This window comes from Burkholderia sp. R-40 (assembly GCF_049942845.1).
Classification (GTDB): Bacteria; Pseudomonadota; Gammaproteobacteria; order Burkholderiales; family Burkholderiaceae; genus Burkholderia; species Burkholderia ambifaria.
The window spans coordinates 740478-855820 of sequence record NZ_CP187968.1; the positions used below are offsets into that span (position 1 = coordinate 740478).

General features: G+C 66.5%; 100 protein-coding genes and 2 pseudogenes (1 of these 102 only partly in view). 38 read left to right on the forward strand and 64 right to left on the reverse strand.

The window, feature by feature from the left end:
• From ACP26O_RS19735 to ACP26O_RS19755, 5 genes are all read right to left on the reverse strand, one after another.
• Positions 1-227: the 5' portion of an ABC transporter ATP-binding protein gene (locus tag ACP26O_RS19735; protein WP_011659407.1), read on the reverse strand. Its footprint begins 475 nt before the window's first position; only the first 227 of its 702 coding nucleotides appear in the window; it begins with the start codon at positions 225-227; its stop codon lies beyond the left edge, outside the window.
• Positions 227-1000: a high-affinity branched-chain amino acid ABC transporter ATP-binding protein LivG gene (gene livG / locus ACP26O_RS19740; RefSeq protein WP_166721798.1), complete on the reverse strand. Its 774-nt coding sequence runs from the start codon at positions 998-1000 to the stop codon at positions 227-229. Before livG ends, ACP26O_RS19735 begins: the two co-directional genes overlap by 1 nt.
• Positions 997-2268 (reverse strand): high-affinity branched-chain amino acid ABC transporter permease LivM, encoded by a 1272-nt coding sequence (locus tag ACP26O_RS19745; RefSeq protein ID WP_011659409.1) that lies wholly within the window; start codon positions 2266-2268, stop codon positions 997-999. The genes livG and ACP26O_RS19745 overlap by 4 nt, the downstream gene beginning before the upstream one ends.
• 11 nt (positions 2269-2279) lie before the next feature.
• Positions 2280-3206 (reverse strand): high-affinity branched-chain amino acid ABC transporter permease LivH, encoded by a 927-nt coding sequence (gene livH / locus ACP26O_RS19750; RefSeq protein ID WP_006749488.1) that lies wholly within the window; start codon positions 3204-3206, stop codon positions 2280-2282.
• A 172-nt stretch (positions 3207-3378) separates the two neighbouring features.
• The gene (locus ACP26O_RS19755) at positions 3379-4497 is read right to left on the reverse strand and encodes a branched-chain amino acid ABC transporter substrate-binding protein (protein ID WP_105831872.1); all 1119 of its coding nucleotides are present in this window, start codon (positions 4495-4497) and stop codon (positions 3379-3381) included.
• 812 nt (positions 4498-5309) lie between these two features.
• On the opposite strand from ACP26O_RS19755, the gene ACP26O_RS19760 reads away from it, so the two are divergent.
• The 5 genes from ACP26O_RS19760 to ACP26O_RS19780 all read left to right on the forward strand — a co-directional run bounded on the left by ACP26O_RS19760 (position 5310) and on the right by ACP26O_RS19780 (position 8247).
• Entirely contained in the window at positions 5310-5930 is a 621-nt protein-coding gene (locus tag ACP26O_RS19760; RefSeq protein WP_175663374.1) for a hypothetical protein, read from the forward strand.
• Positions 5912-6364, forward strand: a complete 453-nt coding sequence (locus tag ACP26O_RS19765) for a DUF2515 family protein (protein WP_175663373.1) — start codon at positions 5912-5914, stop codon at positions 6362-6364. The genes ACP26O_RS19760 and ACP26O_RS19765 overlap by 19 nt, the downstream gene beginning before the upstream one ends.
• 104 nt (positions 6365-6468) lie before the next feature.
• The gene (locus ACP26O_RS19770) at positions 6469-6885 is read left to right on the forward strand and encodes a DUF2515 family protein (protein WP_175658851.1); all 417 of its coding nucleotides are present in this window, start codon (positions 6469-6471) and stop codon (positions 6883-6885) included.
• 162 nt (positions 6886-7047) lie between these two features.
• On the forward strand, positions 7048-7947 hold the full coding sequence (locus ACP26O_RS19775; protein ID WP_175663372.1) for a hypothetical protein: 900 nt from the start codon (positions 7048-7050) through the stop codon (positions 7945-7947).
• Positions 7948-8100: 153 nt separating this feature from the next.
• On the forward strand, positions 8101-8247 hold the full coding sequence (locus tag ACP26O_RS19780; protein ID WP_244096772.1) for a hypothetical protein: 147 nt from the start codon (positions 8101-8103) through the stop codon (positions 8245-8247).
• 81 nt (positions 8248-8328) lie between these two features.
• Here the strand turns inward: ACP26O_RS19780 and ACP26O_RS19785 are convergent, their stop codons facing one another.
• The 3 genes from ACP26O_RS19785 to ACP26O_RS19795 form a co-directional block, all read right to left on the reverse strand.
• Positions 8329-8841, reverse strand: coding sequence for an OmpA family protein (locus tag ACP26O_RS19785; RefSeq protein ID WP_105831873.1), 513 nt, complete (start codon positions 8839-8841; stop codon positions 8329-8331).
• A gap of 84 nt (positions 8842-8925) precedes the next feature.
• Positions 8926-10194 carry a diguanylate cyclase domain-containing protein gene (locus tag ACP26O_RS19790; RefSeq protein WP_175658848.1) on the reverse strand — a complete coding sequence of 423 codons (1269 nt, stop codon included), beginning with the start codon at positions 10192-10194 and terminating at the stop codon, positions 8926-8928.
• Complete coding sequence (locus ACP26O_RS19795; protein ID WP_175658847.1) at positions 10191-10898, reverse strand: YfiR family protein; 708 nt, start codon at positions 10896-10898, stop codon at positions 10191-10193. Before ACP26O_RS19795 ends, ACP26O_RS19790 begins: the two co-directional genes overlap by 4 nt.
• Before the next feature lie 445 nt (positions 10899-11343).
• On the opposite strand from ACP26O_RS19795, the gene ACP26O_RS19800 reads away from it, so the two are divergent.
• From ACP26O_RS19800 to ACP26O_RS19820, 5 genes are all read left to right on the forward strand, one after another.
• Positions 11344-12231 carry a LysR family transcriptional regulator gene (locus ACP26O_RS19800; RefSeq protein WP_175663371.1) on the forward strand — a complete coding sequence of 296 codons (888 nt, stop codon included), beginning with the start codon at positions 11344-11346 and terminating at the stop codon, positions 12229-12231.
• A gap of 143 nt (positions 12232-12374) precedes the next feature.
• Positions 12375-13811 (forward strand): N-acyl-D-amino-acid deacylase family protein, encoded by a 1437-nt coding sequence (locus tag ACP26O_RS19805; protein ID WP_175663370.1) that lies wholly within the window; start codon positions 12375-12377, stop codon positions 13809-13811.
• Between the two features lie 90 nt (positions 13812-13901).
• Positions 13902-15242 carry an MFS transporter gene (locus ACP26O_RS19810; RefSeq protein WP_175663369.1) on the forward strand — a complete coding sequence of 447 codons (1341 nt, stop codon included), beginning with the start codon at positions 13902-13904 and terminating at the stop codon, positions 15240-15242.
• A gap of 14 nt (positions 15243-15256) precedes the next feature.
• On the forward strand, positions 15257-16597 hold the full coding sequence (locus ACP26O_RS19815; protein ID WP_175663800.1) for an amidase family protein: 1341 nt from the start codon (positions 15257-15259) through the stop codon (positions 16595-16597).
• Between the two features lie 117 nt (positions 16598-16714).
• Positions 16715-17956 carry an NAD(P)/FAD-dependent oxidoreductase gene (locus ACP26O_RS19820; RefSeq protein WP_126225914.1) on the forward strand — a complete coding sequence of 414 codons (1242 nt, stop codon included), beginning with the start codon at positions 16715-16717 and terminating at the stop codon, positions 17954-17956.
• Positions 17957-17966: 10 nt separating this feature from the next.
• Here ACP26O_RS19820 and ACP26O_RS19825 read toward each other — a convergent pair whose 3' ends face one another.
• The 9 genes from ACP26O_RS19825 to ACP26O_RS19865 form a co-directional block, all read right to left on the reverse strand.
• On the reverse strand, positions 17967-18728 hold the full coding sequence (locus tag ACP26O_RS19825; RefSeq protein WP_175663368.1) for a FadR/GntR family transcriptional regulator: 762 nt from the start codon (positions 18726-18728) through the stop codon (positions 17967-17969).
• A gap of 71 nt (positions 18729-18799) precedes the next feature.
• Positions 18800-19690, reverse strand: coding sequence for an amidohydrolase family protein (locus ACP26O_RS19830; protein WP_175663367.1), 891 nt, complete (start codon positions 19688-19690; stop codon positions 18800-18802).
• Between the two features lie 43 nt (positions 19691-19733).
• Entirely contained in the window at positions 19734-20675 is a 942-nt protein-coding gene (locus ACP26O_RS19835) for an ABC transporter substrate-binding protein (protein WP_165753602.1), read from the reverse strand.
• Positions 20676-20753: 78 nt separating this feature from the next.
• Entirely contained in the window at positions 20754-21791 is a 1038-nt protein-coding gene (locus ACP26O_RS19840) for an ABC transporter permease (protein WP_175663366.1), read from the reverse strand.
• Positions 21792-21807: 16 nt separating this feature from the next.
• The gene (locus tag ACP26O_RS19845; protein WP_175663365.1) at positions 21808-23349 is read right to left on the reverse strand and encodes a sugar ABC transporter ATP-binding protein; all 1542 of its coding nucleotides are present in this window, start codon (positions 23347-23349) and stop codon (positions 21808-21810) included.
• 12 nt (positions 23350-23361) lie between these two features.
• Entirely contained in the window at positions 23362-24138 is a 777-nt protein-coding gene (locus ACP26O_RS19850; RefSeq protein ID WP_175663364.1) for an SDR family oxidoreductase, read from the reverse strand.
• A 53-nt stretch (positions 24139-24191) separates the two neighbouring features.
• Positions 24192-25469 carry an L-fuconate dehydratase gene (locus tag ACP26O_RS19855; protein WP_175663363.1) on the reverse strand — a complete coding sequence of 426 codons (1278 nt, stop codon included), beginning with the start codon at positions 25467-25469 and terminating at the stop codon, positions 24192-24194.
• 23 nt (positions 25470-25492) lie between these two features.
• The gene (locus tag ACP26O_RS19860; RefSeq protein WP_006749504.1) at positions 25493-26335 is read right to left on the reverse strand and encodes an ureidoglycolate lyase; all 843 of its coding nucleotides are present in this window, start codon (positions 26333-26335) and stop codon (positions 25493-25495) included.
• A 65-nt stretch (positions 26336-26400) separates the two neighbouring features.
• The gene (locus ACP26O_RS19865; RefSeq protein ID WP_175663362.1) at positions 26401-27165 is read right to left on the reverse strand and encodes an SDR family oxidoreductase; all 765 of its coding nucleotides are present in this window, start codon (positions 27163-27165) and stop codon (positions 26401-26403) included.
• A 673-nt stretch (positions 27166-27838) separates the two neighbouring features.
• Here ACP26O_RS19865 and ACP26O_RS19870 point away from each other — a divergent pair.
• The 3 genes from ACP26O_RS19870 to ACP26O_RS19880 all read left to right on the forward strand — a co-directional run bounded on the left by ACP26O_RS19870 (position 27839) and on the right by ACP26O_RS19880 (position 29797).
• Complete coding sequence (locus ACP26O_RS19870) at positions 27839-28129, forward strand: DUF3331 domain-containing protein (RefSeq protein ID WP_175663361.1); 291 nt, start codon at positions 27839-27841, stop codon at positions 28127-28129.
• 166 nt (positions 28130-28295) lie between these two features.
• Positions 28296-29282, forward strand: a complete 987-nt coding sequence (locus tag ACP26O_RS19875) for an oxidoreductase (protein WP_175663360.1) — start codon at positions 28296-28298, stop codon at positions 29280-29282.
• A 212-nt stretch (positions 29283-29494) separates the two neighbouring features.
• Positions 29495-29797: a DUF4148 domain-containing protein gene (locus tag ACP26O_RS19880; protein ID WP_105831797.1), complete on the forward strand. Its 303-nt coding sequence runs from the start codon at positions 29495-29497 to the stop codon at positions 29795-29797.
• A 193-nt stretch (positions 29798-29990) separates the two neighbouring features.
• On the opposite strand, the gene ACP26O_RS19885 is transcribed toward ACP26O_RS19880, so the two are convergent.
• The 7 genes from ACP26O_RS19885 to ACP26O_RS19915 all read right to left on the reverse strand — a co-directional run bounded on the left by ACP26O_RS19885 (position 29991) and on the right by ACP26O_RS19915 (position 37000).
• Positions 29991-31187, reverse strand: a complete 1197-nt coding sequence (locus tag ACP26O_RS19885; RefSeq protein WP_175663359.1) for a TauD/TfdA family dioxygenase — start codon at positions 31185-31187, stop codon at positions 29991-29993.
• Positions 31188-31209: 22 nt separating this feature from the next.
• On the reverse strand, positions 31210-32166 hold the full coding sequence (locus ACP26O_RS19890) for an alpha/beta hydrolase (RefSeq protein WP_175663358.1): 957 nt from the start codon (positions 32164-32166) through the stop codon (positions 31210-31212).
• A gap of 25 nt (positions 32167-32191) precedes the next feature.
• Positions 32192-32680 carry a thioesterase family protein gene (locus ACP26O_RS19895; protein WP_175663357.1) on the reverse strand — a complete coding sequence of 163 codons (489 nt, stop codon included), beginning with the start codon at positions 32678-32680 and terminating at the stop codon, positions 32192-32194.
• A gap of 6 nt (positions 32681-32686) precedes the next feature.
• On the reverse strand, positions 32687-33652 hold the full coding sequence (locus tag ACP26O_RS19900; RefSeq protein ID WP_138849433.1) for an L-carnitine dehydrogenase: 966 nt from the start codon (positions 33650-33652) through the stop codon (positions 32687-32689).
• 88 nt (positions 33653-33740) lie between these two features.
• A complete protein-coding gene (locus tag ACP26O_RS19905) occupies positions 33741-34670 on the reverse strand; it encodes a 3-keto-5-aminohexanoate cleavage protein (RefSeq protein ID WP_006749513.1) in 930 nt (309 codons plus the stop codon).
• Between the two features lie 98 nt (positions 34671-34768).
• Positions 34769-35722: a choline ABC transporter substrate-binding protein gene (locus tag ACP26O_RS19910; RefSeq protein ID WP_011659436.1), complete on the reverse strand. Its 954-nt coding sequence runs from the start codon at positions 35720-35722 to the stop codon at positions 34769-34771.
• A 306-nt stretch (positions 35723-36028) separates the two neighbouring features.
• The gene (locus ACP26O_RS19915; RefSeq protein WP_166721821.1) at positions 36029-37000 is read right to left on the reverse strand and encodes a LysR substrate-binding domain-containing protein; all 972 of its coding nucleotides are present in this window, start codon (positions 36998-37000) and stop codon (positions 36029-36031) included.
• 134 nt (positions 37001-37134) lie between these two features.
• On the opposite strand from ACP26O_RS19915, the pseudogene ACP26O_RS19920 reads away from it, so the two are divergent.
• Positions 37135-39437: pseudogene (locus tag ACP26O_RS19920) on the forward strand (NADP-dependent malic enzyme).
• A 112-nt stretch (positions 39438-39549) separates the two neighbouring features.
• Here ACP26O_RS19920 and ACP26O_RS19925 read toward each other — a convergent pair.
• Positions 39550-40677, reverse strand: a complete 1128-nt coding sequence (locus ACP26O_RS19925) for an aminotransferase class V-fold PLP-dependent enzyme (protein WP_175663355.1) — start codon at positions 40675-40677, stop codon at positions 39550-39552.
• A gap of 336 nt (positions 40678-41013) precedes the next feature.
• Here ACP26O_RS19925 and ACP26O_RS19930 point away from each other — a divergent pair, with 336 nt between their 5' ends.
• Both ACP26O_RS19930 and ACP26O_RS19935 read left to right on the forward strand, forming a co-directional pair.
• On the forward strand, positions 41014-42792 hold the full coding sequence (locus ACP26O_RS19930; protein WP_175663799.1) for a SulP family inorganic anion transporter: 1779 nt from the start codon (positions 41014-41016) through the stop codon (positions 42790-42792).
• 166 nt (positions 42793-42958) lie between these two features.
• Positions 42959-44485: a CYTH and CHAD domain-containing protein gene (locus ACP26O_RS19935; RefSeq protein ID WP_175701120.1), complete on the forward strand. Its 1527-nt coding sequence runs from the start codon at positions 42959-42961 to the stop codon at positions 44483-44485.
• Between the two features lie 28 nt (positions 44486-44513).
• Here the strand turns inward: ACP26O_RS19935 and ACP26O_RS19940 are convergent, their stop codons facing one another.
• From ACP26O_RS19940 to ACP26O_RS19965, 6 genes are all read right to left on the reverse strand, one after another.
• Entirely contained in the window at positions 44514-44987 is a 474-nt protein-coding gene (locus ACP26O_RS19940) for a c-type cytochrome (RefSeq protein WP_425100278.1), read from the reverse strand.
• 71 nt (positions 44988-45058) lie between these two features.
• The gene (locus tag ACP26O_RS19945) at positions 45059-45559 is read right to left on the reverse strand and encodes a c-type cytochrome (protein WP_175663352.1); all 501 of its coding nucleotides are present in this window, start codon (positions 45557-45559) and stop codon (positions 45059-45061) included.
• Complete coding sequence (locus ACP26O_RS19950; protein ID WP_175654334.1) at positions 45556-46101, reverse strand: methylamine dehydrogenase light chain; 546 nt, start codon at positions 46099-46101, stop codon at positions 45556-45558. The genes ACP26O_RS19945 and ACP26O_RS19950 overlap by 4 nt, the downstream gene beginning before the upstream one ends.
• Before the next feature lie 39 nt (positions 46102-46140).
• Positions 46141-46773, reverse strand: coding sequence for a methylamine dehydrogenase accessory protein MauD (gene mauD / locus ACP26O_RS19955; protein ID WP_175654333.1), 633 nt, complete (start codon positions 46771-46773; stop codon positions 46141-46143).
• Positions 46770-47324: a MauE/DoxX family redox-associated membrane protein gene (locus ACP26O_RS19960; RefSeq protein ID WP_175663351.1), complete on the reverse strand. Its 555-nt coding sequence runs from the start codon at positions 47322-47324 to the stop codon at positions 46770-46772. The genes mauD and ACP26O_RS19960 overlap by 4 nt, the downstream gene beginning before the upstream one ends.
• Positions 47325-47331: 7 nt before the next feature.
• Complete coding sequence (locus tag ACP26O_RS19965; protein ID WP_175663350.1) at positions 47332-48489, reverse strand: amine dehydrogenase large subunit; 1158 nt, start codon at positions 48487-48489, stop codon at positions 47332-47334.
• Positions 48490-48731: 242 nt separating this feature from the next.
• Here ACP26O_RS19965 and ACP26O_RS19970 point away from each other — a divergent pair, with 242 nt between their 5' ends.
• The 5 genes from ACP26O_RS19970 (at position 48732) to ACP26O_RS19990 (ending at position 54786) form a co-directional block, all read left to right on the forward strand.
• The gene (locus ACP26O_RS19970; protein WP_011659449.1) at positions 48732-49694 is read left to right on the forward strand and encodes a helix-turn-helix domain-containing protein; all 963 of its coding nucleotides are present in this window, start codon (positions 48732-48734) and stop codon (positions 49692-49694) included.
• Between the two features lie 133 nt (positions 49695-49827).
• Complete coding sequence (locus ACP26O_RS19975; RefSeq protein ID WP_011659450.1) at positions 49828-50772, forward strand: GlxA family transcriptional regulator; 945 nt, start codon at positions 49828-49830, stop codon at positions 50770-50772.
• A gap of 478 nt (positions 50773-51250) precedes the next feature.
• A complete protein-coding gene (locus tag ACP26O_RS19980; protein ID WP_175663349.1) occupies positions 51251-52969 on the forward strand; it encodes a M36 family metallopeptidase in 1719 nt (572 codons plus the stop codon).
• A gap of 76 nt (positions 52970-53045) precedes the next feature.
• Positions 53046-54299 (forward strand): M20/M25/M40 family metallo-hydrolase, encoded by a 1254-nt coding sequence (locus ACP26O_RS19985; protein WP_175663348.1) that lies wholly within the window; start codon positions 53046-53048, stop codon positions 54297-54299.
• A 118-nt stretch (positions 54300-54417) separates the two neighbouring features.
• The gene (locus ACP26O_RS19990) at positions 54418-54786 is read left to right on the forward strand and encodes a YbjQ family protein (RefSeq protein ID WP_175663347.1); all 369 of its coding nucleotides are present in this window, start codon (positions 54418-54420) and stop codon (positions 54784-54786) included.
• Between the two features lie 39 nt (positions 54787-54825).
• Here the strand turns inward: ACP26O_RS19990 and ACP26O_RS19995 are convergent, their stop codons facing one another.
• The 7 genes from ACP26O_RS19995 to betC all read right to left on the reverse strand — a co-directional run bounded on the left by ACP26O_RS19995 (position 54826) and on the right by betC (position 64394).
• Positions 54826-55545 (reverse strand): PepSY-associated TM helix domain-containing protein, encoded by a 720-nt coding sequence (locus ACP26O_RS19995; protein WP_175663346.1) that lies wholly within the window; start codon positions 55543-55545, stop codon positions 54826-54828.
• Complete coding sequence (locus ACP26O_RS20000; RefSeq protein ID WP_011659455.1) at positions 55542-56225, reverse strand: Fe2+-dependent dioxygenase; 684 nt, start codon at positions 56223-56225, stop codon at positions 55542-55544. Before ACP26O_RS20000 ends, ACP26O_RS19995 begins: the two co-directional genes overlap by 4 nt.
• Before the next feature lie 44 nt (positions 56226-56269).
• Positions 56270-58474 (reverse strand): TonB-dependent receptor, encoded by a 2205-nt coding sequence (locus tag ACP26O_RS20005; RefSeq protein ID WP_175663345.1) that lies wholly within the window; start codon positions 58472-58474, stop codon positions 56270-56272.
• Between the two features lie 517 nt (positions 58475-58991).
• Positions 58992-60242, reverse strand: coding sequence for an MFS transporter (locus ACP26O_RS20010; protein ID WP_175663344.1), 1251 nt, complete (start codon positions 60240-60242; stop codon positions 58992-58994).
• A 207-nt stretch (positions 60243-60449) separates the two neighbouring features.
• Complete coding sequence (locus ACP26O_RS20015) at positions 60450-61589, reverse strand: porin (protein ID WP_006749535.1); 1140 nt, start codon at positions 61587-61589, stop codon at positions 60450-60452.
• 256 nt (positions 61590-61845) lie between these two features.
• A complete protein-coding gene (gene choX / locus ACP26O_RS20020; RefSeq protein ID WP_126225946.1) occupies positions 61846-62814 on the reverse strand; it encodes a choline ABC transporter substrate-binding protein in 969 nt (322 codons plus the stop codon).
• A 44-nt stretch (positions 62815-62858) separates the two neighbouring features.
• Positions 62859-64394, reverse strand: a complete 1536-nt coding sequence (betC, locus tag ACP26O_RS20025) for a choline-sulfatase (protein ID WP_175663342.1) — start codon at positions 64392-64394, stop codon at positions 62859-62861.
• A 201-nt stretch (positions 64395-64595) separates the two neighbouring features.
• Here betC and ACP26O_RS20030 point away from each other — a divergent pair, with 201 nt between their 5' ends.
• The 3 genes from ACP26O_RS20030 (at position 64596) to ACP26O_RS20040 (ending at position 66631) form a co-directional block, all read left to right on the forward strand.
• Positions 64596-65522: a choline sulfate utilization transcriptional regulator gene (locus ACP26O_RS20030; RefSeq protein ID WP_175663341.1), complete on the forward strand. Its 927-nt coding sequence runs from the start codon at positions 64596-64598 to the stop codon at positions 65520-65522.
• Positions 65523-65735: 213 nt separating this feature from the next.
• Positions 65736-66089 carry a hypothetical protein gene (locus tag ACP26O_RS20035; protein ID WP_426356395.1) on the forward strand — a complete coding sequence of 118 codons (354 nt, stop codon included), beginning with the start codon at positions 65736-65738 and terminating at the stop codon, positions 66087-66089.
• A gap of 80 nt (positions 66090-66169) precedes the next feature.
• Positions 66170-66631 carry a formyltetrahydrofolate deformylase gene (locus tag ACP26O_RS20040; protein ID WP_426356396.1) on the forward strand — a complete coding sequence of 154 codons (462 nt, stop codon included), beginning with the start codon at positions 66170-66172 and terminating at the stop codon, positions 66629-66631.
• A 125-nt stretch (positions 66632-66756) separates the two neighbouring features.
• Here ACP26O_RS20040 and ACP26O_RS20045 read toward each other — a convergent pair whose 3' ends face one another.
• The 11 genes from ACP26O_RS20045 to ACP26O_RS20095 all read right to left on the reverse strand — a co-directional run bounded on the left by ACP26O_RS20045 (position 66757) and on the right by ACP26O_RS20095 (position 81121).
• A complete protein-coding gene (locus ACP26O_RS20045; RefSeq protein ID WP_175663339.1) occupies positions 66757-68412 on the reverse strand; it encodes an APC family permease in 1656 nt (551 codons plus the stop codon).
• A 178-nt stretch (positions 68413-68590) separates the two neighbouring features.
• Entirely contained in the window at positions 68591-69454 is an 864-nt protein-coding gene (locus ACP26O_RS20050) for a glycine betaine ABC transporter substrate-binding protein (RefSeq protein WP_006749541.1), read from the reverse strand.
• 133 nt (positions 69455-69587) lie between these two features.
• Entirely contained in the window at positions 69588-70736 is a 1149-nt protein-coding gene (locus tag ACP26O_RS20055; RefSeq protein WP_175663338.1) for a hybrid-cluster NAD(P)-dependent oxidoreductase, read from the reverse strand.
• A gap of 112 nt (positions 70737-70848) precedes the next feature.
• Positions 70849-72090 carry an aromatic ring-hydroxylating oxygenase subunit alpha gene (locus tag ACP26O_RS20060; RefSeq protein WP_011659463.1) on the reverse strand — a complete coding sequence of 414 codons (1242 nt, stop codon included), beginning with the start codon at positions 72088-72090 and terminating at the stop codon, positions 70849-70851.
• Between the two features lie 53 nt (positions 72091-72143).
• Positions 72144-72929, reverse strand: coding sequence for an electron transfer flavoprotein subunit beta/FixA family protein (locus ACP26O_RS20065; protein ID WP_011659464.1), 786 nt, complete (start codon positions 72927-72929; stop codon positions 72144-72146).
• A complete protein-coding gene (locus ACP26O_RS20070; protein ID WP_175663337.1) occupies positions 72926-74095 on the reverse strand; it encodes an electron transfer flavoprotein subunit alpha/FixB family protein in 1170 nt (389 codons plus the stop codon). Before ACP26O_RS20070 ends, ACP26O_RS20065 begins: the two co-directional genes overlap by 4 nt.
• 4 nt (positions 74096-74099) lie before the next feature.
• Entirely contained in the window at positions 74100-76025 is a 1926-nt protein-coding gene (locus ACP26O_RS20075; protein WP_011659466.1) for a (Fe-S)-binding protein, read from the reverse strand.
• 2 nt (positions 76026-76027) lie between these two features.
• On the reverse strand, positions 76028-78091 hold the full coding sequence (locus tag ACP26O_RS20080) for an NADH:flavin oxidoreductase (RefSeq protein ID WP_012366734.1): 2064 nt from the start codon (positions 78089-78091) through the stop codon (positions 76028-76030).
• A 74-nt stretch (positions 78092-78165) separates the two neighbouring features.
• Positions 78166-78699 carry a DUF5943 domain-containing protein gene (locus tag ACP26O_RS20085; RefSeq protein WP_011659468.1) on the reverse strand — a complete coding sequence of 178 codons (534 nt, stop codon included), beginning with the start codon at positions 78697-78699 and terminating at the stop codon, positions 78166-78168.
• 133 nt (positions 78700-78832) lie between these two features.
• Positions 78833-79804 (reverse strand): dipeptidase, encoded by a 972-nt coding sequence (locus ACP26O_RS20090; protein WP_006749549.1) that lies wholly within the window; start codon positions 79802-79804, stop codon positions 78833-78835.
• 42 nt (positions 79805-79846) lie between these two features.
• Positions 79847-81121 carry a serine hydroxymethyltransferase gene (locus ACP26O_RS20095; protein ID WP_175663336.1) on the reverse strand — a complete coding sequence of 425 codons (1275 nt, stop codon included), beginning with the start codon at positions 81119-81121 and terminating at the stop codon, positions 79847-79849.
• Positions 81122-81568: 447 nt separating this feature from the next.
• On the opposite strand from ACP26O_RS20095, the gene ACP26O_RS20100 reads away from it, so the two are divergent.
• From ACP26O_RS20100 to ACP26O_RS20115, 4 genes are all read left to right on the forward strand, one after another.
• Positions 81569-82594 carry a GlxA family transcriptional regulator gene (locus ACP26O_RS20100; RefSeq protein ID WP_175663335.1) on the forward strand — a complete coding sequence of 342 codons (1026 nt, stop codon included), beginning with the start codon at positions 81569-81571 and terminating at the stop codon, positions 82592-82594.
• A gap of 686 nt (positions 82595-83280) precedes the next feature.
• Positions 83281-83817: a PAAR domain-containing protein gene (locus tag ACP26O_RS20105; RefSeq protein ID WP_006756077.1), complete on the forward strand. Its 537-nt coding sequence runs from the start codon at positions 83281-83283 to the stop codon at positions 83815-83817.
• 4 nt (positions 83818-83821) lie between these two features.
• Entirely contained in the window at positions 83822-84469 is a 648-nt protein-coding gene (locus ACP26O_RS20110) for a M35 family metallo-endopeptidase (protein ID WP_175663334.1), read from the forward strand.
• Between the two features lie 70 nt (positions 84470-84539).
• Positions 84540-84920 carry a hypothetical protein gene (locus ACP26O_RS20115; RefSeq protein WP_175663333.1) on the forward strand — a complete coding sequence of 127 codons (381 nt, stop codon included), beginning with the start codon at positions 84540-84542 and terminating at the stop codon, positions 84918-84920.
• Between the two features lie 223 nt (positions 84921-85143).
• Here the strand turns inward: ACP26O_RS20115 and ACP26O_RS20120 are convergent, their stop codons facing one another.
• On the reverse strand, positions 85144-86556 hold the full coding sequence (locus ACP26O_RS20120; RefSeq protein WP_175663332.1) for a discoidin domain-containing protein: 1413 nt from the start codon (positions 86554-86556) through the stop codon (positions 85144-85146).
• A 284-nt stretch (positions 86557-86840) separates the two neighbouring features.
• Here ACP26O_RS20120 and ACP26O_RS20125 point away from each other — a divergent pair, with 284 nt between their 5' ends.
• Positions 86841-88259, forward strand: coding sequence for a PLP-dependent aminotransferase family protein (locus ACP26O_RS20125; RefSeq protein ID WP_011659472.1), 1419 nt, complete (start codon positions 86841-86843; stop codon positions 88257-88259).
• A gap of 7 nt (positions 88260-88266) precedes the next feature.
• Entirely contained in the window at positions 88267-89106 is an 840-nt protein-coding gene (locus tag ACP26O_RS20130; RefSeq protein ID WP_175663331.1) for an ATP-dependent serine protease, read from the forward strand.
• A 78-nt stretch (positions 89107-89184) separates the two neighbouring features.
• Here ACP26O_RS20130 and fdhA read toward each other — a convergent pair whose 3' ends face one another.
• The 8 genes and pseudogenes from fdhA to ACP26O_RS20170 form a co-directional block, all read right to left on the reverse strand.
• The gene (gene fdhA / locus ACP26O_RS20135) at positions 89185-90381 is read right to left on the reverse strand and encodes a formaldehyde dehydrogenase, glutathione-independent (protein WP_006755768.1); all 1197 of its coding nucleotides are present in this window, start codon (positions 90379-90381) and stop codon (positions 89185-89187) included.
• A gap of 274 nt (positions 90382-90655) precedes the next feature.
• A complete protein-coding gene (locus tag ACP26O_RS20140; RefSeq protein ID WP_175663330.1) occupies positions 90656-91846 on the reverse strand; it encodes an efflux RND transporter periplasmic adaptor subunit in 1191 nt (396 codons plus the stop codon).
• A complete protein-coding gene (locus ACP26O_RS20145; RefSeq protein ID WP_175663798.1) occupies positions 91846-93600 on the reverse strand; it encodes an efflux transporter outer membrane subunit in 1755 nt (584 codons plus the stop codon). The genes ACP26O_RS20140 and ACP26O_RS20145 overlap by 1 nt, the downstream gene beginning before the upstream one ends.
• 98 nt (positions 93601-93698) lie before the next feature.
• A complete protein-coding gene (locus tag ACP26O_RS20150; protein WP_175663329.1) occupies positions 93699-94637 on the reverse strand; it encodes a glycosyltransferase family 2 protein in 939 nt (312 codons plus the stop codon).
• Positions 94638-94647: 10 nt separating this feature from the next.
• Positions 94648-96225: pseudogene (locus ACP26O_RS20155) on the reverse strand (DHA2 family efflux MFS transporter permease subunit).
• The gene (locus ACP26O_RS20160) at positions 96222-97505 is read right to left on the reverse strand and encodes a glycosyltransferase (protein ID WP_175701118.1); all 1284 of its coding nucleotides are present in this window, start codon (positions 97503-97505) and stop codon (positions 96222-96224) included. The pseudogene ACP26O_RS20155 and the gene ACP26O_RS20160 overlap by 4 nt, the downstream one beginning before the upstream one ends.
• A 19-nt stretch (positions 97506-97524) precedes the next feature.
• Positions 97525-98094, reverse strand: coding sequence for a methyltransferase family protein (locus tag ACP26O_RS20165; RefSeq protein WP_175663326.1), 570 nt, complete (start codon positions 98092-98094; stop codon positions 97525-97527).
• 67 nt (positions 98095-98161) lie between these two features.
• Entirely contained in the window at positions 98162-99064 is a 903-nt protein-coding gene (locus ACP26O_RS20170; RefSeq protein ID WP_175663325.1) for an alpha/beta fold hydrolase, read from the reverse strand.
• Positions 99065-99786: 722 nt separating this feature from the next.
• Between ACP26O_RS20170 and betI the strand changes: the two genes are divergently transcribed.
• The 3 genes from betI to betA are packed head-to-tail and all read left to right on the forward strand — an operon-like array spanning position 99787 to position 103595.
• Entirely contained in the window at positions 99787-100371 is a 585-nt protein-coding gene (gene betI / locus ACP26O_RS20175; protein ID WP_011659481.1) for a transcriptional regulator BetI, read from the forward strand.
• Positions 100372-100402: 31 nt separating this feature from the next.
• Complete coding sequence (gene betB, locus ACP26O_RS20180) at positions 100403-101872, forward strand: betaine-aldehyde dehydrogenase (RefSeq protein ID WP_175658803.1); 1470 nt, start codon at positions 100403-100405, stop codon at positions 101870-101872.
• Between the two features lie 22 nt (positions 101873-101894).
• Positions 101895-103595 carry a choline dehydrogenase gene (gene betA / locus ACP26O_RS20185; protein ID WP_175663324.1) on the forward strand — a complete coding sequence of 567 codons (1701 nt, stop codon included), beginning with the start codon at positions 101895-101897 and terminating at the stop codon, positions 103593-103595.
• Positions 103596-103679: 84 nt separating this feature from the next.
• Here the strand turns inward: betA and ACP26O_RS20190 are convergent, their stop codons facing one another.
• The 5 genes from ACP26O_RS20190 to ACP26O_RS20210 form a co-directional block, all read right to left on the reverse strand.
• A complete protein-coding gene (locus tag ACP26O_RS20190) occupies positions 103680-104804 on the reverse strand; it encodes a hypothetical protein (RefSeq protein ID WP_175663323.1) in 1125 nt (374 codons plus the stop codon).
• A gap of 230 nt (positions 104805-105034) precedes the next feature.
• Positions 105035-105538 (reverse strand): activator protein, encoded by a 504-nt coding sequence (locus tag ACP26O_RS20195; RefSeq protein ID WP_165753725.1) that lies wholly within the window; start codon positions 105536-105538, stop codon positions 105035-105037.
• A gap of 116 nt (positions 105539-105654) precedes the next feature.
• The gene (locus tag ACP26O_RS20200) at positions 105655-106479 is read right to left on the reverse strand and encodes an OmpW/AlkL family protein (RefSeq protein WP_175663322.1); all 825 of its coding nucleotides are present in this window, start codon (positions 106477-106479) and stop codon (positions 105655-105657) included.
• 74 nt (positions 106480-106553) lie between these two features.
• The gene (locus ACP26O_RS20205; RefSeq protein ID WP_175663321.1) at positions 106554-107807 is read right to left on the reverse strand and encodes a DUF2957 domain-containing protein; all 1254 of its coding nucleotides are present in this window, start codon (positions 107805-107807) and stop codon (positions 106554-106556) included.
• A gap of 71 nt (positions 107808-107878) precedes the next feature.
• Positions 107879-109477, reverse strand: coding sequence for a DUF2957 domain-containing protein (locus ACP26O_RS20210; RefSeq protein WP_175663320.1), 1599 nt, complete (start codon positions 109475-109477; stop codon positions 107879-107881).
• Positions 109478-109921: 444 nt separating this feature from the next.
• On the opposite strand from ACP26O_RS20210, the gene ACP26O_RS20215 reads away from it, so the two are divergent.
• The 4 genes from ACP26O_RS20215 to ACP26O_RS20230 all read left to right on the forward strand — a co-directional run bounded on the left by ACP26O_RS20215 (position 109922) and on the right by ACP26O_RS20230 (position 112938).
• Complete coding sequence (locus tag ACP26O_RS20215; RefSeq protein ID WP_175663319.1) at positions 109922-110116, forward strand: hypothetical protein; 195 nt, start codon at positions 109922-109924, stop codon at positions 110114-110116.
• Positions 110117-110344: 228 nt separating this feature from the next.
• Positions 110345-111289 (forward strand): ABC transporter ATP-binding protein, encoded by a 945-nt coding sequence (locus ACP26O_RS20220; protein WP_011659491.1) that lies wholly within the window; start codon positions 110345-110347, stop codon positions 111287-111289.
• A 5-nt stretch (positions 111290-111294) separates the two neighbouring features.
• Complete coding sequence (locus ACP26O_RS20225; protein WP_105831839.1) at positions 111295-112065, forward strand: ABC transporter permease; 771 nt, start codon at positions 111295-111297, stop codon at positions 112063-112065.
• 168 nt (positions 112066-112233) lie between these two features.
• Positions 112234-112938 (forward strand): MBL fold metallo-hydrolase, encoded by a 705-nt coding sequence (locus tag ACP26O_RS20230; protein WP_011659492.1) that lies wholly within the window; start codon positions 112234-112236, stop codon positions 112936-112938.
• On the opposite strand, the gene ACP26O_RS20235 is transcribed toward ACP26O_RS20230, so the two are convergent.
• Complete coding sequence (locus ACP26O_RS20235) at positions 112904-113206, reverse strand: hypothetical protein (RefSeq protein ID WP_244098940.1); 303 nt, start codon at positions 113204-113206, stop codon at positions 112904-112906. The two genes, ACP26O_RS20230 and ACP26O_RS20235, sit on opposite strands and share 35 nt — an antisense overlap.
• A 153-nt stretch (positions 113207-113359) precedes the next feature.
• On the opposite strand from ACP26O_RS20235, the gene ACP26O_RS20240 reads away from it, so the two are divergent.
• The gene (locus ACP26O_RS20240; protein WP_175663318.1) at positions 113360-115129 is read left to right on the forward strand and encodes an ATP-binding protein; all 1770 of its coding nucleotides are present in this window, start codon (positions 113360-113362) and stop codon (positions 115127-115129) included.
• The last annotated feature ends 214 nt before the right edge of the window (positions 115130-115343 follow it).

Below are 115343 nucleotides of genomic sequence, written 5' to 3' on the forward strand. Positions count from 1 at the left end.
TGCCGCATGATCTGGTGCGTCGACATCGCGGTGATGTCGTTGCCCTCGAACAGCACGCGGCCCGACGATGCGCGCGGCGTGCCGCACACGGTCATCATCAGCGTCGTCTTGCCGGCGCCGTTGCTGCCGATCAGCGTGACGATCTCGCCCTTCTTCACCTCGATCGACACGCCCGCGAGCGCCTCGACCGCGCCGTAGTGCGTATGGACCTGTTCCAGCTTCAGCATCACTCTTCCCCCAGATACGCCTTGATCACGCGCGGGTCGTTGCGCACCGCTTCCGGCGTGCCGATCACGATCGGCCGGCCGTGCTCCATCACGAGGATGCGGTCCGATACGCCCATCACGAGGCTCATGTCGTGTTCGATCAGCAGCACCGACACGCCGAACTCATGGCGCAGCTTGTCGATCAGGTGCTGCAGCTCGATCTTTTCCTGCGGGTTGAGACCGGCCGCCGGCTCGTCGAGCATCAGCAGACGCGGCTCGGTGATCATGCAGCGCGCGATCTCGAGACGCCGCTGGTGCCCGTACGACAGCGTGCCGGCCGGCCGGTTGGCGACCGACCTCAGCCCCATCCGGTCGAGCCACACGGCCGCGCGTTCGAGCGCTTCCTTCTCGGCGCGACGATACGCGGGCGTCGAGAACAGGCCCGGCAGCAACCCGGCCTTGACCTTGCGATGCTGCGCGACGAGCAGGTTCTCGACGACCGTCAGCGACTTGAACAGGCGGATGTTCTGGAACGTGCGCACCAGGCCCTTCAACGCGATCTTGTGGCTCGGCAGCCCGCCGATCGCGTGGCCGTCGAGCACGACGTCGCCGCCGGTCGGCTTGTAGAAGCCGCCGACGCAGTTGAACACCGTGGTCTTGCCTGCACCGTTCGGCCCGATGATCGCGAACACCTCGTTGCGGCGCACGTCGAAATCGATGCCGTCCACCGCGAGCAACCCGCCGAAGCGCATCTGCAGCCCGGCGACCTTCAACAGTTCTGCATTCGCGCTCATTGCGGCAGCTCCACGTGGGGACGGCTCGCGGGCAGCAGGCCCTGCGGACGCCACATCATCATCAACACCATCACCAGACCGAAGATCAGCATCCGGTACTCGGCGAAGCCGCGCGCGACTTCCGGCAGCACGGTCAGCAGGATCGCCGCGAGAATCACGCCGAGCTGCGAGCCCATCCCGCCGAGCACGACGATCGCGAGGATCAGCGCCGATTCGATGAAGGTGAACGACTCAGGATTCACGAGGCCCTGACGCGCCGCGAAGAACGCGCCGCCGATGCCCGCGAACGCCGCGCCGAGCGTGAACGCCGACAGCTTGATGCGCGTCGGGTTCAGGCCCAGCGAACGGCAGGCGATCTCGTCGTCGCGCAGCGCTTCCCATGCGCGGCCCATCGGCATGCGGATCAGGCGGCTCGTCACGAACAGCGTGAAGCCGACCAGCACCAGCGCGATCAGGTACAGGAAGATCACCATGTGCTCGCCGCTGTATTCCAGCCCGATCAGCTCATGGAAGGTCTTCGCGCCTTCGACGCTCGCCGAGCGCGCCATCTCGAAGCCGAACACCGTCGGCTTCGGAATGCTCGAGATGCCGTCCGGGCCGCCCGTGAGGCTCGTCAGGTTGTTCGCGAGCAGGCGGATGATTTCGCCGAAGCCGAGCGTGACGATCGCGAGATAGTCGCCGCGCAGACGCAGCACCGGGAAGCCGAGCAGGAAGCCGAACGTCGCCGCGGCGACTGCCGCGATCGGCAGACACTCCCAGAACGACAGCCCGAAATACTGGTTCAGCATCGCGTACGTATAGCCGCCGACCGCATAGAACCCGACATAGCCGAGGTCCAGCAGCCCCGCGAAACCGACCACGATGTTCAGCCCGAGACCGAGGATCACGTAGATCAGCGCGAGCGTCGCGACGTCCACCGCGCCGCGCGAGCCGAAGAACGGCCACACGAGCCCGACCGCGAGCAGCACCCAGATGACCACGCGCTGCTGCTGCGCGCCCATCGCGGGCAGCGCCGGCAGCTTCACCGCCGATTTCGCGCGCACGAGCCACGGCTTGAACAGCTGGAACAGGAACACGGCCGCGACCGCGATCCACACCGGGCGCCAGTGCGGCGTCAGCACCACCTGATAGCCGTCGAGCTTCAGCTGCAGCCCGAGCACCGGAATCGTGAGGATCGCCGTCAGGAAAGCGGCGGCCACGGCATTCTTCAGCGCCTGGCTGACCGACGCGTCGGCGGCCGGACGGCGAACGGAAATGACTTGACTCATCTGCGTCTCCCTTAGACCTTTTCGATGTCCGACTTGCCGAGCAGGCCAGTCGGGCGGAAGAGCAGGATCAGCACGAGCAGGCCGAACGCCACCACGTCCTTGTACTCGGCCGGCATGTACCCTGCTGCGAAGGTTTCAGCGAGGCCGAGCAGCACGCCGCCGAGCATCGCGCCCGGGATGCTGCCGATCCCGCCGAGCACCGCGGCGGTGAACGCCTTGATGCCCGCGACGAAGCCGATATACGGATTCAGCTTGCCGATCGTCAGCCCGATCAGCACGCCGCCGACGGCCGCCAGCATCGCGCCGAGCACGAACGTGAACGAGATCACGCGGTTCGTGTCGATGCCGAGCAGGTTCGCCATCTTCATGTCCTCGGCGCACGCGCGGCACGCACGGCCCATCCGCGAATGCGAGATGAACAGCGTGAGCGCGATCATCAGCACGAGCGTCACGCAGACGATCAACAGACGCGCATACGGAATCGTCACGTCGAAGTCGCCGCCGAGATGGATCTCGAACGCGCCGGAGATCAGCACCGGCACAGATACGTCGCGCGCGCCCTGGCCGATCTGCACGTAGTTCTGCAGGAAGATCGACATGCCGATCGCGGAGATCAGCGGCACGAGGCGCGGGCCGCCGCGCAGCGGGCGATACGCGACACGCTCGACCGCGAAGCCGTACAGGCCCGTGACGATCACCGACACGATCAGTGCGGCGCCGAGCACCAACGGCAACGGATAGCCGGCGGAGATGCCGATCGCGGTGAGGGTCACGAGGCCCACGTACGCGCCGATCATGTAGATCTCGCCGTGGGCGAAGTTGATCATGCCGATGATGCCGTAGACCATCGAATAGCCGATGGCGATCAGCGCATAGATCGCACCCAGCGTCAGGCCGTTGACCAGTTGCTGGGCGAATTGAGGAAAGAAGTCAGTCATGTGCGGGAAGCTCCCGTTGGCGCTGGGTCGCATGCCGTCGCCGGATCACGGCGTTCGGCCGCGCGCAACGCACGGTGTCGTCTCGGGCCGCCCCTTGGCCGCGCAACGGCCAAATGCGCACGCGCCCTGCCCGGGTGACGGGCAGAGCGGTGCGCGGGGCGGGTACTCCGTATTACCGGGCGGCGGTCTTCGTCGCGTCCTTGTGCCACGTATAGACGACGAACTTGAACGACTTCAGGTCGCCCTGTGCGTCATACGCGACCTTGCCGATCGGCGTGTCGAACGTCGTCTTGTGCATGTACGCGGCGACCTTCGTCGGGTCCGTCGTCTTCGCTCCCGCGATCGAGTCGGCGATGATCTTCACCGCTGCGTACGACGGCATCTGGAACGGGCCGTTCGCGTCGCGCTTCTTGTCCGCGAACGCCTTCACGAGGCCTGCGTTGGACGGGTCGGCCGAGAAGTCGGCCGGCAGCGTGACCAGCATGCCTTCCGAAGCCGGGCCGGCGATCGCCGTCACGTCCTTGTTGCCCACGCCTTCGGGGCCCATGAACGTTGCCTTCACGCCCTGCTCGCGCGCCTGGCGCATCAGCAGGCCCATTTCCGGGTGGTAGCCGCCGAAGTAGACGAAGTCGACGCCTTGCGATTTCAGCTTCGTGATGATCGCCGAGTAGTCCGAATCGCCGGCGTTGACGCCTTCGAACAGGACGACCGGGATCTTCGCGCCTTCGAGGTCCTTCTTCACCGACGATGCGATGCCCTGGCCGTACGACTGCTTGTCGTGCAGGATCGCGACCTTCTTCGGCTTCACGTTGTTGATGATGTAGTGCGCGGCGGCCGGGCCTTGCTGGTCGTCACGGCCGATCGTGCGGAAGATGAAGTGGCGCTTCTTGCCTTCCGTCAGCTGCGGCGCGGTGGCCGACGGCGTGACCATCACGATGCCTTCGTTTTCGTAGATGTCGGATGCGGGGATCGTCGAACCCGAGCACACGTGGCCGATCACGTACTTGATCTTCTGGCTGACGATCTTGTTGGCGACGGCGACGGCCTGCTTCGGTTCGCAGGCGTCGTCCATCATCACCACTTCAAACTTGTTGCCGCCCGCACCGCCTGCCGCGTTGATCTGTTCGATCGCGGTCAGCGCGCCGGCCTTCACCATGTCGCCGTATTGGGCGACCGAACCGCTCATCGGACCAGCGATGGCGATCTTCACGGTTTCCGCGTGCGCGGCGGCGGCGCCGGCGGCGAACAGCACGGCGGCGGCGGAAATGGACGTAAGACGGGACAGCGTCATCAGGAGCTCCTCGATGTTGTTAGTCATACGGGCAAAGGCGGCATGACTTGCGCAATCGAACAGCACCCGGGGCGAGGACATGGGACACGCCCGAGACACATGAAGACGGACCTGCGGATGAATGATGCGTAGCGGGGCCCGGCTCTTGCAGTCCCCGAAGGGGACGTCTGGTTCGGAAAGACATCGTGATGCGTCTTGCATTGCGCAAGCGTTTCGCCTGCCCCGCTTGCCAAATTGCTCGTTCGGAGAGATGGTCCGACAGCCATTGGCAAGGCAGCCGAAATTATATGGGCGTTTTTAAATCGTCTGTCAAAAATGCCGGTGTTATGAGGGAAAACACGGAGAAACTTGCCGGGTGGCGGGTGGCGATGGGGGCGCAACTTGGCGGGGGCGGTAACGTTTGCGGTGGGTGCAATTGGGTTGCTATTTGGGTAGGGTGGCGGGCGGGAGGCTTGCTGGGTGGGCTTCGTTGTGAGGTTCGGGGGCGCCGCGTACGATTTTTTGGCTTTACAGGGTCATAGCGTTTTAGATCAATCGACTGATGATTGGGTTGGCGTGCACCGATGCGGGGCGTTGGGCCGGAGCGGTCAATCCTTCTGTTTGCCGACGGATTCGGCTCACGCGAAAGCTGATTGTTATTTTTGTGAAATAATGCGAACTCGCCTCTGCAATCCAGCCAGCCTTCCTGCGTGTCGCGTCCGCCGCGTCCCGTAGTCGCTTCAGGGCCGCTTCGACACCCTTCCGTCGCCCAGCCGCCAGCCAGTGATCTGCCGTTTTTTTTCTCATCGCATATCACCTGGTTCGGATCGCCAATGAATCATCGCCTCCGCTTTTCTTCCGCTGCCGCGCTTGCTTGTGCGCTTTCTGTTTCTATTGCCGACGCTTCAGGTCGCGATTCGCTGGTCGATCGGTCGGGCGGCGCCAACGTGTTTCGTTCGGAACGTCGGGTTGTGGCTCGGGATGATGGGCGTGTGGCGCGGACGACGCGGCAAGTCGAGTATGCGGCGCCAGTGAAACGTGGTCCGTTCGATACGCCTGATACGCGGCCGTTGCGGGTTTCGGGCGATACGCTTGCGCCGCAGTCTTCGGACGAACGCGGATCTGGCGATTCGGCATGGCCTTCGAATCGCGTCGCGCTCGGTGCGGGTGGGAGCGACAGCTTCGGGCGCGCGTTGCCCAGGCACGAACAGCGTGAACTGAACTGGAATGAATATCTGCGGGCCAGTGGGTCACATGCTCCTGGCGGCGGCAAACCGTATGCGCCGACGCGACCTTTCGATGCCGCTCGCGGTCCGCACGGTGCGCCGAATCCGTACGATCCGTCTGTACCGCAACCGGAGACGCGGACGTTCTATGACAACGGCACGGGTTCGCATTGCACAGCTACGGGCGGTGCGGGGACGGCGCGGTCTTCTTGCAATATCGCTTGGTGATGGTTGCGGGTGGCCGGTGGTGGCCGCCCTACTGGCTTGAAGTGCAGCTATGCGGAACGCCCGACTATCGATTCAGCTCGCACACTATTTCCGAAACCAAGATCGAGCCCGGCGATGTGTCGTTTGTCGGGAAGAATTATGGAGCGCGAGCCCGCCGAGTAGCCTCGAGCTACGCGCGTATGTTCCTCGAAGATTTTCACCTGGGGGAAACGGGCAAGGTTGGCCGGTTCTATTGGACCGGGCTGGGGGCGTTCGCCGCCAAACAGGTTTCGGCTAACCTGGAAAGCTGGCAGATGGACAAGGTGCCCGGCATGGGTATCGTCCACGAGGGACTCGGCAAAGAATCTGTGGATTTACAACGACCTACTGACCTGGTGCTACGGATATGCGGCGGACCCGGCTGCGTTCCAGGCGTGTGCCAAGCAGCGCGATAGCCGGCAGTACCATCCCACGGCGCAGAAGAACTTGATGCGCCAGCAGTGGGCAAGCGACGTCGTTCCCAAGTGCCCGGTGATCAATGAAGCCAGCGCATCAATGGATGACGCAGGATCCGGAAAATTCCTTGGTCCCGACGCCGAGAATCCGTGCTACTTCAAATGGAACTCCGCGCGTGTCCATGGGGTTCGATCTTGTCAAGCAATGGGAAGAGACCGCAAATGAAAAGAAGAAAGCTGCCTTTGCGTTCAACCATCTGTGGGTCATGGCACAGCATGAACAGGGCGAAGTGTTGCAAGGGTTGATCCATAACGACAAGGCCTTTATCAGCAAGCTCAAATTCCAAAGAACCATGGACGACGCAACCAGTTCGGATAAGTGGTGGGCCGCGCCAGCACGTGCATTTCACGCTCTGATTCCACCTCTGCAGCTAAGCTTCACGGCGCAGGATGAAACGTCCGACATGCAATATCGCTCGAACGCGCCGAAGGAGTTGATTCTCGAGGATTATGCTCAGTGAATGGCATGGATCAAAGACACCGGAAATTTGTTCCACTTTCTAATGCAGAAGCAGCGTACCTACATGCAGATTGAACTCAAGACCATTGCCGCCATGGGCGGCCTGACATGATTGACTTTTCACATAAAGGCGACTATGCCGATATTGGTTAAACGCAAATCAATGAGAATCTGGTGGTGGACTTTGGCAGCAATTTCTTTGTGCGCTGCAATTTACGCATCAACAACCGCCCAAGAAAAAAAGGACAAAGCAATGTCGTCTCAAGTTGTCACCATTAAATTCGGAGTAGACGGAAAATCGGATGCCGTAGCCCAAGGATTTTATACAATGAATCACCCTTCTGGCGTTTATGCGTATCAGATGCACTGGGACGACCCAAAGAAGCTTGGACTAGTGAAATATAGCCAAGGACAGCACTCGTTCGACCTCGACAATGTCACGATCGTGACAGGTCTGGGGGACAAAGACAGCCCAGAAAGCGGAGTTGAAAATTGGGATGTCCATTTCAAGATATCGCCTTCGGGCACAACCTCGTATGAAGAGGCTCGCGACAAGATCGCAGCCCTGCTAGCAAAATTGAGAGCCGCGGGATGGAAGAGGTATATTGAAACCTCCGATCCGCGGCTCGTCGGTAAAGAGGCAACGGCCTATGCCTTGTCAAAACCAGGCGCTCTTTATTCGATCGACTCGACCTACATGCCGACCGGAGAGGAATGGAGAAACTTAATTGTGTCCGAGCCAAGATGGCTTTTTTATACTGACGGCGTATTTTTGACACTATCTCTGTCGTATCAATCCTCGTCGACTCCCGACATGGGGTATTACTTGACCGACATTCAGGTGAGCACTGCATCTGACAATTACACACCGTATTTTACTGATAGTATCGAACGCCGGAGGCAGTGGAAGCAATACCTGTCTGACGAATTGACGCCGGCCAGGGCAGAACGAGCGAAACATGAAACGGAATTGAAGGCTCAGGGCTACACAATCGATACGACATATCTGCCGCCGCCGTATGAGGCCCCCGACTTTTCGGCCAAAGCTGGCGACACTCATTGATCTTGGAGAGCTAGGCGATGCAACGAGCGAACTTGCACGGACGAGCGCAGATCGTGGTCGGCGATACGACAAGCCACGGCGGCAAGGTGATTTCGGGCAGCCCATCCTCCACTTGGAGCCAGGCCAAGGTTCCCATCGCACGAAGGCGATCAGGTGACGTGCCCGCTTTGCGCGCCACATCTCTTTGAAATCGCTGAGGGGCTCGAGGGATGCGAAGATTTCGGGCAGCCGATGGCTTTGGAGGGGCATAAAACGACGTATGGAGCTATTCTCATTGCGCAGCCTGCTCCCGACGATTGATTGTCCATGTTCGTTTTTCGGACTGCGCTCTCCTGAGGCGGTCCGAGTATCCACTGCCATCATCGCGCCCTGACCGCCCCCTCACCGCGGCGAAACCACAATCGCCGCCCGCCGATTCTGCGCCCGCCCGGTTGGCGTCCGGTTATCCCCCACCGGATCGCTCTTCCCCTTTCCTATGACCGCAACCCGCTTCCCGTCCAGCCCCACATCCACCAGCTCGATCGCCACCACTTCCGCCCGCCGCCGCGACAGCTCCCGATCGTAAGCCACCGTCCCCTCGTCATCGGAGTATCCATAAACCCGCACCCCATTGATTCCGGCCGACCTCAACGTCCTCCCGATCCGCTCGACGATCCGCCTCACATCCGGCTTCAGGTTATACCGGTCGAAATCGAACAAAATCGGCCCGCTCGAGCCGAACTCGAACCCTTGCCCCGTCTCCTGAAACCCGGCCGACTTCAGCGCCGTGACCTGCGTCTGCGTGAGCCCCCGATGCAGCGTCGGCGGCGTCTTGCACCCGCCCAGCAACAGACACAGCAGCACCGCGCTTCCGACACACCGCCTCCCAATGCTCACCGGCAACGAGCTTTTCATCATCGTCCCCTTCGTATGCGCCCGCGCCGCGTGCGCTTCTTATCCCGCCGCCGCGGCCTCGTCCGCGGCGCGAAACGATAGACATCACACCCGCCCGGCAACGCCTTCCGCCCACTGCCACGTCCCCGGCCGCGTGCGCTTGGCGCGGTACATCGCGGCATCCGCCGCCCGCAGCAAGCCGTTCGCGTCCGACGCGTGATCGGGGTACAGCGCCACGCCGGCACTCATCATGGTGGCCACCATGCGTCCGTCGGGCAGCTCGATCGACGGCACCATGCCGGACAAAATCTCGTCGGCGATCCGGCACACGCTTTCCACGTCGCGCACAGTGCCCAGCATCACCGCAAATTCGTCGCCGCCCAGGCGCGCGACCAGATCGGTCTCCCGCACCTGCGTGCGCAGCCGCGCCGCGACACCGACCAGCACCGCATCGCCGGCATCGTGGCCCAGGCAGTCGTTGATCTCCTTGAAGCGGTCGCAGTCGAGATACAGGATGGCGACCCGCTGACCGGTCACCACGGCATCGCAAAGCGCCACCGACAGACGCGACTCGAACTGCGCGCGGTTGGGCAGCCCGGTGAGCGCATCGTGCGTCGCCTTGTGTTCGAGCGATGCGTTTTCGTCGCGCAGCGTGTTCTGCCAGTCTTCCAATTCGTCGAGCAGCGCGTTGAAGTCGTCGCCGAGCTGGTTGAGTTCGGCGATCGTCGCGGGCTCGACGCGCCGCCCGAACGCACGCTCGCGCCGCACGGCATGCGCGACGCCGGCGAGCGCGCGCAGCGGCGCAACGATGCTGCGCAGCAGTCGCTTCGAGCTGACATACGCGCCGAGCACACTGACAGCAAGGCAGCCGAGAATGCCACCGATGCCACCCAGCAGGAATCCGAAGAATTGGTGTCCGCGCCCACGCACGATGACCTGACCGACGACGATGCCGTCGTGCATCACCGGAATGGTCACGGGCCCGGGCAGCGCGAGATTGGCGACACCGCGCTCGAGTCGGGCGATCCGGCCTTCGGCGGGCAGCTTCCAGGTGGCGAACAACTGTCCCCTGGCATTGGTGACGACCACCTGCGCGACGTCCTCGTCGTTGGCAATGGTTGCAATTGCCTCGTTTGCCGCGACGCGATCGCCGAACACGAGCGCCGCCTCGACCGTATAGCCGAGCGAGCGGGCCAGCAGGTTCAGGTTGTTGCCGGCATACGCGCGCAACGCGATCACGGCGACGACGATCAGCGACACGGCGGCCATCGCAACCGCGACGAAGGCGAGGCGCAAATGCGCGCGACGCAGCACGCTTTGCAGCGTCGGGCGCGGCACGCGTGAAGACGAAATGGGGGGCGCGGAGCGTGTCATGGCGTCAGCGGCCGTCGCGCGAGATTGAGCACGTTCGGATGCACGCGCACGCCACTGCGCGCGACGGCGTCGAGATTGATGTCGAACGTCACGCGTTCGCCATCGACGGCGAGGCAGAACATGGCACCCGCGGTGCAGGACTCGTCGTGTTCGGCGATCGTCAGCACCGGGCGGCCCGCCAGCGCGGCTCTCACCCGTGCTCGCTGATCGTCGCCCAGGGTGCCGAGATAGACGACGTCGCATGCGAGGCCGAGCGCGGGATCGTCGAAGCGCACGCGCTGCACGTCGAGCACGGTCGAGCCGGCCTGCAACGTGTCGGTGAGGCCGGCCGCGTAGTCGGGGCGACCGGTCACGCACAAATGCAGACGAACGGGCGTCGACGGCCAGCGCGTGAAACTGACGATGCCGAGCACGACCTGACGCACGGTGGAGTCGTGTGAGGAAATCGCGGGATTGGCAGGAGTGACGGCCGGCCCGGGGGCGGCGATGCGCACGGTTTCGCCCGGCTCGTCCGGATCGGCAGACGCCCCGGCGAGGACGGCCGGCGCACCGCTCAGAACGCAAACGATTGCGACGAACGCGCGGCGTAACGTGGCGACTCGGCCCGGTCGGCCGGACGCCGTATGCGCAGCGATTGCCGCCGCGCGCACTGGCGTCGATACGGCTGCATGACTCGCAGCCGCCGCGCACACACTCGCATCCATGATGGAAACATCTGCTGCAGTCGTTCCCGGCGCTACCGCTTACCTGCATGCGCATGCAAGCACCGTCTCACGCGCACGAATGCTTCCATCTTAGGTAAAAATTCGTATCCCAAACCAGTGGGATACACCCGCGAATAACGTCGGAAAGTATGTTGAATCGCGGCTCTACGCATCGATACGAGCGAACGCGCTAGCCGACGTCGATCCAGTCACGACGCCAACACATTGATCAGTGGATTGGACGCCCGGGCGCGTCAGGTTATCGATCGCGGCAAGCTTTTGAGGACCTCGTCTGCGTCAGCCGTCGTAATCGGCAATGCGTGTACGCTCGACGGCCATACGGGGCAATATGGCAGGCCATGAATCAGCCTCGCCGAAAATGGCTACGCGTGCGTCCTGCCGCCATCCGCCGGAATGCCGGAGCCGACCCGAACATTGGAGCGTCATGAAAATAGAAAACTCGGAACTCGAAGCGTTCGTCGCCGTCGCGGAACTCGGCACGTTTCATCGCGCGGCGGAGAAGCTGCACCTGACGCAGCCGGGGCTGTCGCGCCGGATCCAGAAGCTCGAACAAACGCTTGGCGTCGAGTTGTTCCAGCGCACCACTCGCAGCGTGACGCTAACGGGCGTCGGTCGTCAGTTCCTGCCGATGGCACGCGAGCAGATCGCACAGCTCGGGATGATGCTGTCGTCGATCCAGGAAATCGCGCAAAAGCGCTACGGCAAGGTGCGGCTGTCATCGATCCCGACCGTCGTCGCGCAAACGCTGCCCGATGTACTGCGTCACTACTCGGACAAGTATCCGCAGGTCGCCGTGCAGATCCTCGACGGCAATCATGACTTCGTACTGTCGCAGGTGCGCGCGGGCATCGCCGAGTTCGGCGTGAGCCTGCACCCGGGCGACGACGACGATCTGTTGTTCGAACCGCTATTCATCGACCGCTACGTGCTGGCAGTCCACGAGGACGATCCGCTGGCACGCGCGGACGCCGTCACGCTCGGCGAATTGCGGCACGCGAAGCTGATCATCGGCGGCCGCGACAGCGGCAACCGTCTGCTGCTCGAAATGCTGATGGGCCAGGAGGCGGTGCGAACCCGGTGGTTCTATGAGGTCGAGCACATCTCGTGCGTCGCCGCGCTCGTGGCAGCCGGTGTCGGATGCGCGATCCTGCCCGAGAGTGCATTGCGTGCGTACGGCTCGCCCGCGGTACGCACGGTGCCGATCGCGAGCCCGACGATCGACCGCACGGTCGGCATCGTGCGGCATCGCACCATCTCGATGTCCAGCTTCGCGAGCGACCTCCATGCGCTGGTGAAGGCAGCGTTCGCATAACGCCGCGGGCCGCGTGGCGTCGCCGCATTGATGCCGGTTTCGCATGAATCGCGAGCCGAACGGCATTGGACGCCCGAAAAATGGCTGGTGACGATGGTGGCGAACATGAACGACGGAACCGGGCTGATTCTGGAGGAGCCACCATGCATTTCGACGTGATCCTGCGCCGCGGCGAACTGATCGACGGTACGGGAGCCGCGCGCTTCGAGGCCGATCTCGGCGTGACCGGCGAGCGCATCGCCGCGATCGGCGACCTGAGCGGCGCAACCGCCGTGCACACGCTCGATGCGAACGGCCTGGTCGTCGCGCCGGGCTTCATCGACAGCCACACGCACGACGATGCGTTCGTGCTGACCGATCCCGACGTCGAGCCGAAAGTTGCGCAAGGCGTGACCACGGTGATCGCCGGCAATTGCGGGATCAGTCTCGCGCCGCTGCTCGCGGAACACGACGTGCCGCAACCGCTCGACCTGCTGGGCGCATGGCAGTCGTTTCGCTTTCCGTCCTTTCGCGCCTATCTCGACGCGCTCGACGCAACGCCCGCCGCCGTCAACACGGCGGCCCTGGTCGGCCACTCGACGCTGCGCGTGCGGCACATGGCCGATCTCGGACGCGCAGCCGACGCGGCGGAAATCGCGGCGATGGCGGCCGACGTGCGCGAGGCGATGACGGCCGGCGCATTCGGCGTCTCGACGGGCACCTTTTACCCGCCCGCGGCGGCCGCGACGACCGACGAGCTGATCGACGTATGCGCGCCGCTGCGCGAGACGGGTGGCGTGTTCGCGACGCACCTGCGCGACGAAACCGATGCGATCATTGCGTCGCTTGACGAAGCGTTCTCGATCGGTCGCGCGCTCGACGTGCGCGTCGTGCTGTCGCATCACAAGGTGGCCGGCAAGGCGAACCACGGCCGCTCGGTCGAAACGCTCGCGCATATCGATGCGCAGCGCACACGGCAACCGCTGTGCCTCGACTGCCATCCGTACCCCGCCACGTCGACGATGCTGCGCGCGGATCGCATCCGCCAGTCGTCCCGCGTGCTCCTCGCATGGTCGAAGCCGCATCCCGAACTCGCGGGCCGCGAATTCGCCGAACTGCTGCCATTGTTCGGCGATTCCATCGACGCCGCGATCGATGCGCTGCGCCCTGCCGGCGCGATCTACTTCGTGATGGACGAAGCGGACGTCGAGCGCATCATGCGCCACGAACTGACGATGGTCGGCTCCGACGGCCTGCCCAACGACATGCGCCCGCACCCGCGGCTGTGGGGGACGTTCCCGCGCGTGCTCGGCGAATTCTCCCGCGAGCGCGGCCTGTTCCCGCTCGAAACCGCGGTGCGCAAGATGACTGGCCTCCCTGCCGAACAATTCGGAATCGCGCGGCGCGGGCGCCTCTCGGTCGGTCACTACGCCGATTTGGTCGTGTTCGATCCGGCGCGCGTGATCGACCGTGCGACGTTCGCTCACCCGACGCTACGCCCTGAAGGCATCGAGCACGTATTCGTCAACGGCCGCACCGTGCTCGAACACGGCCGGCACACCGGCACGCGCCCTGGCCGGGCGCTACGCCGCGCAAGCTAGGATCGGCCGGCCCATGGCGCGCCTTTGCGCTGTCGCGGAAGCCGCCGCTCGCGCGGCCGCCGCCCTGGAGTCAACCTGCACGGAGTCACCATGACGAATTCCAACGGCATCCCCACGCCGCGCGGCATGCAAACCGGCTCGGACCCGCATGCGGATGCCACCGCGCCCGGCATCGACGCGCTGTACACACGCGTGAGCCGACGCATCATTCCGCTGATCCTTGTGTGCTACTTCTTCGGCTATCTCGACCGCGTCAACGTCGGTTTCGCGAAGCTGCAGATGGTGACGGACTTGCATCTCACGGATGCTGCTTATGGCGTCGGCGCCGGTCTGTTCTTCATCGGCTACCTACTGCTGCAGGTGCCGGCCGGCTGGCTCGTGCGACGGATCGGCGTGAAGCGTTGTCTCGCCGGCTCGATGCTGACGTGGGGCATCGTATCGGTCGCCACGCTCGCAACCCGGGACACCACGAGCTTCTATGCACTGCGCTTCCTGCTCGGCGTAACGGAAGCGAGCTTCTTTCCGGCCGTGATCGCCTACTTCAGCGTGTGGTTTCCGTCGCACCGGCTCGCCAAGGTGATGGCCTTCCTGTTTCTCGCCATGCCGCTGGGCGTGATCGTCGGCGGGCCGCTGTCGGGCTGGATCATGGACGCGACGCACGGCGGCTTCGGGCTGCGCGGCTGGCAGTGGATGTTCCTGATCGAAGGCCTGCCGGCCATCGTGCTCGGCGTGTATCTGCTCGTGCGTGTAACGGAACGGATCGACGATGCAGCGTGGCTGACCGACGCGGAAAAACGGACGATTCGCGCGGAGATGGCCCAGGAAGCGACAGGCAAGCGCACCCGCCTCGGCGCCGCGCTGCGCGAACCGACGCTATGGCTGCTGTTCGCGACATCGTTCCTCTACAACGTCGGCAACTATGGGCTGGTGTTCTGGATGCCGACGATGATCAAGGCACTCGGGTCGCTGAGCAACCTCGGAATCGGCCTCGTCAGCGCCATTCCGTATCTGGTCGCGTCGGTCGCGATGGTCGCGAACGCGCAGCATTCGGTACGAACCGGCGAGCGCCGCTGGCATACGGCGCTGCCCGTCGCGATCGGCGGCGTCGCGCTGCTCGCGAGCCTCGGCGTGCGCGCGCATCCGGTGCTCGCTGTCATGTGCCTGACCGCGGGCGTGGCGGGCATCATGAGCACGCTCGCGATGTTCTGGAGCTTGCCGTCGCGGATTCTTGCCGGCGAGGCCGCCGCGGGCGGCGCCGGGCTCGTCAACATCGGCGCGGCCGTCGCCGGGTTCGTCGGACCGACGCTGATGGGCTACGCGACGGGACTGACCGGCAGCACTGAACTCGGTGTCGCGCTGCTCGCCTTCACGCTGTTCGCCGCCGCCGCGCTGATCCTGTCGATTCCGCGCCGGCTCATGGTGCGCGCGTGAGCGTGGTGCCTTCGATGCGCGGCGCGCTCGCGCTGGCGGCCGAGGTTCGCGCGGGGCGCGTGAGTGCAGTGTCGCTCGTGCAAACCGTGCTCGCCGATATCGCCGCGCGCGACGGCACCATCCATGCCTGCGCACAAACCTTCGACGCGCGCGCACTGCGCGACGCGCTGCGGATCGACGGCCTCGTGCGCAACGGGCGTGACCCCGGCCCCTTGGCGGGCGTGCCGTTTCTCGTGAAGTGGAATTTCGACGTGACGGGTTACACGGCGGGAGCTGGATCGCCGGCGCGCGCCGCATTGCCGGCCGCCGCCACCGATGCGTCAGCGGTCGCGCGACTGTGCTCGGCCGGCGCGGTGCCGGTCGGCGCAACGCATATGGACGAACTCGCGTGCGGCGCCACCGGCGTGAATCCGCACTATGGCGCGGTGCGCCTGCCGGCTGACCCGGCACGCATGACGGGCGGTTCGTCGAGCGGCTCGGCCGCCGCCGTCGCCGCCGGATACGTACCGCTCGCGCTCGGCAGCGACACGAACGGCTCGATCCGCGCACCGGCGGCGCTGTGCGGCGTGTGGGGGTTTCGCCCAAGCGATGGGCGGCTGTCGCGAGCCGGTTGCCTGCCCTATGCCGAATCGCTCGACACGGTCGGCGGATTCGCGAACGATATCGACGATCTGGCGGTGCTGTATGACACGCTATGCGACGCGAATTCATTGCGCTCGCAACCGATTCGCGATCCGGCCGCCCCGCTTCGCGTCGCCGTGCTGACGGGCGATTTCGACAGACTTGCCGATGCGGATGCGCAACGCGCCGTCCGGCGCGCGGCGCTCTGTCTGCATGCGGGCGAATCCGTGCCGGTCGACAGCGACGAAGTCGCACGCGTGCGTGACGCGGCGACCGCGGTCTCGAATGTGGAACTGGCGCGCACCCATCGCGGGCTGCTCGACGCGCCGGTGGCGCTCGTCTCCGAACGCCTGCGCTCACGCATCGCAATCGGCCTCGCAACCCCCGACGCCGCCTATCGGGACGCGCTTGCCTGCCGTGACGCCTGGCGCGCACGCATCGAAGCGCTGTTCGCGCGCTACGACGTGCTGCTCGCGGCCGCGACGCCGTGTGCCGCACCGCGCCTCACCGACGCGACCGTCGATGTCAACGGCGTCGCGCTCGAACCCGTGAAGACGCTCGGCCTGCTCACACAGTCGATTTCGTTCGCGGGGCTGCCGGTCGTCAGCGCGCCGTGCTTCATGTCAGGTGAATTGCCGGTCGGGGTGCAGTTGATCGGTGCACCGCAAGCCGACGCCGTTTGCTTCGACGCCGCGCGGCAATTCGCTGTCGCCTGGAGCGGCCTGCGCCGCTAACGACGCGCCCCCCCCTTGGTGCCCCGCCCCACCGCGAGTATCCTTGCGGTTCGAGCCACTCCAACCAGGGCGCACACCGCACCGCGGCCAGGCGCCCCCGCTAACGGCCAATACACGATGGACTTCGACGTAATCGTTCTGGGCGCAGGCATCGTCGGCGTCTCCGCCGCGCTGCACCTGCAGGATCGCGGCCGCAAGGTCGCCCTCGTCGATCGCGGCGCGCCCGGCGAAGGCACGAGCTTCGGCAACGCAGGGCTGATCGAGCGCTCGTCGATCGAACCGTATCCGTTTCCGCGCAGCCCGTTCACGCTGATGCGCTACGCGCTGAACCGCTCCACCGATCTCTACTGGCACAGCACGTCGCTGCCCGCGTTCGCGCCGTGGCTCGCGCGTTTCTGGTGGGAATCGGCGCCGATGCGCCACGCAGCCGCGTCGCGCGACATGCTGCCGCTGATCGAGCGCTGCATCGTCGAGCACGACGCGCTGATCGCGCGTGCCGGCGCAGGGGAACTGGTGCGTGCAAGCGGCTGGATGGAAGCGTTCCGCACGCCGGCCGCATTCGAACGCGCGGTCGCCGATGCAGGGCTCACCGCGCGCCGCCACGGGCTCGGCATCACGCCGCTCGATGCCGCGGCACTTCGTGATCAGGAACCGAGCCTCGCGCCCGGCTTCTGCGGTGCGCTGCACTGGCTCGATCCGAAAAGCGTCGTCGATCCGTCCGCGCTCGTCAAAACCTACGCGCAACTCTTCGTGCAAGGCGGCGGCACGCTGCTCACCGGCGATGCCGCGAGCCTCGACGCGTTGTCGCCGGGCTGGCAGGTCACGACGGAACACGGCAAGATCGCCGCGCCAGCCGTGGTCGTCGCGCTCGGCCCGTGGTCCGACACGGTGTTCGGCAAGTTCGGCTACAAGATTCCGCTGCGCGAGAAGCGCGGCTATCACATGCACTACGCGCCTTCCGAACGCGGCGCGCCGTCGGCGCCGATCGTCGATCGCGAATACGGCTACGTGATCGCGCCGATGCGGCGCGGATTGCGGCTGACCACCGGCGTCGAGATCGCGCGGCGCGGCCTGCCGCCGACCGGCGTGCAGCTCGACCGCGCGGAACGCGTCGCGCGCCCGGTGTTCGGCTTCGGCGAACGGCTCGACCCGCAACCGTGGCTCGGCTTCCGGCCGTGCACGCCGGACATGCGGCCGGTGATCGGCCCCGCGCCCGCGCATCGCGGGCTGTGGTTCTCGTTCGGGCACAACCATCACGGGCTCACGCTCGGCCCCGTCTCCGGCCGCCTGCTGGCCGAGATGATGACGGGCGAAGCACCATTCACCGATCCGACGCCCTACCGCGCCGACCGCTTCTGAGCCCGCGCGCTCAGTCGAGCGCGCGGCCGAAGATCCGGATCACCTCGTCGAGATGCTCGGCCATCGCGCGGCGCGCTGCCTCGGGGTCGCGTGCGCGGATCGCGTCGAGGATCGCGCGGTGTTCCAGCTCCGACCGGTGCGGCATATCGTTGGGCATGTACAGCGACTGCAGGCGCTGGAACATCAGGTCGTACTTGTGCGCGAGCAACTGCTTGATCATCAGCGCATAAGCCGGGTTGTCGCTCGCTTCCGCGATACGGATATGGAACAGCCGGTCGCCCGGATGTGTGAGCGAGCCGCTGCGGTTGTCTTCCTGGTTGCGCAGGAACGCTTCGTGAATCCCTTCGATCTGCTCGTCCGAGCCGTGTTTCGCCGCGAGCGATGCGGCTTCCGGCTCGATCAGCCGGCGCGCCTGCAACAGCGCGAATGGCGGGATTTCGGTATCGAGGTCGAGCGCGATGCCGAGCTCGGGATCGATCTCGACGATCGAAAACGGCGCAACCTTCGTCTCGTGCCGCGGTGCCGGTGCGGCAGCCGCCTCGGGTTGGCGCACCTTCACGCCGTCGCCGACACGCACGCTGACGAGCCCGCTCACTTCGAGCGCGATCAGCGCCTCGCGCACCGACGTGCGCGACACGCCGAACTGCTCGGCCAGTTCGCGCTCGGGCGGCAGATAGCTGCCCGGCGGAAAATCGCCGGAGCCGATCATCGCGCTGAGCTTGTCGGCGATCTGCTGGTAGAGGCGGCGGTTCTGAATCGGCTGGATGGACATACGTTGATACAGGTAAGCGGTTGCGTTGCGGACGGCCCGACGAATGACGCATCGGGCCGCTCGCGCCTATTTTATATGCCGGGCTTCGGGTCGCCCGGCACCGCATAGCAACGTGCGGCCGTGCCGCCCCACAACGCGTTGCGCTCGGCCGCCGACAATCGCGCTTCGGCCCAGCGCTCGATCAGCGACGCCACTTCGTCATACGACGCCGCGAGCAGGCACACGGGCCAGTCCGAGCCGAACATCAGCCGCTGCGGGCCGAACGCGTCGAGCGCCGCATCGAGGCATTGCTCGATGTGCCGGACGTCCTGCCCGCGCAGGCCGCGACGCCAGTCCGTCTCGGTCACGAGCCCCGACAGCTTGCACACGACATGCGGCAACGCGCCCAGCTCGCGCAACGCGGCACGCCAGCGTGCGAGCGCGGTGTCGTCGCGGTCGAACTCGGCGAGCGCGGGCTTGCCCGCATGATCGAGCACGAGCCAGTGCGCATCGTGCCGTGCGCAGTACGCGCGCACGTCGGGCAACTGGCGTTCGAACACGAGCACGTCGTACACGTAACCGTTCGCCTGCAGCCACGCGACGCCACGATTGAATGCGGGATCCGCGACGAACGCGCCGACGTCGGCTTCGTCCTGCATCTGATGACGAAAGCCGCGCAGCTTCGGGCTGCGCCACTCGGCGATACGGTCGGCGAGCGCCGGCGCACCGAGATCCTCCCAGCCGACCACCGCCGCGATGCGCGCGTCGTCGCGGGCAAGATCGAGCAGGAACGACGTCTCGTCTCGTCCGGCGCGTGCCTGCACCGCGATCGACGCGCCGAGCGCCTGCGCATGCATCTGCGGCCACAGCGCGTCGGGCAGGTAATCGCGGGCGAGCACGCCCATGCCGGGGCCGATCCACGGATAGTCGGCCGCACGGTAACGCCAGAAGTGCTGATGGGAATCGATACGCACTGCGCCCATGGTGTCCTCGTGGTTCGCGCTCGAACGCGGCATCACGTCACGCTCAGTCGTACAACACCGCCGAGATCTTCGGGTCGTCGATATTGGTCTTGTCATACCAGTAGAAACCGGTATCGATGACCTTCGGCAGCTTCTCGCCCTTGATCGCCTTCACGGCCGCCTCGACGGTCTTGTAGCCGATCCCGATCGGATTCTGCGTGATCGCGCCGGCCATCAGCCCGCTGCGGATCGCGTCCTTCTGCTGCTTGCCCGAATCGTAGCCGACGATCACGACCTTGCGCTTCATCTCGCGCACGCCATTCACCACGCCGATCGCCGAGCCTTCGTTGGTGCCGAACAGGCCCTTGAGCTTCGGATACGCCTGCAGGATCGACTTCGTCACCTCGGTCGACTTCAACTGGTCGCCTTCGCCGTACTGCACGGTCACGACCCGCACCTTCGGGTGCGCCGACTTCATCCGTTCGAGAAAGCCGTCGCGACGGTCGATGCCGGTGCGGCTCGTCTGGTCATGCGCGACCACGGCGACGTCGCCTTCGTCGCCGATCAGCGCGGCGAGCTTGTCGGCGGCGAGCGATGCGGCGGCCTTGTTGTTGGTCGCGGCCGTCGTCACCGGGATGTCGCTGTCGACGCCCGAGTCGAACGCTATCACGGGGATCTTCTCGGCCTGCGCCTTCTTCAAGAGCGGCAGCGCGGCCTTGCTGTCGAGCGCCGCGAAACCGAGCGCGGCCGGCTTCTTCGCGATCGCGGCGGACAGCATGTCGATCTGCTTGTCGACCATCGCCTCGGTTTCGGGGCCTTCGAACGTCACCTTCACCTTGTAGTCCTTCGCGGCCTGCATCGCGCCCGCCTTCACGGCCTGCCAGAACTGATGCTGGAAGCCTTTCGAGATCAGCGGGATATAGGCTTCCTGCGCCTGCGCGCCGGCCGTTACGCCGACGGCGAACGTCAGCCCGACGATAGCGTTCAACACCTTGCTCCTGATCACTTCGCGTCTCCTTGGTTGGTATCGACTGAAACGCCGGCCCGGCCGGCGGTGAAGCAGATGCGCATACAACTACATAGGTCAGCGGCGGCGCCGGCGCAGGATGTCGACGTAGACGGCCAGGATGATGATCACGCCCGTCACGACCGTCTGCCATTCTTGCGCGACCGACATGATGCGCAGGCCGTTGGTCAGCACGCTCATGATGAACGCGCCGATGATGGTGCCGACGATGCTGCCCGCGCCACCCGACAGCGACGTGCCGCCGATCACGACGGCCGCGATCGCATCGAGCTCGTAGCCCTGCCCGAGCGCCGGCTGCGCGGAATTCAGCCGCGACGCGATCAGCAGGCCGGCGATCCCGCACACCGCGCCGCTGAACGTGTAGACGGCGATCTTCCACGCATCGACGTTCACGCCGGACAGCCGCAGCGCTTCCTCGTTGCTGCCGAGCGCGAACGTGTAGCGGCCGAAGATCGTGCGGTTCAGCACGATCGATGCGCCGATTGCGACGAGAAACAGGATCAGCACCGCATTCGGAATCGGCAGCGCGGGAATCAGGCTGCCGATCAGCGAATCCTGCGCGATCGACGTGAAGCCCGGCGTGTCGTTGAAGTAGATCGGCCGGGTGCCCGAGATCACGAGCGACAGCCCCTTCAACAGCATCATCATGCCGAGCGTCGCGATGAACGGCGGAACCTTCATCTTCGCGATCACGAAGCCCGACACGCTGCCTGACAGCGCGCCAAAGCACAGCGCGGCCAGGATCCCGAGCGGCAGCGGCATCCCCCACTTCGTCAGCACGACGCCGGCCATCACCGCGCAGAACGTCATCAGCGTGCCGACCGACAGGTCGATGCCCGACGTGATGATCACGTAGGTGCACGCAACCGCCAGCACGCCGTTTACCGCGGTGGCCTGCAGGATCGACACGAGGTTGTCGACGTCGAGGAAGTTCGGCGATGCGAAGCTGAAGAATGCGATCAGCAGCACGAGGCTCGCGAACGCGAGCAGCTTCTGCCGCGCGGCCGGGTTGAAGAAGCGGGCCCTCAGGCCGGCTGCGCCGGCCGGCGTGTCGCCGGTGGCCAGAGGCGGAACGGGATGCGTATCGTTAGGCATGGTCGTAGGGGCTGAATCAGGACAATACGGTCGACTCGCGCTGCGTCGCGAGCTGCATGATCTTTTCCTGCGTGGCGTCGGCCGCGCGCAACTCGCCGGTCACGCGCCCTTCGCACATCACGAGAATCCGGTGGCTCATGCGCAGCACCTCGGGCAACTCCGACGAGATCATCACGATCGCCTTGCCGTCGGCGGCGAGCGCGTCGAGCAGCTTGTAGATCTCGCTTTTCGCGCCGACGTCGATGCCGCGCGTCGGCTCGTCGAAGAACAGGATGTCGCAATCGCGCAGCAGCCACTTCGCGATCACGATCTTCTGCTGGTTGCCGCCCGACAGCAGCCGCGCGGGCTGCGCGACCGACGGCGTGCGGATCGCGAGCTGCCGCACGTACGACTGCGCGGTGTCGCGCATCGCGCGCGCATCGAGGAACAGGCCGCGCCGCACGAAGCGGCGCATGCTCGACAGCGCGATGTTGTTCTGCACGTCCATCCCGACCGCGAGCCCGAAGTGCTTGCGGTCTTCCGACAGATAACCGATCCCGTGCGCGACCGCGTCGGCCGGCGTGCGGATCGTCACGGTCTTGCCGTGCACGCGGATCTCGCCGGCGTCGACCGGGTCCGCGCCGAACACCGCGCGCGCGACCTCGGTGCGGCCCGCGCCCATCAGCCCCGCGAAGCCGAGGATCTCGCCGCGCCGCAGCGTGAAGCCGACGTCGCGGATCGCGCGCCCGCGCGACAGCCCGCGCACTTCGAGCGCGACGTCGTTGGCGGACGTATCGGGCGGCGTGCGGAATTCGGTATCGAGCTGGCGGCCGACCATCATCGCGATGATCGCGTCCATCGACGTGCCGGCCATCGGCACGGTCGCGACATACTTGCCGTCGCGCATCACCGTCACGCGATCGGCGATCTGGCGCAGTTCGTCCATCTTGTGCGAGATATAGACGATGCCGACACCGTGCGCGCGCAGCTCGCCGATGATGCGGAACAGCTCGGCGATCTCCGCGTTGTTCAGCGCGGCCGTCGGCTCGTCCATGATGAGCACGCGCGAGTCGAACGACAGCGCCTTCGCGATCTCGACCATCTGCTGCTTCGCGACCGTCAGCCGGCCGACCGGCGTGCGCGGGTCGAGATCGAGCCGCATCCGCGCGAATATCGCGGCCGCGTCGCGGTTGAGTTTGTCTTCGTCGACGAACACGCCGAAGCGCCCGCGCGGCTCGCGGCCGATGAAGATGTTCTGCGCGACGCTCAAGTGGTTCATCAGGTTCAGTTCCTGATGGATGATGCCGATCCCCAGCGCCTGCGCGGCGCGCGGATCGTCGATCTCCACCGCGCGGCCGTCCATCCGGATTTCACCGCCGTCCTTCTGATACACGCCGGCGAGAATCTTCATCAGCGTCGACTTGCCGGCGCCGTTCTCGCCCATCAGGGCATGCACTTCGCCGGCGCGCAGGTCGAACCGGCAATCGTCGAGCGCCTGCACGCCCGGAAAACGCTTGCTGACGCCGGTCAGCTCGATCAGCGCGGCAGGTGCGGCGGCGGGGTTCGAATCAGGTTGCATGGCTCGCCGTCCTCAGCCGATCGCGCGATCGAGATGCGTATAGCCGCCGTCGACGAACAGCCACTGCCCCGTCGTGTGCGACGCGCGTTCCGACAGCAGGAACACGGCCGTGTCGGCAATCTCGTCGGCCGTCGTGAAGCGCTTGCCGAACGGCACCTTGCCGGCGATCTCCGCCAGCTTCGCATCCGGGTCGTCGAAGCCGGCAATCCAGTTCTGGTAGAGCGGCGTCATCACCTCCGCCGGAATCACCGCGTTCACGCGCACGCCGTCGTCGCGCAATGCGACCGCCCATTCGCGCGTGAGCGCGAGCTGCGCGCCCTTCGATGCGCAATAGCCGCTCGTGTTGCCCTGCCCGGTGACGGCCGTCTTCGATGAAATATTGACGATCGCGCCGCGCGTGGCCTTCAGGTGCGGCACGCAGTGATGCGCCATCGCGTAGTAGTGGATCAGGTTGCGTTCGAGCGACGCGACGAACGCGTCGCGCCCCGCATCGAGGCCGATGCTGTCGTTGATGCCCGCGTTGTTGACGAGGCCGTCGATGCGGCCAAAACGCGCGACGGTCTGTGCGACGCCGTCGCGGCACTGCGCGTCGTCCTGCAGTTCGACCGACACGCGCGCGGCGCGCGGCTGCGTCTGCGTGAGTTCGCGCCAGAAGCCGTCGTCCGGCGCGTGGCGTGCGAACACGACCGGAATCGCGCCTTCGCCGGCGAGCCGCATCGAGATCGCGGCGCCGATGCCCGACGCGCCGCCGGTCACGATCACGACCTTGTCTTGCAGATTCAAATCCACTTCGCGTCTCCGTCGTTCATGTTGTAGCCGCGCGCGACGTGCGGCGCCTTGCTTCAGCCGCGGAACCGATACTGCTCCAGCGATTCGGGCTTCATCTCGATCGAGAAGCCGGGCGCCGTCGGCGGCATGTACGCCGCGCCGCGCACGACGCACGGCTCGACGAAATGCTCGTGCAGGTGATCGACGTATTCGGTCACGCGCCCTTCCTTCGTGCCGGAAATGCACACGTAGTCGATCATCGACAAATGCTGCACGTATTCGCACAGCCCGACGCCGCCCGCATGCGGACACACCGGCAGCCCGTACTTCGCGGCCAGCAGCATCACCGCGAGAATCTCGTTCACGCCGCCGAGCCGGCACGCGTCGATCTGCACGACGTCGATCGCGCCGCGCGCGATGAACTGCTTGAACAGCACGCGGTTCTGGCACATCTCGCCGGTCGCGACCTGCACGGGCGCGATCGCCTCGCGGATCTTGCGATGCCCTTCGACGTCGTCGGGGCTCGTCGGCTCCTCGATGAACCACGGTTTCGCGAACGCCAGCGCGCGCACCCAGTCGATCGCCTCGTCGACTTCCCACACCTGGTTCGCATCGATCATCAGCTTGCGCTCGGGGCCGATCACCTCGCGCGCGATCGTCACGCGGCGGATGTCGTCCTCCCGGTTCGCGCCGACCTTCAGCTTCACGTAGTCGAAACCGGCGTCGACCGCCTCGCGGCACAGCCGGCGCAGCTTGTCGTCGCTGTAGCCGAGCCAGCCCGCCGACGTCGTGTAGCACGGGTAGCCGTCGCGCTCGAGCGCCGCGATCCGTGCGGCCTTGCCCGGCGCCTGGCGGCGCAGCAGCGCAAGCGCCTCGTCCTGCGTCAGGCAGTCGGTCAGGTAGCGGAAGTCGATCGCGCGCACGATTTCCTCGGGGCTCATGTCGGCGACGAGCCGCCACAGCGGCTTGCCCGCGGCCTTCGCCCACAGATCCCACACCGCATTGACGACGGCGCCCGTCGCCAGGTGGATCGCGCCCTTGTCGGGGCCGATCCAGCGCAATTGGCTGTCCGACGTCACGTGCCGCCAGAAGCGGCCCATGTCCTCGCGGATCCAGTCGAGGTCGAGGCCGACGACGAGGTGACGCATCGCGTCGATCGCCGCGCAGCAGATTTCGTTGCCGCGCCCGATGGTGAACGTGAGCCCGTGGCCTTCGAGCCCGTCGTGGTCGGTTTCGAGCACGACGTACGCAGCCGAATAATCGGGGTCCGGATTCATCGCATCGGAGCCGTCGAGCTGGCGCGAGGTCGGGAAGCGCACGTCGAGGACGCGCATCGATCGAATGATAGGCATGACGAACGGTCCGTTAAAGGAAATCAGGCCTGCACGGTGCGCTGGCGCTGCTCGCCGAGCCCGTCGATGCCGAGCGTGATCACCTGGCCGGCGCGCAGATAGACGGGCGGCTTCTGGCCGAGCCCGACGCCCGGCGGCGTGCCGGTCGAGATCACGTCGCCCGGCTGCAGGCTCATGAAGCGGCTCAGGTAGCTGATCAGGTGCGGCACGCGGAACACCATCGTCGCGGTCGTGCCGTTCTGGTAGCGATGGCCGTCCACCTCCAGCCACAGCCGCAGCGCGTGCGGATCGGGCACTTCGTCAGCCGTCACGAGCCACGGGCCGAGCGGGCCGAACGTGTCGTTGCCCTTGCCCTTGTCCCACGTGCCGCCGCGCTCGAGCTGGTATTCGCGCTCCGACACGTCGTTCACGACGCAGTAGCCGGCGACGTGCGACAGCGCGTCGGCTTCGTCGATATAGCGGCCGCCCTGGCCGATCACGACACCGAGCTCGACTTCCCAGTCGGTCTTCTCCGAGCCGCGCGGAATCTCGACGTCGTCGTTCGGCCCCGAAATCGCGCTCGTCCATTTGCCGAACACGACCGGCTCCTTCGGGACGTCCATGCCCGATTCGGCCGCGTGGTCGGAATAATTGAGCCCGATGCAGATGAACTTGCCGACGCGGCCGACGCACGCGCCGAGCCGCGGCGTGCCTTCGACGCGCGGCAACGACGACGGGTCGATGTCGCGCAGCCGTGCGAGCGACGCGGGCGTCAGCGCGTCGCCGGCGATATCGTCGATCACGCCCGACAGGTCGCGGATCGTTCCCTGCGCGTCGAGCAGGCCCGGTTTCTCATGGTGTTTGTCGCCAAATCTCAGCAGTTTCATGTCGTCTGAATGGAATCGGAAAGGGAATGGGGAGCGCGGTCAGTTCGAGAGTCAGTTCGACACGGTCAGTTTGACCAGCCGCCGTCGATCAGGTGAATCGCGCCGGTGGTGAACGACGCTTCGTCGGACGCCAGATACAGCGCGAGCGCGGCGACTTCATCCGCGGTGCCGATACGGCCCATCGGCTGCCGCGCGACGAACGCCTGGCGCACCGTGTCGGTCGATACCTGGCGCGTGCGCGCCTGTTCGGCGATCCGCTGCTCCAGCGACGGCGACTCGATCGTGCCCGGGCAGATCGCGTTGCAGCGAATGCGCTGCTCGACGAAATCGGCGGCAACCGACTTGGTCAGGCCGATCACGGCCGCCTTGGTCGTGCCGTAGACGAAGCGGTTCGGCACGCCCTTCACGCTCGACGCGGCCGACGCCATGTTGATGATCGACGCGCCGCCCGCTTCCAGCATCGCCGGCAACAGCGCGCGGATCAGCCGGTACATCGACGTGACGTTCAGGTTCAGCGAGAACGCCCAGGCGGCGTCGTCGCAGTCGAGGATCGAGCCGTGGTGCACGTAGCCGGCGCAGTTGAACAGCACGTCGAACGCGCGCTCCTGCGCGGCGAGTGCCGCGACGTCGCCCGCGTCGGTCACGTCGAGCCGCCGCGTCGCCAGGCAGCCTCCCGCGCGTTCGGCGTCGGCCGCGAGTTGCGCGAGCGCGGCTTCGTTGATGTCGGTCGCCAGCACGTCGGCGCCCTCGCTTGCGAACCGCAGCGCGGTCGCTCGGCCGATACCCTGCCCGGCCGCCGTCACCAGCGCGCGCTTGCCCTGCAATCTCATGAGCACTTCTCCTGTGGAAGTCGGCCGAGCCGATCGATTGGCACAAAGGACTAAAGGTCCAACCAATCATAGGAACAGTTTCGGGATTTGTCACGAACGCGCGATTCAGTATTTTCCCGAGCGGGAGAATCGGGGCGAACGGAGTAAAGCCGGCGGTGCGGCGGCTTTTTTGGGATGCCGGCGATCGGCCGCTCGTCGCGCAAAGCCAATACCGGCGGGGGTTTGCGGCGAGTGCCGCGGCCCGCACCACGCGCTGGCCGGCCGAAACTGACAAGAAAGTCATGTTCGCGTCAGGGTTCTAACCGGGTGCGCGCGCGATCATGGTGTTGCCGGACCGCGCTTCCCGGTACACCGCCCCCGCCCGTCGCAGATCCCTGACGGGCACCTCCGTCCTCCGCGGTGTCCACGTGACTGAGCGAGCAGCCATGGTGGCGCGGCCCGATTTTTCGCCCCGGACGTTCGCGTCCGGGGCGCTTTTGTCGCTGCTTTTTCAAGAAAATGCGCGTCGATTGTTTCTGATTCGGCAAAAGGTAATTTGAGCCAGACAGGATGTTTTTTCCGGTCACAGACGCTTACATTTACCGCACCACTCATGGAAACCGCTACGGATGCGCCCGCGGGTAGTGACATCCACTGCCACGGCCGAACCGCACGAGTTTTAGGAAACGGCAAAATGAAGGCCTCGAAATCCCTGCCTGCGCTCGATCCCGCCGACGTCCACGTCGAAATTCTCGAACGTTCCGATACGCTGCTCGTCGTGCGCTGGGTCGAACCCGGCCGCTGTCATTACGGCGAACAGCGCTGGCGGCGCCGCTTCGCGCAGCGCACCGGCACCTGCGCACTGTCACGCCAAATCATCCAGCGTGGCGACGAAGTATTCCGCCCGGCCGAGCGCCCGGCGCCCGCGAACGCGGCCGCGATGATCTCCGCCGCGGAAGTACTGGCGCTGTCGGGCACCCTCTGAGGTCCGCCCGCCGCGTGCGAGGGCTGGCTGCGTGATGCGCGGGCCCGCCCTAGAAGCGCCGGTCTAATTCCCCCGCTTGTCTGCTCCGCCCGCGCGGACTATCGTTACACCACACAATGTAACGATTACGCGTCGTGGCGCATCGGCCGCGCCGATGGAGGCAGACATGCATGCATGGAGCGCGCGCCACGTCCCGGCGCAAGGCGGCAAGGTCGCAGTCGTGACCGGCGCCAATAGCGGCCTCGGCTGGCAGATCGCGGAAACGCTGGCCGCCAAGGGCGCGACCGTCGTGATGGGCTGCCGCGATGCCGCGCGCGCCGCCCAAGCCGCGGATGAGATCCGCCGGCTCCATCCTGCCGCCCGGGTCGAAGTCGATCCGCTCGACCTCGCCGATCTCGCATCGATCCGGCGCTTCGCCGCCGACATCTCCGCGCGCCACGGCCGCGTCGACATCCTCTGCAACAACGCCGGCGTGATGTTCCTGCCGCTGCGGCACACGCACGACGGCTTCGAGATGCAATTCGGCACCAATCACCTCGGCCATTTCGCGCTGACCGGCCATCTGCTGCCCGCGCTGTCCGCCGCACCGCGGCCGCGGGTCGTGACGATGTCGAGCGGGTTCAACCGCGGCGGCCGGATCCGCGTCGACGACCTGCGGGCCGAGCGCCGCTACAACCGTTATCTCGCGTACTGCGACAGCAAGCTCGCGAACCTCGTATTCGCGATCGAGCTGCAGCGCCGCTTCCAGCGCGCGGCGTTCGCGGGAATCAGCGTCGCCGCGCATCCCGGCTACGCGGCGACCAACCTGCAGTTCGCGGGCCCCGCGATGGACGGTTCGCCCCTCCGCGCCGCGCTGATGCGCGCGGCAAACCGTTATCTCGCGCAACCGGCCGATCAGGGCGCGTTGCCTGCGATCCATGCGGCGACGTCACCCGAGCTCACCGGCGGCGCGTACATCGGACCGTCCGGCTGGTTCGAGTCGCGCGGCCTGCCGGCGCGCGCGAGCGCGCCGCGCGCGGCACGCGACGTGGCCGTGGCGGCACTGCTGTGGGAAGCGTCGGAGGCCGCGACGGGCGTGCGTTTCCTGAGCGCGGGCGCGCCTGCCGGCCGGCCGCCGGGCACGCCGTTCGACACGACGGCCGAAGTGCGCTGACTCGCGCATTTCCTGTCGCTATTCTTCATACTTATTACACTTACAGAAACGAAAGGCCGATGAAAGCCTGATTCGACGCGCCACTGTTACCAGCCAGGAAACAATTTATCGTCAAAATCAGCGTTTACCCTGAACGACCCGGTGACTAAGATTTAGTCAATCGCTGCAGACATGGTGTCGACGGCGAACCCAATAAAACACCGGAGGTCATCATGAAATCGCTCGTTTCCGCAGTTGTTGCCGCTGTCGCCCTGTCCGCTTCGTTCAGCGCTTTCGCACAAAGCACCGTGACGCGCGCACAAGTGCGCAACGAACTCGTCCAGCTCGAACAAGCCGGCTACAAGCCGGGCGTGTCGAGCCCGTACTACCCGAACGACATTCAGTCGGCGGAAGCGCGTGTTCATGGTGCCGATCCCAGCGGCTACGGCGCACAACCGGCTCCGGTCGTCCACTCGGGCGTCCCGGCTGCCGCAGCGTCGTCGAACGCTCGCGACTCGGTCTTCTTCGGCCAGTAAGCCGACGCGCCCCCGGCGGGCGCACCGCGCATCGCGCGATGAAGCTGGATCCGGACGAGCCCATGCTGCGGGCTCGTCTTTTTTTCTGAAACGCATACCTCCGCCGCCCGGCAACGGGTGGCTTCGCCCGGGCGCGTTGCGTCCGGGCGCTTTTTCCCCGGCGAGGTAAGCGTAACGACGCGGTATGCGCCGATCAGCGCGCCGCGGCTGCCGCAGGCACCGTGCGCGACAGCACGCGCCACCGCGACAGCAGTTCGTCGCGATCGACGTAACATCCCTGCAGATGGCGGCGGCCCGTCGATGGATCGAACTCGGTGCGCGCGTGCAGCACGCGCCGGTTGTCGAACGCCCACATGTCGCCGGCCCGCAGCCGGCGCTGCACGCGAAAGCGCGGCTCGCGCGCGAGCGCGAGAAAACGCCGGTAGGCACGATAGACAGCCGCCACCGCATCGGCCGGCGCATCGAGCGGCCCGCGCAGGAAATTCGCGACGCGCACCTCGGTCACGTTGCCGCGCGCATCGAGCCCGATCACCGGCGCCGAACAGCGGTAGTCACTGTCCGCACTCTTGTTCCAGAACTCGAACGGTGTCGACGCAAGGTGCCCGAAATCGGTCGGATATTCGCGCCGCAGCGCATCCGCGAGCGCGAAGCCATCGAGGAAGACGCTGTCTCCGCCCGTTGCGTCGTTCGCGAGGCAATGCAGGAACTGCACGCCCGGCTGCAATTCACGCGTCGGCAGGTCGGTGTGCGGCGGCAGGTTGAGCGACGTATAGGCGTTGCTGTCCGGTCGCGGCTTCGATTCGACGTCGAACAGCACGCCGAAATTGCTTTCGCGAATCAGGCCGATACGACGCGCGACCTGGTCGACCCGGCCGCGTTCGGCCGGCACACCCTCGACGAGCGTCAGCCCCGTGCGCTGCAACGCAGCGAGCCACGCGAGCAACGCGCCGTCGTCCTCCATCACGTCACGCCACGCGAACACGCCGATCGCCGTCGCGTCGTCGCCGGTCCACACGTGCCGCCCGTGCGCGGCCTGACGCTCGGCGCGCGACGCATCGTCGTATGCATGCGCGCGCAACCATCCCGGCGACCAGGTACTGCGATGCCCGTCGTTCCACTCGACGTGCAGCGCGCCGTCGGTGTCGACATGCACGACGAGGGCCGACAGATCGTTGCGCGCGTCGGCGATCTCGAATACCTGTTCGCGCGTGAGCGCATGCACGCACGCGGAACACGCGCAGTTGTCGCGCAACCAGTCGAAGTGAAACGGCGATCGTCGCGTGTCGCTCCACTCGACATCCACCGCGCCATCGCCGATCGTCGCCGCCGCGATGGCCGCGTCGACGGAGAAAGTCCGCCAGTCCTCGATACGGTGTTGCGCTGCCTGCATCGTTGCCTCCCGGAAACGCCCGCTACGCATGTGGTGCGAGCAGAAACTCGCCGACCATCCGGTGCATCCGCGCCGCCTGCGGGCTCGTTCCGAGCGCGCGCCAGCAGCCGTGCACCAGCCCCTTCCCCATCCAGTAACGCGCGGCGCCCCCGGCCGCGTGAATCCGTTCGACGTACACACGCGCATCGTCGCGCAGCGGATCGTGTTCGGCGCCGATCGCGAGCACGGGTGGCAGCCCGTCGAAACGCGATGCCGCGAGCGGCACCGATGCACGCAGCAGCGGATCGTCATCGCCCGGCGCGATGTGTTGTGCCTCGCCCCAATACAACGCGCGATAACGATGGACGTCGTCGAGCGTCAGCATCGGCGCGTGCGCTTGCGTTTCGCGCGCCGGCGATTGCGGTTCGATGCCGAGCATCGGATACACGAGTGCAATCCCGTCGATGCCGCCTTCACCTGCATCGCGCAGCGAGGTTGCGACGGCGGCCGCGAGATTGCCGCCCGCGCTGTCGCCCGCGAGCGTCAGCGGTCGCGCGCACGAGCCGAACGACCAGCACGCATCGCGCGCGGCTCGCGTGACGGCCAGGCAATCCGCGAGTGCAGCCGGCGCGCGATGCTCGGGCGCGAGCCGGTAATCGACCGCGATCACGGCCAGCCCCGTGTCGGCCGCCAGTTGCGCGGTGATTAGCGCGTGACTGTCGAGCGAGCCGACGACGAACCCGCCGCCATGAAAGAACAGCACGGTGCCGCGCGGTTCGCCGTGAGCCGGCGCGTAGCGCCGCAGCGCGATCGCGTGTTCGTGCGGTGCGTGCCACACCGCATCGTGTTGCACGATGCCGGGCGGCAGTTCGCCGGGCGTCCATGCGGCCGCGAAACGATCGTAGAGGCGGCGTTGCTCGTCGGGCGAGCGCGCCGCCGCGTCGGCCGGATACGCCGCGTCGACAGCCGACACGAACGCCGCGATTTCCGGTTCGAGCATCGTGCACGCCCCGTCGTTGCCGACGCTAGCGGCGCGGCGGCAGGCCGATCACGCGGCCCGCATACCCGGGCGCCGCGCAATCGCGCTGCAACGCATGCAGTTCGGCCACGCGCGCGGCGACGTCGTCGTCGAACGGCGCCGATTTCGCGCCGCCGCGCGTGTCGACGTGCAGCAGCATCTGCTCGCTCGCCGACACCGCGCCGTCGTGCCCGTCCGCGAACAGTTCGAGATACAGATGCAGCCGCTTCGCATCATGCGCGAGCACCCGCGCATCGACGCGCACGCGCGTGCCTTCCTTGATCTCCTGCAGATAGTTCACATGCGCTTCGAGCGTATAGACCGAGCGGCCCCGCTCGCGACGCGCGGCGTCGTCGAGACCGATGCGCTCCAGCAGCGCATCGGTCGCGAAACTGAAGATCAGCAAATAGAACGCGTCGCGCAGATGGCCGTTGTAGTCGACCCACTCGGGCCGCACGACGTCGCGGTATATCGTCAGCGGGGTATCGCCGGTCATGTTCATTCAGTCCTCGAATCGCATTCCGTGCCGCGCCTTCACAGTGGCGATCGCCTTCAGCACCTCGGTAATGCACTCGTCGCGATAGCGTTCGAGCTCCTTGATGCTGCGCGTGCCCTGCTGCTCGCTCGTGCCTGCGACGACGCTGTCGATCAGTTCGTCGGTCAGCGTCGGCGCGACCAGCTTCGTCCACGGCAGTTCGAGCGCGGGGCCGAACTGCTGCATGAAGTGTCGCATGCCCGCGTCGCCGCCGGCCAGCGTATAGGTCAGGAACGTGCCCATGAACGACCAGCGGATGCCCGCGCCGAAGCGGATCGCATCGTCGATCTCGCCGGTCGTCGCGACGCCTTCGTTGACGAGATGCAGCGCCTCGCGCCACAGCGCCTCGAGCAGCCGGTCCGCGATGAAGCCCGGCACTTCCTTGCGCACGTGCAGCGGCCGCATGCCGAGCTTGCGATAGATCGCCATCGCCGCGTCGACCGCTTCGGGCGACGTGCGCGCGCCGCCGAGCACCTCGACGAGCGGCAGCAGGTAGACCGGATTGAACGGATGGCCGACCACGCAGCGCTCCGGATGCGTCGCACGTGCGTAGAAGTCGGTCGGCAGCAACCCCGACGTCGACGATGCAATGATCGCGTCGGGCTTCGCCGCGCGGCTGATCTGTTCGTGCAGTTCGAGTTTCAGCGCCTCGCGCTCGGGCGCGCTTTCCTGGATGAAGTCCGCGTCGGCGACGCAGGCCTCGATCGTCTCCGCAAAGCGCAGCCGTGCGGGATCCGCGCCCGGCGCGAGGCCGACGCGTTCGAGCGCGGGCCACGCATTCGCGACGGTCGCGCGCAGCCGCTCTTGCGCGCCCGGCGCCGGGTCCCACACGACCACGTCGAGACCGTGCGCGAGCGCACGGCAAATCCATCCGCCGCCGATCACGCCGGTGCCGATCGCGGCGAACGTCTTGATGTCGGTCTTCACAGCCATGTCCACGCATCCTTCAAATCGAGGGGAATCGGGCGGCGGCCGCCCTCGTGCGTGCCGCCGCAATGCATCACTGAATCAGCCGTCAAGCTCACGCGAATTCGGTCGCCGCGCGGCGTTCGAGCAGGCGCTCGCCGCGCGCGGGCAGGCCGAGCTTGCGACGTCCTTCGGCCGGCGTCAGCACGCGGGCGCCGAGCCGCTCGATGATTTCCCGCGCGCGCTCGACGAGCGTGCCGTTGGTCGCATGCACGCCGCGATCGAGCCAGATGTTGTCTTCGAGGCCGACGCGCACGTGGCCGCCGAGCAGCATCGCCTGCGCGACCATCGGCATCTGCATGCGGCCGATCCCGAAGCCGGCCCAGTGCGCGCCCGGCGGCAGGTTGTCGACCATTGCCTTCATCGTGCCGGTATCGGCCGGTGCGCCCCACGGAATGCCGAGGCACAGCTGGAACAGGGGCGGATCGTCGAGCAGCCCTTCCTTCAGCAATTGCTTCGCGAACCACAGATGACCCGTATCGAAGATTTCCAGCTCCGGCTTCACGCCGAGTTCCTGGATGCGCTTGGCACCCGCGCGCAGTTGCGCGGGCGTCGACACGTAGATGTAATCGCCGTCGCCGAAATTCAGCGTGCCGCAATCCAGCGTGCAGATCTCCGGCAGCAGTTCCTCGACGTGCGCGAGGCGCGTGAGGCCGCCGACGAGGTCGGTGCCCTTGCCGAAGCGCATCGGGTCCTCGCCCGGGCCGATTTCCAGATCGCCGCCCATGCCGGCCGTCAGGTTGATGATCACGTCGACGTCGGCCGAGCGGATCCGGTCGACCACTTCGCGATACAGGTTCGGATCGCGGCTGCCGCGGCCCGTCTGCGGATCGCGGACATGACAGTGCGCCACCGTCGCGCCGGCCTTCGCGGCTTCGATCGCGGCGGACGCGATTTCCTTCGGCGTGACCGGAATCGCCGGATGCTTGCCGACCGTATCGCCTGCGCCGGTGACCGCGCAGGTGATGATGACTTCGTGGTTCATGCTGACTACCCTCGCTTGATTCGGATTGTGTCGCTCGATTTGTGTCGCACTACAGATGATTTATCGCCGCGCGCCGCATGCATCGGGCGCGCGGGCCGTTACAGGCCGAGATAGGCCTTCACGGCAGGCAGGCCGTCCTTGCCGTCGAACGTCTTGACGCCGGCGAGCCACGCATCGAGCACCTGCGGATTCTTCTTCAGGTACGCCTTCGCGGCGTCGGCCGGCTTCGTCTTGTTCATCACCGACTGCATCAGCTGGTTCTCGAGCTGCGTCGAGAAGCGCAGGTTCTCGACGAGCTTGCCCGCGTTCGGGCAGCGCGAGATGAAGTCGGGCGCCGTCAGCGTGTACACGCGCGCTTCGCCATAGTTCGGGCCGAACGACGCATCGCCGCCGGACAGGTAGTTCATGCTGATCTGGATGTTCATCGGATGCGGCTCCCAGCCGAGGAAGACCACCCACTTCTTGTCGCGGATCGCGCGCTCGACCGTGACGAGCATCCCCGCCTCGCTCGATTCGACCAGCTTGAAGCCGCCGAGGCCGTACTGGTTCGTGTCGATCATCTTCTGGATCGTCGCGTTCGCGCTGCTGCCCGGCTCGATCCCGTAGATCTTGCCGTCGAGCTCGGCGCGGTGTTTCGCGATGTCATCGAAGGTCTTCAGGCCGGCCTGGTATTCATAGCTCGGCACCGCGAGCGTCGCCTTCGCGCCCGACAGGTTCGGCGGCTCGACCACATTGATCGACTTGCTGTCGAGGAACGGCTGGAGCTGCTTTTGCTGCACCGGCCACCAGTAGCCGAGCGACACGTCGAGCTGCTTGCTCTTCAGGCCGGCGAACGAGATCGGCACCGATGCAATCGTCGTCGTCGGCTTGTAGCCGAGCCCCTCGAACACCGTCGACGCGAGCGCCGTCGTGGACGTGATGTCGGTCCAGCCGATATCCGCGAAGCGTACGGTCCGGCAGGTCGCGGCATCCGTTTCGGCCTGCGCCGCGGTCGCGAACGCGCCGGTCGCCAGCATGGCCGCGACGAACGCGGCGATCTTTGTCGACTTCATGGTTTCTCTCTCCCGATTGGACCGATGTCCGACGGGTTCGCGGTGTGCGTCCCGGCCTGCATCGTGGGAGTAAAAGTAACGAGCCATATTGGTCGCGGGAAGACCGGCGGCGACCTGTTCTTGACTGTTTGCGACTATGAGTGGAAACCACTATGCGCGGGGAGGCGCTTGTACTGCGGGGGTTTCGGGCGAATCCCGGCGAACGGGGGTTTGTCCGGATGCGGCGTGGAGACGTGCGTTGGCGGCGGTGCTCGGGCGGCGTGATGGGATTTCCGGTCGTGCGAGCAGGCCCGCCTCCACCAAGCGTTATCGCGGCACTTCGACGTAGGTTTCCCGGCAGATCTCGCGCAATGCCTGAACCAGCAGATCCCGCGTCGGCGCATGCGATTCGCCGGCGCGGGTGAACAGCGCGATGGGCGGCAGCGTCCAGACCAGCGAGTAAGGCACGATCGCGACGCCGGCGATGCGCACCATTTCTTCCGCGATATCGGCCGGTACGATCGACACCGCGTCGTCGCTCGACGCGATCATCTCGCCGATCAGCTTCGACGAGTAGCTCTCGACGATCGGCACGGGCGGCGCGATGCCCGCCGACAGGAACAGGTCGGTCACCTGCTCCCGCATCGGCGTATGCGGCGCGCCGAGAATCCAGTCCAGCGCGTGCAGCTTCTGCCAGTCGAGCTTCGTGCGGGCCAGTTTCGCGGCCAGGCGCCGGCTCGCGATCATCCGCGGCTGCTGCTGGTACAGCACTTCAAAGGACACCTGCCCCAGATCGATCGCCGACGACGCCCGCCCGATCACGAGGTCGACGCTGTGGTCCTTGAGCTGCAGCAGCAGCTGGTCGCTGGTGCCTTCGTGGATCGTCACGGTCAGGCGCCGTTCCATCCGGGATTGCAGGCGCTTGAGCGCGGCCGACAGCATCTGTCCCGAAATAAACGGAATCACGCCGATATGCAGGTGGGCCGCATGGCCGGCCGCGACCGCCTCCATCTCGCGGGCGAGATGGTCGAGATCCTTCAGCATCGCCGTGGCCCGCTCGAGCACGACCGAACCGAGCGCGGTCGGACGCATCCCGCGTGACGTGCGCTCGAACAGCGGCGTGCCGAACATGCTTTCCAGCTCGGACAGCGCGTTGGTCACGGCGGGCTGGCTGCTGGCCATGTGCTCGGCGACGCGCGTCAGCGACCCGTGCTGCTGGATCTGCAGCAACAGCATCAGATGCCGCATCTTCAGGCGCGCGCCCAGCCGCCTGACCACGTCGTTCGCGTCGAATGTCATCGCCGGCCACGTACCCATCATGAAAAAGTGATGGACCGATATTAAAACAGAATTATCTCCTTATGGCCGATCCCTAGAATCGTCCCTGGATCGCGTCGGGACTGGCCTGGCGCGCACGCCCGGACCCAAAAAACATGAAACAGACAGAGACCCAGCAGCAGGCCGCGTACGACTATCACGAGTTTCCGACCCCCGGGAAGGTCTCGGTCGTCGCCAGCAAGCCGCTCGTGACGCAGCGCGATCTCGCGCTCGCCTACACGCCCGGCGTCGCCAGCGTGTGCGAGGCGATCGCCGCCGATCCGCTGCAGGCGCGCCGCTTCACGAGCCGCGGGAATCTGGTGGGCGTGATCACCAACGGCACCGCCGTGCTGGGTCTGGGCAACATCGGCGCGCTCGCGTCGAAGCCGGTCATGGAAGGCAAGGCCGTGCTGTTCAAGAAGTTCGCGGGCATCGACGTGTTCGACATCGAGATCAACGAGACCGATCCGGACAAGCTCGTCGACATCATCGCCGGCCTGGAACCCACGTTCGGCGGGATCAACCTCGAGGACATCAAGGCGCCGGAGTGCTTCACGGTCGAGCGCAAGCTGCGCGAGCGCATGAAGATTCCCGTCTTCCACGACGACCAGCACGGCACCGCCATCACCGTCGCCGCCGCGTTCATCAACGGGCTGAAGGTGGTCGGGAAGTCGATTTCAGAGGTGAAGGTCGTGACGTCGGGCGCCGGCGCCGCGGCGCTGGCCTGTCTGGACCTGCTGGTCGACCTCGGGCTGCCGGTCGAGAACATCTGGGCGACGGATATCGAAGGCGTCGTCTATCGCGGCCGTACCACGCTGATGGATCCGGCCAAGGAACGCTTCGCGCAGGCAACCGACGCGCGCACGCTGGCTGAAGTGATCGGCGGCGCCGACGTGTTCCTCGGGCTGTCGGCCGCGGGCGTGCTGAAGCAGGAGATGGTGAAGGGCATGGCCGCGCGTCCGCTGATTCTCGCGCTGGCCAATCCGACGCCGGAAATCTTCCCGGAACTGGCGCACGCCACGCGCGACGATGTCGTGATCGCGACGGGCCGTTCGGATTTCCCGAACCAGGTCAACAACGTCCTGTGCTTCCCGTACATTTTCCGCGGCGCACTGGATGTGGGCGCAACGACGATCACCCGCGAAATGGAGATCGCGGCCGTCAACGCGATCGCCGACCTCGCGCAGCAAGAGCAGAACGACGTCGTCGCGGCGGCCTATGGTGGCGACGAAGTGTCGTTCGGGCCGCAATACCTGATTCCGAAGCCGTTCGATCCGCGCCTGATCGTCAAGATCGCGCCGGCCGTCGCGCAGGCCGCGATGGATGGCGGCGTGGCGACGCGCCCGCTCGAGGATCTCGACGCGTATGTCGAGCAGCTGCAGCAGTTCGTCTACCACTCGGGCGCGTTCATGAAGCCGCTGTTCGCGGCCGCACGTCAGCTCGTGCGTGACGGCGGCAAGGCGCGCATCGTGTTCACCGAAGGCGAGGACGAGCGCGTGCTGCGCGCGGTGCAGGTCATCGTCGACGAGAAGCTCGCGCGTCCGATCCTGGTCGGCCGTCCGGAGGTGCTGCTGGCGCGTATCGAGCGGTTCGGCCTGCGCCTGCGACTCGGTCACGATTTCGCGGTCGTCAATACCGAACACGACGAGCGCTACCCGCAATACTGGCAGACGTACTACAAGCTGCGCTGCCGCGACGGCATTTCGAAGGAAATGGCGCGCGTCGAAATGCGGCGTCGCCTGACGCTGATCGGCGCGATGATGGTGCGGCTCGGCGATGCGGACGGGATGATCTGCGGGACGGTCGGCGAATATCACAATCACCTGCGGTTCGTGGACGAAGTGATCGGCAGGAAGCCCGAAGCGTCGACCTACGCGGCGATGAATATCCTGCTGCTCAATCAGCGGACGGTCGCGCTGGTGGATACGCACGTCAACGACAACCCCGATGCGGAGCAGATCGCGGAATTCACGATCGCCGCGGCGCGGCAGATGGAGTGGCTGAATCTGACGCCGAAGGTGGCGCTGCTGTCGCGGTCGAACTTCGGCTCGGGCAGCGCGGCTTCGGGCGTGAAGATGCGGCAGGCGCTGGAGATCATTCGCGCGCAGGCGCCGGATATCGAGGCCGATGGCGAGATGCATGGCGACTGCGCGCTCGACGAAGGGCTGCGGGCGCGGCTGCTGCCGATGTCGCCGCTGAAGGGCGCGGCGAACCTGCTGATCGTGGTCCGAACATCGACGCCGCGAACATCGCCTATAACCTGCTCAAGACCGAAGCCGGCAGCAACGTTGCCGTGGGGCCGTTCCTGCTCGGGGTCAATGCACCCGTGAACATTCTCACGTCGAGTGCGACGGTGCGGCGGATCGTGAACATGACGGCGTTGACGGTGATCGAGGCGAATCGGAACGTGGCTGCTTGATTGCGGCTGATGTAATTGCTTGACGGGGGTCGGCTGGGGCCGACCCAGTCGAGCGGCGGGCGGGAATCATCACCGGATACGACCCGCAAGCCAACGCGATTGAAGCGGCACGCTACACAACCCGCTCCAACGCACTGGCGAACCTAGCAACCGCCGCATCGACATCATGCAGCTTGTCGAGCCCGAACAAGCCGATACGGAAGGTCTTGAAATCCGCCGGCTCGTCGCATTGAAGCGGCACGCCGGCCGCGATCTGCACACCGACATCGGCGAATTTCTTGCCCGAGCGGATGTCGTCATCGTCCGTGTAACTGACCACCACACCGGGCGCCTCGAAGCCTGCAGCAGCCACGCTCCTGAACCCCTTCTCGGCCAGCAACGCACGAATCCGCGTGCCGAGTTCGAGCTGCTCCGCCCTCACCTTGTCGAAACCATATGCTTCGGTTTCCTTGATGACGTCGCGCAGCGTCGCGAGGCTGTCCGTGGGCATCGTCGCGTGGTACGCGAAGCCGCCGTTCTCGTAGGCTTCCATGATCTGCAGCCACTTGCGCAGATCGCACGCGAAACTGGTGCTGGTCGTCGCATCGATGCGCTCGCGAGCGAGCGGCCCGAGCATGACCAGCGCGCAACCCGGTGACGCGCTCCAGCCCTTTTGCGGCGCGCTGATCAGCACGTCGACGCCGCTCTTCTCCATGTCGACCCAGATCGTGCCGGACGCGATGCAATCCAGTACGAACATGCCGCCGACCGCATGCACGGCGTCGGCCACCGCGCGCAAATAGGCGTCGGGCAACATCATCCCCGATGCGGTCTCGACGTGCGCGGCGAACACCAGATCCGGCTTGTGCTCGCGAATCGCGGCGACGACTTCGTCGATCGGAGCCGGTGCAAAGGCGGCTTGCCTGCCCGCTTCGACCGGGCGCGCTTTCAACACGATCTCTTCGGACGGAATGCCGCCCATGTCGAAAATCTGCGACCAGCGGTAACTGAACCAGCCGTTGCGGATGACCACGCACTTCTTGTTCGTCGCGAACTGCCGTGCCACGGCTTCCATGCCGAACGTCCCGCTGCCCGGGACGATGACGGCCGCCTTCGCGTTGTAGACTTTCTTCAGCGCGGCGGAAATATCGCGCATGACGCCCTGGAAGCGCTGCGACATGTGATTGATCGACCGGTCGGTGTACACCACCGAATATTCGAGAAGCCCGTCGCGGTCGACATCGGGAAGTAATCCTGGCACGTTCGCCTCCGGTAAAGGATGAGCCATGTAGTGAGAGCGAGCGGTATTGGTGACGCGATGCCTCCACGCCTGTGCAAATCCGCGTTTTTGATTCGACGACGACCGATTCTAACGAAAGCCGTCTGAGGCTTGGGATTTTGGTGTGTTGTGGTGCGTCATGAGCACGGCACGCGATTGACCGCCGGCTCGTCCGCCGATTGGCGCCCACGTAAGGCCCGCGCATCGAAACGCAACATCGTGAAACCGCGCTTGCTCTCCGACGATACCCGAACCTAATCTTCAATGGCACAGGCGGAGGTGGCGAACGATTCCGCCCGGGTTTCCTGACACGCCGCGATAAACATGAAAAGCCGTGCTCGCCCACATTCGGTTCAATCGACTCGCCAGCCCGCTGCCGGCCCGCTGCGGTGGATCACCGGCCTCGCCGCGGTGCGCGGCTATCAATGGTCGTGGCTGCCGCACGATCTGCTTGCGGGCGTCACGCTCAGCGCCGTGCTCGTGCCTGCCGGCATGGCGTACGCAAACGCAGCGGGCCTGCCCGCCGTCAGCGGCCTCTATGCATCGTTCGCCGCGATGCTCGCGTATGCGCTCTTCGGCCCGAGCCGCATCCTCGTTCTCGGCCCCGACTCCGCGCTGGTCGCATTGATCGCCGCAAGCATCGTGCCGCTTGCTCACGGCGATGCCACGCGCGGGCTGGCCCTCGCCGGGGCGCTTGCGATACTCGCGGGCGCGATCTGCATCGCGGTCGGCGCGCTCAGGCTCGGATTCGTCACCGAGCTGCTGTCGCTGCCCATCCGGCACGGTTTCCTGAACGGCATCATGCTGACGATCAGCATCGGACAGCTACCCAAGCTGCTGGGATACCAAGGCCACGGCGAATCGTTCGTCGAGAAGGTGCGCGACGTGATCGAAGGCATCGCGGCATCGAGGGTGAACGCGACATCGTTCGCGCTCGGCGTCGCCGCGCTCGTGCTGATCCTCGTCTGTAAACGGCTCTGGCCCAAAGTGCCGGGCGTGCTGCTCGCCGTGGCGGGCGCGACGGCGGTGGTGATGTGGTTCGATCTGTCCCGGCACGCGGGCGTGGCGACCGTCGGCGCGGTCCCGCCAGGCCTGCCCGTGCCGCGCATCCCGAACGTGACGCTCGACGACTGGCTGCATCTCGCGGGCAGCGCGGCGGCGATCGCGCTCGTTTCGTTCACGGATATCAGCGTGCTGTCACGCACCTACGAATTGCGCAACGACACCAGCGTGGACCGGAATCACGAATGCGTCGCGCTCGGGCTGTCGAACATCGCCGCCGGTCTGGTGCAGGGGTTCGCGGTGAGCGCGAGCGGCTCGCGCACCCCAGTCGCGGAGGCGGCGGGCGCGAAGACGCAGGCGACGGGCGTGGTGGCGGCCGCCGTCGTCGCCGCGCTGCTCCTGTTCGCGCCACGCGCGCTGTCGCACACGCCGCAATCCGCGCTGGCTGCCGTCGTGATTGCCGCATGCGTGAACATGATCGAAGTGCGGGGCGTCATGCGGCTTTATCGTCTGCGCAAGAGCGAGTTCGTGCTGGCATTGGTGTGCTTCGTCGGCGTTACGGTCCTGGGTGTCGTGAACGGCATCGCCCTGGCGCTGCTGCTCACCGTGCTGTCGTTTCTATGGCGTGCGTGGCGGCCTTACGACGCCGTGCTCGGGCGCGTCGACGGCATGAAGGGCTATCACGACGTGTCGCGCCATCCGGAAGCGCGGCGCGTGCCGGGGCTCGTGCTGCTGCGCTGGGATGCGCCGCTCTTTTTCGCGAACGGAGAGATCTTTCGTGAGCGCGTGCTGCGCGCCGTCGACGAATCACCGCAGCCGGCGCGCTGGATCGTCATCGCGGCGGAGCCCGTGACCGATATCGACCTGACCGCCGCCGATGTGCTCGAACGGCTGCATGGCGAACTGGCGGCGCGCCAGGTCAAGCTAGTCTTCGCGGAGCTGAAAGGCCCCGTGAAAGACAGCCTCAAGCATTACGGGATGTTTGGCATGTTCGGCGAAAGCAACTTCTTTCCGACGGTTGGGGAGGCGGTCAGCGGCTATCTGAAAACGCATCGGGTGGAGTGGCACGACTGGGAAGACGAAGCATCGGGTTGAAAACGGATCGGCCGGATCAATGCATGCGTGGTGATGGCCGGAGCGCCGTATCTGGGGCCTCCGCCAGTGACAGCAAACGCTTAAAACGCAAAAGGGACGATTCGGCGTGGGAACTCGCGTGCGCTGCGGTGTAGTCTGATAGTCAGGTGCCACATCGGAGGGCGATATGGAACGGGAGTTGAAGCTACGGGTTTCCGTGAAGGATCTCGACAAGTTGCGCAGCGCGCCGTTGCTCGCGCAATCCGGCGGCGCCCACGCGCCTCAGTTGCTGAAGAGCACGTACTTCGATACGTCAGCGTTGTCATTTCACGGGTGCGGGGCGTCTCTGCGGATACGCGCGGTCGGCAACAAGCGAATTCAGACGTTGAAGCTGGAAGGATCGGTGCAGGCCGGCTTGTTCGACCGCGATGAGTTCGAGATGCCGGTCGTTGGCGACCTCCCCGATCTGGCGCGGCTGCGGGATCGACTGCCCGCTGACAGCGACTGCGGCAGGCTGATTCGCGACGTGGCCACGGCGGCCCGGCTCGAGCCCGTGTTCGTCACGCGAATCAGGCGTTCGGCTTTGCCGCTGCGCTTGCCGTCCGGCGATGAGGTCGAGGTGGCGCTCGACAAGGGGACCGTCGAGGCGGAGTCGAATTCGGTCCCGATCGCCGCTGTCGAACTGGAGCTGAAACGGGGCCGCCCTGAAAGCCTGTACGGCGTCGCACTGGAATTGCTGGAGATCGTACCGTTGCGCATCGATCGCGAGAGCAAGGCCGATCTCGGCTACGGCCTGCTGGTGGCCGAGCACCGTCCACCCGTCAAGGCGCAACCGTTACAACTGAAGAAACGCGATTCGATCGAAGACGCCTTCTGCCAAATCGCGCGCAACTGTCTGGATCAGGTCCACGCCAACGAGCGTGGCGTCGAGTCCGGCCACGATCCGTCGTGCGTCCATCAGATGCGTGTGGGGCTGCGTCGTTTGCGCTCGGCGCTCGACCTGTTCGCGAACGTGATCCCCGCGTATCCCGGTCTCGACGACGAGCTGCGCTGGATCGCCGCCGAGCTCGGCGCCGCGCGCGACTGGGAGGTGCTGGCGGGAACGACGCTCGACCATGCCGGTACGAACGGCATTCCGGACGAGATGCATTCGGTGCGCGAAGCGTGCGAGCACATTGCCGTCGAGAACCGGCAACGCGCGGCCGCGGCGGTCGGGTCGGTTCGCTACACGCGGCTCGCGTTGCAGCTCGCGTCATGGTTGAGCCGAAAGGGCTGGCGACAGGAGATGTCCGACGAACAGCGCGCCGCGATCATGCAGCCCGCGAAGCCGTTTGCCGCCGATGTTCTGCGTCGTCGGCACCGGAAACTGATCAAGCGTGGCAAGCGGCTGGCCGATCTGGACGATCATCGTCGCCACCGTGCGCGCATCGCGGCGAAGAAGGTTCGATACGCGACCGAATTCTTCGCATCGCTGTGCCGCAAGCGGGCCGTCCGCTCGTATGTCGATGCGCTGACCGCGCTTCAGGACGATCTGGGCTGGCGTAACGATGCCGTTGTCGCGGACAAGCTTCTCAAGGCGCTGCCCGATACGTCGCCTGACGCCGCGCCGGGCGCGGGCTTCGCGCGAGGCTTTCTGGCCGCGCGCGCCGCAGCCGATCACCAGACCTTGAAGAAGCTGTGGAGCCGCTTCAAACGGCTGCCGCCACCGCACTGAATCGGCACGACGCCATCGCCACGCACGATCAGTACCGTTCGGACACACCGTCGATCCCGCGCGCCTGCAGCGCGCGAACCAGCCCGGCACGCACCGTCGCGACGTCGGAAAACGCCGGCCGTCGATGCGCGGCGACTTCGGCTGCCGTATAAGGCTTGAAATCGCGCGGCAGCGCGTCGCGGTTCATCGTCGTGAGCACCCAGTTGAGCACGTCGGCGAGATCCTGGTCCGACAGCGCCGAATTCGACGCACCCGGCACGCGCATCACGTACTCGCGCCCCGCCGGCAGATGCGTGAAATAACCGAGCGAGTTCGCAAGCGGCGGCACCTTGCCCGGAATGCCGCCGCCCGTCGCTGTGTGGCAGCCCATGCAGTTGAGCACCCAGTGCTGTCGCGCGAGCGTCGCGTCGGCCGCGCCATCGGCATGGGCGGGGATCGCGATCACACACGCGGTGGCCGCGACCACCGCCGGCAACGAAAACAGACGGCGTGCGATGAACACCCCGCTCCGCCATGCCGCCGCACGCGGGCCGCAACGCACCACCCCGCCACGCCACTGAATGCACCGGGCATTCACAGCCCGAGCCCCTTCGTCACGACCGCACGTTGCGCGTGAACGGCCGTGCCGTCCATCTCCTTCGCACGCGCCGCGCGAACGTCGGCCGCCGTGAACGGCTTCGCGTCGCCGTGCTTATCGTTGAGATCGAACACGACGTAGTTCAGCACGTTCGCGATGTCGTCGTCGCTCGCGCTCGCGAACGACGGCATCTTGAAGTTGTAACGCTTGTCGTGCACGTTGATCTCGCCGAACATCCCGTGCAACAGCGTCGCGACGAGTTGCGCGCGGCCCGCGTCGGCCGTCGCGTACTTGCCCGGATACTCGGTCAGCGGCGGCGCGAGGCCGTCCTGTCCCTTGCCGCCGGCCTGGTGGCACACCGCGCACTGCGCGTCGAACAGGCTCTTGCCCGCCGGGTAATGGACGGCCTGCTGCGCACCGGCAAAACCGGGCAGCGCAACACCCGCAACAGCCGCCACGCACGCGACAACGATCTTTCCAGCTTGCATTACGTTCATTGTTTTGCCGCCCCCAGCAGGACCGAAACCGAACAGTGGTAATTCGAATTGCCGTTCGCCATGCACCAGTTGATGTCGTTGTTCAACGACAGCTTGTACAGCGGCTTCTCGCGCTCGTTGCGGTTGCAGAAGCACTTGCCGCACGACGTCTTGCCGCAGCAGTCGTTGTACGACACGATGTAGTCCGAACCGTCGTGCGGATTTCGGCACGTGCCGATCCACGTGATCGGCGACGGCGTCGTGCCCGGCGGGCAGCTGCTCGACGTGCCGCCGCAGCAGCTGCACAGCCAGCCGTCGATCGCGCAGTACTTCCAGTAATCGCAGCTCGTCGGATCGTCGCTCGCGCCCGACGCAGCGGCGCCGGAAGCTGCCGACGCGCCCGATGCGGCGTCGGCCGCATACGCGGTGCGATCGACCGGCAGCAGCGGCAGCATCGCCGAGCCCACCAGCACCTTGCCGAGCCTCGCCATCGCGCTGCGCCGCGAACTATGCTGCGCGACGCCGCGCGCCGATCGTTCGAACCATGAATCAAACAGGCCCATGGGATTGTTCTCCGTTGACGTTGAAAGAGGGTCGGCCGATCACGCGTGCTGCGCGTGCTCTTCGTGGCCGTGGTCGTGATCGCCATGGACGAACTGCTGCAGCGATGCGACGCCCCGCTCCTTCGCTTCGAACAGGCTCTCGAGATGCTCGCGCGTGTTGACGAGCCCCTTCGCACGCACGGTGCCGGTGTCGTCGAGCAGCACTGCGTACGGCAGCTTGCCGATCTGATACGCGAGGCCGAGCTCCTGCGACAGTACGTACGGGAAGCGCGCGAGGTCGTGCTTCTGCGCGAAGCGCGTGTGTTCGTCGAGTTCGCCGTCGCTCGCGAGCACGATGTTCACCGGCGTCGATTCGCTCGCCTGCAGCGACGGCAACAGCGGCAGCAGCTTCTTGCAGACCGGGCACGTCGGCGACAGGAAGAACAGCAGCGTCGCCTTGCCCGCCGCGTCGATGCCGCCGACCTTGATCCGCGAACCGCGAATGTCGGTCAACTCGAACGTCGGCGCGATCGCGCCGACCGCCGGCCCCTTGTCGATCATCAATGCGCCGGCCGGCATGATGCGTTCGTACAAGATGCCGATCTGGCGCACGAGCGCGAGGCAGATCGCGCCGAGCGCGAGGACGGCGATCCACAGCAACGCGGTGGAAACGGTGAGAGCGGTTTGCATCATGAATTCCTCAGATGTGAAAGGCGCGGGATGTTGGCGAGCAGCACGTCGACGGTGAGCAGCGCGCAGACGATCAGCAGCACGGAAGAGAACAGCGTCAGGTAGTCGAACCACACGACCGCGCGGCCGCCCGGCTCGACGAGCGCGGTCGCGGCCAGCGCGACGAGCAGCAGCACACGCGCGACATGCAGCCAGCCGATGCCGCGCGGCGCATCCGCGCGCGCGGCGGCAAAGCCGGAACACCCGCAGTCGATGTCGGTGTGGCCGCGCACGATGTTGATCGTCATGCCGGCCGCGAACACGAGCAGTAACGCGATCAGGCCGAGCGCGCCGGTCATGCGCGTATCGGGAAACAGCAGCGCCGCGGCGCAGGCGGCTTCCGCGAGCGGAATCGCGAACGCCGCGGGCGCGGTGAGCGCATCGGGCAGCAGGCGATAGCCGGCGAGCGCTTGCCGGAACGCCGCGGGCCGGCGCATCTTCGCGAAGGCGCCGAGCAGCACGACGACGGCCGCGCCGGCTTGCGCGCTGGTGGCGAGTACGGGATCGAGCGTCATCGCGGCCTCACGGGTTCACGAGCAGCGTCGACGTACTGCCGATCTGCTTCTCGACGTGCTGCCGCTTGCCGGTGCGCGCGTCCATCACGACGAGGTCGGACGTGCCCGTCAGCCCGTAGAACAGCGGCTTGTCGTCCTCGCTGACCTGGATCGACACGAGCGGATCGACCTTCTGCTGCGCGAGATCCCAGCGCGCGACCCGCTGTTTCGTCTTCAGGTCGTAGACCCACACCTGCGTGCCGGGATCCTTGTGCGTGCCGTCGCCGCCCTTGTGCATCAGCACGTAGTAGCGGTGCTGCTTCACCTGCACGGCCGTCTGCTGCATGCCGCCCGGGCGCCAGCCTGCGGCGCGCTCGGCGTCGGTCAGCAGCGACCACGGCTTGCCGAACGCCGGCTTGTCGCCGCTGAAATCGGCGCTGCGCACGTTGCCGTGATACGTCGTGAACAGATAGCCGCCGTTGTAGCGCGACGCGTTGATGAAGGCCGGATCGTTGTCGACGTCGATGAACGCGTCGGACATCGTGCGCTTCACCTCCTTGCCGTTCGCGTCGAGCGTGACGGTCAGCGCCTTGCCGCTTTCGCACAGCGCGGTGAAGCGATCGTTCCCCGACGGATACGCGAGCACGCATGCCGCGGTGTCGATCTCCGACAGCACCTTCTTCGACACGGCGTCGATCACCGTCACCGACGCGGCCGGCGTGATGTTCGCGACGTACAGCCGCTTGCCGTCCGCGCTGAACGCGGTGTTGTACGGCGACGGCACGTGCTGCCCGTGCTTCGCTGGAATCACGATCTCGCCGCTGTGATCGAGCGTCGCGTTGTCGGTCATCTCGACCACGTCGGTGCGCGTGCCGTGCGAGCCGCGCGAGAAATAGGTCGTCGCGATGAAGCTCGTCTTGTGGTCGGGCGAGATCGCGAGGCCGGGCGCGAAGCCGCCGTCGATCTGGCCGAGCAGCTTCTTCGCGTCGGCGTCGTACACGTAGATGCGGCCGTCGGTCATTGTCGGCATCGCGATGTCGACGACGTACACCTCGTGCGGATGCCACGGCGGCATCTTCTGCACGACGAGTTCCTCGGGCTTTTCCGTCGCGTTCGCGCTGCTGGCCCACGCCGCCGCGAACGCCAGCGTCGCCGCGCAAACCGCGGTGCGTCGCCTTGCTCTCATGTCGCCTCCAGTTGGGGATTCACGTTATGTGGGGCGACTGTAGTTCGACAATAAACCGGTTCAGCACCCGGACCGGCAACGCGTGCGTGCCGATTCGGGACATTGGAAAACCGCCTGAAAGGCACCGGGTATCGACACCTTCCGGCCCCTCAAAAACCCCCGGCCAAATAGCGCTCGCCCGTATTGCGCCGACCATTTGGCCGGTTTAATCTTGCGCGGTCCGAACGACCACCGGAGGCGCCGTGCGCGTGTTTCATCAGATGTTCGACGACGCAGACCGGCATGCCGAGGCGCTGCGTGGCTGGGATCAGCGTTACGACCAGATCGGCTCCGGTTCGTATCGCAGTGCGGTCAAGCACGCGGTGCTCGACGGCGTGCAGCTGTTCCAGGAAACGGCGAACGTGCGCATCATCCAGCGCGGGCGCCTGCCGCCCGGTCACACGGTGTTCGGGATGCCGCTCACCGGCTCGGGCAACTTTGCATTCGGCGATGCGCGCATGGAGCGCGGCACGATCGTGATGGCGCGCGGCGGCGCGCCTTTCGAACTCCATTCACCGGACGACATGTCGCTGATCGGCGTGGTCGTCGATGCCACGCTGATGCAGCAGATCGAGGATGCCGCCGATGTCCGGCTCGACGAGCGCGCGCTGCGGCGTGGCGTCGTCGACGTGCCGGTCACCGCGCGCGAACGCGCGAGCGTCCAGCTCGCGACGCTGCTCGAGCGCGTGCTGTCGGCACCCGATACGTTCGACGCGGCGCGTGCGCAGTCCGAATTGCGCGGCGAAGTCGGCAACGTGCTCGTCGATCTCCTCACGTATCGAATGCCCGGGCCGCCGAACCGTCTCACGCATGCGTGCCACGCCGACATCGTGCGCCGCGTGCACGACTACGTGATCGAGCATCCGGAGGCGCCCGTCGACATCCTGAGCCTGTGCACGCAACTGCGCGTGAGCCGGCGCACGATGCAGAACAGCTTCCAGTCTGTCGTGCAAACCGGCCCGCTGAACTACACGCGCGCGCTGCGCCTCGCGCAGGTACGGCGCCTGCTGCTCGACACGCGGCAGTCCGACCTGCCGATCAGCGAAGCGGCCGCGCGCTGGGGCTTCATCCATCTCGGGCACTTTGCGAACGCCTACAAGGCCCAGTTCGGCGAACTGCCGTCGACGACGGCGCGCCGGACGGTGCGCGGCGCAAAAACGCGCTGACCGCCCGCAAAACCCGCGATAATCCCGTGTTGAACGTTCGGCTCCCGCGGGCCGGGCGCGGCGCGCTGCCCCGCCGCTCGCCGCACCGTGCCGCGCGGTGCGCGACGCCCACCCGATTCCACCCCACGCCCCGATGCCAGAGGATTTCCATTTCCTGTTGCTGCCCGGCTTCTCCGCGCTCGGCTTCATGTCCGCGGTCGAACCGTTGCGCGTCGCGAACCGGTTCCGCACCGAGCTGTACCGCTGGCACGTGATCAGCGCGGACGGCGCGCCCGTCGCCGCGAGCAACGGCATCCCGGTCGCGGCCGAAGCCGCGTGCGCGGACGTCGCGCAGGTCGACACGGTGTTCGTGGTCGCCGGCTTCGATCCGCTCGTGTGCTACGACCGCGCGCTCGCCGACTGGCTGCGCCGCCAGAATCGCCACGGCGCGACGCTCGGCGGCATCGATACCGGCAGCTTCGTGCTCGCGGAAGCCGGGCTGTTCGACGCATCGCAAACGCTCACGCTGCACTGGGAAGCGCTTGCCGCATTCCGTGAACGCTACCCGGGCCTGAACGTGACGCAGGAGCTGTTCGAGATCGGCGAGCGGCGCATCACCTGCGCGGGCGGCACCGCATCGATCGACATGATGCTCGACCTGATCGGCCGACGGCATGGCGCGGAACTCGCAGCGGCGATCTCCGAGCAGTTCGTCGTGAGCCGCATCCGGCAGCGTTCGGACAGCCAGCGGCTCGAGATCGCCGCGCGCTACGGCGTGCACAACCGCAAGCTGATCCAGGTGATCGGCACGATGCAGCGGCACATGGAGAACCCGCTCGGCTCCGACGCACTCGCGCAGGAGATATCGGTCACGCGGCGCCAGCTCGAACGGCTGTTCAGCGCGACGCTGAACGACACGCCGACGCACTTCTACCTGAACCTGCGCCTCGACCGTGCGCGCGAGCTGCTGCAGCAGACCGACATGAGCATCACGTCGGTGTGCGTCGCGTGCGGCTTCGAATCGCCGTCGCATTTCTCGCGCACGTACCGCTCGCGTTTCGGCGTGAGCCCGCGCAGCGACCGCCGCGCGACGCGCTGAACGGCGCCGCTTTTGCGTACAATCCGGCGCGCTATTGCGCGCGCCGGCTGCGTTTGCCGCCATTCGCTGAACAATGCCGGCGAATGATCGACGGACCGAAGCAGGCTTCGAAAATAATTTGCAATGTCGCCGAAAATGTTCTGTAACATACCTCGCAATTAGATAGGCAGCCCTAAGGAGATGAGAGCCCGGGGCCGCGCACGTCGCGCCACGCAGGCTGCCAAATCGATCTCAATGCCGATCCGAGGGGTATGACATGACGATGCTCGCTTCGCCGTCGCCGCACCTGCCTTCCGTTCGCTTCCCCGCCGCCGCTCCTTCCCGATTCGTTTCGACCTGACGCTTAGTCCTCCTTAGTCAGTCGACGCTCCCAGCACCGCTTCGCCGCACCGGTTCCATCGAGCCGGCGCGCGGGCCGTGTCGTGCCTGCTCGCCACGAGCGCGCGGGCGTGTCCAACCGTTGAGATGAGGATCACGTATGCAGACATCACGCAAAGCATTGCCGATCGCCCTGGGTCTCGCGCTCGGTTTCGGCATCGTCGGCGGCAGCGCGGCCGATTCCAAGGTCGGGAACCCGCAGGCGTCGAGCCTGCGCGAAAGCCTGACACGGGGCGTCGCGTCGGCGCCGGCCGCGGCCAGGACCGATACGGCCGCCGGGCAGTTCCGCGCCGACGGCGTCGCCGTCACGCTGTACAACCCCGCGTATCACGCGAAGAAGGCGGCCGCCACGCCCGCCGCCACTGCGCGCGATTTCGTCGCGTCGCAGGCGACGCAGCTCGGGCTCGACGCGGCCGCGCTGGCGAGCCTCGTGGTGACGTCGGAGCGCAACGACGCCGATTTCACCGTCGTGCGCTTCCAGCAGCAGGCGGCTGGGCTGCCCGTGTACGGCAGCGAGATCGCGGTGACCGTCGCGAAGGACGGCCGCATCCTGTACGTCGCGAGCAACACGATCAGCGGCGTGATCGCCACCGCGCGCAAGGCGCAGGCGGTCGACCAGCAGCAGGCGCTCGACCGTGCGCGCGCGTATCTCGGCGTAAGCGGCTTCACGCACCTCGACGCGCAACTCGTCGCGTTCGTCGACAAGGCCGGCACGCATACCGCGTGGAAGGTGCGCGGCCGCCCGCAGGACGGCCCGAAGGGCGACTGGGAACTGCTGATCGACGCGAGCAGCGGCGAAGTGCTGCGCGCCGAGGACAAGGCGTTCTATGCGACCGACGGCACCGGTTTCGTGTTCCGGCCGGATCCGCTGTCTTCGACGAAAAGCAGCTACGGCAGCACGGGCTACAAGGACAACAACGACGTCGATTCCACGCAGCTCACGGCCGCGCGCGTGCGCGTGACGCTGAAGGAGCTCGCGCTGTCGGGCTCGCGCTACACGCTGTCGGGACCGTATGCGTCGTGCGTCGATTACGATGCGCCGCGCGACGGCGCGTGCCCGTCGCAGGCGACGCCGGCGTTCGAATTCACGCGTGGCAATCTGTATTTCGAAGCGGTGAACGTGTACTACCACATCGACACGTTCCTGCGCTACGTGAACCAGACGCTCGGCATCAAGGCGCTGCCGTACCAGTACACGGGCGGCGTGCAGTACGACCCGCACGGCGAATCGGGCGACGACAACTCGTCGTACTCGTCGAGCAGCGGCCGGCTGACCTTCGGTCAGGGCGGCGTCGACGACGCGGAAGACGCGGACGTCGTGATCCACGAGCTCGGCCACGGCATCCACGACTGGGTGACCAACGGCGGCCTGTCGCAACAGGAAGGCCTGTCGGAAGGCACCGGCGATTATCTCGCCGCCGCATATAGCCGCGACTTCAATCAGTGGAGCCCGTCGGACACGCAGTATCACTGGGTCTACAACTGGGACGGCCACAACGAATACTGGGGCGGCCGCGTGACGAACTGGAACGTCGGGCGCACCTACGCGCAGGCGCGCGGCGCGGAGATCCACACGGCCGGCCAGTACTGGGCGTCGTGCAACCTCGTCGCGCGCGACGCGATCGGCGCGCAGGCGATGGACAAGGCGTTCCTGAAAGGGCTGTCGATGACCAACAGCTCGACGAACCAGAAGGCCGCCGCGCAGGCGGTGCTGACGGCCGCGGCCGCGCTCGGCTACAGCAGCGCGCAGCTCACGGCGATCGGCGACGCGTACAACAAGAGCTGCACGTACGGCGTGACCGTGCCGCAGAAGTCGTAATTCCGCAGCAGGCGGGGGCGCCGCACGACCTGCGGCGCGCCCTTTCCTCGACATCGCTACCCTCACGAGATCGAACATGCCTACTCTGACATTGACCCGCCTGAGCGCCGCGCTCGGCGGCATGCTGCTGACCGCCGCCGCCCAGGCCGCGCCCGTATGGATCACGCTCGGCGACACCGCGTTCCGGCAGCTTCAACGCATCGATGCAAGCGCAACCGCGCAATACAGCACGGCGCTCGACGCTGGCCATGCGGCCGACGGCACCGTGCGCCGCGAAACCGTGCATATCGTCGGGATCGACGATGCCCGGCTCGGCGAGCTGGCCCACGCGGTACACCATGCGCGCGGCCACGGGCCCGGCTACATCGTGCACGACTCGTTCGATGACGCGCGCCAGGCGTTGCAGCCGGTATCGGCGGCAGTCGCGAAGCAGGCCGCCCTGCCCGCCTACACGGTGTCGAACGCGCCGCGGATCGGAACGTGGATCCAGCCACTGCAGGCCAGCAACATCGTCGGCACGATCACGTCGCTGTCCGGCTTCACGAACCGCTATTACACGACGTCGCATGGCGTCGCCGCGTCGGACTGGCTCGCGCTGCAGTGGAAGCAGCTCGCCGGCTCGCGCGCCGACATCACCGTCGAGCAGTTCGCGCATACGGGCTTCCCGCAAAAATCGGTGATCCTGACGATCCGCGGCAGCGATCCGGCCGCGGGCACGGTCGTGCTGGGCGGCCACGTCGATTCGACGGTCGGCCGCACGACAGAAAACACGCGCTCGCCCGGCGCGGACGACGATGCGTCGGGCATCGCCAGCCTGACCGAAGCGCTGCGCGTGCTGCTCGCGAACGACTACCGGCCGAAGCGGACGATCAAGTTCGTCGGCTACGCGGCCGAGGAAGCCGGCCTGCTCGGCTCGAAGGCGATCGCGAAGCAGTTCCGCGCGCAGAATGCGAACGTGGTCGGCGTGCTGCAGCTCGACATGACGAACTACAAGGGCGATCCGAAAGACATCTACCTGATCACCGACTATACGAACGCCGCGCAGAACACCTACCTGACGAACCTCGCGAAGACCTACCTGCCGGAACTCGCGATCGGCACGTCGCAGTGCGGGTATGCGTGTTCGGATCACGCGTCGTGGAATGCGCAGGGCTATCCGGCGTCGTTCCCGTTCGAAGCCGACCAGAACGATAGTCCCTACATCCATACCGTGAACGACACGCTGGAGAATTCGGATCGGCAGGCGAACCACGCGCTGAAGTTCGGCAAGCTGGCGCTCGCGTATGCGGTCGATCTCGGCGGCGACGGCAGCGCGACCGTCAAACCCTGACCGCGCCTCGGCCGGCTCGGGCCGCACCGGGCGCGCATGGCATGCGCGCCCGTTCGAACGCGTTTCCGGTTCCGGATAGAATCGTCGTTCGATCACTTCCGCACCACAGTGCCCCGCCATGACCGATTTCTCCCGCTCAATCAGCGATCTCACGCCCGAGCGCGTCACGACCGCGTTCGACCTGGCCGGCCATACGACGGCGCGCTCGCTCGGCGTCGCACAGGGCATCGTCGTGCGTTCGCGCTCGATCGTCGGCTCGTTCGGCGCGGCGCTGCAGACCATCTTCGGCGGCAACATCACGCTCTATACGTCACTGTGCGAGAAGGCGCGCCAGCAGGCATTCGACAAGATGCTCGCCGATGCGCGCAAGCTCGGCGCGAATGCGATCGTCGCGATGCGCTACGATTCGACCGAGATCGGATCGGGCATCACGGAAGTCATCTGCTACGGCACGGCCGTGCAGGTCACACGCGACGCCGGCGCCTGAGCGTCAACCGGGCGTCACCCGCGTCACCCGCGTCACCCGTTACGCGCCGGCCGCCCACACGATCGCGACAATCGAGCCGATCACGAGCACTACGCCGATCGTCTTGCGCTTGTTCAGTTCGGTCCACAACAGCACGCCCGTCAGCGACAGCAGGATCAACGCGCCCGCGAGCGTGTCGACGAGCAGCACCCAGCCGATGCTCATCCCGACGCCCTTGTGCAGGTTCATCAGCCACGCAAGCGTGGCGTTGTCGGTGCGCTTGAGCGTCATCGTGTCGCTGCCGACCCAGTAGTCGACGGCGACGCTTTCACGCGGCGACGCGAACACGAGTTGCCAGTGCTCGGGTTGCACGGTCTCGCGCTCGCCCCATGCGACCGGATGCTCGGGTTCCTTCTGCACGCGCCCCATCCGTTCCGGCAAATGCAGATCCGGTTGCCCGCGCAACCATTGCGCGAGCGCGAGCGGCGAATCGGGTTCCGGGTCGGGCACGTCGAGCCGCAACGTCTCGACATGCGGCGCACCCGTCTGGATCCGCAGCGGCGGCGCACGATGATTCAGCAGGAACCCCGTCGCGCCGAACAGCAGGCCGAGCGCGGCGCCCCACAGGCCGACCCAGCCGTGCACCTTGCGCAGCCACTTGATGAACGTACCGCGGCGCGATCGCGTGCGGCCGGCGCCGGCCGGACGCGCGCCTGGCGCAATGCGTGACGCGGGCGACACGGGCGCCGTATCGATTTCGATGGGATCGGCAACGCTCACGTTTCGCTCCAGATTCGCAAAAGATTGTGATAACAACCAACCAGGCTGCGGCATGCGTCGGTATCGGCGCCGCTCGCGTTGAGCCGCTGGATCGCGGTGTCCATGTCGAACAGCAGCGCGCGCTGCGCATCGCTGCGCACGAGGCTCTGCACCCAGAAGAAGCTCGCGACGCGCACACCGCGCGTGACCGGCGTGACCTGGTGCAGGCTCGTCGCCGGATAGACGATCATGTCGCCGGCCGGCAGCTTGACCTGCTGCACGCCGTACGCGTCCTCGATCACGAGTTCGCCGCCGTCGTATTCGTCGGGCGCGGACAGGAACAGCGTGACGGACACGTCGGTGCGCAGCTTCACGCCGTTCGGCAACACGCGCACCGCGCCGTCGACGTGACTACCGAACGTCATCCCGCCTTCGTAACGGTTGAACAGCGGCGGATAGACCTGGTTCGGCAGCGCCGCGCTGATGAACAGCGGATTGCGCTCGAGCGCGGCGAGGATCACGTCGCCGAGTTCGCGCGCGATAGGCGAATGCTCGGCGATCTGCTGGTTGCGCTTGACCGGCGCACCCGTATAGCCAGCCGTCGCACGGCCGTCGACCCACGCGTCGCCCGCGCGGTCGAGCCGGTCGCGCACCATGCTCACCTGCTCGGGCGTCAGCACGTTCGGGATGTGTACAAGCATCGTTTCCCCTCTTTCATCGAATGGCGCGACGGCGCGCGTGTCGCTCAGAACCGGTAGTCGAGCGTCGCGAGGAACGTGCGCCCGACGCCCGGCACCGCACGACCGCCGTCCGACTGGATCAGCGCATCGTAATAGAACTTGTTGGTCAGGTTCAGCAGGTTCAGGCGCAGGTCCCACTGCTTCGCGTGATACGCGGCCGTCGCATCCCAGCGCGTGTAGCCGCCCACCTGCACGTAGTCCGTGTTCGCCGCGTAGCGTCCCGACATGTACGTCGGGCCGCCGCCGATCTCCCAGTGCGGCGTGAATGCGTAGGTGGTCCACAGCGTGAACGTGTTGCGCGGCGTATTCGCGAGCGTCTTGCCCTGCGTGCCGTCGCGCGCGCCCAGGATCACGCCGTTCATGTACGTGTAGCTGCCGAACACCTGCCACTTCGGCGTGATGTGGCCCGTCACGCTCGCCTGGAAGCCGCGCACGCGCACGTCGCCTTCGAGCAGGTATTCACCCGTCGACGTCTGCGTGCGCGCGTTGCTCTTCTCCTGCTGGAACAGCGCCGACGTGACCGACAGGTTGTCGTTGAGCAGATCCCACTTGCCGCCGACCTCGTACGACTTCGTGTGCTCGGGCGACAGGTTCTGCGTGTTGTTCGTGACCGTCAGCGTCTCGAGCGACGGGTTGAACGACGTGCCGTACGAGAAGTAGTACGACTGCGATTCGGTCGGCTGGTAGATCACGCCGGCCCGCACGCTCGTGAAATAGTTCGTCTGCGACGCGTAGCGGGGCGCGCTCACCGTGTTCGCGAGATGCGCCTGGAAGCGATCCCAGCGCAGCCCGCCGACGAATTTCCAGTCGCGGCCGATCGACACCGTGTCGTTCAGGTACGCCGCGAGCGTGGTCGCGCCCGATTCGGCGTGGTTGGCCGGCGTCTGCTTCGCGTTGGTCGGCGTCGACGCCAGGTAGGCCGGGTCGATCAGCGACAGGATCGGCAGACCGCTGCGCGTGTACGCCTGGTTCGTGTAGCTGTCGTGGCCGACCTCGACACCGGCGATCAGGTCGTGCTTCACGAAGCCCGTGTCGAACTTGAAATGCGCCATCGTGTCGTTGTCGACCGAATGGTTTTCGATCACGCGGTCGTGGCTCGCGAGCCTCACGTACAGCGCGGACATCGGCAACGACGTGTAGTTGCCGTTCGTCAGCGCGGTGCTCGACGACAGCGGCCCGGTCAGCACCGCGTTCGCGGCCGTCTCGCGCGCATCGGTCATCGAGTGCGAGAACGACGTGCGGTTGCTGATCGTCAGCGCATCGTTGACCCGATGATCGATGCGCGCGGACACGGTCTGCACGTCCTGGATCGTGCGATCGTCGGTGAGGCCATAGAAGGTGTTCTTCGGCACTGGCGCCGGATGGCCGTTGACCGCGAGCACGCCGTAGTCGGGCATGTCGTAGTTGTGCTGGATCAGCGCGGACAGCGTCACCTCGGTCGGCGTGCCGATCCCGAAGCGCAGCTCCGGTGCGATACCGTAGTCCTTGTTCTTCATCACGTCGCGCGTCGAGCCGAGCGACTGGCCGAATGCGTTGATGCGGAACGCCGACGTCGCGCCCAACGGCCGGTTCAGGTCGACGCTCGTGCGGTAGCGGTCGTTGGTGCCGATCGTCGTCGACACCTCGGCCGACGGCTTCAGGTTCGCCTTCTTCGACACCTGATTGATCACGCCGCCCGTCGAACCGCGCCCGAACAGCATCGACGACGGGCCGTACAGCACCTCGACGGAATCGAGGTCGAACGTGTCGCGGTAGTACTGGTTGCGGTCGCGAAAGCCGTCGAGATAGATGTCGTTCTGCGCGGTGAAGCCGCGCAGGTTGATGTTGTTGCCGATCTGCCCGCCTTCCGCGCCGCCGATCGTGATGCCCGGCGCATTGCGCAGCGCGTCCTGGAACGACGTGAGCCCCTGCGACTCCATCAGCGCCTTGTTGATCACCGTGACCGACTGCGGAATGTCGCGCAACGCGGTCGGGGTTTTCGCGCCGACGGTCGAACGTTCGGCCTGGAAGTCCTGTTGCACGGCCTGCCCCGAAACGCTGATGGTCGGCAGCGTTTCGCGCGCGGCGGCGGCAGCCGGCGGCGCATCGCCCGGTTTCGCGGCGACGGCCGGCGACGATTCGGCGCTCGTGCTCTGAGCGAGTGCGGGCGAAGCGATAGGCAAAGCAAAGGCCAGCGCGAGCGCGCTCGCGAACGGGGTCCTGTTCAGCATGGAAATCCAGTCGGAGTGAAACCGCCCCGCGTGGACACGCGCCGATGCGCGCGCACGAGGCACGGATGCGATGGCTTGCGGGCCACCGGCAATCAGGCCGACGGCACTAGCTGGCTAGGATTGACGAGTCACCGGCGGCAGTCGCCGCACCGGTCACGGAAATGAGAATCGGTATCATTCCATGTATTTCTTTTGGTTTCAATTGATAACCGCTTCGTCATACGAAAGCACTATGTTTCAGAAAATTACGGAAAGTTATATGTAATTTTCAGAATGGTTTTCGTAATTAAAATCCGCTGTTTCATCGGACGAATGCCGCCCGAGGCCTTGTGCGGCAAGGCATTGACGGAATGGCCCCTTTTCGCTTTCGGGCCTCGTCGAACTGGCTGACGCTTGGGCCCAATCGAAAAAGCCGGTGGGCCAGTTAATTAATCAGACGATTATCCAGCCGAATGCCGTTTGGCATTTGATTGAAACAAGAAAGCATTTTGAAATGAATTGCAGTGAACGCGGCTGCTCAATGATCGCGTTCCAGCGACGTCATGTTCCGCAAGGTCGGAAACAAGCGCATCCACGTGAGCGCAACGGCGATCGTCGCCGCGCCGCCCACCACGATCGCCGCCGGCGCGCCCCACCACGCAGCCGTCACGCCCGATTCGAATTCGCCGAGCTGGTTCGACGTGCCGATGAACAACGAGTTGACCGCGCTCACGCGTCCGAGCATGTCGTCGGGCGTACGCAACTGCACGAGCGACAGGCGCACGACGACGCTCACCACGTCCGACGCGCCCAACGCCGCCAGCGCGATCAGCGACACCGCGAAATGCGTCGACAGCCCGAACACGATCGTCGCGATACCGAATGCGATCACGCCGCCGAACATCGCGCGGCCCGGCCGCCCCTTCAGCGGAAAACGCGTGAGCCACAGCGTCCCCGCGAGCGCACCGACCGCCGGCGCCGCGCGCAACGCGCCGAGCCCCCACGGTCCGACCTGCAGGATGTCGCGTGCGTAGATCGGCAGCAGCGCGGTCGCGCCGCCGAACAGCACCGCGAACAGGTCGAGCGACAGCGCGCCGAGGATCGCCGGCTCGCGCCGGATGAACGCGATGCCCGAGAACACCGAACGCAGCGTGACCGGCTCGCGTGCCGGCGGCGCGCTGCGCAGCGGAATCGTGCCGCTCAGCACCGCTGCGATCGCGAACGCGACCACGCTCGTGCCGAACGCGGCGGGCGCACCGATGCCATACAGCAGCCCGCCGAACGCGGGCCCGAGAATCTGCGCGGCCTGGTTCGCGGACGTCGACAGCGCGGTCGCGCGCGGCAGGTCGCTGCGCGGCACGACGGCCGGCAGCAACGACGACACCGACGGCGATTCGAACGCACGCGCGGTGCCGACGAGCGCCGCGAGCGCATACACGGCCGGTTCGGTGAGGCCGCCTTTCGCCGCGCCGAACAGGAACACGCCGGCGGCCAGCGCCTCGACGCTCTGGCAGATCGTCGCGATGCGCCGGCGATCGTAGCGGTCGGCCACCTGCCCGACGACGAGCGTCAGCGCGAACATCGGCACGAACTGCGCGAGCCCGACGAGACCGAGCGCGAACGCGCTGTGCGTGAGCGAATACACATACCAGCCGATCGCGACCGACAGGATCTGGAACGCCAGCGACGACATCACGCGCGTGCCCCAGAAGCGCTGGAACGGTGCGTGGCGGAACAGGTTGGCGGGTAACGCGGATGGAGTGCTGGAGTCGGGTAACGGGGTGGTCATCGAGGAGGCGTCATCGGAGGGGAGCGGGCGATCGGCGATGCGCGATGCGGCCAAACCGCGATGATATCGCCAACCGCCCCGCGCCGCCCCTGCCGCGCGCGCGCCCCGCGCCGGCGACGCCGCCGCCCGACAAAAAAAAAGCGCGAACCGTGGTTCGCGCCAAAGAGAGACCTCGCTGAAGACGTCGAAAGATCTACCTCATCCCACTCAGAAAGAATGCCGCATCCCGATCCGCACGTCGGCCTGCGTCTGCGTGGTCGACGGCGTGAAGCTGTAGCCGACCACCGCATCGACACCGTGCGACGCGCGCAGGTAATCGCCGGAGATGTACACGTCGGTGCGCTTCGACAGCAGGTAATGCAGGCCGGCCGTGCCCTGGTTCCAGTGGTGGCCTTCGAAGCGCGTGTGCTGGTAGCCCGCGATGAAGCTCAGCGCCGGCGTGAACTGATACAGGCCGCCACCTTCGTACACCTGCATGTGCGACGACTGGCCGAAGCCCTTGATCGTCGTGTACGAGTAGTTCGCGTCGAGCGTCAGCTTGCCGATCGTGTAGCTCGTGCCGACGCCGAACGTGCCCTGGCTGTCGACGTCCATCGCGGTATTCGCGAACAGGTCGGTGCGCGCGCCGGTCGCCGGATCGACGGTGACGGTCTGCTGGCCGAGGAACGTGTGCGTGCCAATCATCGCGTACGGGTCGAACGCATAGATGCCGTTCGGGTTGTTCAGGCGCGTGTATGCGGCGCCGATCGAGAAGTCGCCCTTCGTGTAGCTCGCGCCCGCGCTCCATGCGCTGTTGCGGTGGAAGTTGCCGGCGACGTTGCCGAACGAGTACATCGCGCCGAACTTGAAGCCGCTCAGGTCGTTCGACAGGAATTTGACCGAGTTCGGCAGGCGGTCGCCGTTGAAGCGGTCGAAGTCGCCCTGGTGGATCGCATAGCCGCTGCCCCACGCGGAGATGTTGTAGATCGATACGAGCTCGTTGGTGATGTCGAGCTGGTTGCCGAACGACAGCGTGCCCCAGTCGTTCTGCAGACCGACATAAGCCTGCCGACCGAACTCCGACCCGCCGAAGCCGAGCTGCCCGTTGCCGAGGTGGAAACCGCTCTCGAGCACGAACACGGCCTTCAGGCCGCCGCCGAGATCTTCCGTGCCTTTCAGGCCGAAACGGTTCCCGTATGCGACGCCGTCGTCGAACTTGACCACGTGTGACCCGCCCGTGTTGTTCACATAGGTGATGCCCGCGTCGAGAATCCCGTACAGCGTCACGCTGCTCTGCGCGTGGCCGATGGCGGGAATACAGGCCGCGCATGCAAGCGCGGCGGCTACGGCAACTTTCTTTTGCTTCATTGTCGACCACCCTCCCTGAACCGTTCGATGGAACGAACCGTGGCCTGGCGCGCGCCGCAATACGCCGGCTGATTCGAATTCGGTACGTCTGCTAGCTTCGGTATTTCGTTTTCCGCAATAACGTAGCCATTGGCGAAAAATACAAACCCATATTTCGGGCCACCCGTCTGAAGGCGACACCAAATGGTCTCGATGCGACTGGTCGGGAAAACACGGAGACGGGCGGCGCGGCAAAAACCGACCGCCCGGAGGCAGGTCAGCGGGCGTCGAGCGCCGCGCGCACGGCCGGCAGCGCCGGTGTGCCGGATGCGGTCGTCACGCCGTCCAGCCAGCCCTCGACGAGCGCCGGGTCGGCCTTCAGCACGTGCTGCGCCGCGAGCGCGGGCGACGTCTTGTGGTCGAGCATGTCGGCGATGATCCGGTTCTCGACGTCGACGGAGAACGTCATCTGCCGGAACAGGCGCGCGAGGTTCGCGCACTGGCCGGCAAAGCCCGGACGCGTGACCGTGTTGACCGTCGCGCCGCCGTAGTTCGGACCGAAATACGCGTCGCCGCCCGACAGGTAGGTCAGGTGGAACTTGGTGTTCATCAGATGCGGCTCCCACGCGAGAAATACAATCCAGCGCTTGTCGCGCACCGCACGCTCGACCTGCGTGAGCATGCCCGTCTCGCTCGATTCGACGAGCGACCAGTTCGCCGGCCCGAGCGCATGGTCGGACAGCATCCGCTTGATGTTCTGGTTCGCGGGCGCGCCGGGCTCGATCCCGTAGATCTTGTCGCCGAAGCGGTCGGCATAGCGCGCGAGATCGGCGAACGTGTGCACGCCCGCGGCCGCGACGTAGTCGGGCACGGCCAGCGTGAACTTCGCGCCGCTCAGGTTTGCATGCAGCACGTCGATCGACTTCTCGTCGACGAACGGCTTCACGAGCGGTGCCTGCGCGGGCATCCAGTTGCCGAGGAACACGTCCACCTGCCCTTTCTTCAAGCCCTGGTACGTGATCGGCACCGACAGGTTCGCGACGTCCTGCCGGTAGCCGAGCGCCTTCAGCACGACGCCGGCCATCGCGTTGGTCGCGTCGATGTCCGTCCAGCCTGGCGCCGCCATCTTCACGTCGCGACACGTCTGCGGATCGGCCGCGTGCGCGGGCTGCGTCGCCAGCACGCATGCGGCCGCGGCGAGCGCCGTGCCGAGCTTGCGGATTGCTGCGTGGGATTGCCGTTTCATGGTGCGTCTCCTTCGTCGTTCGTCAATGATCGTGTGCGGATCGTTCAGCGCCCTACGCGCGGAAAGCGCGCCATCGCTTCGAGCGTATCGAGTTCGATGTGATTGCGCATGTAGCGCTGGCTCGCATCGGTGAACGGCTGCCAGTCCCACGCCTGGATGCGGCCCTGCGTCGTCGCCGCGTAATGGAAGCGGCGCCGCCGCTGGCTCGCGCGCACCTGCGCGTCGAGTTCCGGCAGGTTCCAGCGCCGCGCGGCCTCCGCGCGGAACGCGGCGAGCACGTCGGCGGCTTCGGGCAGGCCGGCCAGGTTCGTGCGCTCGCGCGGATCGTCGGCGAGGTGGTAGAGCTGGTCGGGGTCGGCCGGGCAATGCACGTACTTCCAGTCGCCGCGGCGGATCATCACGACCGGCGCGACCGCCCCTTCCGCGAGGTATTCGCCCAGCGCGGTGTCGTGCGCGGGCGCGCCTTGCAGATGCGGCACGAGGCTCGCGCCGTCGACCGGGTCCGGCCAGCCGCCGGCGGGCGCCGCACCGGTCAGGTCGACGAGCGTCGGCAGCAGGTCGAGGTGCGACACCGGCCCGCGCACGCGCGCGGCGTCGAAGCGGCCCGGCGCGTGGACGATCAGCGGCACGCGGCAGCCGCCTTCGAAGAACGTCATCTTGTACCAGAGCCCGCGCTCGCCGAGCATGTCGCCGTGGTCGGACGTGACGATCACGATCGTGTCGTCGGCGAACCCGCATTGCTCGAGCGCGGCCAGCACGCTGCCGAACTGCGCGTCGACGTACGACGTCGCGCCGTAGTACGCGCGGCGCGCGGCGCGGATCTGCGCGTCGGTCGGCGGCGTGCGATCGTTTTCGCAGACGAAGCGCAGCCGCTGCGAATGCGGATCGCTCTGCTCCGCATCGAGCCGCACGGCCGGCATGTCGATCTCGTCGTCGCTGTACAGATCCCAGTATTCGCGCGTGATCGCGTAGGGATCGTGCGGATGGGTCAGCGACACGACCATGCAGAACGGCCGCGCGTCGTGCCCGGCCGCGCGCTCGCGCGCGACGTCGTACAGCTTCTGCTTGGCCGCGAACGTAACCTCGTCGTCGAAGTCGAGCTGGTTCGTGCGCACGCACGGGCCGGCCTCCAGCACCGAGCTCATGTTGTGATACCAGCTCGGCCGCTCGGTCGGGTGATCCCAGTCGGGCACCCAGCCGAAGTCGGCCGGATAGATGTCGGTCGTGAGCCGCTCCTCGAAACCGTGCAGCTGGTCGGGTCCGCAGAAATGCATCTTGCCGGACAGCATCGTGCGGTAGCCGCCCGCGCGCAGGTAGTGCGCGAACGTCAGCGTTTGCGCCGGCAATTCGGCGGCGTTATCGTAGGCGCCGATACCCGACGGCAGCTTGCCGGTCAGCAGCGAGAAGCGCGACGGCGCGCACAGCGGGCTCGCGCAATACGCGGCGTCGAACACCACGCCTTGCGCGGCGAGACGGTCGAGCGTCGGCGTGCGCGCGACGCGGTTGCCGTAGGCCGGCAGCGCGAACGGCGTCAGCTGGTCGGCCATCAGGATCAGGATGTTGGGAGTCGGGTTCGTCATCGCGGTCGTGGGGAAATCGGTGTTCGAACGGAACGGCGCGACGCTCGTGCGGCGACGCAGCCGGCATGACGGACGCGGCTTGCAGAAAGTCCCGCGCGCACCGGCCGCGACTGGCTAGAATCGCGGAAGGACCGGCGCGGCGCCGTGCCGTCCAGAGCACTATCCCCCGCCCGAATTCGGGCGGGAAGGTGGCCGGCCCTTATGGGGCCATTAGAGAGACTTATGTCGAAATCCGAAGCGTTACCGTCGATGCAGGCGCTGCGCGCGTTCGAATCGGCCGCCCGTCTCCAGAGCTTCACGGCCGCCGCGCGCGAGCTCGGCTCCACGCAGCCGGCCGTGAGCCAGCAGGTATTTCAGCTCGAGGCGGAGCTCGGCGTGCCGCTGTTCGAGCGCAGCCCGCGCGGCGTCACGCTGACGAGCGACGGCCAGTGCCTGTACGAAGCCGTACGGGTAAGTCTCGACACGCTGCGCGGCGCCACCGCGACGCTGCGCGCGCGCCGCGAGCACGGCGCGCTCACGATCGTCACGGATTTCGGCTTCGCGACCTACTGGCTGATGCCGCGCCTCGCGGGCCTGAAGCACGTGATGCCGGACGTCGACGTGCGGGTCGTCACGTCACAGGATTACGACGCGCAGCGCGACCACGCCGACATCGCGATCCTGTTCGGCGACGGCCACTGGCCGTCGTGCACGGCCGCCCGGCTCTTTCCCGAATCCGTCACGCCCGTCTGCTCGCCCGCGTTCCGCGCCGCGCACCCGGACGTCGCGCGGCCCGATCACCTGCATGCGCTGCCGCTGCTGCACGTGCAGCCGACGCGCCCCGAGCGCTGGCTGTCGTGGGCCGGCTGGTTCGACGCGCACGGCCTCGACGCGCCGGCTGCCGCGCGCGGCGTGACCTTCAACAGCTACGCGCTGGTGATCCATGCGGCGCTCCTCGGCGAGGGCGTCGCGCTCGGCTGGTCGCCGCTCGTCGACGAGCTCGTCGCGTCCGGGCAGCTCGTGAAGCTCGTCGACGCGCCCGTCGTGACGTCGCGCGGCTATTTTCTCGTGCGGCCGCCGCAGCGGCCCGAGCCGGACGCGACCCACGTGTTCCGGCGCTGGCTGCTCGACGCATGCGCGTGCGCGTGACGGGCTGCCTGACTGCCCGTCAACCACCCGACAACCGCCCCGCCTGACCGTCCGCCCGCCCGGCCGCGCTGGCGTGCCGATACCAGCCACACGGCGGGTTGGTTCTATCCGCGCCCAAATCGTCCTGATTTACTTGAGCCTCCCGCTACCCGCTAGCGTGGCGCCCGGTGCGCCGCCGCACGGGTTCGCGCCCCATGACATCCGAGGAACCTCATGACCGCCGACTCACGCCCCGATCAATTCGTCCTGACGCTGTCGTGCCCGAGCGCGGCCGGCCAGGTCGCCGCCGTCGTCGGCTTTCTCGAGCGCCATCGCTGCTATGTCGATGCATTGAACGTGTTCGACGACGATCTCAGCAACCACTTCTTCGTGCGCTGCGTGTTTCATCCGACGGATGAAACGCTGCAGATCGACGCGCTGCGCCAGGAGTTCGGGCCGATCGCGGCCGAGCTCGGCGGCCGCGACGGCAACACGCAGTGGGCGATCCACGACGTGAACGCGCGCCCGAAGGTGCTGATCATGGTGTCGAAGATCGGCCATTGCCTCAACGATCTGCTGTTCCGCTAGCGCACCGGCCAGTTGACGATCGAGATCGCGGCGATCGTGTCGAACCATAACGACTTCTACCCGCTCGCCGCGAGCATAACATGCCGTTTCATCACTTCCCGCTGGTGGGCGGCACGTCCGATGCGCGAAGGCGCAGCAGGAAGCGCGCGTGCTCGAATTCATCGAGTCGAGCACCAGCCGATCTCGTCGTGCTCGCGCGCTACATGCAGATGCTGTCGCCGAACATGTGCCAGCAGCTCGCCGGCCGCGCGATCAACATCCACCACTCGTTCCTGCCCGGCTTCAAGGGCGCGAAGCCGTATCACCAGGCGCATGCGCGCGGCGTGAAGCTGATCGGCGCGACCGCGCACTTCGTGACCGACGATCTCGACGAAGGCCCGATCATCGAGCAGGTGGTCGAACGTGTCGATCACGCGCTGCGCCCGGAGCAGTTGCTGGCGGTCGGTCGCGACGTCGAATCCATCACGCTCGCGCGTGCGGTGAAGGCGTTCATCGAGCGCCGCGTGTTCCTGAACGGCGATCGGACGGTGGTGTTTCCGTAAGGGCGTAGGGGGCCCGGCGCCGTGTTCGTCGGGCGGCGAGCAAATAAAAAACGACCGGCACCTGCCGGTCGTTTTTTTATCGCCTGGCGTTCGACGCGTCGCGCGGGCGCGGGCGCGTCAGCCGCTTACTTCACCCACGCAAAGTAATACGACAGCCAGATCGTGAGCCCCGCGCCGAGCAGCGCCGCATACGGCATCAGGCTCAGCCACATCGCACGCTTCGGCACTTCGAGTTCCATGTCGCGCTGCATCTGCGCGGGGAAGCGACCGCGATCCTGCCAGTAGTGGCGGAACAGGAACACCGGCACGATCAGCAGCATCGCGATCAGCCCGTTGCGCAGCGTGCCTTCGCCCTGCAGGTTCGCGCCCGCGCCGACATAAACGAGGTTCGCGTAGCCGCAAATCGAACCGGCGACGAGCAGCCAGGTCGGGCAGCGGAACGGCCGATCCCAGTTGCCGCGATCCATCCGGTGGATCCAGCCCGACTGAAGATTCAGGAATACGAACAGCATGTAGCAGACGTTCGAGATCGACAGCACCGTCATGTAGTCCGACATCATCAGCAACACGAGGTTGAAGCCGAGATCGGTCCACATCGCGCGCGTGGGCGAGCCGTGCTCGTTCACGTGCGACAGGTACTTCGGCAGCCAGCCGTCGACCGATGCCTGATACAGCGTGCGCGACGAGCCCATCATCGACGTCATCACGATCAGCAGGATCGACAGCATCAGCATCACGACGACCGCATTCGCGACCCACGCGCCGCCGCCGACGATCCGCGCCATCGCGGCCGCGACACCGGTGCCGTCGCCGATCGCCGGATCGAGCATCGCCTGCGTGCCGAGCGCGCCCTGGAACGCCATCGGCACGAGCGTCATCACGACGAGACACAGCGCGCCCGACCAGAAGATCGCCTTCGCGGTGTCGCGACGCGGATCGCGGAATTCGCGCGTGTAGCAGACGGCCGTCTCGAAGCCGTACGACGCCCAGCCGGCCATGAACATCGCGCCGAGCGCCATCGTCACGCCCTGCCCGTTCCACGAGCCGAACGTCGCGGTCGTGAGGTTGCCGTTCGCGTCGTGACCGAGCGGCAGCAGTGGGAGCAGGTTCGACATCGGCACGTCGCCGGTGACGAACGGCACGATGCCGACGATCAGCAGCGGCGTGAGCGATGCGATGCCGAGAATGCGCTGCGTGCGCGCAGCCTTCGACGCGCCGCTGTGCTGAAGCTTGAACGTGATGAGAAGCAGAATCGTCGCGATGATGAACGTCGCGTTGATTCGCAGCGAAAGGCCCGGCTTGATGAAACCGAGATCCGCGATCCTGAGCTGCCAGTGCAGCACCGCCGCATCGGCGGGAAAGAGACTCGTGAGCGCATAGCTCGCCGCGAGGCCGCAGCCGAGCGCGAGCATCGGCGACCACGCAAGCCAGTTGCACCACACGGACACCGGGGCAATCAGCTTGCTGTAACGGACCCAGCCGATCGCGCCATACACGGACGCGCCGCCCGATTTATGGGGAAATAGCCCGGATATTTCCGCATAAGTCGCGCTTTGAATCAGCCCCATCGTGATCGCGGCGATCCAGATCGCCCACGCGGGCTGGCCGATCGTCGCGCATACGCCGCCGATCGTGAACAGCACGCCTGCCGGCACGCCGCTCGTTACCCAGAATGCGTCTTTCCAAGTCAGGCCACGATGCAGCGTGTGGCCCGTCGAATCATGTGAGATGGTTGCCTCAACGTCACTGGTGCGATTAGCACGCAGTCCTGCCTGACTCATCCATTGCCTCCTGAGATGACTCCGCACAAGGGCCGTAGTGTAACAACTTACGCCATTTCTTGCAGAATCAGTAAAAGAATTCCGGGATATGGCCGCATTGAATCACGATTGTTTCGGATTCCTGCATGCCATTCCCGGCGTATTTTTTATAGTGATGCGCGCAATGAAGCGTCGCGTGTTACTGGGTGCCTTCGGTCCACGAATTCACGCGGTCCGCATGGGCTGCGATCCACGCATCGGCGGCCGCTTCCGGCTTCGAGCCGTTCTGGATCGCGAGCATCACGCTGTCGATCTCGCCCGGCTTCCACTGGAATTTCTTCAGGAACGCGACGACCGGCTTGGCCTTCGTTTCGAGCTGCGGGTTCACGACGCTGTCGACGTGTTCCGCGCCGCCGAACACCTTCTTCGGATCCTCGAGGAAGCGCAGCTTCCACTTCGCGAACATCCAGTGCGGCGCCCAGCCGGTCACGATCACCGGCTTGTTCGCACTGACGGAGCGCGACAGCTCGGCCGTCATCGCGCTGCCCGAACTCGGCATCAGCGTGTAGCTCAGCCCGTAGTTCTTGATCGCTTCGTCGGTCTTGCGCATCACGCCCGCACCGGCATCGATGCCGACGATCCGGCCGCCGAAGCTGCTCTTCTCGGCGTTCAGATCCTCGATGCTCTTCGCCTTCACGTAATCCGGGACAATCAGGCCGATCTTCGCGTCGGGAAAGTTCGCGCCGACGTCGACGACCTTGCTCTTGTATTCGCTCCAGTACGAGCCGTGCGTGACCGGCAGCCAGGCCGACAGCGTCGCGTCGAGATCGCCGCGCGCGACGCCCTGCCACATGATCCCGGCCGCGACCGGCACGAGCTTCACCTCGTAGCCGAGCTTCTTCTCGATCACGCGTGCCGCGACGTTCGACGTCGCCACACTGTCATCCCAGCCTTCGACGTAGCCGATTTTCAGCGTCGGCTTCGTATCCGCAAGTGCTGACGCGCTCAGCGCCACCATGGCCGACACCGCGCCCGTCCACAACAGTTTTCCGAACAGCTTCATGGTCGATCTCCTTGATATGCGCTCACCGCGCGTTGCCTCTCTAGGTTCTTCAACCACAAATCCGCGGTATCGTTCTTTTCCGACGGATGCTTGTCCGGACGCGACGCGCCCGGACAGCCGATGGCTTGTTTGCTTATTTGTCGATCACGAGATCCGACAGCGGCTTGCTGCAGCACAGCAGCACCATCCCCTGGTCGATCTCGCGCTGGCGGATGCCGCCGTTGTGCTTCATCTCCACCTGCCCCGACACGAGCTTCACCTTGCAGGTGCCGCACATGCCCTGCGTGCACGACGCCGGAAGCCGCACGCCCGACTGGCGTGCCGCGTCGAGCACGTGCTGCCCGGAGCCGCAGGAAATTTCGCGGTTGCTCTTCGCGAAGCTGACCGTGTACTGCTTCGTCGCGACGTCGCCGCCGTCGGCCAACGGCACGAGTTCGGCGAGCACCTCGTCGCTCGCGGTCTGCGCGAGCGTTTCGAACGAGAAGCTTTCCTCGTGGTACTGCTTGCGGTCGAAGCCGGCTTCGTCGAGCAGGTCGCGCACGGCCTTCATGTACGGCGCGGGGCCGCACGTGAAGATCTCGCGCTCCATGAAGTCCGGTGCGATCAGCTTCAGCAGCGGCAACGTCAGGAAGCCCGTGACGCCCGGCCAGTTGGTGCGTGCGCCGACGCGCTCGACGACGAACGACGTGCGGAAGTTCGTATGATTCGACGCGATCAGGTCGAGCTCGCGCGCGAAGATGATGTCGTCCGGCGTGCGTGCGCTGTGCACGAACAGGATGTCGCGATCCTCGGCGAGATCATGGTGCGCGCGGCTCATCGACATCAGCGGCGTGACGCCCGAGCCGGCCGACAGGAACAGGTACTTGCGCGCCGGATGCCGTGCGCACGTGAATTCGCCGGCCGGGCCGAGCACGCGAACCGACGCGCCCGGGCGCAGGTTGTCGTGCAGCCAGTTCGACACCTTGCCGCCCGGCACGCGCTTGACCGTGATCGAGATCGTGTGCGGACGCGCCGGCGACGACGAGATCGTATAGCAGCGGTTGATCGTCTCGCCTTCGATGTCGAGCTCGAGCGTGATGAACTGCCCCGGCTCGAACGAAAACGCACGGCCTTGCGGCGAACGGAAGAAGAAGCTCTTCACGTCATGGGTTTCCTGCCGAACCTGGCAGCACACCAGCGTTTCCTCGACGTCGCTCGTCCAGCGCTCCGGCAGCGCGGTCCAGAATGCCGGGTGCGTCACCCGGCTTTCCGCCGGCTCGAAATTGGCTGCATCTCGCATCATGCCAACCTCCGCCGGGCCGCCCCAAGGAGGTTGACCGCCCCCTCGGGGGGCAGCGAGCAAAGTGAGCGTTGGGGTTGTTTCATCATTGACTCCGCTTGCTGTCCGCTGACTACTACGCGCCGGTTTTTTCGGCGAGCCGGCCGATGTACCAGGCCGAGAATTTTTCGACGAGACCTTCCGTGAACGGCGAATACGGGCCCGGCTCGTACGCGCTGCTGGTCGCGCCACGCTGCGAGAATTCGACGAGCGCGCGATCCTGGTCGTTGGTCGCGTTCCACACGGCCGTCAGGTTCTTCACGTCGTAGTCGATGCCTTCCTTCGCATCCTTGTGCACGAGCCACTTGGTGCGCACGAGCGTCTTGCCGGCCGACAGCGGAATCACCGAGAACGTCACGATGTGATCGCTCATGAAGTGGTGCCACGAGTTCGGCTGCGTCCAGAACGACAGGCCGCCGAGGTCGGCCTGATCGAACTTGCCGAGCAGCTTCTTCGACGCGACCTTCGCGTCGAGCGTCTGCGATTCGCCGTGGCGGTCGAGCGGCAGGCGCTGCGTGCGGAAGCCCGTCACGTCGCTCAGCTTTTCGATTTCCGCGGACGGCAGGCCCATCTCGGCCCACTCCTTGCCGCGGCGCACGCAGGTTTCGGCGAATGCGTCCATGCCTTCGGCGTTCGCGTCGGAGCGCTGGTAGCCGAAGCCGTATTCGTACAGCGAGATCGTCAGCTCCGGATGGTTCGCGACGCAGTGATAGCACTCGCGGTTGTTCTCCATCGTGAGCTTCCAGTTGCCTTCCTCGATGATGTCGACCTGAGCGGCGATCTTCGTGTTCGGCAGATCGTGCGGCAGCAGGTACGGCTCCATCTCGGCGCGCAGCTGCGCGAAATCGACCGGCGGCTCCTCGGCGAGGCAGACGAAGATCAGCCCCGCGAGGTTCTGCACGTGCACCGACTTCAGGCTGTGCTTGCAGCGATCGAACTTCTCGCCCATGTGCTCGGCGAACATCAGCTGGCCGGTCAGGTTGTAGGTCCAGCTGTGGTACGGGCACACGATGTTGCCGACCGAGCCCTTGTCTTCGTTGCACAGACGCGCGCCGCGGTGACGGCACACGTTGTGGAACGCGCGAATTTCCATGTCGTCGTCGCGCACGATCAGGATCGAGTCGCTGCCCAGTTCCACGGTCACGTAGTCGCCCGGCTCCGGAATGTCCGGTTCGACCGCTACCTGGATCCAGTGCTGGCGGAAAATCGCCTCCATGTCGAGGGCGAAGATTTCCTCGCTCGTATAGAACGGCGCCTCGAGGCTGTGGCCTTCCTTGCGTCGCGCGATCAGTGCACGAATGTCTGCCGATACTTTCATCGTTTGCTCCGGATTCCTTGCATCCCTGGGGTTCTTGCCGACAGGCACCAAATTCAGTAGTCGATGAGCTGATGCTCGCGCAAATACGCGAGTATCACTTGTGCTTTTTCGACTGAACTCCCTTCATTTACGACGTTGCCGCCGCGGCTTTCGGTCGTCGTCGCGGACAGCATCCGCGCATGCCCGGAGCGCTTCTCGGCGGCGACCAGTTTTACGGGTTTACGCTCGATCGCGCCGACCTTCCACGCGGCCGCATCGGCGTCCGCGCCGGTCGCCGTGAGCAGCGGGCGGATCGCGCCGGCCCGCAGCCGCGCATACGCGTAGCGCGGCTCCACGTTGGCGAGCGGATGCACCGCGACGACGGCCGGCAGCGCCGCGTCGACGCGCCGCCGCAGCCCTTTCGGCAAGAATTGCCGGACCGCCGCGCGGCCGCCGTCGACCGTCACGTCGACGGCCGAGCCGACGAGCGGATAGCCGAGCGTCGCGGCGACGCGATACGGCAGCATGCCGGTGTCGTACGCGCCTTCCGCACGGGTGCCGGTCAGCACGAGGTCGTACCCTTCGACGCGGGCGGCGAGCGCATGCGCGGCATCGTCGCCGTCGCGGCAGGCCAGCACCTCGACCTGCCGTGCGCCGAGCGCAAGGTATTCGGCAAGCGCTTCATTGGCGGGGTCGCCCGCATGGATCACGTCGAGCTGGGCCCGATGTTTCTCGGCGAGCTGGCGGCCGACCTCGAGCGCGGCCGCGTCGTTGCGGCTGTAGCGCGCGGTGCCGCTGACCGGGTGCCGGCCCACGGACACGAGCACCGCGATGCGTTGCAACTGGCGAGGGGCGTTCATGCTGCGACTCCTTCGGATTCACGGGCGCCGACCGCGGTCGGCGATTGTCCGCGCGACGCACGCGCGGCCTGCACCTCGTCGATCAGCGCGGCGATGGTCGCCTGCGCGTCGCCCACCACCGTCAGGTTCGCGCGCTTGGCGATCGGCGCACTGCCGTCGAGGTTGACCGCGATCACGTGACGGCAGTCCTTGATCCCCTGCAGATGCTGCACCGCGCCCGAGATGCCGAACGCGATGTACACGCTGGCCTCGACCGTCTTGCCGGTCGCGCCCACCTGCTTGTCGCGCGTGAAATGACCGTTGTCGACCGCGACGCGGCTCGCGCCGATCGCCGCGCCGAACGCGCCGGCGAGCCGCTCGAACGCGTCGATGTCGGACACGCCGTTACCGGCCGACACGATGAAGTCGGCTTCCTCCAGCGCGACCTGCGCGGCGTCGATTTCCTCGAGGCCGAGATCGCGGTACGGCTGCGCCGTGTCGCCGGCCGGGCGGATGAAGTCCGCGGCCAGCCGATCGCCCGCGCCGACGAACGGCAGCTTCGCCTCGACCGCGTTCTGCGCGAGCAGGATCACGTCGGGCAAGCCGCGCGTCGCGAACGCACGGCCGGCCTGCGCATATGCGCCGACATGCTTCGCGTCGATCTCGACCACGTGGGTCGCGACGCTCGCGCCGGCGGCGGCCGCGTAACGCCGGCCGAGATCGCCGTCGCCGGTCGCGTTGTCGGGCACGAACATGTGCTTCGGCGCGAGCGCCGCGGCGCAGGCCTGCAATGCTTGCAATTCGCTTTCGGGCGCGAATGCGCGGCGGTCGAAGTCGGGCAGCTCGATCAGCTTGTCGACACCGAGTTCCGCGGCGTCATCCTTCAGTTCGCCGAACGCCAGCAGCGCGACTTCCGTCTGGGCGTCGGCCAGCACCGCGGCGGCGGCGATCGCCTGGCGCGAATGGTCGTCGAGCGCGCCGCGCTCGGTGTGCGCCACCACCAGCATCACGTGCTTCGGGTCCTGCACCGCGCGGCGCGGCTTCGCGGCCGCGGCGCCATGACCGTGAGCGGACCACTGCGCGGCGCTCGCATCGGCGCTGCCTTCCTGGCCGAGCGTGATGCGCTTCAGGCCCGCGGCCGTGATGATGAACGGCCGGCGCGGATCGATTCGTTTGATCGTGTTCATCGATTCACTCCAGCGAGGCGGCAACGAGTTCGGCCACGTCGAGCACGTCGGGGCGCGGGCCCACGACGCCTTCGAGCATCGCCGTGCAGTTCGGGCAACCGACCGCGACCACGTCCGCGCCGATGGCGCGCGCGTCGGCGATGCGGATGTCCGGAATACGCTGCTTGCCGGGGATGTCGGTCAGCGGCGCACCGCCGCCACCGCCGCAGCAGCGTCCGCGCATGCCGTTGCGCTCCATCTCGACGACCTGGATGCCGATCGTCTTCAACAGCTTGCGCGGCGATTCCGTCTCGCCGTTGTAGCGGCCGAGGTAGCACGGGTCGTGATACGTGGTGCGCTTCTCGCGCAGCGCCTCGACGGCCTTCGGCGCGATCTTGCCGCTCTCGGCCAGCTCTGCGAGGTAGGTCGTGTGATGCTTGACCGTCACGCGCAGCCCGAGCGCGCGGTATTCGTTGCGCAGGCTGTGCATCACGTGCGGGTCGGCCGTCACGATCTGCTTGTACGACAGCGTGCCGAGCGTACCGATCAGGCGCTTCGCCATCCGCTGGAACGTCGCTTCGTCGCCGAGGCGCCGTGCCACGTCGCCGGTATCGGTCTCGGTCCCGCCGAGCACCGCGTAGTCGACGCCTGCCTTGTTCAGCACCTTCACGAACGCGCGCAGCGTACGCTGGTAACGCATGTCGAACGCGCCTTCACCCGCGACGAACAGCACGTCGACCGGCTTGCCCGGTTGCGCGACGGGTGCGCTCAGGTCGACCGACCAGTCGTAGCGCGCGGCTGCGTCGTAACCGCCCATCGTGCCGGTCTCGCGCAGGTTCGCGAGCACTTCCTGGCCCTTGCCCGGCACCGTGCCGTGCACCAGCGTGCGGTTACGGCGCATGTCGACGATCGCGTCGACGTGCTCGATCAGCATCGGGCATTCCTGCACGCATGCGCGGCAGGTCGTGCACGACCACAGCGTCTGTTCCTCGATCAGGCCGGATACGATCGGGCCGTTCGGCTCGCCGCGATGCTGGCCGACCGCGAGGCCTGGCGTCGGGCTGCCCGCGTAGGCCGCATCGGTGCCGCCCGCCATCCCGACGACGAGATCCTGGATCAGCTTCTTCGGGTTCAGCGGCTGGCCCGCGGCGAACGCCGGGCACGCGGCTTCGCACTTGCCGCACTGCACGCACGCGTCGAAGCTCAGCAGCTGGTTCCAGCGGAATTCGACCGGCTTCGCGACACCGTATTCCTCGTGCTCGATGTCCGGCAGCTTCAGCGCGGTCGGCGGCGTTGCCGTGCCGTTGCCCGTGAATGAGTCGCGGGTCGCCGCGAAACGCTCCTGACGCGGGTGGAACGCGAGGTGCAGCAGGCCGGCGATCGCATGCTTCATCGGGCCGCCCTTCGCGGCGCCGATGGTCATCGTGAATGCGCCGGCGCCGATCAGCAGCGCGCAGAGCACCGCGAACGCCCCCGACATCGCGCCGGTCGGCACGACCATGAACAGCACGAGGCCGAGCGCGAACGAGCCGAGCAGCCAGGGCAGCGCGTTCCACGGGCCGCGCGACAGGCGGGCCGGCACGTTCTTCGCCGCGCGGCGGCGCCAGACGAACACCACGCCGACGAGCATCGCGAGCGCCGCGAGGAAGATCAGCTTGTCGAGCCAAGGCGAGTAGATCGCGAGGCCGTAGTTGACGAACACCAGCGCGAGCGCACCGATCGCGCCGCCGGCGGTGGCGACGTGGGTCTTCGCGATGTACGGGTCGCGGGCGACCACGTGGTGCAGGTCGACGAAGTAGCGCTTCGGGATCGCGAACAGGTTCGCGACACCGAACGAGCCGGGCGCCGTGGCCCGGCCGAGACGCCAGTAGGACGAGCGCTTCGCGACCGCGAACGCGAGCCCCGCCACCGACAGCCACAACAGTGCGGTAATGAGGAAGGACGGATTCATTTTCAGAAATCCTTCACGAGACGCAGCGAGTCATAGATCGCGCCGTGGACGTTGTGCATCGAGATGCAGTCGCCGACACGGAACAGCAGGAAACGGCCGTTGCCGAGTTCTTCCGACAGGCACGGCTGCGGCTCGGCCGCGAACAGCGTGTGCGGATCGATCTGGCCGCGGTTCACCGACTCCGGCTTGAGCTTCCAGTACAGCTCGTCGTTCGGCGACGAACCGTTCTCGATCACCACCTGGTCGACCGCGCGCTCTTCCAGTTCTTCGGTGTACTCATTGCGCAGCACGGCAATCTTCTTGCCGTCCTCCTCGTACACGCGATCGAGCATGGTGTTCGGCGTCGGGATCACGCCGAGCGCATACAGGCGGCGATAGAAGATCGGGAACGTCGTGCCGCCGCAATCGTCGGCCACCTTCACGTCGGGCGTGACGACCTCGACCTTCGAGCCGCGGCTCGCCATGAAGTCGGCGACGCCCGCGCCCGCATGGGTGCTCACGCCGTCGAACAGCAGCACGTTCTCCTTCGGCTCGACCTTGCCGGTCAGGATGTCCCACGAGCTGACGGCCAGGCCCTCGGCCACGCCCCACGCCGGCACCTGCCACGTGAAGCTCGAACCGCCCGTGGCGAGCACGACGATGTCCGGCTTCTCGGCCATGATCATCTTCTCGTCGGCGGCGACGCCGAGGCGACGATCGACGCCCAGGCGCTTGGTTTCCATGTCGAACCAGCGGATGATCCCCGACATCTGTTCGCGCTGCGGCGCCTTCGCGGCGATCATCACCTGGCCGCCCACTTCGGCGTTCTTCTCGAACAGCACCACGTCGTGGCCGCGCAGCTTCGCGACGCGTGCGGCCTCGAGCCCCGCGGGGCCCGCGCCGACCACCACCACCTTGCGCTTCGGGCCGCGCGACTTCTCGATGATGTGCGGCATCGTCGCTTCGCGCGACGTCGCGGCGTTCTGGATGCACAGCACGTCGAGGCCGTTGTACTGGCGGTCGATGCAGTAGTTCGCGCCGACGCACTGCTTGATTTCGTCTTCGCGGCCATCGCGGATCTTGATCACCATGTGCGGATCGGCGATCTGCGCGCGCGTCATGCCGACCAGGTCGATCATGCCGTTCGCGAGCAGGCGTTCGGCCTGGCCCGCGTCGCGGATGCTCTGCGCGTGCATCACGGGGATCTTCACCACCGACTTGATGCCGGCCGCGAGGTGCACGAACGGCTCCGGCGGCAGCGCCATCGGCGGCATGCAGTTGGCGATCGTGTTGTGCGTATCGCCGCCCGAGCCGACCACGCTCAGGTAGTCGATCAGGCCCGTCTCCGACATCGCCTGCGCGATTTCCTTCAGCGCTTCGTGATCGAGGCCGTCCTCGTGGAATTCGTCGCCGCACATCCGCAGGCCGACGCAGAAGTCCTTGCCCACCGCTTCGCGCACGGCCGTCAGCACTTCGATGCCGAAGCGCAGGCGGTTCTCGAGGCTGCCGCCCCATTCATCGGTGCGATGGTTCGAACGCTGGCTCCAGAACTGGTCGATCAGGTGCTGGTGCGCGGCGGAGATTTCGATGCCGTCCATGCCGGCCGCCTTCACGCGCTTTGCCGCCGCCGCGAAGTCGCCGATGATGCGGCGGATTTCCTCGATCTCGATGATCTTCGCGTTGCCGCGGTGCACCGGCTCGCGCACGCCCGACGGCGACATCAGGTGCGGCCAGTGCTCGCCGTGGAACGACGAGCGGCGGCCCATGTGCGTCGCCTGGATCATGATCTTCGCGCCATGCTTGTGCATGGTGTCGGCCAGGCGCGTTAGCGGGTCGATGATCTTGTCGTTCGACAGGTTCACCGACTTCCACCAGCCCTGCGGGCTGTCGATCGACACGGGGCTCGAGCCGCCGCAGATCGCGAGGCCGACGCCACCCTTCGCCTTCTCTTCGTAGTAGCGGATGTAGCGGTCGCCCGGCAGGCCGCCCGGCTCGGCATACACCTCCGCGTGGGCGGTGCTGACGATCCGGTTGCGCAGCGTCAACTGGTTCAGCTGCATGGGTTTGAACAGGTGGGGATAACGCATCGCAGGCGACCTCTGGCGTTCGAATGTCTCGTGTTGCGGGTGTTGTTGTGTTGCTGTGTCGGATCGTCAGCGCGTCAGTGCGCGAGCGGCGACACTTCGAAGACGCAGTGGTCGTGATGCTCGGCCGCACACTGCACTTCCTTCGACTGCGCACGCGGCGCACCCTTGCCTTCCGGCGTCGTGTCGTTGACCCAGTCCATCGCGCCGGCGAACCAGCCCGCGAACATGTAGCAGAGCTTGCCTTCCTTGCCCGGCTGCTGGAGCACGAACGACGAGTGGCGCAGCTCGATCTTCGCGCGCGCGCTGGCCGGGTCGGCCTCGATGATCGAGAACAGGCCCCAGCCGCGTTGCGACAGGCGCTTCAGGTAGTGCTCGAACACGGCCATGCCGGTCAGCCCGTGCAGCTTCGCTTCCTTGTCGCACCAGTGGTATGCGGACTTGTAGCCGGCCTTGTAGAGGATCTCGGCATACGCGTCGACGCCGAGCGCTTCCTCGACGGCGACGTGATTGTTCGTGAAGAAGTGGCGCGGCACGTACAGCATCGGCAGCGCGTCGGTGGTCCAGACGCCGGTATCGGGATCGACGTTGATCGGCAGTTGCGGTTGCATCGTGGTGACTCCGTGAGGAAAATTGGCCGCGCGGCTCAGGCGCGACATCGTCCGCGTGCCCGCGCGAATTGCGCGGGCACGTCCCGATTTTTCTTGTGTTGAATCGCGGGTGGCGGTTCGGGCGGGCGGACGCTTACGCGCCCCACACGTCCTTGAACACGCGCACCCAGTTCTCGCCCATGATCTTGCGGATGCGCGACTCCTTCCAGCCGTGGCGTTCCATCGCCGCGGTCAGGTTCGGGAATTCGCCGATCGTGCGGATGCCGTCCGGGTTGATCACCTTGCCGAAGTTCGTCAGCTGGCGATAGCGGCCCTTGTCATGCGTCAGCATGTCGAAGAATTCCTTCGCGAAATCCTGCGTGAAGTCCGTGCCGATGCCGACCGCGTCTTCGCCGATCAGGTTCACGACGTAGTCGATCGCCTCGATGTAGTCGTCGATGTTCGCTTCGATCCCGCGCTTGAGGAACGGCGCGAACATCGTCACGCCGACGAAGCCGCCGGCGTCGGCGATTTCCTTCAGCTGCGCGTCGCTCTTGTTGCGCGGATGTTCCTTCAGGCCCGACGGCAGGCAGTGCGAGTAGCACACCGGCTTCTTCGAGAACGCGATCGCTTCCGACGACGTGTTGCCGCCCACATGCGACAGGTCGACCATGATGCCGACGCGGTTCATCTCGGTGATCACTTCGCGGCCGAAGTCCGACAGGCCGCCGTCACGCTCGTAGCAGCCGGTGCCGACCAGGTTCTGCGTGTTGTAGCAAAGCTGCACGACGCGCACGCCCATGTCGGCGAACGCCTCGATGTAGCCGAGGTTGTCCTCGAACGCGTGCGCGTTCTGGAAGCCGAGAATGATCCCGGTCTTGCCTTCCTTCTTCGCGCGGAAGATGTCGTCCGTGGTACGCACGAGCGTCAGCAGCTCGCTGTTCTCGCGGATCTTCTGCTTCATCACGCCGATGTTGTCGACGGTCTTGGTGAAGTTCTCCCACACCGATACCGTGCAGTTCGCGGCCGTGATGCCGCCACGGCGCATGTCTTCGAACACCGGCTTCTCGAACTTCGAGATGTTCAGTCCGTCGATGATGATGCTGTCCTGATGCAGCGTGCTCATATCTGCCTCTCGCTCCAGTCTTGCTTTTGTGGGGGTCGTCGATCAGTAAATCGGGAAGCGCTCGCAGAGCGCGAAAATCTCGCGGCGCACGCGCTGTTCGGTCGCGGCGTCGCCTTCCGGGTTCGCGCGCAGCGCGTCGAACACTTCGAGAATCAGGCGGCCGACTTCGCGGAACTCCGCGACGCCGAAGCCGCGCGTCGTGCCGGCCGGCGTGCCGAGGCGGATGCCCGACGTGACGGTCGGCTTCTCGGTGTCGAACGGAATGCCGTTCTTGTTGCAGGTGATGCCCGCGCGCTCCAGCGCCTGCTCGACCGGCGCGCCCTTCAGGCCCTTCGGGCGCAGGTCGACCAGCAGCAGGTGATTGTCGGTGCCGCCGGTGACGAGATCCACGCCGCCCGCCTTCAGCACTTCGCCGAGCGCCTGCGCGTTCGCGAGCACGTTGTCGATGTAGGTCTTGAAGTCCGCATGCAGCACTTCGCCGAACGCGACGGCCTTGCCGGCAATCACGTGCATCAGCGGGCCGCCCTGCAGGCCGGGGAACACGGCCGAGTTGATCTTTTTGGCGATCTCTTCGTCGTTGGTCAGCACGAAGCCGCCGCGCGGGCCGCGCAGCGTCTTGTGCGTGGTCGACGTGACGACGTGCGCGTGCTCGACCGGGTTCGCATGGCGGCCGGCGGCGATCACGCCCGCGATGTGCGCCATGTCGACCATCAGCTTCGCGCCGACGCTGTCGGCGATCGCGCGAAAGCGTGCGAAGTCCAGTGCGCGCGGATACGCCGAGAAACCGGCGATGATCAGGTTAGGCTTGTGCTGGTGCGCGAGTTCTTCGACCTGGTCGTAGTCGATCCGCATCGTGTCGCGGTTCACGCCGTACTGCACCGCGTTGAACCACTTGCCCGACAGCGCCGGCTTCGCGCCGTGCGTCAGGTGGCCGCCGGCGTCCAGCGACATGCCGAGCACCGTGTCGCCCGGCTTCGCCAGCGCGAGCATCACCGAGCCGTTCGCCTGCGCGCCGGAGTGCGGCTGCACGTTCGCGTAGCCGGCGTTGAAGATCTGCTTCACGCGCTCGATCGCCAGCGCCTCGACTTCGTCCGCGAATTCGCAGCCGCCGTAGTAACGCTTGCCCGGATAGCCTTCCGCATACTTGTTGGTCAGCACCGAACCCTGCGCCTCCAGCACCGCACGCGACACGATGTTTTCCGACGCGATGAGCTCGACCTGCGACTGCTGGCGCTCGAGCTCCTTCAGGATGGCGCTGCGCACCGGCGCGTCGCGCTCGGCAAGGGGCTGCGAGAAGAAAGGCTGGGTGTTCGACATAGTGCGTCCGTGACGAAGAATAAAGGGCGTGAAACCGAAGCTCGAGGCCCGCCAAACCTGGGTTTCCAGCGCATCCAGTGCAAGGCTGCCGACGGCTCTATTCTTGTCGTTCGGATTTTCGGCGGATTGATGAATTTAGACGCGTTCTTGGCCTTTTCCGCCATGCGCGTCCGTTTTGTACAAGTGACCGGTCGTGCTTTTCCGCATGGGCGATCGCGCTGCCGTTTGCCGTTCGCTTTGCACAAGCACTTCGGCGGTGCCTGCGCTGTGCATCCGGGGTGCAGCGCGGCCCGCTTACGGTGCAGTGCAGCATGGACGTCAAGCCCATACAACGTATGGAGCTAGGGTTTAGCCGTATGGCACGCTTGTTGCGCTCGCTCACACAATACGGCAGCCCGATCCGTGCCCTTCGGGCGAAAAGCTATTAGAGATTCTAGGAACGCCCCCATGTCCCCCGACCGCACAGCGTCGCTGTCCCACTTCGCGTTCATGCCTTTGCCGAATTTCACGATGATCGCGTTCACCAATGCGATCGAGGTGCTTCGGATGGCGAACTACCTGAGCGGGCAACCGCTCTACCGCTGGTCGGTGATCAGCCCCGAAGGCGGACCGGTCACGGCGAGCAACGGACTCACGGTCGACACGGGGCCGGCCGAGTGCGTGGGGCAGCCGGACATCGTCTTCGTGTGCGGCGGCGTGGACGTGCAGCGCGCGACGACGCCCGCCCATCTGTCGACGCTGCGCCGCTTCGCGCGCATGGGGCTGCCGCTCGGCAGCCTGTGCACGGGCACCTATGCACTCGCGAAGTCGGGGCTGCTCGCGGGCTACGCGTGCGCGATCCATTGGGAAAACATGTCGGCGCTGAAGGAAGAGTTTCCGGACACGCGCTTCCTGAAGGAATTGTTCGTGGTCGACCGCGACCGCATCACGTGCACGGGCGGCGTCGCGCCGCTCGACATGATGCTGAACCTGATCGCCGCGCGCGTGGGCACCGCGCGCGTCACGCAGATCGCCGAGCAGTTCATCGTCGAACACGTGCGCGACACGAGCGCGCAGCAGCGGATGCCGCTCGTCGCGCGGCTCGGCTCGGCGAACAAGTCGCTGTTCGAAGTGATCTCGCTGATGGAGAACAACATCGAGGAGCCGCTGTCGCGCGAGGAGCTCGCGCGGCTTGCGAACATGTCGCAGCGTCAGCTGCAGCGGCTGTTCCGCGAGCACCTCGGGATGACGCCCACCCACTATTACCTGACGCTGCGGCTGCGCCGCGCGCGCGAGCTGCTGCTGCAGACCGACATGTCGATCATGCACATCACGATGGCGTGCGGGTTCCAGTCGGCATGCCACTTCAGCAAGAGCTATCGCGACGCGTTCGGCGTCGCGCCGACGCGCGAGCGCCGCAAGCAGGTCGCGCCGCTCTCGCAGGGTGTGACGGGCGGGGCGGCGGCTTTTCCGGCGCATCTGGTTCATATGTGAAGCGGGCGTGGCGCAACGTATTTGAGCCACGTCGCCTAACGGCATGACCCATGCCGGCGGGTTTGCCGCCTTCACAGTACGCCCGTCGCAAACAAGCGTTCGCCGAGCATCGGCACGGCGTCGCGCCGATTGCAGCGCGAGCCGCGATTGCGTAAACGGGTTCACGATGCCATCGTCCTCGCATTGCCCATGATGTTGGGCGCGAACGATTCGTCGATGCGGCACATCGCCCGCGCTTCCGAGTCGCCGCAGTCGCCGTTCGAATCATTCCAGCGCATCCGCTGAATAGAGCCTCCCCTAGCGCGCTGTCGACGATATAAGAACAAAAATTCTCATGCACGGGCGGACAGGCACTGATCACCGCACGCAATCACGGTCGAGATTGCCGTACACCTTCGCGCGGAGTGCGTGAACGTCGGCGCTCGATTGGGCGCTCGCCATCCCCCAATCATTTCCGATTATCACGGCATCCGATATTTACTCGGATTCCGAACGGAAAATCATACTCGTCTCATATACAAGTCAATCGTTAACGGCGAACTTCTATGGCTCTTCCGCCGAGGCGGAAGCGTCGGCACATACGCCGCCGACCATCGCCGTTGAAGGGGCCGCGATCGATCGATACGCGAGCCATGACCGCGAGTCGGCCAACTGGGTCTTCACCCACTTCGATTGAGGAAGCGACTATGAGCAGACGAGCAGTCAGAAACGGCGACCCGACGACCACGGGCGGCGTCGTCATCGCCGTTACGTCCACGATGTCCAATCATGGCAAGCGCGTCGCCGTGGATGGCGACAAGGCGACATGCGGAAATTGCGAAGGGGCGTTCCCGATCGTGGGCGGCGCGCAGCACATGATTCACCACGGGCGGTGTGTGGCGCTGGAGGGTGACACGGTGCTCTGTCCATGCGGGAAAAACAGACTGATTGCAGGTAGTGACAGCACAATTTTTTACGGGGATGGCGGCAGCCGCAATGCAGCGAACCCGTTTGCCGCGCGTTCCGCATCCGCGCACGCCAGATACGCGCCCGGGTCGGGTATCCATGACGAACAGTTCGTGATCCGCGACGTTCGGACAAAGCAGCCGTTAAGCAACGTGCGCTATTGGATCAAGGATCGATCCGGGAACGTGCTTGCGTCCGGCGTGAGTGATCGGCACGGTTGTACCGTGCGCGTGCAGACCGAAGGCACGCAGACTTTGAAGCTTGCAATCGAGGATTGAGAAGATGGGGAAGCAAACCACCGTTGCCGAGACAACGACAAACACCATCGCAGGATCGCAGCATTTCGCAGACGTTGACCTGCGGCCGATCTGCGAGAACATGACGAACTCCGAATTCCGCAAGATGTTTGCAGTGGCACAAGGACGCGCGGTCGATCGATTGACGATTCGCATCGCGGATTTGAACAGATGGTCAGAGCGCGACAAGGATCGCTTGTTCAAGTGGTTCGGCCGAGATGACGAGAGAACGCGAATGCACTTGCTCACTGGCCTGACGAAAGTGCTTGGAGTAGTTCGTGCACTGAATGAAAACAATATCGTTCGAAGCGGCAGTGACGGCGATTTGGCGACAGGTTGCACGCCTCATCCGCGCGGAACAACCAATGAAGCCGCTCACGTATGTGCGCCGGACACAGCGACGCATACGATCGCGATCGGCACGCGATTCTGCACGATGCGCCCGTGGACCGCGAATGCTGATTCACACGTATCAACTATCATTCATGAAGCAACCCATTTCCACGACACTATGTCGTCCACCGATGACCAATACACGATTACCCCGTTGCTCCCCGGTTGGGGGCAATCAAATCCTGACTTGGCGATCAACAACGCCGACAGCATCGCGGGGTATGTCGTTGACATTGACTAAATTACTGACAGCCACCGTACTCGCGTTGAGTTGCGCACATACGGCATCAGCGTGTGATGGTCCGTCGAACATGCCCGGCTGGGATTTTGATGTTCGATTCGACAAGGATTCGAGCGACCTGTCTATCGCCGAACTGGCTAAGCTGTCAGCGTGGTCAACCGACATGCACAACCGCTTTTCCATTATCGATTTGGTGTCAGTTGTCGGGCTGGCAGAACCGACGGAGAAAGATCCGAAAGCCCTTGCTCAACAACGGGCCACGAACGTCAAGGCTGCGTTGGATCAATTTTCGATTCGAGGCGAGCGAAATTCCGTCATCGCACGAATCTACAAATTGCCATTTCCCGCGAGCGAGTTCGATGATACGGGGCGGCGCGTCGAGATTACGTTCGGCCCTGGGTGCCCCGATCACTGCTGCCCGAACCTGAACCCGATACCCAAGACGCCTTGAGGTAAAACAGACCCTGCGGCCCGGCCCGCACAAAGCGGGCCGTTTCTTCCTGCAATTCCAGCGCCTTCCCTCGTCCGGTCAGCCCATCGCCCGCAATTGACAGAATGCTCGCCCGGCGATTTCCCGAAACATCGAGACACCGGTACTTGCTACATTTCAGCGATCGCAGCAGCAATGGGCCCGACACTATGAAGCAACCTTGAAGGCCACTTCCAACTCGCGCTTACGATCCCCACACCTGCATTTCGTCGAGCGAATAACCCCACTGCGTCGCCCGCTTCGTACCGAGCATCCGCACGTAGCGCCCCTGCGCGTTGAGGTTCGGCAGCGTAACGTGACCGTACGACACGCCGTTGTTCGTCGAATAAACCGTCGTCCAGTTCGCGTTGTCGTTCGACGTCTGGATCTGGTAGACGAGCGCACCCGCATCCCAGTAGAGATCGACGCTGCTGACCTTCTTCACCGCGCCGAGATCGACGGAGATCCATTCCGTACCGACGCCCGCGCCTTCCGGCGAATCCCAGCGCGTGCTCGTCGTGTTGCCGTCGAATGCCTTGTCCGGCGTGAGCGACGCGTTGTAGCTCGCCGATGCAGCGGCCGGACGTCCTTGCGACAGCAGCGTCGGTTGCGCGGCCGCCGGGCCGCCGTAGTAGCTCGCGCCGAGCTTCGCCTTGGTCGTATCCGCGTTCACGCCGAATTGCGACAGGCTCCAGCGCTGGCCGGTCGTCACGTCACCCACGTAGAGCTGGTAGCCGCCCGCCGTCGTCGACGAGAAGAACACGTAGTTCGTGCCGCTCACCGGTGCCGGGTCCGAGTTGTTGCTCATGCAATCGTTGATCGGCAGCGCGTTCGGTGTCGACGCCGGATCCGCGGTCTTCGCGTAGATCTGGTCCGCGCCGCCGCTGTCCTTCCAGCGCGCATAGAACACCATGCCATCGCGCCGCACGATGGGATAGTAGGTCTGCAGCCCGGCCGGATGATCGAATACCGCCGTGGCGCCGGTCGCGATCGTGCGCTTCATCAGCCCCATGTTCGAGCCGGTGCCCGTCGCGTAGTACACGGCGCTCGCGTCCGGCGCGAGGAACGGCATCGAGTATTCGCTGCCGGCCGGCGCGTTCGTCAGGCTCACGACCGACGTGAACACCGGGCCCGCGCTCGTGTACGACAGCGTGCCTTGCTTCACGTCGCCGTTCTGCTTGAACACGAGCGTCTTGCCGTCGGCTGCGAACTTCGGATCCTCGTTGCGCGTCGCGCCGCTGCTGTTCGTCAGGTTGACGGGCGGCGTGCCGGCGCCAAGCTGCAGCATGAACACGTTCCACGCGCCGTTGCTGATCCCCATGAACGCGAGCCACTTGCCGTCGGGGCTGAACACGCCATTCATCGGATCGGTGATGCCCCAGCTGCTCTTGCTCAGTTGCGTGAGCGTGCGGGCGGAAAAGTCGTACAAAAACAGTTGGCTCGTGCCGTCGCCGTACTTGACATAGCTGTGATAGACGAGCTTGCCGGTCAGTGCACCGGGGAACGACGCGTTGGACTGAGCCGGCGGATTGTTGACGCAGGCGGCGACTGCGGCGCCGCTGAACAGGTCGAGGGCGATGCCGGCCACAAGGCCCGCGACGAGGAACTTCGATTTCACGCTGAATGCTTCCGGATAAAGGTGAGGACGCCGTAGACAAGGTCCCGCTCGCGATGCGCGGGGGTCGCGGATCCGCCCTTCGGGCAGTGAACTCCGTATCGACCAGGCTTCGGGAACAAAGATTGCGCAGAATGCCTGCTCACAGATCTGAAGAAAAGGATCAGAGTCGGTCGAAAACGTGCGGATCAGCAATATGCGGATCGACGAGTGGGGCGGGATTGAACGCGGCGGATGGCGTGCTACTCTTTTTTTCATCGACGGCCGCGGTCGGCCGGAGGGCGGGCATGAAGCGATATGCGGCGCTCGCGCAGACGATTGCGGACTCGATCAGGCGTGGCGACCTCGCGGCCGGCGCCCGGATCCCGACCGTGCGCTCGGCGTGCCGCGCCTATCGTGTGAGTCCTTCCACCGTGTTTCGCGCGTACTACACGCTCGAAAGCGAGGGCCTCATCGTCGCGCGCGCGCGTTCCGGGTATTTCGTCGCGGATCTCGACGACAAGCGAGTACGTACCAGCCAGGACACGCCACGCAAGCCGGGCGCGTCGCCGACTGGCGACGACACCCTGTTCCGCTTGATGGACTCGCTCAAGCGCGACGACATCGTGCCGCTGGGTTCGGCATTCGCCAGCTATTCACTGTTTCCGATGAGCAGCCTGTGGCGCTACGCGGCGACGGCGGCCCGCAACATGGACCGCGCGCAGCTGCTGGCGGGACTGCCGCCGGGCCACGAAGCGCTGCGCCGCCAGATCGCCATGCGCTACCTGAACGCGGGCGCCGCATTGCCGATGGAAGAGATCGTCATCACGACCGGCGCGGCCGAAGCGCTGACGCTGAGCCTGCAGGCACTCACGCGCCCCGGCGATATCGTCGCGATCGAACGCCCGGCCTTCCCCGCAGTGTTGCAGGCCGTGCAGCGGCTGCATCTGAAGACCGTCGAGATCCCGGTCGACCCGCGCGCCGGCCTCGATCTCGACGCACTCGCGGATGCGCTGGACACGCATCCGGTGCGCGCGTGCTGGTTCATGACCTCGCTTCACAACCCGACCGGCGCGACGCTGTCCGACGAGCGCAAGCGCGCGCTGATCGACCTGCTCGCGTCGCACGAGGTGCCGCTGATCGAGGACGACGTGTTCGGCGAACTGCATTTCGGGCCATTGCCCACGCGCCCCGCGAAACTGTACGACGATAGCGGGCTGGTGCTGCATTGCGGGTCGTTCTCGAAGTGCCTCGCTCCGGGTTTCCGGGTCGGGTGGGTCGCGGCCGGACGCTACGTCGAACAGATCAGCCACGTGAAGAACGAAAGCGCGCCGGCCGCCGACGTGCCCGCGCAGATGGCCGTCTCGAGCTACCTGCGCGACGGCGCGTACGACCGCTTCCTGCGCCGGCTCCGGCGCAACCTGGCCGCGCACCAGGCGCAGATGCTGGCCGCCGTTCGCGCGTACTTTCCGCCCGACACGGAGGTGTACGCACCGCGCGGCGGGTATTTCCTGTGGATCGAATTGCCGCCGCACGTGGACGCGATGCAGTTGTTCGACGACGCGATGGACAACGGCGTCAGCCTCGCGCCCGGGCCGATCTTTTCCGTGACGGGCGCATTTCACCGTTATGTCCGGCTGAACTACGGCCGGCCCTGGACCCCTGCCGTCGAAGACGCGATGCGGACCATCGGGACGCTCGCCGGGCGGCAACGACAGACGAGGTAGCAACACCATGCAAGTCCTGCTCAACCGGAATGTGCGGACCCGCGACACGCTGCGCGGCGCACTGAACCTGCGTGCCGAGCCGCACGGCGCCGTCAGCCAGCGCTGCCGCGAATGCGGCTTCCTGGCGTTTCGCGCCAGCGAGCAGTGCCCCGTCTGCGGTGTGGGAGACTGGCCGTTCACGCCGCTGCGCGACCGGCGCGGCGACGCACATGCCGGGCAGGCCACGCCCCCGCACGACACGCAGCGGCCTGTGCCGGCGTGGTCGTCGCGCGTCGCGGCCGCGGTGCGCAGCGCCGCGATCCGGCGGCCGCGCCCGTCCAGTGCGCCGCTGCTGAGCATCCTGACCGTCGTGCTGATGGTCGGCGGCTATGTGACGTTCGACCGGACATGCCGGGCGGACCCCGCCTGCCGCGGCCCGGCTACGCCCGGTGCGACGACGATCGATGCAGGCGTGCACGGCGCCGATGCGCCGACGCTGCCGGTCGTGCCCGTGCCCGTCTATGCGTTTCATCGTGCAGACGATAAGCCGGCCGCCGCACACGAGACGCCGGTCGCGGCCGACGACACGCAGATCGCGGCCGAGCAGCCGCGCGTGGCCGCACGCGTGGCCGATACGAGCCGGCGCGCAACCTCACGCTCCACCGCACGCGCGACCACGACACTCGCGCGACATGCGCCACCGGTTCGCGAGCCGCAACACGCGCGCAACGGCGTCCGCGTCGCCGACTGGAAAGGCGTCCCGGCCCGGCGCACGCATGCGATCCATCGCGTGAGTGCGCATACACGCCACGGGCACCGCGCCGCGGCGACCGACATCCAATTGGCCGGGGTCTATCGCGGACACTGAGCGCGCCGCGCGCCCACAGCGACAACGGGCGGCACCGTCTCCGGTGCCGCCCGCTTCATGCCCTTCCTGGTTCGTGCGTCAGGCCGCCAGCAAACCGTGCGGATCGATCACGAATTTGCGCGGCGCGCCGCCATCGAACTTCTTGTAGCCTTCCGGCGCCTGGTCGAGCGAGATCACCTCGACGTTGACGATCTTCGCGATCGGCAGACGGTCGAACAGGATCGCCTGCATCAGGTTGCGGTTGTACTTCAGCACCGGCGTCTGGCCCGTGAAGAACGAGTGCGACTTCGCCCAGCCGAGGCCGAAGCGGATGCTCAGGCTGCCGTGCTGCGCGGCCTTGTCCTTCGCACCCGGATCGTCCGTCACGTACAGGCCCGGGATGCCGATCGCGCCGGCCGGACGCGTGATTTCCATCAGCGAGTTCAGCACCGTCGCGGGCGCTTCCTCGGAATGGCCCGACGAACCGTGGCCGTGCGCCTCGAAGCCGACGCAGTCGACCGCGCAGTCGATTTCCGGCACTCCGAGAATCTGCTCGATCTGCTCGCCGAGCGACGCGTCCTTCGACAGGTCGACCGTCTCGAAGCCCATCGCCCGCGCATGCGCGAGGCGTTCCTCGTTCATGTCGCCGACGATGGTCACCGCCGCGCCGAGCAGGCGCGCCGACGCGGCCGCCGCCATCCCGACCGGGCCCGCGCCCGCGATATAGACCGTCGAGCCCGGCTTCACGCCCGCGCTCACCGCGCCGTGATAACCGGTCGGCAGAATGTCGGACAGGCAGGTCAGGTCGCGAATCTTCGCCATTGCCTGATCGCGGTCCGGGAATTTCAGCAGGTTGAAGTCCGCGTACGGCACGAGCACGTACTCGGCCTGGCCGCCGATCCAGCCGCCCATGTCGACGTAGCCGTATGCGCCGCCGGCACGCGACGGGTTCACGTTCAGGCACACGCCCGTATGCGTGTCCTTGCACATCGCGCAGCGTCCGCACGCGACGTTGAACGGCACCGACACGAGATCGCCGAGCTTCAGCGTCTCGACGTCGCGGCCCACCTCGACCACTTCGCCGGTGATCTCGTGACCGAGCACGAGGCCGACCGGAGCGGTCGTGCGGCCGCGCACCATGTGCTGGTCGGAACCGCAGATGTTCGTGCTCACCACTTTCAGGATCACACCGTGGCCGATCGCGCGGCCGGTCGGATCGACCATTTTCGGATAATCGATCTTCTGTACTTCGACCTTGCCCGGCCCAAGATAGACGACACCTCGATTGCTGCTCATCGTATTGTCTCCATGTCTCGTTGGATGGCGCTGCGGTGCGCCGGCGGGTGCGGCGCTTACGCAACGTGCTGTTCGAGAGTAGTCCCGGAGGCGGGGGCGCCGATGTCTCAAACCCGACATGCGTTTGATCGGTGCCGACATCGATGGCGCAAACGCGAAAGTCGGGCCGGAAAGCGGCTGGAAGGCAGTACCAAGGAAGACGCGGAGCGCGCGGGCCGCAAAGGCCGGCCGGTTCAAGCGATCGGGTCGGCCCGCCCCGCCGGCCGGGCGAGCGTTACCCGCCCTGATTCTCGCGAATGATCGCGGCGGCAGCCGCTTGCGCGTCGCTCGCGACGCCGTCGTGCATGCGCGTGCTGACGGCCGGCGTCGGCGGCTCGCTGTCGAGCGCGTGGCCGTCGCGGTTGCGCGTATCGACGGTCGCGCGCATCGACAACCCGACCCTGAGCGGATGCGCGGCCAGGTCGCGGGGATCGATCGCGATCACGACCGGCACCCGCTGCACGACCTTGATCCAGTTGCCGGCCGCGTTCTGCGACGGCAGCATCGAGAACGCGCTGCCGGTGCCGGCCGAGAAGCCCTGCACGCGGCCGCGATAGACCACCCGCGAGCCGTACAGGTCCGACACCACGTCGACCGGCTGGCCGATGCGCATGTGGCGGATCTGCCCTTCCTTGAAGTTCGCCTCGATCCACAGCCGGTTCAGCTGCACGATCGACATCAGCGGCACGCCGGGCCCGACCTGCTGGCCGACCTGCACCGAACGCTGGCCGACCGTGCCGTCGACCGGCGCGACGATCGTCGTGCGCTTCAGGTTCCGGTACGCGAGCCGGAACTGCGCGGCCGCCTGCACGACGGCCGGGCTTTCGTCGACCGGCAGCTTGCTGCCGAGCGCCCGCGCCGCTTCGAGCTGCGCCTGCGCGGCCGCGAGGTTCGCCTGCGCGCCGGCGACCGCCGCGCGGGCGCGCGCCAGCTCCTCCGGCGCGACGATCTCGACCGATGCGCCCGAACGCGCGGCGAGCGCGCGCTGCGCGAGCGACAGGTCGGCCTGACGCGCGTTCACGGCTTCCACGTACATCGTGTTCGAGATCTTCGCGTTCGCGACCTGCCGCACGGCCTGCACGAGCTGCGCCTTCGCCTGCGCGAACGCGACGGACGCTTCGGTGTCGTCGAGCCGCACGAGCGTCTGCCCGGCGCGCACGGCCTGCGTATCGGCGACCAGCACGTCGGTCACCGCGCCCGGGATCTGCGCGGCGACCTGCACGATGCTGCCCGCGACGTATGCGTCGTCGGTGTCCTCGACATAGCGGTCGTGCAGCAGCCAGAACGCGATCCACACGAGCGCGGCCAGCAGCACGACCGCGAAGAACAGCGTGAAGCGCTTGCGGCGGGTCGCCCGGCGCGCGTCGAGTGCCGGGTCGTTCAGTGCGGCCGGCTGCGCGGCGGTATGAAGGTTGTCGTGGTGCATCAGTCGCTTTGCGTAACGATCAGGCGGTCATGCTGGAACTGGGGGATCGCGCTCACGCGCGGGTCGGACGAGACGATGGGTACCGCGCTGCGCGTGCCGGTGCTCACGCTCGCGCTCTCGGCTGCCGCACTGCGTGGTGTCACGAGCGCCGCCGGCGGGTCGATTGGCGCGGCGCCGTTGGCGGACGTGGCCGCGCGACGCGCTTCCGTGCTGGCGTTCGTCGCGTTGCGAGCGGCCGCGTTCGTCATCGCGCCGCGCTTCGACCGCGCGCCTTGCGCGGTACGTGTCGCGACCGGTGACGTCGATGTCGATGCCGACGCCATCGCCGCGCTCGCATCGAACCCGCCGCCGAGCGCGCCGACCAACCCGACGCGCAGCGTCCGCTGCCGCCCGAGCAACGCGATCAGCTGCGCGCGCTCGTCGATCAGCGTGAGGTCCGCGACATCGACGTCCTTCTGCATCAGCACGCCGCGCCGATGGCGGTCGGCCGCGATCTGCACGATCTTCTGCGCGGCGGCGACGGCGTCCTGCTGCTGCGCGACGAGCGTCTGCGCGGTCTGCAACGACGTGACGATCTGCGCGACCTGCCCGAGCGCGTCGTCCACCGTCTTGTTGTACAGCCCGATCGCGACGTCGGCCTGCGCGACGTCCGCACCGAGCTTCGCCTTCAACCGGCCGCGATCGAACACCGGCAGCGAGATCGCGGGGCCGACGGAGCCGGCGATCGCGTCGCGCGAGAACAGCGACGCGGGCGTCAGCGCGAACACGCCGCCGAGCGCGACGAGGTTCACGTCCGGATAGAACTGCGCGCGCGTGGAATCGGCATTCGCGAACGCGGCTTCGACACGCAGGCGCGCGGCGACGATATCGGGCCGGCGGCCGAGCAGGTCGGCCGGCAGCCGCGCGGGCAGCGCGCCGCCGGGGAACGCGCCGACGCGCGGCCGCTGCAGCGAGAGCCCACGCTCGGGCCCGCGACCGGACAGCACGCCGAGCTGCAATTGCGCGAGCTTGATCTGCTCGTCGTTCAGCGCCATCTGTTCGAGCAGGCGGGTGCGCTTGATCGACGCGTCGCTCGCGTCGTACGCGTTGTCGAGGCCGCGCGCGGTGCGCTCGCGCAGCACGGCCGTCACGCGCTGGCTGATCTTCAGTTTCTGCTGCAACAGGTCGCGCACCGCGTACGCCTGGTCGAGCTGGCAATACACGGTGACGATCGCGACCGCGAGCGTGAGCCGAACCTGCTCGGCCTCGACGCCGGCCGCGTCGCGCAACGACATCAGGCTCTTCGTCGCCGCGCGGTTCTTGCCCCACAGGTCGAGCTGGTAGGTCAGCCCGACGAATATCGACGACGGCGACACGACCGGATCGCCGAAGATCTCGACCGGCACGCGATAGCCGCCGACGGACACGTCGGCGACGTCGCCCGGCTTCGGCATCCGCGCGCGGCTGACCGTCGCGCCGGCCGTGCCGGTCAGCCCCGTCAGCGAATCGAATTGCCGAAGCTGCGCCTGCGCGATCCGCAGCCGCGCCTGCGCGACCTGCAGGTCGGGATTGTTCCGCGACGCCTCCGCCACCAGTTCGTCGAGCTGCGGATCCTGCAGTTGCTTCACCCAGTCGGGTGCGGGCCACGCGCCGTCCACGCCGGGGCCCGCGGTGTGCGCGAGCGCGTCGCCGGCCGGTGCGCGCAGCGACAGCGACGGCAGGAACCCCGACGGCACGCAACCGCCCAGCGCCAGCAGCGCGGCCGCCGCGAGCATCGTCCAGCCGCCCTGCCCGTCGCGCGCCCGCGCCGGTCGCGCCGGTCGCGCCGGTCGCGCCGGTCGCGCCGATTTCGTGATGCGTTTCATCGCTTCCCTCAACCCTGCTGGACGCGCTGCGCGCGTGCGGCCAGGCGCGGCCGTGCGCGCTCGAGCGGCCCGAGCCGGCCGAGCAGGCCGTCCGCGATGCCGTACAGGATGCCGGCGAGCTTGGCGCGCTTGTCGCGCTCGACGAGCGCGATCTGCACGACCTGCCACACGGTCAGAAGGTTCGGCACCATCGCCACCGGAAAGCGCAGCCCGTACTGCATCCCGAGCTGCACCGCATTGCGCGCGCTGTAGTAGCGCCGTTGCCACGAGTGATTCATCGACGTCATTTCGAAAGGACCGAATGCATGCCGCTGCTTCGCGCCGATGCGGTGCTTCAGCACCAGCGACGGCACGACATAGAGCGGCACGTTGCGCGCGAGCGCGCGGAAGCTGTACTCGGTGTCGACGTGATCGATGAACAGCGTCTCGTCGAAGCGGCCGAGCACGTCGAACGCGGCGCGCGACACGACGCAGCCCGACGAGATCAGGAACGCGCAGCGCTGCGGCGGCGCGTCGGGCGCGACGCGCAGCCGGCGCAGCGAGATCCCGTTCGTCGCGAGTTCGGGCAGGAAGCTGCGCGCGTTCTCGTCGAAGATGCGCGGGCCGGCGAGGAATGCACGCCCCGCGAGCCCCGCGCACACGTCGCGCATCGTCGCGAAGTAACCGGCCGGCACCGACGAATCCTGGTCGAACAGCGCAACGGCATCGACGTTCCGCCGAAACAGCGCCGCGAGCCCCGCGTTGTACGCGCCGGCGACGCCGCCGCGGTTGCCGTGATGCAGCAGCGCGATGCCGTCGCGCGCGCACAGCTCGCGGGCGCGCATATCGGGCTGCGGCGTGTTGTCGACGACGAGCAGCGCATCGCACGCGTGCCGCCACGCGCCGAGCGCCGCGAGCTGCGCGTCGGTCGGGTGATACAGGATCACGAGTGCGCCGAGTGTCGTCATGTCCCTCTCCTCAATGTCCGAGCGAAACCGCGGCGCCGCGCTTCGGCCGCGTCAGCCACATCATCGCGGCGAGCACGATGCAGGTCATGCTCGCCATCCAGAACATGTCGCCCGTCGCCATCATGTACGCCTGCTGCATCACGACCTGGTGCAGCGTGGATAGCTCGCGCACGCCATCCACGCCCATCGCGTTCAGCGTATGCACGAAGCGCTGCGTGTTCGTCGATGCGTGCGTGACCGATTGCGACACGACGTCGTAGTGATAGGTCGCGCGGTTGTCCCACAGCGTCACGCTCATCGCGGTGCCGAACGCGGCGGACAGCGTGCGCAGGAAGTTCGACAGGCTCGACGCGGCCGCGAGCCGGTCGTCCGGAATGCGCGACAGCGTGTCGTCGTCATCGGCACGAAGAAACACGCCACCCCGATCCCCTGCATGAGCCGCGGCAGGATCTGCGCGAACGTCATCTTCAGCGTGAAATGCGCGTCCCACGCGAGCACGGCCGCGAACACGACGAAGCCGAACGTCGCGAGCACGCGCGCATCGAAGCGGTGCGCATGCAGGCCGACGAGAATCGAGAACACGAGCGCGAGCACGCCGAGCGATGCGGTGGCGAGGCCCGCGTGAAACGCGTTGTAGCCCATCACCGCCTGCATCCACAGCGGAAACACGACGCCCACCACCGAGAAGCTCATCATCCCGAGCGAGATGATCAGCACACAGAACGAAAACGTGCGGTCCTTAAACAGCCACAGGTCGACCACCGGCTCCTTCTCGGCCGCCTCCCAAGAGCAGCAGCGACACGACCGCGATCCCGGCGACTACCGCGAGCGTGACGATCAGCGGCGAATCGAACCAGCCCTTGTCGTGCCCGAGATCGAGCATCGCCTGCAGCGAGCCGACGCCGATCACGAGCAGCACGATGCCCGGCACGTCGATCGGGCCGGCCGCGCCGCGCTGCGCGTCGGGGCGCAGCATCGCGGTGCACACCGCGAACGAGAACAGCCCGATCGGAAGATTGATCAGGAAGATCCACGGCCACGAGAAGCTGTCGACGATCCAGCCGCCGACCACCGGCCCGAAGATCGGCGCGAGCAGCACCGTCATCGCCCACAGCGCGAGCGCGACGGTGCGCTTGTCCGGCGGGAAGGTGCGCAGCAGGATCGTCTGCGACAGCGGCACCATCGGCCCCGAGCACAGGCCCTGCAATGCGCGGCAGACCACCAGCACGTGCAGGTCGCGTGCGAGCCCGCACAACAGCGACGTCAGCGTGAACAGCAGCACCGCGCCGACGAACAGCCGCCGCTCGCCGACGCGGCGCGCGAGCCAGCCGGTCAGCGGCACCGCGATCGCGGCCGCGACCGAATACGAGCTGATCACCCACGTGCCCTGGCTGTTCGACACGCCGAGACTGCCGGAGATCGCCGGCACCGCGACGTTCGTCACGGTCGAGTCGAGCACTTCGATGAAGGTCGCGAGCGACAGCGCGAACGTCAGGAGCGCGAGCCGGGCGCCGCGCACCGGTGCCGCGGCAGGCGCGTCGAGCGCGGCGGGCGCCGATGCATGCTGAAGCGGCGATGCCGTGCTCATGCGCCCGCCATCGCGACCGTGGCCGGCGAGATCGCGCGTCCACGTTTCGGTGCAAGGCGCTCGATGAAATCGGCGGCCGTCTCGCAGCCGTCCGGCGCGGCGTTGATCAGCGCCCGCGCGCGTTCCGCATACACCGCGAATTCGGGCTCGTTCAGTACGCGCATGAGCGCCGCACCGAGCCGCGCGCCGTCGACCGGCGCGTCGATGCGTATGCCGGCACCGCTCGTCGCGACGCGCTGCGCATTGTCGAACTGGTCGTGCGCGAATGGTGTCACGACCTGCGGGATGCCGGCTTCGAACGCGAGCGCCGCGGTGCCGATCCCGCCGTGATGCACGAGTGCGCGGCAACGCGGCAGCAGCGTACGCATCGGCACGAAGCGGCGCACCAGCAGCCGGTCGCCGTCCGGTGCTGCATCGTGCGGGCTCAGCAGGATGCCGCGCGCGCCGGTCGCGCGCATCGCGTCGGCGACCGCACGCGCATACGCGGCGTGATCGACAAGTGTCGACCCGGCCGTGAACACCACGGGCGGCTCGCCGGCCGCGAGAAACGCGTCGAGCGCGGGATCGTCGTCGGGTGTCGCGACATCGTTGAACAACGGAAAGCCGCTTTGCAGAAGACGGGCCGGCCAGTCGCGCTGCGCCGGCGCGAACCAGTCGGGAAACAGGCACAGCACGCCATCGGTCGAATGCAGCCAGCGGCCCAGCACGCGCCGCGCGGGCGCGAGCCCGAGGTCGCGACGCACCGCATCGAGCGCCGGCCCGCACACGCGATCGAGCACCTGCCGCTCGATCAGCGTCATCAGCGCCGCCTTCACCGGCAGCGGCCAGCGCGCGGGAATCGTCAGGCGCGGATGCGTCGGCGGCACGTGCGCGGACAGCAGCGTCGACGGCGACACCTGCACCGACACATACGGCGTGCCGTGCCGCTCCTGCATGAAGCGCGCAGAAAACGCCCACAGCGTGCCGACCAGCACGGTGTCGCGATCGGTCAGCGCGCGCAGCGCGTCGTAATGCGGGCGCAGCACGGGGGCGATCACCTGCCACAGCGTGCGAAACGACGTGCGCGGATCCCACAGCGCCGGGTTCGCCATCGCGGCCTCGTACTCGGTCGCGGTGCCGACCGGCACGAACGCGAAACCGCAGCGGCGCACGGTCGCCTCGAACGGCGGATGCGTGCAGAACACGACCTCGTGGCCGCGCATCGCGAGCGCGCGCGCGACGCCGAGCAGCGGATGCACGTCGCCCGCCGAGCCGATCGCGGTCACGATCATCTTCGCCATCGCGCGCCTCGCGGAAAGATCAGTAGAAACCGGGGATCAGCGCCGCGACTTCGCGACGGTACTGCGCGTACGCCGGCCCGAAATGTCCGGTCAGCCAGCTCTCCTCGACGCGCACCTTGTATGCGAGCGACGCGAACACGAGCGCGACGCCGAATGCACCGCGCCACTCGCCGCCGATCAGCGCGGCGCCCACCAGCGCGATCAGGCAGCCGGTGTAGATCGGATGGCGCACGAGGCCATACGGGCCGGTGCGCACGAGCTCGTGATTCTCCTTCAGCGTGACGGACACGCTCCAGTTCGTGCCGAGATGCAGCCGCGCCCACACCGAGAACAGCAGGCCCGCGACCAGCACCGCGAGCCCGCACTGGGCCTGCAGGCCGAAGCGCTGCCAGTCCGGCACCCACGCGCGCAGCGTCAGGTCGGGCAGGATGATCAGCGCGCCGCCGACGATCAGCGGAATCGACTGCAGCGTGCGCGAGCGCGACGCCTCCTTGCGCACGGTCGTCTTCACGGCCTGCGACGTCATGATCCAGTAGGCGAGCCACGCGGCCCACGGAACGGCGATGGCGATGGTCTGAACGATATTCACGGCTGGCCTGCCTCGTGTGGATGAGAATTCGGATGCGCGCGGCGTGCGCGGTGCGCGACGTGCCGCGTCACGACGACATGGCCGGCATCGGCGCGGACACGCACGCGTGTGCGGCGCCGAGCCCGACGCCCGCGGCAACGGGCGGCGCGTCGCAGAAGAAGCCGAGCAGCGCGGCACGCGTGGCCTCGCGCTGCGCGCGGCCTTCGATGTCGAGAAAATGACCGGCGTCGGGAATCGTCCCGAAGCGCGCACGCGGCACGTGCGCGGCGAGCTGGCGGACGTCGGCCGGCGTCGTGTATTCATCGCGCTCGCCGTTCACGAACAGCAGCTCGGCGCCGATGTTCGAGAACTCGCTCAGATAGCGCTCCGGCTGCAACGACAGGATCTGGTCGACGTGGAACGCGACCTGATCCTGCTCGTCGCGCGGCAGGCGCGTCAGGTAGCGGTAGTTGTACAGCTTCATGATGCGCGGCAGGTAGCGGCCGACCGTGTCGTTCAGCAGCTGTGCGGCCTTCAGGTTCTCGCCGGCCGCGATGTGGTCGCGCGCACGCGTCACGTAGTCGACCATCGCGTCGTTCAGGAACGGCGAGAACGAACAGATCGCCGCGCGCCGCACGCTCGGGCAGCCGCGCGCGAGCGCGAACAGCGACGCGACGCCGCCCCACGACACCGACACGAGGAACTCGGGCGCGAAGTGCTCGACCAGATGCTGGAGGATCGCGGCTTCGTCGTCCTTCGTCAGGATGAAGCAGCCGGGGTTGTGCTGGCGCGACTGCCCGGCATACGGCAGGTCGAAGCAGATCGTGTTCATCCGCTCGCCGAGATACTGGACGGTCTGGCCGAACGACGCGGTCGTCGCGAGCGCGCCGTTGACGAGCATCGCCGTGTCGAATGACGGATCGAACACGTTCCGTTCGACGTAGACCTTCAGACCATTCGGTAGCGGGACCACGTGTTTTTCGGTCGGCATCGTCGTTCTCCGGTGGATGCGGCGTCTCGGCGTCGCGGCATGCTGCAGGTGCGCAATGGCTGGCGCCGACCGTGTTCCGGCCGTTGACCACGCCCATTGCCGACGCACCGCGGAAAATCCCCGCGGCGCCGATTCATTCCTTGTGGTGCGGCGCCATACTAATACGGGCAATATTGCTTACTCAAGTCACTCCAACGATTCCCTCTACTCCAGCGGGGAATACATGCGATTCAAATTTTTTCAGCATTTTTTATGGTAGGAGGAATCGGACGAAAAGAGGTCGCAATCGTTTGCGAGTGCGTCATGAGATGCGCCGCGCGACCAACAATATCCTTTAAACTCAACCACATAAATCGTTTAAATCGCCTGATTGAAACGAATTTCCGGAAAATGCGGGCCTCGTCCTCGGCAATTCAAACTTCCGAATCCCAAACCATTCTCACATAGCTCGACATTCTTTCGACGTGTAATAAATCGGATTCGGAAACAGCCGAAACTATTGCATCGGCTTTTCCCGATCCGTTTTAAACAAACTTAAAATTATTTAACTGTCTTTCAATTCATTTTTCCGCATCCGCACAATCGCGGCGACGCCGTCGGTTTCCGGCCTCCAACACCAGATCCGCCGTCCGCCCCACTTTTTTATTGATTGAACGATCAATAAAAAACCGCTAAGCTTTCGACTTCCAGGAACGGGCCCGTCCGGGCGAAAGGAGTGCGCGATGCCGAAAGTCGGAATGCGGGAGATTCGCCGCGCACAGTTGATCGACGCCACGCTGCGCTCGATCGACGAAGCCGGCCTGCCCGGCACGACGCTCGCATCGGTCGCGCAGCGCGCGAACATCTCGACGGGCATCGTCAGCCACTACTTCGGCGACAAGGACGGCCTGCTCGAAGCGACGATGCGGCACGTGCTGCGCGATCTGTGGGCGGCCACCACGCAACGTCGCGTCGCCGCACGCAAGGATCCGCGTTCGCGGTTGCGCGCGATCGTCGCCGCGAACTTCGACGACACGCAGGTCAGCGCGCCCGTGATGAAGACCTGGCTCGCGTTCTGGTCGCAGAGCATGCACGACGCGATGCTCAAGCGCCTGCAGCACGTCAACACGCGGCGCCTCCATTCGAACCTGTGCGCGGAATTCGCGAAGGCGTTGCCGCGCGCGAAAGCACGGCAAGCCGCCAGCGGCCTCGCCGCGCTGATCGACGGCCTGTGGCTGCGCGGCGCCCTCGCCGGCGGCCCGATCGACACCCGGGCTGCATTGAAGCTCGCCCACGATTACATCGACCTGCTGCTCGCGTCCGACTGACGCGCAGGCAGTCGCCCTCAAGGAGATCCTCATGTCCGTATACGGTTTGCAGCGCCTCTACATCGGCGGCGGTTACGTCGACGCCACCAGCGGCAAGACTTTCGACACCTTCGATCCCGCCACCGGCGAACTGCTCGCGCAGGTGCAGCAGGCGAGCGCGGCCGACGTCGATCGCGCGGTCGCGTCGGCCCGGGAAGGCCAGCGCGAATGGGCCGCGATGACGGCGATGCAGCGCTCGCGCATCCTGCGCCGCGCGGTCGACCTGCTGCGCGAACGCAACGACGAGCTCGCCGCCATCGAGACGCGCGACACCGGCAAGCCGATCGGCGAGACGCTCGCGGTCGACATCGTCACCGGCGCGGACGTGATCGAGTACTACGCGGGCCTCGCGACCGCGATCGAAGGGCTGCAGGTGCCGCTGCGCGCCGAGTCGTTCGTCTATACGCGCCGCGAGCCGCTCGGCGTGTGCGCGGGCATCGGCGCATGGAACTACCCGATCCAGATCGCATGCTGGAAGACGGCGCCCGCGCTCGCGGCCGGCAACGCGATGGTGTTCAAGCCGAGCGAGGTCACGCCGCTCACCGCGCTGAAGCTCGCGGAAATCTATACGGAAGCCGGCGTGCCGGCCGGCGTGTTCAACGTCGTGCAGGGCGACGGCTCGGTCGGCGCACTGCTCACCGGTCACCCGGACATCGCGAAGGTGTCGTTCACCGGCGGCGTCGAGACCGGCAAGAAGGTGATGTCGCTGGCCGGCGCGTCGTCGCTGAAGGAAGTGACGATGGAGCTCGGCGGCAAGTCGCCGCTGATCGTGTTCGAGGATGCCGATCTCGACCGCGCGGCCGACATCGCAGTGACCGCCAACTTCTTCAGCTCGGGCCAGGTCTGCACCAACGGCACGCGCGTGTTCGTGCACCGCTCGGTCAAGGACGCGTTCACGCAGCGCGTGCTCGAACGCGTGAAGCGGATTCGCGTCGGCAAGCCGACCGATGCCGACACCAACTTCGGCCCGCTCGTGTCGGCCGCGCAGCTCGACAAGGTGCTCGGCTTCATCGATAGCGGCAAGGCCGAAGGCGCGAAGCTGCTCGCCGGCGGCACGCGCCTGACCGACGGTCACTTCGCCAGCGGCCAGTACGTCGCGCCGACCGTGTTCGGCGACTGCCGCGACGACATGAAGATCGTGCGCGAAGAGATTTTCGGGCCGGTGATGAGCATCCTCGATTTCGAATCGGAGGACGAAGTAATCGCCCGCGCGAACGACACGCACTACGGCCTCGCGGCCGGCGTCGTGACCGAGAACCTGTCGCGCGCGCATCGCACGATCCATCGCCTCGAAGCCGGTATCTGCTGGATCAACACGTGGGGCGAATCGCCGGCCGAGATGCCGGTTGGCGGATACAAGCAATCCGGTGTCGGACGCGAGAACGGCATCACGACGCTCGAACACTACACTCGAATCAAGTCGGTACAGGTCGAGCTCGGCCGCTACAACCCGGTGTTTTGAGAACGATAGGAGATACCCCGTCATGACGACACGCGAATACGACTACATCATCTGCGGCGCCGGTTCCGCGGGCAACGTGCTCGCGACGCGCCTGACGGAAGATCCGAACGTCACGGTGCTGCTGCTCGAAGCGGGCGGCCCCGACTACCGCTTCGACTTCCGCACGCAGATGCCGGCGGCGCTCGCCTATCCGCTGCAGGGCCGTCGCTACAACTGGGCGTACGAGACCGACCCCGAGCCGCACATGGACAACCGCCGGATGGAATGCGGCCGCGGCAAGGGGCTCGGCGGCTCGTCGCTGATCAACGGGATGTGCTACATCCGCGGCAACGCGCTCGACTACGACAACTGGTCGACGCACAAGGGGCTCGAGAACTGGACGTATCTCGACTGCTTGCCGTACTTCAAGAAGGCCGAGACGCGCGACGTCGGCCCGAACGACTATCACGGCGGCGACGGCCCCGTGTCGGTCACGACCAGCAAGCCGGGCGTGAACCCGTTGTTCGAGGCGATGGTCGATGCAGGCGTGCAGGCCGGCTATCCGCGCACCGACGACCTGAACGGCTATCAGCAGGAAGGCTTCGGCCCGATGGATCGCACCGTCACGCCGAAGGGCCGCCGCGCCAGCACCGCGCGCGGCTACCTCGACCAGGCGAAGGGGCGGCCGAATCTCGAGATCGTCACGCACGCGCTCGCCGACCGCATCCTGTTCGACGGCAAGCGCGCGTCAGGCGTCACGTACCTGCGCGGCAGCGAGCGCGCGACCGCGCACGCGCGCCGCGAGGTCCTCGTGTGCAGCGGCGCGATCGCGTCGCCGCAACTGCTGCAACGCTCGGGCGTCGGCCCCGGCGCGTGGCTGAAGGAACTCGACATCCCGATCGTGCTCGACCTGCCCGGCGTCGGCCAGAACCTGCAGGATCACCTGGAGATGTACATCCAGTACGAGTGCAAGGAGCCGGTGTCGCTGTATCCGGCGCTCAAGTGGTGGAACCAGCCGAAGATCGGCCTCGAATGGATGTTGAATGGCACGGGCCTCGGCGCGAGCAATCACTTCGAGGCGGGCGGCTTCATCCGCACGCGCGACGACGATCCGTGGCCGAACATCCAGTATCACTTCCTGCCCGTTGCGATCAACTACAACGGCTCGAACGCGATCGAGATGCACGGCTTCCAGGCGCACGTCGGGTCGATGCGTTCGCCGAGCCGCGGCCGCGTGAAGCTGCGCTCGCGCGATCCGAACGCGCACCCGAGCATCCTGTTCAACTACATGGCCGAAGCGCTCGACTGGCGCGAGTTCCGCGATGCAATCCGCGCGACGCGCGAGATCATGCGGCAGCCCGCGCTCGACCGCTATCGCGGCCGCGAGCTGAACCCGGGCGCCGACTGCAAGTCCGACAAGGAGCTCGACACGTTCGTGCGGTCCCGCGCGGAAACCGCGTTCCATCCGTCGTGCTCGTGCAAGATGGGCTACGACGACATGGCCGTGGTCGACGAGGAAGGTCGCGTGCACGGGCTGGAAGGGCTGCGCGTCGTCGATGCGTCGATCATGCCGATCATTACCACCGGCAACCTGAACGCGCCGACGATCATGATCGCGGAGAAGATCGCCGACAAGATCCGTGGCCGCCAGCCGCTTGCGCGTGTCGACGTGCCCTACTTCGTCGCGAACGGAGCGATGGCGCGCAATGTCGCGAAGGCGGTGCGGCAGCCGGAGACGGTGTAATCGCACCAGCGCCTCCGCCCGCGCACAGCGGCGGTGGCGGCAGCAACATGCACGGCTCGCGGCGTTCTCGCCGCGAGCCGTTTTTCATTGGGCGCGCCCGGCGCCCGTCCTGAACCGTGTGATGGCCGCCCTCCTCGGCCGCACGCGTTTCGCGCGCACGATCGGATTCGCGCGCGACGTCAGGCTCATCGCGCCGCGCAAATGCTCGAACGCGACTTCCTCCTTGCGCCCGAAGCGGCCGAGCGCCGGCCACGCCAGCGTTTCATCGAGCCACGTCTGCCACGCGTCGCCGTGGAAGCGGCGCGCGAATTCGCGCACCGTGTCCGGCGCCGCGATCACGATGCCCGTCAGCAGGTAATACGCCCAGAAGCTGCCCGCGCCGACGAGCCGGTCGAGCCGGCACGCGGACACCGCCGCGAGCAGACCGTCCACCGACGCAAGATCGGCGCGGCGTTCGCGAATCGCGCGCGCGACGAGATTGTGCTGACCGCCGTATCCGGCAAAGGAAACCCCTTTGCCGGCAGCCAGCTCCGCGCAGAACATCGCGAGCGCGGCCATCTCGTCGATCCGTGCGGCATCGTCGCGCGGCCCGCACACGCGCAGCACGATCGCATCGATGACGTCCCCCGGCCGGGTCGACGGCTCCACGCATGCCGCCGCGACGGCCGCGTGTCGTTCTCTCAGGTTCTTCGCGGGCGGCGCTTCGCCGTTCGCGGGCCGCGCTCGTGCGTCATGCTCGTCGGCATCGTCACTGCCTCGCTCGACGCCGCGGGCAATCCGCGCGAGCGCGGCCCAGCCGTCGTCGGGATCGTCGAAGGTCCACGCATCGACGAAGCCATGCGCGGCTTCGAATACCGCGCGCGATCCAGGGCAGCATCGCTCCGCGTGCGCAAGCTGCCGAGCGTCGGGCACGTGCATGCATGCGCCAGGCGGATCGCTCGCATCGCATGCGCAACCGCCGCCGTCCGTTGCCATCCACGGCGCGAGCGCATGCAGGACGGCGATCGCTTCGTGCGACAGATTCAAGCCCGCTCGGCCGCGTGCCGGGGGCGACGATGGCAGAACGTCAGTCGCGCCGTCGTCGGCGGCCGCCGCCACGCAAGCCGCTTCGGACAGGTGTTCGATCAGATACTGCAGCCACGCGGCCGTGCGCAGCCGGTCAGGCGTCGCACCGCGGGCAGCGCCATACTTCGCTGGGTCGGTGAGCATGTGGCGAATCGGAATGGTTGTGTTGTTTCGGGTTCGGTCGAAGCAGGCGGCACGGTGCATCGCACCAGCCCCTGGTATGGCCGCCCGCGTCCGATCGCGACGCAGGCGGCCAGCCGGTCGCCGCGCCGATACGCGCGACGACACGAACGCAACTCGAAACCGGAACGCCCGCCGCGCATCCTTGCACGGCCCTCGTCGATGGCTGGCGCCCGGCCTCGATCACGCGACGCTTACTGCACGTGGAACTTCGGCGACGTGACGACCGTGCCGCCGACCGTACAGTCCGGTGTCAGCACGGCATTGTTGAACGTCAGCGACGAGTTCGGATCGTTCCACGTCGTCACGACCTTGCTCGGCCCGCACGTGCCGAGCAGCGTGACGTTCACCTTCACGTTGTTGATCGACAGCTGCGTCGCACTGTCGGCCTGCCCGGTCCACGGCGACGCGCTGGTCGCGCTGCCGCTGATCAGGCCGCACGTCGCGCCGCCCGTGAAGGTCGTCGACGTGATGTTGACGATGCCCGTCGACGAGATCGTGCCGTTGAACGTCGCGTTGCAGGTCGCGTTGATCGACCCCTTGGCCAGGGCCGTAAGGCCCGTCGCGGAGAACGGCTCCCCGTTGGGGTTCATGGCCTGACCGTCGGCGCGCGACACGGTGACGGCGAAAGCAGGCGCGGCCGAAACCGCGGTGAATGCCACTGCAGCAACAAGCGATACGATTTTGCGAATGCTCATTTGAACTGCCCCCTCTCTCTTCACAAATGGCGGCATGCCGCCAGGAACGCGACGTCCCGGCCGGATCGCTCCGGCCGCTCGGTCGCAGGAAGCCGCCGGCACGCGTGCCGCACGGCTCAGAACTTGTAGGAAATGCCGACGAACGTGATCAGCGGATCGGCCTTAAGCCGCGTGCGCGTGGTCGCGAGCGTCGATCCGTCGGCCGCCTTGATCACGAGCGACGAGTAGGTCTTCAGTGGCATGTAGGTCAGCGTCGCCGTGAGCCCCCAGTGCTTGTCGATCGCATAGCTCGCGCCAACGTTGTAGACCGGCGTGAACGACGATGACGCCTTGCCCTCCACCGACGTCGGCCCCGGCTTGCCGGCGCCGGCCGCGAGCACGCTGCCGAGGTTCTCGTTGATGTCCTTCGCGAAGTTGCCGTTCAGTTCGATGTTGCTGAACCAGCTGTAGGCCACGCCGATCCCGACGAACGGACGGAACTTCGCGGTCGGCGCATTGAAGTAGTACTGAAGAATGATCGTCGGGCTCCACTGCCGCGCATTCTTCACGGCCGGCTGGTTCGACGTCTTGTCCATGTCGACGCTGCCGAGCGAGCCGGCCGGGCCGGGCGGCCGGATCACGCCGTGCCCGGTCAGCGTGAACTCGGGCGGCACGCCGAGCACCGACGTCACCGCGATGTGGTCGGTAAAGAAGTGCGTGAGCGTGAGGCCGACCGTATCGGCATTGTTGACCGTCAGGCTCGTGCCCGGCGACGTGAACGAACCGGGCAGCCGCAGCGGCCCGTTGATCGGCATGTTCGCGAGATTCGTCGTCAGCCCGTTGGTCGAATCCTGCGGCAGGATGTGCAGCCAGCCCAGCGTCGCGACGTTGTCGCCCGCCTGCTGGGCCGATGCGAGCGTCGACACGCCTGCGACGACACCCGCGACAATCAGCTTCCTCATGAAACCTTCCCCCTCGTTCTGTCCGGGCGCCGCGCATCCGCGCGCGGCGCCGCCGTGTCTCCATCCGCGCGTGGTCACTGCACGAACGCGCCGACCGTGAAGTACGGATTGCTCGTATCGGCCATGTCGAGGAACCCGAACACACCGCCGCTGAACACGAACTTGCCGGTCGCCGGCCCCGACGCCGCGTCCGCATGCACCGTCGTCACGACGCCCGGCACCTTCTGCGTGTAGTCGAGGTTCAGCGCGCGCGTGAGCGCCGCCTGCGACGCGTTGAACGGATCGAGCAGCGTCGCCTGCGCGCCGACGAGCGCGGTCGCGCGGTAGTTGAACGCACTGTCGACGCCCGTGTACTCGCCGTTCTGCGAGCCCGGCGCGACCGCCGCCTGCGGGCTCAGGAACGAGATGCCCGATTCGTCGTCCGCGCTCGGCGGGCCCTGCGTGAGGTCCGCGTTCGCGGCGCCGGTGCGGATGAACACCGGCACGAGCTGGTTGCGCAGCTTGCCGACGATCAGGATCCCCTTGCCGGCCTTCGCCGGATCGAGCGCGGCGAGCGTCGCCGGAACCTGCGGCTGGTAGTTCAGCGACTGGAATGCCGGCGCGTCGGGGCGCAGCGTGAACGGCTGGTTCACGGTCGCGCTCGACGCGAGCGGCTGCCCGCCGTTCTTCTTGCCGAAGTTGTCCGTTTCGACGTAGCTGCCGTCCGCGTTGATCGTCACCTGCTGATCGAGCGCCACCGGCTGGAAGTTCTGCGACGGCACCTGGTGGTAGCCGAGCTGGTTGTACGTGCCGGCGATCTTCGACAGATCGGTTTCGAGCGACGAGAAGCTGATGAACGGGTAGTACGGGAATGTCGTTTTCGTGATCTTGCCGACGCCGATCACGCCGTCGAACTGGATCGTCGCGCCCGGAATCGCGCCGCCCAGCACGCCCTCGCCGAGGAACAGGCGTGCCGGCCGGCTCGGGTCGAGGCTCGCGTTCTGCATCCGGAACGTGCACTGGTTCAGCTTCACGGTCGGCAGGCCGGTCTCGTCGGCCAGCGTGCCGTCGACGACGTTGGCCGGCGCCGTGTCGCGCGTCGGCTGCACGGTGCCGGTGGCGGTCGGCACGGGCGACGCGAGGTAGGTCATCCGGTACGTCATCTTCGTGGTGTCGAGCTGCACCTTCACGAGTTCGCCCGAACCGGACCCGCCGATGAACACCGTGTTGTAGTCGATGGACTGCGGGCACAGCCGCACCACCGGCGCGGGCGGCGGGTCGCCGTCGCCGCCGCAGGCGGCCAGCACGGGCGCGAGCGATGCCGCGGCCATCCAATGCTTCACATTCATAGGAATCCTCTTGAATTTCGATTCGCCGGCGGCGACGCATGCGCCGCCGGTGTTCCATGTTCAGTCCCCCGTTACTGGACGAACGCGCCGACCGTGAAGAACGGGTTGATCTTGTTGTTGTTGACGACCATCGCGTAGACGTTCCCCGCCGTCACCAGCCAACCGGTGTCGCCCTTGCTGAAGATCGCCACGTTGCCGTTCGCACCCTTCGCGTTGAAGTCCTGCGACGCCGTGACCTTGATCTTGCCGGGCGTGGCCTGCGTGTAGTCGAGCGCGAACTGCGAACTCACGGACGACGTCTGCGGGTCGATGAATGCCGCGGTATTGCCCTGAAACAGCGTGGACGTGTAGTTGGCGGCGAGCGTCGATACAGCGCTGCCGTCCGTGCAGTTGCCGGCCTCGGGCATGAAGAACGTGCCGTTGAACGTGCCGGGCAGGTCCGGATGCGGCACGAGGCTGTCGAAGCTCGGTCCCGAAATCCCCGGTGCCCCATACACGCCGTTGGACGTCACGACGCCGCATGCGGACGCGCTCGTCGCCCCGATGAAACCGCCCTTCAGCACATTCGTCGCGACGGCCTGCGCGGGCGACAGCATCGAGATGCCGACTTCCGCGTCGGCGACCGACGCCAGCAGGTTGCTTGCATCGGCGTGCGAGTAGCCGACGCGAATCACGATCGGTATCAGCGCGCCGTTCAGCTTGCCGATGATCATCACGCCATGCGCCTGGGTCGGCGACAGCAGCACGAGCGGCTGCTCCTGGCCGGCCGACGGATACGGCAAGCCCGGTTTCGCGCTGCTGACGAACACGTTGTCGGCACTGCCGTCCGTGTTCTTGCGCAGCGTCCACGGCGTACCGGTCGTCTGGCACGAGTAGTCGCTGCCCGGCGTGATCGTGCACGTGCCGTCCGCGCCGAGCGTCTGGTTCCAGTTCACGACATCCGGCTGCCAGCCTTGCGGCGTGGCGGTCTGGTAGCTGCTGCCGGTCGGCGACAGATGAATGCCGACTTCGTTGTACACGCCGGCCACCTTGGTGAAATCCGTCTCGGTGTCGGTAAAGCCGATGAACGGATAGAAATCGAACGTGCGCGACGGCACGGTGCCGATATAGAGACCCGGCGCGAGCGGAATGCCGTCGAATTGAATCGTCGCGCCCGGAATCCCGCCGCCGACCACCCCGTTCCCGACGAACAGCATCGGCGGATCGGTGCGCTTGATCGTCACCGAATACGCGCCGTCGCTCGTCGCGCCGCTGTCGAGCACGAACGCGCAGCGGTTCTGCTCGGCCGTCGGCAGGTTGGTCGGATGATGGAAGGCGCCGTTGATCGTAAGGCCCGCGCGCGTGTCGTTGACCTGCCCCGCCGACGTCGGCACCGACGATTCGATGAACTGCATCTGATAGGTCAGCTTGGTCGTATCGAACTTCACCTTCACGTATTCGCCGCTGCCGGCGCCGCCCGTGTAGGTCGTCGTGTAGTCGAGCGAATCCGGACACAGCTTCGTCACGACGGGCGGCGTCGTTTCGGCGCCGCTCGGCCCGCATGCGCTGCCCGAGCACTGCGGCACGTTGATCGGGCCCGGATCGTCGCCGCCGCCGCAACCGGCGACGAACGGCAGCGCCAGCACGGCGCACGACAGGATCGCCTTCCGCCATTCAGGAATGCAAAGCATCAACCCCTCCTTTTCAGATACGACAGGTCCCGTGCGGACGGGCTACATGACCCGCCGGTTGGTATTGCGCCGCCGCTAGCGTGCGCAGCGCATGACGATGCGCGCCGTGCGCGCCGCGCGGCCGGATCGGCAGATGCGATCACGACCGCCGCGGCAGGCAAGCGCAGTCCGGCGGCGCCGTCATGCGGCACGGCGCCGGCGGGACAATCGAAACGGAATGTGGTGCGTCGCTACTGCGGCAACACGATGCGATGACGCGGACACGCGACTCGCGTCGTGCCCCCATCCAGCGAAAAGCGCGGACATGGCAGTCCGGCCGGGCCCTCGGATAGGCGTCTCATGTATTGGTCTCCGTACGTACGCTTGATTCGTTATCGTGATGCGTCGTTGGACGAGACTATGATCGGACGATCCGCACAAGTAAATGGATGCAGAGTTCCAAACATGTCCGAACCGCGCAATCCTAGTGTGTTCAAGGTGCTTGACAGTTTTTCAAACGGCCTTCAATTTATTTGCTCAGACAAATACCGCCGCGGTGTAACGCGCGGGGGAACGATGGCGGTCGACTCGCGCACCGGTCTGGCAAAAACGCCGCGCATTGTTCGCTCGATTCAAATAAAGCATCCCTTTATTGAATAACGCATGTGCAATTCCCGCAAATCCCTCACCGGCATCGCATGCCTTTTCCATCGAAATGCATTTCCATCTGCCGATTGCTAATATGGCGGTCCTGCGATCCCGCACCCCAACGCCGTTCGACATGACGCCCGTTCGCCATGCCGCCCCCGACCCCGCCCGCCTCACGGCAGCGGCGCCGGGCACGTGCGGCGCGCGGCGTCGGACCGACCGGCCGTGCCATCCGTGAGCATGCAACCGATCCTTTCCGTCTCCGACCTTTCCAAGACCTACGCGTCCGGCTTCCAGGCGCTGAAGCACGTGACCCTCGACATCCGCCCGGGCGAGATCTTCGCGCTGCTCGGGCCGAACGGCGCGGGCAAGACCACGCTGATCGGCTCGATCTGCGGCATCGTCACGCCAACCGAGGGCCGCGTGACGGTCGGCGGCCACGACATCCGCGACGCGTATCGCGCGGCGCGCGAAATGATCGGCCTCGTGCCGCAGGAGCTGACGACCGACGCGTTCGAAACCGTGTGGGCGACCGTGTCGTTCAGCCGCGGCCTGTTCGGCAAGGCACCCGATCCCGCGCACATCGAGAAGACGCTGAAGGCGCTGTCGCTGTGGGACAAGCGCGACAACAAGCTGATGACGCTGTCGGGCGGCATGAAGCGCCGCGTGATGATCGCGAAGGCGCTCGCGCACGAGCCGCGCATCCTGTTCCTCGACGAGCCGACGGCCGGCGTCGACGTCGAGCTGCGCCGCGACATGTGGAAGCTCGTCGATTCGCTGCGCGACAGCGGCGTGACGATCCTGCTGACCACGCACTACATCGAGGAAGCCGAGGAAATGGCCGACCGGATCGGCATCATCCTCGGCGGCGAACTCGTGCTCGTCGAAGAGAAGCGCGAGCTGATGCGCAAGCTCGGCAAGAAGCAGCTGACCGTGCAGCTCGAACACCCGCTTACGACCGTGCCGGCCGAACTCGCCACGTTCGGGCTCGAACGTGCGGACGACGGCGCCGCGCTCGTCTATACGTACGACTCGCAGCGCGACGACGCGAGCATCGCGAAGCTGATCAACGCGCTCGGCTCGGCCGGCATCGGCTTTCGCGACCTGCATACGACGCAGAGCTCGCTCGAGGACATTTTCGTCAGCCTGATCGACAACCGCCGCAACGGCGCACAAGGGGCGTAACGCACATGGCGAACTGGAATTTGCATGGCATCCGCGCGATCTATCGCGCCGAAATGGCCCGCACGCGCCGCACGCTGATGCAGAGCATCATCGCGCCGGTGATCTCGACGTCGCTGTACTTCGTCGTGTTCGGTTCCGCGATCGGCTCGCGCATCAGCGACGTGAACGGGATCGGCTACGGGTCGTTCATCGTGCCGGGCCTCGTGATGCTGTCGCTGCTGTCGCAGAGCATCTCGAACGCGTCGTTCGGCATCTACTTCCCGCGCTTCACCGGCACGATCTACGAGATATTGTCCGCGCCCGTGTCGTACTGGGAGATCGTGATCGCGTATGTGGGCGCGGCCGCGTCGAAGTCGCTGCTGCTCGGGGTGATCATCCTCGCGACGGCCGGCCTGTTCGTGCCGCTGCACATCCTGCATCCGTTCTGGATGGTGCTGTTCCTCGTGCTGACGTCGATCACCTTCAGCCTGTTCGGCTTCGTGATCGGCATCTGGGCCGACAGCTTCGAGAAGCTGCAACTCGTGCCGCTCTTGATCATCACGCCGCTCACGTTCCTCGGCGGCAGCTTCTATTCGGTCGACATGCTGCCGCCCGCATGGCGCATCGTCACGCTGTTCAACCCGATCGTCTACCTGATCAGCGGCTTCCGCTGGTCGTTCTACGGGCTGGCCGACGTGCACGTGGGGATCAGCCTCGCGGCGACCACGCTGTTCCTCGCGATCCTGCTCGCGATCGTCGCGTGGATGTTCCGCACCGGCTACAAGCTGAAGAACTGACGCAGCGCGTGCTGCCGTGCACCCGGCACGGCCGCGGCGATCGCCGGTTCGCGCATCCGGGGCGGCGCTGCTAGACTGGATCGGAAGATCGACCGCTGCCGCCTGCCGCACCGCAACCAGCGGCGCACGGGCGGCGCGGCTCCCGCCCCTTCCCTGCGCGAGGACCCGATGAGCGCCTCCCGAATCGACGCCGTCCGCGACGGCCTGTTTCGCGCGACGACCTACGTCGACACGCTGAACCTGTGCTTCAGCCAGTTCTTCGTACGATCGCCGCACGGCGACGTGCTGTGCGTCGAAACGGGCACCCGGTCCAATTTCACGCAGCTGAGCGCGGCGCTCGACGGCGTCGGCATCGCGCCGTCGATGGTCAGCAGCGTGATCGTCCCGCACTTCGAGGCCGACGAAATGGGCGCGCTGCCCGATTTCCTCGCGGCCAACCCGGCGCTCGTCGCGTACGGACATCCGATGTGTACATGGGGGCTCGCCGACGTGTTCGGCGTGCGCGCGATTCCGCTGAAGGATGGGGAGCCGACGACGCTGTCGGGCACCGGCGTCGTGCCGGTCTTCACGACGCACGTGCATCAGTGGGATGCGCTCGTCGTGTATCTGCCGGCGTACAAGGCGCTGCTGTCGTCGGACATTTTGATGCGCTTCGGCCGGGAGGACGCCGACGATCCTCTGCCCGAGATCCTCGATGCAATCACGCGCTCCGACTACCTGCCGTCGCTCGCGCACCTGGCGCGCGCGCTGCGCCGCATCCAGGCGCTCGATCTCGACATCATCCTGCCGATGCACGGCCCGGCGATCACGCACGACATTCCGCGCGTGATCGCCGGTGTCATCGCCCACTGCGAGGCGGCCGCGGCGGCGTAGCGCGCACGCGCGGCGCCGCGCGGCCGGCCTTGGCTGGCCAGGCGCCGGTCACGACGAATTCGGCGGCCGCCTTGCTCTGGACCGCGGCCATCACCGCGAGTTCACGTTTGCTGTGCGGCTCGCCGGACGCGACGCCCGTCGCATGCCGGGCCTTCGCGCCGACCGGAAAGAACACGAACGACGCGCCGGCCGGCGCATCGGGCTCGGCCCGCAGGCGTTTGTTCAGGATCTTGAGGTATTTTTTCTTCGAGACTTCCTTCGTTGCCATGGCGCCCTCCACATGAACGTGATGCTGGTCAGCATACCAGTTTTGACAGGCGATTCCGGAGCCCCGCCGCGCGATCGATCTGCACTAGAATGAATCGGCTCACGCGACTCGCCGCGCAGGCCGCGGCCGTCATGTCATTAACGGAGCGTTTCCATGCATGCCGAACTATTCGCGCAGCATCATGATTGCCCGGGCTGGGAAGGCGAAATGGCCCGGCGCGTCGCTGCCTTCGACTGGTCGTCCACCGGTCTCGGCCCGCTCGACGGCTGGTCGGCGAGCCTCGTCGCCGCCGTGCGCACCGTGCTCGCGTCGCCGCTGCCGCTGGTGATGCTGTGGGGCCGGCCCGGCTACATGATCTACAACGACGCGTATGCCGGGTTCGCCGGCGGGCGCCACCCCTATCTGCTCGGCCAGCCGGTCGAACTCGGCTGGCCCGAGGTCGCCGAGTTCAACCGCAACGTGATGAACACCTGCCTCGCGGGCGGCACGCTGTCGTATCGCGACAAGGAGCTCGTGCTGCTACGCAGCGGGCGCCCCGAAGACGTATGGATGGATCTGCATTACAGCCCGCTGCCCGACGACGATGGCGCACCGGGCGGCGTGCTCGCCGTCGTGATCGAGACGACCGAACGCGTGCTCGCCACGCGTCATCGCGAACAGGCGGAAGCCGCGCTGCAGTCGTCCAACGATGCGCTGCGCCGCCTGACCGAAACGCTCGAGCAACGCGTGGCCGATGCGATCGCCGAGCGCGCGGCGGTCGAGGAACAGTTGCGCCACTCGCAGAAGATGGAAGCGATCGGCAGCCTGACCGGCGGCATCGCGCACGACTTCAACAACGTGCTGCAGGTGATCAGCGGCAACCTGCAGATTCTGGCCGTCGAGCTCGGCGAGCGCGCGAGCGCGCAACCGCGAATCGAAAGCGCGAACAACGCGGTGCGGCGCGGCGCGCAACTGGCGTCGCACCTGCTGGCCTTCGCGCGCCGCCAGCCGTTGTCGGCGACGGTGCTCAATCCGCATCAGCTGATCCACGGGATGAGCGAGATGCTGCACCGCGCGCTCGGCGAAACCGTGCGGATCGTCACCGCGCTGGCGCCCGACGTCGGCAACGTGCTCGCCGACCGGCACCAGCTCGAGAACGCGCTGCTCAATCTTGCGATCAATGCGCGCGATGCGATGGGCGGCGACGGCACGCTGACGATCGCCGCGTACAACGACGCGCATCCCACGCAGGCCGGCGGCGCACGGCGCTCGCCATTGCCGGCCGGCGAATACGTGACGTTCGAGATCAGCGATACGGGGGCCGGCATGACGGCCGACGTGCTCGAGCGCGTGTTCGAACCATTCTTCACGACCAAGCCGGACGGCGAAGGCACCGGGCTCGGGCTCAGCATGGTGTTCGGTTTCGTCAAGCAAAGCGGCGGCCATACATCGATCGAAAGCACGCCGGGCCACGGCACGACCGTGCGGCTCACGTTTCCGCGCTGTCACGACGACTGCGCGGAAGAGCCTGCCCGCGTGCCGCAGCACGATGCCGCGCGCGGCCGCGAAACCATCCTCGTCGTCGAGGACGACGCGGAGGTCCGGCTGACCGTGGTCGACATGCTCACGCAGCTCGGCTACAAGGTGCTGACCGCGTCCGACGGCGAAGCCGCGCTGCAGATACTCGACTGCGACGCGCATATCGACCTGCTGTTTACCGATGTGATCATGCCGGGCCGCATCAAGGGCGGCGAACTCGCGCGGCGCGCCGCGCAGCGCACGCCGCCGTTGCCCGTGCTGTTCACGTCCGGCTACACGCGCGACGAGATCTTCCACTCCGGGCGGCTCGACCCCGGCGTCATGCTGCTCGGCAAGCCGTACCGCCGCGACGAACTCGCGGCCCGGATCCGCGACATGCTCGACGCGCATCCCAAGGCGGCGTGAGTGGGTGACTTGCCGGCGTGCGTGCGGCGATGCGGGCCGTCCAGCCCGGAGCTTTGCGGCACCCTGCCGCTCGGACGACGTCGGATACGCCGCGGCACTTCACCGCTCACCGGTCGCCGGTCGCCGGTCGCCGGTCGCCGGTCGCCGGTCGCCGGTCGCCGGTCACCAAAATTTTTCCGTGCGCGATGTCGATTCGCGCGAGCGTCGCGCGTCG

Coding starts and splice junctions, on each gene's coding strand:
- livG (WP_166721798.1), bottom strand. CDS start 1,000: ATGAGCGCGAATGCAGAACTGTTGAAGGTCGCCGGGCTGCAGATGCGC.
- ACP26O_RS19745 (WP_011659409.1), bottom strand. CDS start 2,268: ATGAGTCAAGTCATTTCCGTTCGCCGTCCGGCCGCCGACGCGTCGGTC.
- livH (WP_006749488.1), bottom strand. CDS start 3,206: ATGACTGACTTCTTTCCTCAATTCGCCCAGCAACTGGTCAACGGCCTG.
- ACP26O_RS19755 (WP_105831872.1), bottom strand. CDS start 4,497: ATGACGCTGTCCCGTCTTACGTCCATTTCCGCCGCCGCCGTGCTGTTC.
- ACP26O_RS19760 (WP_175663374.1), top strand. CDS start 5,310: ATGAATCATCGCCTCCGCTTTTCTTCCGCTGCCGCGCTTGCTTGTGCG.
- ACP26O_RS19770 (WP_175658851.1), top strand. CDS start 6,469: ATGACGCAGGATCCGGAAAATTCCTTGGTCCCGACGCCGAGAATCCGT.
- ACP26O_RS19775 (WP_175663372.1), top strand. CDS start 7,048: ATGAGAATCTGGTGGTGGACTTTGGCAGCAATTTCTTTGTGCGCTGCA.
- ACP26O_RS19785 (WP_105831873.1), bottom strand. CDS start 8,841: ATGAAAAGCTCGTTGCCGGTGAGCATTGGGAGGCGGTGTGTCGGAAGC.
- ACP26O_RS19790 (WP_175658848.1), bottom strand. CDS start 10,194: ATGACACGCTCCGCGCCCCCCATTTCGTCTTCACGCGTGCCGCGCCCG.
- ACP26O_RS19795 (WP_175658847.1), bottom strand. CDS start 10,898: ATGGATGCGAGTGTGTGCGCGGCGGCTGCGAGTCATGCAGCCGTATCG.
- ACP26O_RS19800 (WP_175663371.1), top strand. CDS start 11,344: ATGAAAATAGAAAACTCGGAACTCGAAGCGTTCGTCGCCGTCGCGGAA.
- ACP26O_RS19805 (WP_175663370.1), top strand. CDS start 12,375: ATGCATTTCGACGTGATCCTGCGCCGCGGCGAACTGATCGACGGTACG.
- ACP26O_RS19810 (WP_175663369.1), top strand. CDS start 13,902: ATGACGAATTCCAACGGCATCCCCACGCCGCGCGGCATGCAAACCGGC.
- ACP26O_RS19815 (WP_175663800.1), top strand. CDS start 15,257: ATGCGCGGCGCGCTCGCGCTGGCGGCCGAGGTTCGCGCGGGGCGCGTG.
- ACP26O_RS19820 (WP_126225914.1), top strand. CDS start 16,715: ATGGACTTCGACGTAATCGTTCTGGGCGCAGGCATCGTCGGCGTCTCC.
- ACP26O_RS19825 (WP_175663368.1), bottom strand. CDS start 18,728: ATGTCCATCCAGCCGATTCAGAACCGCCGCCTCTACCAGCAGATCGCC.
- ACP26O_RS19830 (WP_175663367.1), bottom strand. CDS start 19,690: ATGGGCGCAGTGCGTATCGATTCCCATCAGCACTTCTGGCGTTACCGT.
- ACP26O_RS19840 (WP_175663366.1), bottom strand. CDS start 21,791: ATGCCTAACGATACGCATCCCGTTCCGCCTCTGGCCACCGGCGACACG.
- ACP26O_RS19845 (WP_175663365.1), bottom strand. CDS start 23,349: ATGCAACCTGATTCGAACCCCGCCGCCGCACCTGCCGCGCTGATCGAG.
- ACP26O_RS19855 (WP_175663363.1), bottom strand. CDS start 25,469: ATGCCTATCATTCGATCGATGCGCGTCCTCGACGTGCGCTTCCCGACC.
- ACP26O_RS19860 (WP_006749504.1), bottom strand. CDS start 26,335: ATGAAACTGCTGAGATTTGGCGACAAACACCATGAGAAACCGGGCCTG.
- ACP26O_RS19865 (WP_175663362.1), bottom strand. CDS start 27,165: ATGAGATTGCAGGGCAAGCGCGCGCTGGTGACGGCGGCCGGGCAGGGT.
- ACP26O_RS19870 (WP_175663361.1), top strand. CDS start 27,839: ATGAAGGCCTCGAAATCCCTGCCTGCGCTCGATCCCGCCGACGTCCAC.
- ACP26O_RS19875 (WP_175663360.1), top strand. CDS start 28,296: ATGCATGCATGGAGCGCGCGCCACGTCCCGGCGCAAGGCGGCAAGGTC.
- ACP26O_RS19880 (WP_105831797.1), top strand. CDS start 29,495: ATGAAATCGCTCGTTTCCGCAGTTGTTGCCGCTGTCGCCCTGTCCGCT.
- ACP26O_RS19885 (WP_175663359.1), bottom strand. CDS start 31,187: ATGCAGGCAGCGCAACACCGTATCGAGGACTGGCGGACTTTCTCCGTC.
- ACP26O_RS19890 (WP_175663358.1), bottom strand. CDS start 32,166: ATGCTCGAACCGGAAATCGCGGCGTTCGTGTCGGCTGTCGACGCGGCG.
- ACP26O_RS19895 (WP_175663357.1), bottom strand. CDS start 32,680: ATGACCGGCGATACCCCGCTGACGATATACCGCGACGTCGTGCGGCCC.
- ACP26O_RS19900 (WP_138849433.1), bottom strand. CDS start 33,652: ATGGCTGTGAAGACCGACATCAAGACGTTCGCCGCGATCGGCACCGGC.
- ACP26O_RS19905 (WP_006749513.1), bottom strand. CDS start 34,670: ATGAACCACGAAGTCATCATCACCTGCGCGGTCACCGGCGCAGGCGAT.
- ACP26O_RS19910 (WP_011659436.1), bottom strand. CDS start 35,722: ATGAAGTCGACAAAGATCGCCGCGTTCGTCGCGGCCATGCTGGCGACC.
- ACP26O_RS19915 (WP_166721821.1), bottom strand. CDS start 37,000: ATGACATTCGACGCGAACGACGTGGTCAGGCGGCTGGGCGCGCGCCTG.
- ACP26O_RS19935 (WP_175701120.1), top strand. CDS start 42,959: ATGGAACGGGAGTTGAAGCTACGGGTTTCCGTGAAGGATCTCGACAAG.
- ACP26O_RS19945 (WP_175663352.1), bottom strand. CDS start 45,559: ATGAACGTAATGCAAGCTGGAAAGATCGTTGTCGCGTGCGTGGCGGCT.
- ACP26O_RS19950 (WP_175654334.1), bottom strand. CDS start 46,101: ATGGGCCTGTTTGATTCATGGTTCGAACGATCGGCGCGCGGCGTCGCG.
- mauD (WP_175654333.1), bottom strand. CDS start 46,773: ATGATGCAAACCGCTCTCACCGTTTCCACCGCGTTGCTGTGGATCGCC.
- ACP26O_RS19960 (WP_175663351.1), bottom strand. CDS start 47,324: ATGACGCTCGATCCCGTACTCGCCACCAGCGCGCAAGCCGGCGCGGCC.
- ACP26O_RS19965 (WP_175663350.1), bottom strand. CDS start 48,489: ATGAGAGCAAGGCGACGCACCGCGGTTTGCGCGGCGACGCTGGCGTTC.
- ACP26O_RS19975 (WP_011659450.1), top strand. CDS start 49,828: ATGCCAGAGGATTTCCATTTCCTGTTGCTGCCCGGCTTCTCCGCGCTC.
- ACP26O_RS19980 (WP_175663349.1), top strand. CDS start 51,251: ATGCAGACATCACGCAAAGCATTGCCGATCGCCCTGGGTCTCGCGCTC.
- ACP26O_RS19985 (WP_175663348.1), top strand. CDS start 53,046: ATGCCTACTCTGACATTGACCCGCCTGAGCGCCGCGCTCGGCGGCATG.
- ACP26O_RS19990 (WP_175663347.1), top strand. CDS start 54,418: ATGACCGATTTCTCCCGCTCAATCAGCGATCTCACGCCCGAGCGCGTC.
- ACP26O_RS20000 (WP_011659455.1), bottom strand. CDS start 56,225: ATGCTTGTACACATCCCGAACGTGCTGACGCCCGAGCAGGTGAGCATG.
- ACP26O_RS20005 (WP_175663345.1), bottom strand. CDS start 58,474: ATGCTGAACAGGACCCCGTTCGCGAGCGCGCTCGCGCTGGCCTTTGCT.
- ACP26O_RS20010 (WP_175663344.1), bottom strand. CDS start 60,242: ATGACCACCCCGTTACCCGACTCCAGCACTCCATCCGCGTTACCCGCC.
- ACP26O_RS20015 (WP_006749535.1), bottom strand. CDS start 61,589: ATGAAGCAAAAGAAAGTTGCCGTAGCCGCCGCGCTTGCATGCGCGGCC.
- choX (WP_126225946.1), bottom strand. CDS start 62,814: ATGAAACGGCAATCCCACGCAGCAATCCGCAAGCTCGGCACGGCGCTC.
- betC (WP_175663342.1), bottom strand. CDS start 64,394: ATGACGAACCCGACTCCCAACATCCTGATCCTGATGGCCGACCAGCTG.
- ACP26O_RS20030 (WP_175663341.1), top strand. CDS start 64,596: ATGGGGCCATTAGAGAGACTTATGTCGAAATCCGAAGCGTTACCGTCG.
- ACP26O_RS20035 (WP_426356395.1), top strand. CDS start 65,736: ATGACCGCCGACTCACGCCCCGATCAATTCGTCCTGACGCTGTCGTGC.
- ACP26O_RS20040 (WP_426356396.1), top strand. CDS start 66,170: ATGCCGTTTCATCACTTCCCGCTGGTGGGCGGCACGTCCGATGCGCGA.
- ACP26O_RS20045 (WP_175663339.1), bottom strand. CDS start 68,412: ATGAGTCAGGCAGGACTGCGTGCTAATCGCACCAGTGACGTTGAGGCA.
- ACP26O_RS20050 (WP_006749541.1), bottom strand. CDS start 69,454: ATGAAGCTGTTCGGAAAACTGTTGTGGACGGGCGCGGTGTCGGCCATG.
- ACP26O_RS20055 (WP_175663338.1), bottom strand. CDS start 70,736: ATGATGCGAGATGCAGCCAATTTCGAGCCGGCGGAAAGCCGGGTGACG.
- ACP26O_RS20060 (WP_011659463.1), bottom strand. CDS start 72,090: ATGAAAGTATCGGCAGACATTCGTGCACTGATCGCGCGACGCAAGGAA.
- ACP26O_RS20065 (WP_011659464.1), bottom strand. CDS start 72,929: ATGAACGCCCCTCGCCAGTTGCAACGCATCGCGGTGCTCGTGTCCGTG.
- ACP26O_RS20070 (WP_175663337.1), bottom strand. CDS start 74,095: ATGAACACGATCAAACGAATCGATCCGCGCCGGCCGTTCATCATCACG.
- ACP26O_RS20075 (WP_011659466.1), bottom strand. CDS start 76,025: ATGAATCCGTCCTTCCTCATTACCGCACTGTTGTGGCTGTCGGTGGCG.
- ACP26O_RS20080 (WP_012366734.1), bottom strand. CDS start 78,091: ATGCGTTATCCCCACCTGTTCAAACCCATGCAGCTGAACCAGTTGACG.
- ACP26O_RS20085 (WP_011659468.1), bottom strand. CDS start 78,699: ATGCAACCGCAACTGCCGATCAACGTCGATCCCGATACCGGCGTCTGG.
- ACP26O_RS20090 (WP_006749549.1), bottom strand. CDS start 79,804: ATGAGCACGCTGCATCAGGACAGCATCATCATCGACGGACTGAACATC.
- ACP26O_RS20095 (WP_175663336.1), bottom strand. CDS start 81,121: ATGTCGAACACCCAGCCTTTCTTCTCGCAGCCCCTTGCCGAGCGCGAC.
- ACP26O_RS20100 (WP_175663335.1), top strand. CDS start 81,569: ATGTCCCCCGACCGCACAGCGTCGCTGTCCCACTTCGCGTTCATGCCT.
- ACP26O_RS20105 (WP_006756077.1), top strand. CDS start 83,281: ATGAGCAGACGAGCAGTCAGAAACGGCGACCCGACGACCACGGGCGGC.
- ACP26O_RS20110 (WP_175663334.1), top strand. CDS start 83,822: ATGGGGAAGCAAACCACCGTTGCCGAGACAACGACAAACACCATCGCA.
- ACP26O_RS20115 (WP_175663333.1), top strand. CDS start 84,540: ATGCCCGGCTGGGATTTTGATGTTCGATTCGACAAGGATTCGAGCGAC.
- ACP26O_RS20125 (WP_011659472.1), top strand. CDS start 86,841: ATGAAGCGATATGCGGCGCTCGCGCAGACGATTGCGGACTCGATCAGG.
- ACP26O_RS20130 (WP_175663331.1), top strand. CDS start 88,267: ATGCAAGTCCTGCTCAACCGGAATGTGCGGACCCGCGACACGCTGCGC.
- fdhA (WP_006755768.1), bottom strand. CDS start 90,381: ATGAGCAGCAATCGAGGTGTCGTCTATCTTGGGCCGGGCAAGGTCGAA.
- ACP26O_RS20140 (WP_175663330.1), bottom strand. CDS start 91,846: ATGCACCACGACAACCTTCATACCGCCGCGCAGCCGGCCGCACTGAAC.
- ACP26O_RS20145 (WP_175663798.1), bottom strand. CDS start 93,600: ATGCTCGCGGCGGCCGCGCTGCTGGCGCTGGGCGGTTGCGTGCCGTCG.
- ACP26O_RS20150 (WP_175663329.1), bottom strand. CDS start 94,637: ATGACGACACTCGGCGCACTCGTGATCCTGTATCACCCGACCGACGCG.
- ACP26O_RS20160 (WP_175701118.1), bottom strand. CDS start 97,505: ATGGCGAAGATGATCGTGACCGCGATCGGCTCGGCGGGCGACGTGCAT.
- ACP26O_RS20170 (WP_175663325.1), bottom strand. CDS start 99,064: ATGCCGACCGAAAAACACGTGGTCCCGCTACCGAATGGTCTGAAGGTC.
- betI (WP_011659481.1), top strand. CDS start 99,787: ATGCCGAAAGTCGGAATGCGGGAGATTCGCCGCGCACAGTTGATCGAC.
- betB (WP_175658803.1), top strand. CDS start 100,403: ATGTCCGTATACGGTTTGCAGCGCCTCTACATCGGCGGCGGTTACGTC.
- betA (WP_175663324.1), top strand. CDS start 101,895: ATGACGACACGCGAATACGACTACATCATCTGCGGCGCCGGTTCCGCG.
- ACP26O_RS20190 (WP_175663323.1), bottom strand. CDS start 104,804: ATGCTCACCGACCCAGCGAAGTATGGCGCTGCCCGCGGTGCGACGCCT.
- ACP26O_RS20195 (WP_165753725.1), bottom strand. CDS start 105,538: ATGAGCATTCGCAAAATCGTATCGCTTGTTGCTGCAGTGGCATTCACC.
- ACP26O_RS20200 (WP_175663322.1), bottom strand. CDS start 106,479: ATGAGGAAGCTGATTGTCGCGGGTGTCGTCGCAGGCGTGTCGACGCTC.
- ACP26O_RS20205 (WP_175663321.1), bottom strand. CDS start 107,807: ATGAATGTGAAGCATTGGATGGCCGCGGCATCGCTCGCGCCCGTGCTG.
- ACP26O_RS20210 (WP_175663320.1), bottom strand. CDS start 109,477: ATGCTTTGCATTCCTGAATGGCGGAAGGCGATCCTGTCGTGCGCCGTG.
- ACP26O_RS20215 (WP_175663319.1), top strand. CDS start 109,922: ATGTCCGAACCGCGCAATCCTAGTGTGTTCAAGGTGCTTGACAGTTTT.
- ACP26O_RS20220 (WP_011659491.1), top strand. CDS start 110,345: ATGCAACCGATCCTTTCCGTCTCCGACCTTTCCAAGACCTACGCGTCC.
- ACP26O_RS20225 (WP_105831839.1), top strand. CDS start 111,295: ATGGCGAACTGGAATTTGCATGGCATCCGCGCGATCTATCGCGCCGAA.
- ACP26O_RS20230 (WP_011659492.1), top strand. CDS start 112,234: ATGAGCGCCTCCCGAATCGACGCCGTCCGCGACGGCCTGTTTCGCGCG.
- ACP26O_RS20235 (WP_244098940.1), bottom strand. CDS start 113,206: ATGGCAACGAAGGAAGTCTCGAAGAAAAAATACCTCAAGATCCTGAAC.
- ACP26O_RS20240 (WP_175663318.1), top strand. CDS start 113,360: ATGCATGCCGAACTATTCGCGCAGCATCATGATTGCCCGGGCTGGGAA.